95 protein-coding genes and 5 pseudogenes (1 of these 100 running past the window's edge) are annotated in these 115,343 nt (G+C 45.3%); 36 read left to right on the top strand and 64 right to left on the bottom strand.

Annotated features, from left to right (window positions below; genetic code table 11):
- The 7 genes from AB4133_RS17480 to AB4133_RS17450 form a co-directional block, all read left to right on the top strand.
- Nucleotides 1-1,115 carry the 3' portion of a cyclopropane-fatty-acyl-phospholipid synthase family protein gene (locus AB4133_RS17480; RefSeq protein WP_108156296.1) on the top strand. The gene continues 166 nt to the left of window position 1, outside the view, so 1,115 of the gene's 1,281 nt are visible here — the last part of the coding sequence; its start codon lies off the left edge, out of view; it ends in the stop codon at nt 1,113-1,115.
- Nucleotides 1,093-1,614: a DUF2878 domain-containing protein gene (locus AB4133_RS17475; RefSeq protein ID WP_017061278.1), complete on the top strand. Its 522-nt coding sequence runs from the start codon at nt 1,093-1,095 to the stop codon at nt 1,612-1,614. Before AB4133_RS17480 ends, AB4133_RS17475 begins: the two co-directional genes overlap by 23 nt.
- A gap of 3 nt (nt 1,615-1,617) precedes the next feature.
- Complete coding sequence (locus AB4133_RS17470; RefSeq protein WP_372225154.1) at nt 1,618-2,193, top strand: chalcone isomerase family protein; 576 nt, start codon at nt 1,618-1,620, stop codon at nt 2,191-2,193.
- Complete coding sequence (locus AB4133_RS17465; protein ID WP_017061276.1) at nt 2,190-2,732, top strand: DUF3833 domain-containing protein; 543 nt, start codon at nt 2,190-2,192, stop codon at nt 2,730-2,732. Before AB4133_RS17470 ends, AB4133_RS17465 begins: the two co-directional genes overlap by 4 nt.
- Before the next feature lie 246 nt (nt 2,733-2,978).
- A complete protein-coding gene (locus AB4133_RS17460; protein WP_017061275.1) occupies nt 2,979-3,242 on the top strand; it encodes a hypothetical protein in 264 nt (87 codons plus the stop codon).
- 287 nt (nt 3,243-3,529) lie between these two features.
- The gene (locus AB4133_RS17455) at nt 3,530-4,198 is read left to right on the top strand and encodes an SDR family NAD(P)-dependent oxidoreductase (protein WP_017065090.1); all 669 of its coding nucleotides are present in this window, start codon (nt 3,530-3,532) and stop codon (nt 4,196-4,198) included.
- A gap of 131 nt (nt 4,199-4,329) precedes the next feature.
- A complete protein-coding gene (locus AB4133_RS17450) occupies nt 4,330-4,569 on the top strand; it encodes an RNA-binding protein (protein ID WP_017061273.1) in 240 nt (79 codons plus the stop codon).
- Between the two features lie 144 nt (nt 4,570-4,713).
- Here AB4133_RS17450 and AB4133_RS17445 read toward each other — a convergent pair whose 3' ends face one another.
- From AB4133_RS17445 to AB4133_RS17430, 4 genes are all read right to left on the bottom strand, one after another.
- On the bottom strand, nt 4,714-5,058 hold the full coding sequence (locus tag AB4133_RS17445) for a ribosome recycling factor family protein (RefSeq protein WP_017061272.1): 345 nt from the start codon (nt 5,056-5,058) through the stop codon (nt 4,714-4,716).
- Between the two features lie 169 nt (nt 5,059-5,227).
- The gene (locus tag AB4133_RS17440; RefSeq protein ID WP_017061271.1) at nt 5,228-5,695 is read right to left on the bottom strand and encodes an OsmC family protein; all 468 of its coding nucleotides are present in this window, start codon (nt 5,693-5,695) and stop codon (nt 5,228-5,230) included.
- Nucleotides 5,696-5,723: 28 nt separating this feature from the next.
- Nucleotides 5,724-6,116 (bottom strand): GFA family protein, encoded by a 393-nt coding sequence (locus tag AB4133_RS17435; protein WP_102320400.1) that lies wholly within the window; start codon nt 6,114-6,116, stop codon nt 5,724-5,726.
- A 113-nt stretch (nt 6,117-6,229) separates the two neighbouring features.
- A complete protein-coding gene (locus tag AB4133_RS17430; RefSeq protein ID WP_102320399.1) occupies nt 6,230-7,159 on the bottom strand; it encodes a LysR family transcriptional regulator in 930 nt (309 codons plus the stop codon).
- Nucleotides 7,160-7,353: 194 nt separating this feature from the next.
- On the opposite strand from AB4133_RS17430, the gene AB4133_RS17425 reads away from it, so the two are divergent.
- The 3 genes and pseudogenes from AB4133_RS17425 (at nt 7,354) to AB4133_RS17415 (ending at nt 10,296) form a co-directional block, all read left to right on the top strand.
- Nucleotides 7,354-7,863, top strand: coding sequence for an SDR family oxidoreductase (locus AB4133_RS17425; protein WP_372225152.1), 510 nt, complete (start codon nt 7,354-7,356; stop codon nt 7,861-7,863).
- Nucleotides 7,864-7,946: 83 nt separating this feature from the next.
- A complete protein-coding gene (locus tag AB4133_RS17420) occupies nt 7,947-9,155 on the top strand; it encodes an MFS transporter (protein WP_372225150.1) in 1,209 nt (402 codons plus the stop codon).
- Between the two features lie 52 nt (nt 9,156-9,207).
- Nucleotides 9,208-10,296: pseudogene (locus AB4133_RS17415) on the top strand (alkene reductase).
- A gap of 298 nt (nt 10,297-10,594) precedes the next feature.
- Here the strand turns inward: AB4133_RS17415 and rlmJ are convergent.
- The 20 genes and pseudogenes from rlmJ to phhA form a co-directional block, all read right to left on the bottom strand.
- Entirely contained in the window at nt 10,595-11,461 is an 867-nt protein-coding gene (gene rlmJ / locus AB4133_RS17410; RefSeq protein WP_372225149.1) for a 23S rRNA (adenine(2030)-N(6))-methyltransferase RlmJ, read from the bottom strand.
- Between the two features lie 201 nt (nt 11,462-11,662).
- Nucleotides 11,663-12,616, bottom strand: a complete 954-nt coding sequence (secF, locus tag AB4133_RS17405) for a protein translocase subunit SecF (protein WP_017061264.1) — start codon at nt 12,614-12,616, stop codon at nt 11,663-11,665.
- A gap of 2 nt (nt 12,617-12,618) precedes the next feature.
- A complete protein-coding gene (gene secD / locus AB4133_RS17400; protein WP_017065097.1) occupies nt 12,619-14,418 on the bottom strand; it encodes a protein translocase subunit SecD in 1,800 nt (599 codons plus the stop codon).
- A 173-nt stretch (nt 14,419-14,591) separates the two neighbouring features.
- A complete protein-coding gene (locus AB4133_RS17395) occupies nt 14,592-15,056 on the bottom strand; it encodes a hypothetical protein (RefSeq protein WP_017070201.1) in 465 nt (154 codons plus the stop codon).
- A 278-nt stretch (nt 15,057-15,334) separates the two neighbouring features.
- Nucleotides 15,335-18,109, bottom strand: coding sequence for a M16 family metallopeptidase (locus AB4133_RS17390; RefSeq protein WP_372225146.1), 2,775 nt, complete (start codon nt 18,107-18,109; stop codon nt 15,335-15,337).
- Between the two features lie 239 nt (nt 18,110-18,348).
- Entirely contained in the window at nt 18,349-19,197 is an 849-nt protein-coding gene (locus tag AB4133_RS17385; protein ID WP_372225145.1) for a LytR/AlgR family response regulator transcription factor, read from the bottom strand.
- 71 nt (nt 19,198-19,268) lie between these two features.
- Entirely contained in the window at nt 19,269-20,303 is a 1,035-nt protein-coding gene (locus tag AB4133_RS17380; RefSeq protein ID WP_372174223.1) for a sensor histidine kinase, read from the bottom strand.
- The gene (locus AB4133_RS17375; RefSeq protein ID WP_017066909.1) at nt 20,303-21,595 is read right to left on the bottom strand and encodes a hypothetical protein; all 1,293 of its coding nucleotides are present in this window, start codon (nt 21,593-21,595) and stop codon (nt 20,303-20,305) included. Before AB4133_RS17375 ends, AB4133_RS17380 begins: the two co-directional genes overlap by 1 nt.
- Nucleotides 21,596-21,604: 9 nt before the next feature.
- A complete protein-coding gene (locus AB4133_RS17370) occupies nt 21,605-22,387 on the bottom strand; it encodes an outer membrane lipoprotein-sorting protein (protein ID WP_017065102.1) in 783 nt (260 codons plus the stop codon).
- Nucleotides 22,380-23,678 carry an ABC transporter permease gene (locus tag AB4133_RS17365; RefSeq protein ID WP_017061256.1) on the bottom strand — a complete coding sequence of 433 codons (1,299 nt, stop codon included), beginning with the start codon at nt 23,676-23,678 and terminating at the stop codon, nt 22,380-22,382. Before AB4133_RS17365 ends, AB4133_RS17370 begins: the two co-directional genes overlap by 8 nt.
- A complete protein-coding gene (locus AB4133_RS17360) occupies nt 23,666-24,364 on the bottom strand; it encodes an ABC transporter ATP-binding protein (RefSeq protein ID WP_017061255.1) in 699 nt (232 codons plus the stop codon). The genes AB4133_RS17365 and AB4133_RS17360 overlap by 13 nt, the downstream gene beginning before the upstream one ends.
- 45 nt (nt 24,365-24,409) lie before the next feature.
- A complete protein-coding gene (locus AB4133_RS17355) occupies nt 24,410-25,090 on the bottom strand; it encodes a hypothetical protein (protein ID WP_372225141.1) in 681 nt (226 codons plus the stop codon).
- A 448-nt stretch (nt 25,091-25,538) separates the two neighbouring features.
- On the bottom strand, nt 25,539-26,414 hold the full coding sequence (locus AB4133_RS17350; RefSeq protein WP_102428112.1) for an NAD(P)-dependent oxidoreductase: 876 nt from the start codon (nt 26,412-26,414) through the stop codon (nt 25,539-25,541).
- A gap of 12 nt (nt 26,415-26,426) precedes the next feature.
- A pseudogene (locus AB4133_RS17345) lies at nt 26,427-26,591 on the bottom strand (LysR family transcriptional regulator); the annotation flags it as partial.
- A 161-nt stretch (nt 26,592-26,752) separates the two neighbouring features.
- Nucleotides 26,753-27,469, bottom strand: a complete 717-nt coding sequence (locus AB4133_RS17340) for a YebC/PmpR family DNA-binding transcriptional regulator (RefSeq protein WP_017057670.1) — start codon at nt 27,467-27,469, stop codon at nt 26,753-26,755.
- A 96-nt stretch (nt 27,470-27,565) separates the two neighbouring features.
- Nucleotides 27,566-27,775 carry a DUF3283 family protein gene (locus AB4133_RS17335; protein ID WP_004732615.1) on the bottom strand — a complete coding sequence of 70 codons (210 nt, stop codon included), beginning with the start codon at nt 27,773-27,775 and terminating at the stop codon, nt 27,566-27,568.
- 217 nt (nt 27,776-27,992) lie between these two features.
- On the bottom strand, nt 27,993-28,499 hold the full coding sequence (locus AB4133_RS17330; RefSeq protein WP_017066729.1) for a hypothetical protein: 507 nt from the start codon (nt 28,497-28,499) through the stop codon (nt 27,993-27,995).
- A gap of 135 nt (nt 28,500-28,634) precedes the next feature.
- On the bottom strand, nt 28,635-29,735 hold the full coding sequence (locus tag AB4133_RS17325) for a Fic family protein (RefSeq protein ID WP_372225138.1): 1,101 nt from the start codon (nt 29,733-29,735) through the stop codon (nt 28,635-28,637).
- A 141-nt stretch (nt 29,736-29,876) separates the two neighbouring features.
- The gene (locus AB4133_RS17320) at nt 29,877-30,215 is read right to left on the bottom strand and encodes a 4a-hydroxytetrahydrobiopterin dehydratase (protein WP_048610196.1); all 339 of its coding nucleotides are present in this window, start codon (nt 30,213-30,215) and stop codon (nt 29,877-29,879) included.
- Nucleotides 30,205-30,999: a phenylalanine 4-monooxygenase gene (gene phhA, locus AB4133_RS17315; protein ID WP_017061247.1), complete on the bottom strand. Its 795-nt coding sequence runs from the start codon at nt 30,997-30,999 to the stop codon at nt 30,205-30,207. The genes AB4133_RS17320 and phhA overlap by 11 nt, the downstream gene beginning before the upstream one ends.
- Nucleotides 31,000-31,198: 199 nt before the next feature.
- On the opposite strand from phhA, the gene AB4133_RS17310 reads away from it, so the two are divergent.
- From AB4133_RS17310 to AB4133_RS17300, 3 genes are all read left to right on the top strand, one after another.
- Nucleotides 31,199-33,253 carry an acetoacetate--CoA ligase gene (locus AB4133_RS17310; RefSeq protein WP_372225136.1) on the top strand — a complete coding sequence of 685 codons (2,055 nt, stop codon included), beginning with the start codon at nt 31,199-31,201 and terminating at the stop codon, nt 33,251-33,253.
- A 302-nt stretch (nt 33,254-33,555) separates the two neighbouring features.
- Nucleotides 33,556-37,035: a T6SS effector BTH_I2691 family protein gene (locus AB4133_RS17305; RefSeq protein WP_372225134.1), complete on the top strand. Its 3,480-nt coding sequence runs from the start codon at nt 33,556-33,558 to the stop codon at nt 37,033-37,035.
- A gap of 3 nt (nt 37,036-37,038) precedes the next feature.
- Entirely contained in the window at nt 37,039-37,992 is a 954-nt protein-coding gene (locus AB4133_RS17300) for a hypothetical protein (RefSeq protein WP_372225132.1), read from the top strand.
- 228 nt (nt 37,993-38,220) lie between these two features.
- Here AB4133_RS17300 and maiA read toward each other — a convergent pair whose 3' ends face one another.
- The 5 genes from maiA to AB4133_RS17275 all read right to left on the bottom strand — a co-directional run bounded on the left by maiA (nt 38,221) and on the right by AB4133_RS17275 (nt 44,679).
- Nucleotides 38,221-38,925, bottom strand: coding sequence for a maleylacetoacetate isomerase (gene maiA / locus AB4133_RS17295; protein WP_372225131.1), 705 nt, complete (start codon nt 38,923-38,925; stop codon nt 38,221-38,223).
- Nucleotides 38,926-38,946: 21 nt separating this feature from the next.
- On the bottom strand, nt 38,947-39,984 hold the full coding sequence (locus AB4133_RS17290) for a fumarylacetoacetate hydrolase family protein (protein ID WP_372225128.1): 1,038 nt from the start codon (nt 39,982-39,984) through the stop codon (nt 38,947-38,949).
- A 12-nt stretch (nt 39,985-39,996) separates the two neighbouring features.
- Entirely contained in the window at nt 39,997-41,127 is a 1,131-nt protein-coding gene (locus AB4133_RS17285) for a homogentisate 1,2-dioxygenase (RefSeq protein ID WP_136973995.1), read from the bottom strand.
- Nucleotides 41,120-42,193, bottom strand: a complete 1,074-nt coding sequence (gene hppD / locus AB4133_RS17280) for a 4-hydroxyphenylpyruvate dioxygenase (protein WP_372225126.1) — start codon at nt 42,191-42,193, stop codon at nt 41,120-41,122. The genes AB4133_RS17285 and hppD overlap by 8 nt, the downstream gene beginning before the upstream one ends.
- 437 nt (nt 42,194-42,630) lie before the next feature.
- Nucleotides 42,631-44,679, bottom strand: coding sequence for a DUF3466 family protein (locus AB4133_RS17275; protein WP_017061239.1), 2,049 nt, complete (start codon nt 44,677-44,679; stop codon nt 42,631-42,633).
- A gap of 301 nt (nt 44,680-44,980) precedes the next feature.
- Here AB4133_RS17275 and AB4133_RS17270 point away from each other — a divergent pair, with 301 nt between their 5' ends.
- The 3 genes from AB4133_RS17270 (at nt 44,981) to AB4133_RS17260 (ending at nt 47,545) form a co-directional block, all read left to right on the top strand.
- The gene (locus tag AB4133_RS17270) at nt 44,981-45,226 is read left to right on the top strand and encodes a hypothetical protein (RefSeq protein ID WP_010432281.1); all 246 of its coding nucleotides are present in this window, start codon (nt 44,981-44,983) and stop codon (nt 45,224-45,226) included.
- Nucleotides 45,227-45,512: 286 nt separating this feature from the next.
- A complete protein-coding gene (locus AB4133_RS17265; protein WP_372133762.1) occupies nt 45,513-46,883 on the top strand; it encodes an ATP-binding protein in 1,371 nt (456 codons plus the stop codon).
- Entirely contained in the window at nt 46,880-47,545 is a 666-nt protein-coding gene (locus AB4133_RS17260; protein WP_017094156.1) for a response regulator, read from the top strand. The genes AB4133_RS17265 and AB4133_RS17260 overlap by 4 nt, the downstream gene beginning before the upstream one ends.
- Nucleotides 47,546-47,620: 75 nt before the next feature.
- Here AB4133_RS17260 and AB4133_RS17255 read toward each other — a convergent pair whose 3' ends face one another.
- The 6 genes and pseudogenes from AB4133_RS17255 to AB4133_RS17230 form a co-directional block, all read right to left on the bottom strand.
- Nucleotides 47,621-48,280, bottom strand: coding sequence for an HAD family phosphatase (locus AB4133_RS17255; protein ID WP_017091954.1), 660 nt, complete (start codon nt 48,278-48,280; stop codon nt 47,621-47,623).
- A gap of 1 nt (nt 48,281) precedes the next feature.
- Complete coding sequence (locus AB4133_RS17250) at nt 48,282-49,301, bottom strand: ABC transporter ATP-binding protein (protein WP_372225124.1); 1,020 nt, start codon at nt 49,299-49,301, stop codon at nt 48,282-48,284.
- Complete coding sequence (locus AB4133_RS17245) at nt 49,301-50,086, bottom strand: ABC transporter permease (RefSeq protein WP_372225122.1); 786 nt, start codon at nt 50,084-50,086, stop codon at nt 49,301-49,303. The genes AB4133_RS17250 and AB4133_RS17245 overlap by 1 nt, the downstream gene beginning before the upstream one ends.
- On the bottom strand, nt 50,086-50,979 hold the full coding sequence (locus AB4133_RS17240; RefSeq protein ID WP_017061233.1) for an ABC transporter permease subunit: 894 nt from the start codon (nt 50,977-50,979) through the stop codon (nt 50,086-50,088). Before AB4133_RS17240 ends, AB4133_RS17245 begins: the two co-directional genes overlap by 1 nt.
- Nucleotides 50,976-51,863, bottom strand: a complete 888-nt coding sequence (locus tag AB4133_RS17235) for an alkaline phosphatase family protein (RefSeq protein ID WP_372225120.1) — start codon at nt 51,861-51,863, stop codon at nt 50,976-50,978. Before AB4133_RS17235 ends, AB4133_RS17240 begins: the two co-directional genes overlap by 4 nt.
- A gap of 61 nt (nt 51,864-51,924) precedes the next feature.
- Nucleotides 51,925-52,927, bottom strand: a pseudogene (locus AB4133_RS17230) (ABC transporter substrate-binding protein).
- Nucleotides 52,928-53,138: 211 nt separating this feature from the next.
- Here AB4133_RS17230 and AB4133_RS17225 point away from each other — a divergent pair.
- Nucleotides 53,139-53,918, top strand: coding sequence for a UTRA domain-containing protein (locus AB4133_RS17225; RefSeq protein ID WP_372225118.1), 780 nt, complete (start codon nt 53,139-53,141; stop codon nt 53,916-53,918).
- A gap of 57 nt (nt 53,919-53,975) precedes the next feature.
- On the opposite strand, the gene AB4133_RS17220 is transcribed toward AB4133_RS17225, so the two are convergent.
- The 4 genes from AB4133_RS17220 to AB4133_RS17205 all read right to left on the bottom strand — a co-directional run bounded on the left by AB4133_RS17220 (nt 53,976) and on the right by AB4133_RS17205 (nt 57,262).
- Nucleotides 53,976-54,830 carry an amino acid ABC transporter ATP-binding protein gene (locus AB4133_RS17220; RefSeq protein WP_065584483.1) on the bottom strand — a complete coding sequence of 285 codons (855 nt, stop codon included), beginning with the start codon at nt 54,828-54,830 and terminating at the stop codon, nt 53,976-53,978.
- On the bottom strand, nt 54,823-55,488 hold the full coding sequence (locus AB4133_RS17215) for an amino acid ABC transporter permease (protein WP_371720767.1): 666 nt from the start codon (nt 55,486-55,488) through the stop codon (nt 54,823-54,825). The genes AB4133_RS17220 and AB4133_RS17215 overlap by 8 nt, the downstream gene beginning before the upstream one ends.
- A gap of 137 nt (nt 55,489-55,625) precedes the next feature.
- A complete protein-coding gene (locus tag AB4133_RS17210; RefSeq protein ID WP_017061227.1) occupies nt 55,626-56,264 on the bottom strand; it encodes an amino acid ABC transporter permease in 639 nt (212 codons plus the stop codon).
- A 131-nt stretch (nt 56,265-56,395) separates the two neighbouring features.
- A complete protein-coding gene (locus AB4133_RS17205; RefSeq protein WP_065584482.1) occupies nt 56,396-57,262 on the bottom strand; it encodes a transporter substrate-binding domain-containing protein in 867 nt (288 codons plus the stop codon).
- Nucleotides 57,263-57,501: 239 nt separating this feature from the next.
- Here AB4133_RS17205 and AB4133_RS17200 point away from each other — a divergent pair, with 239 nt between their 5' ends.
- On the top strand, nt 57,502-59,016 hold the full coding sequence (locus tag AB4133_RS17200) for a PLP-dependent aminotransferase family protein (protein ID WP_017066354.1): 1,515 nt from the start codon (nt 57,502-57,504) through the stop codon (nt 59,014-59,016).
- A 167-nt stretch (nt 59,017-59,183) separates the two neighbouring features.
- Here the strand turns inward: AB4133_RS17200 and AB4133_RS17195 are convergent, their stop codons facing one another.
- Nucleotides 59,184-60,500, bottom strand: a complete 1,317-nt coding sequence (locus tag AB4133_RS17195) for an aspartate aminotransferase family protein (protein WP_017066353.1) — start codon at nt 60,498-60,500, stop codon at nt 59,184-59,186.
- Nucleotides 60,501-60,862: 362 nt separating this feature from the next.
- Between AB4133_RS17195 and AB4133_RS17190 the strand changes: the two genes are divergently transcribed.
- Nucleotides 60,863-61,558: a sulfite exporter TauE/SafE family protein gene (locus AB4133_RS17190; protein ID WP_017066352.1), complete on the top strand. Its 696-nt coding sequence runs from the start codon at nt 60,863-60,865 to the stop codon at nt 61,556-61,558.
- A gap of 12 nt (nt 61,559-61,570) precedes the next feature.
- Nucleotides 61,571-62,323, top strand: coding sequence for an SDR family NAD(P)-dependent oxidoreductase (locus tag AB4133_RS17185; RefSeq protein WP_017061222.1), 753 nt, complete (start codon nt 61,571-61,573; stop codon nt 62,321-62,323).
- 151 nt (nt 62,324-62,474) lie between these two features.
- On the opposite strand, the gene AB4133_RS17180 is transcribed toward AB4133_RS17185, so the two are convergent.
- On the bottom strand, nt 62,475-64,907 hold the full coding sequence (locus AB4133_RS17180; protein WP_136974559.1) for a response regulator: 2,433 nt from the start codon (nt 64,905-64,907) through the stop codon (nt 62,475-62,477).
- 88 nt (nt 64,908-64,995) lie between these two features.
- On the opposite strand from AB4133_RS17180, the gene AB4133_RS17175 reads away from it, so the two are divergent.
- Entirely contained in the window at nt 64,996-65,754 is a 759-nt protein-coding gene (locus tag AB4133_RS17175; RefSeq protein WP_019823349.1) for an ABC transporter substrate-binding protein, read from the top strand.
- Between the two features lie 122 nt (nt 65,755-65,876).
- Here AB4133_RS17175 and AB4133_RS17170 read toward each other — a convergent pair whose 3' ends face one another.
- A complete protein-coding gene (locus AB4133_RS17170) occupies nt 65,877-66,386 on the bottom strand; it encodes an NADAR family protein (protein WP_372225115.1) in 510 nt (169 codons plus the stop codon).
- A gap of 264 nt (nt 66,387-66,650) precedes the next feature.
- Nucleotides 66,651-66,845, bottom strand: coding sequence for a hypothetical protein (locus AB4133_RS17165; RefSeq protein WP_017061218.1), 195 nt, complete (start codon nt 66,843-66,845; stop codon nt 66,651-66,653).
- Nucleotides 66,846-67,132: 287 nt separating this feature from the next.
- Between AB4133_RS17165 and AB4133_RS17160 the strand changes: the two are divergent.
- Together AB4133_RS17160 and AB4133_RS17155 are read left to right on the top strand one after the other, a co-directional pair.
- Nucleotides 67,133-67,918 (top strand): annotated as a pseudogene (locus AB4133_RS17160) (ABC transporter ATP-binding protein); the annotation flags it as partial.
- Complete coding sequence (locus tag AB4133_RS17155; RefSeq protein ID WP_102320933.1) at nt 67,915-68,433, top strand: transcriptional regulator; 519 nt, start codon at nt 67,915-67,917, stop codon at nt 68,431-68,433. The pseudogene AB4133_RS17160 and the gene AB4133_RS17155, both read left to right, overlap by 4 nt.
- 380 nt (nt 68,434-68,813) lie before the next feature.
- Here the strand turns inward: AB4133_RS17155 and AB4133_RS17150 are convergent, their stop codons facing one another.
- Complete coding sequence (locus AB4133_RS17150; protein ID WP_017071247.1) at nt 68,814-70,793, bottom strand: replication initiator protein RctB domain-containing protein; 1,980 nt, start codon at nt 70,791-70,793, stop codon at nt 68,814-68,816.
- A gap of 1,260 nt (nt 70,794-72,053) precedes the next feature.
- On the opposite strand from AB4133_RS17150, the gene AB4133_RS17145 reads away from it, so the two are divergent.
- The 4 genes from AB4133_RS17145 to AB4133_RS17130 all read left to right on the top strand — a co-directional run bounded on the left by AB4133_RS17145 (nt 72,054) and on the right by AB4133_RS17130 (nt 78,528).
- On the top strand, nt 72,054-73,271 hold the full coding sequence (locus AB4133_RS17145; RefSeq protein WP_081229176.1) for a ParA family protein: 1,218 nt from the start codon (nt 72,054-72,056) through the stop codon (nt 73,269-73,271).
- 5 nt (nt 73,272-73,276) lie between these two features.
- The gene (locus AB4133_RS17140; RefSeq protein ID WP_017061212.1) at nt 73,277-74,251 is read left to right on the top strand and encodes a ParB/RepB/Spo0J family partition protein; all 975 of its coding nucleotides are present in this window, start codon (nt 73,277-73,279) and stop codon (nt 74,249-74,251) included.
- A gap of 93 nt (nt 74,252-74,344) precedes the next feature.
- Nucleotides 74,345-76,438 (top strand): GNAT family N-acetyltransferase, encoded by a 2,094-nt coding sequence (locus AB4133_RS17135; RefSeq protein WP_372225113.1) that lies wholly within the window; start codon nt 74,345-74,347, stop codon nt 76,436-76,438.
- Between the two features lie 419 nt (nt 76,439-76,857).
- Complete coding sequence (locus AB4133_RS17130; protein WP_372055654.1) at nt 76,858-78,528, top strand: FapA family protein; 1,671 nt, start codon at nt 76,858-76,860, stop codon at nt 78,526-78,528.
- A 122-nt stretch (nt 78,529-78,650) separates the two neighbouring features.
- On the opposite strand, the gene AB4133_RS17125 is transcribed toward AB4133_RS17130, so the two are convergent.
- The 6 genes from AB4133_RS17125 to AB4133_RS17100 form a co-directional block, all read right to left on the bottom strand.
- Nucleotides 78,651-80,765 carry a type I secretion system permease/ATPase gene (locus AB4133_RS17125; RefSeq protein ID WP_017061209.1) on the bottom strand — a complete coding sequence of 705 codons (2,115 nt, stop codon included), beginning with the start codon at nt 80,763-80,765 and terminating at the stop codon, nt 78,651-78,653.
- A gap of 18 nt (nt 80,766-80,783) precedes the next feature.
- Nucleotides 80,784-82,694: a LapD/MoxY N-terminal periplasmic domain-containing protein gene (locus AB4133_RS17120; RefSeq protein WP_017061208.1), complete on the bottom strand. Its 1,911-nt coding sequence runs from the start codon at nt 82,692-82,694 to the stop codon at nt 80,784-80,786.
- A gap of 5 nt (nt 82,695-82,699) precedes the next feature.
- Nucleotides 82,700-83,368 (bottom strand): transglutaminase-like cysteine peptidase, encoded by a 669-nt coding sequence (locus AB4133_RS17115; RefSeq protein WP_372225112.1) that lies wholly within the window; start codon nt 83,366-83,368, stop codon nt 82,700-82,702.
- Nucleotides 83,369-83,427: 59 nt separating this feature from the next.
- Entirely contained in the window at nt 83,428-84,819 is a 1,392-nt protein-coding gene (locus tag AB4133_RS17110) for an HlyD family type I secretion periplasmic adaptor subunit (RefSeq protein ID WP_048660519.1), read from the bottom strand.
- Nucleotides 84,820-84,931: 112 nt separating this feature from the next.
- Nucleotides 84,932-86,218 (bottom strand): sigma-54-dependent transcriptional regulator, encoded by a 1,287-nt coding sequence (locus AB4133_RS17105; RefSeq protein ID WP_372225225.1) that lies wholly within the window; start codon nt 86,216-86,218, stop codon nt 84,932-84,934.
- 84 nt (nt 86,219-86,302) lie between these two features.
- Nucleotides 86,303-88,225, bottom strand: a complete 1,923-nt coding sequence (locus tag AB4133_RS17100) for an ATP-binding protein (protein WP_372225110.1) — start codon at nt 88,223-88,225, stop codon at nt 86,303-86,305.
- A 167-nt stretch (nt 88,226-88,392) separates the two neighbouring features.
- Between AB4133_RS17100 and pdxH the strand changes: the two genes are divergently transcribed.
- Entirely contained in the window at nt 88,393-89,028 is a 636-nt protein-coding gene (pdxH, locus tag AB4133_RS17095) for a pyridoxamine 5'-phosphate oxidase (protein WP_372225108.1), read from the top strand.
- Nucleotides 89,029-89,130: 102 nt separating this feature from the next.
- Here pdxH and AB4133_RS17090 read toward each other — a convergent pair whose 3' ends face one another.
- Nucleotides 89,131-89,913, bottom strand: coding sequence for a PAS domain-containing protein (locus tag AB4133_RS17090; protein ID WP_372073586.1), 783 nt, complete (start codon nt 89,911-89,913; stop codon nt 89,131-89,133).
- Between the two features lie 364 nt (nt 89,914-90,277).
- Nucleotides 90,278-90,454, bottom strand: a pseudogene (locus AB4133_RS17085) (SUMF1/EgtB/PvdO family nonheme iron enzyme); the annotation flags it as partial.
- 246 nt (nt 90,455-90,700) lie between these two features.
- Between AB4133_RS17085 and AB4133_RS17080 the strand changes: the two are divergent.
- The 4 genes from AB4133_RS17080 (at nt 90,701) to putP (ending at nt 97,220) form a co-directional block, all read left to right on the top strand.
- Nucleotides 90,701-91,525 carry an AraC family transcriptional regulator gene (locus tag AB4133_RS17080; RefSeq protein WP_017065150.1) on the top strand — a complete coding sequence of 275 codons (825 nt, stop codon included), beginning with the start codon at nt 90,701-90,703 and terminating at the stop codon, nt 91,523-91,525.
- Nucleotides 91,526-91,706: 181 nt separating this feature from the next.
- Nucleotides 91,707-94,844: a bifunctional proline dehydrogenase/L-glutamate gamma-semialdehyde dehydrogenase PutA gene (gene putA, locus AB4133_RS17075; protein ID WP_372225106.1), complete on the top strand. Its 3,138-nt coding sequence runs from the start codon at nt 91,707-91,709 to the stop codon at nt 94,842-94,844.
- A gap of 11 nt (nt 94,845-94,855) precedes the next feature.
- On the top strand, nt 94,856-95,560 hold the full coding sequence (locus AB4133_RS17070; protein WP_171732677.1) for a 1-pyrroline-5-carboxylate dehydrogenase: 705 nt from the start codon (nt 94,856-94,858) through the stop codon (nt 95,558-95,560).
- A 169-nt stretch (nt 95,561-95,729) separates the two neighbouring features.
- Nucleotides 95,730-97,220: a sodium/proline symporter PutP gene (gene putP, locus AB4133_RS17065; protein WP_229647623.1), complete on the top strand. Its 1,491-nt coding sequence runs from the start codon at nt 95,730-95,732 to the stop codon at nt 97,218-97,220.
- 638 nt (nt 97,221-97,858) lie between these two features.
- Here putP and AB4133_RS17060 read toward each other — a convergent pair.
- Nucleotides 97,859-98,029, bottom strand: coding sequence for a hypothetical protein (locus AB4133_RS17060; RefSeq protein ID WP_372058863.1), 171 nt, complete (start codon nt 98,027-98,029; stop codon nt 97,859-97,861).
- 278 nt (nt 98,030-98,307) lie between these two features.
- Here AB4133_RS17060 and AB4133_RS17055 point away from each other — a divergent pair, with 278 nt between their 5' ends.
- The gene (locus tag AB4133_RS17055) at nt 98,308-98,796 is read left to right on the top strand and encodes an Lrp/AsnC family transcriptional regulator (RefSeq protein WP_004732526.1); all 489 of its coding nucleotides are present in this window, start codon (nt 98,308-98,310) and stop codon (nt 98,794-98,796) included.
- A 108-nt stretch (nt 98,797-98,904) separates the two neighbouring features.
- On the opposite strand, the gene AB4133_RS17050 is transcribed toward AB4133_RS17055, so the two are convergent.
- Both AB4133_RS17050 and AB4133_RS17045 read right to left on the bottom strand, forming a co-directional pair.
- Nucleotides 98,905-99,609: a hypothetical protein gene (locus AB4133_RS17050; protein WP_017065155.1), complete on the bottom strand. Its 705-nt coding sequence runs from the start codon at nt 99,607-99,609 to the stop codon at nt 98,905-98,907.
- A gap of 286 nt (nt 99,610-99,895) precedes the next feature.
- Entirely contained in the window at nt 99,896-101,746 is a 1,851-nt protein-coding gene (locus tag AB4133_RS17045; protein WP_372225103.1) for an ABC transporter ATP-binding protein, read from the bottom strand.
- Between the two features lie 586 nt (nt 101,747-102,332).
- On the opposite strand from AB4133_RS17045, the gene AB4133_RS17040 reads away from it, so the two are divergent.
- Nucleotides 102,333-103,307 (top strand): arginine deiminase-related protein, encoded by a 975-nt coding sequence (locus AB4133_RS17040; protein ID WP_004732521.1) that lies wholly within the window; start codon nt 102,333-102,335, stop codon nt 103,305-103,307.
- A gap of 196 nt (nt 103,308-103,503) precedes the next feature.
- Here AB4133_RS17040 and AB4133_RS17035 read toward each other — a convergent pair whose 3' ends face one another.
- From AB4133_RS17035 to AB4133_RS17005, 7 genes are all read right to left on the bottom strand, one after another.
- A complete protein-coding gene (locus AB4133_RS17035) occupies nt 103,504-104,136 on the bottom strand; it encodes an esterase/lipase family protein (protein WP_372225101.1) in 633 nt (210 codons plus the stop codon).
- A gap of 205 nt (nt 104,137-104,341) precedes the next feature.
- Entirely contained in the window at nt 104,342-105,181 is an 840-nt protein-coding gene (locus AB4133_RS17030; protein WP_151408037.1) for an AraC family transcriptional regulator, read from the bottom strand.
- Nucleotides 105,182-105,302: 121 nt separating this feature from the next.
- Entirely contained in the window at nt 105,303-106,148 is an 846-nt protein-coding gene (locus AB4133_RS17025) for a GNAT family N-acetyltransferase (protein ID WP_372225099.1), read from the bottom strand.
- 265 nt (nt 106,149-106,413) lie between these two features.
- Nucleotides 106,414-106,989, bottom strand: coding sequence for a mechanosensitive ion channel family protein (locus AB4133_RS17020; protein ID WP_004732514.1), 576 nt, complete (start codon nt 106,987-106,989; stop codon nt 106,414-106,416).
- On the bottom strand, nt 106,989-107,924 hold the full coding sequence (locus tag AB4133_RS17015; protein WP_108110798.1) for a CorA family divalent cation transporter: 936 nt from the start codon (nt 107,922-107,924) through the stop codon (nt 106,989-106,991). Before AB4133_RS17015 ends, AB4133_RS17020 begins: the two co-directional genes overlap by 1 nt.
- Before the next feature lie 328 nt (nt 107,925-108,252).
- Nucleotides 108,253-109,875, bottom strand: coding sequence for a phosphoethanolamine transferase (locus AB4133_RS17010; protein ID WP_372225095.1), 1,623 nt, complete (start codon nt 109,873-109,875; stop codon nt 108,253-108,255).
- Between the two features lie 232 nt (nt 109,876-110,107).
- Entirely contained in the window at nt 110,108-110,677 is a 570-nt protein-coding gene (locus tag AB4133_RS17005; RefSeq protein WP_108092664.1) for a porin family protein, read from the bottom strand.
- A gap of 191 nt (nt 110,678-110,868) precedes the next feature.
- Here AB4133_RS17005 and AB4133_RS17000 point away from each other — a divergent pair, with 191 nt between their 5' ends.
- A complete protein-coding gene (locus AB4133_RS17000) occupies nt 110,869-111,408 on the top strand; it encodes a hydrolase (protein ID WP_372225092.1) in 540 nt (179 codons plus the stop codon).
- Here the strand turns inward: AB4133_RS17000 and AB4133_RS16995 are convergent.
- Nucleotides 111,405-112,268, bottom strand: a complete 864-nt coding sequence (locus AB4133_RS16995; RefSeq protein ID WP_017062019.1) for a MurR/RpiR family transcriptional regulator — start codon at nt 112,266-112,268, stop codon at nt 111,405-111,407. The two genes, AB4133_RS17000 and AB4133_RS16995, sit on opposite strands and share 4 nt — an antisense overlap.
- Nucleotides 112,269-112,431: 163 nt before the next feature.
- Complete coding sequence (locus AB4133_RS16990; protein WP_372151642.1) at nt 112,432-113,706, bottom strand: amino acid deaminase; 1,275 nt, start codon at nt 113,704-113,706, stop codon at nt 112,432-112,434.
- Nucleotides 113,707-113,882: 176 nt separating this feature from the next.
- Between AB4133_RS16990 and AB4133_RS16985 the strand changes: the two genes are divergently transcribed.
- A complete protein-coding gene (locus AB4133_RS16985) occupies nt 113,883-115,316 on the top strand; it encodes an amidohydrolase family protein (RefSeq protein ID WP_102398392.1) in 1,434 nt (477 codons plus the stop codon).
- Nucleotides 115,317-115,343: the final 27 nt, after the last annotated feature.

The following is a 115,343-nucleotide window of genomic DNA, read 5'->3' as shown; positions in this document are numbered from 1 at the left end:
GAGAAGCAGACTTGAAAGGTAGAATCGTGATTCACGATGCAACCTTTTTTAGAGATGTCGTGATTGACGGCAGTATTGGAGCTTCCGAAGCCTACATTGACGGCAAATGGACAAGCCCAGATCTCACCAAAGTGATTCAAATAATGGCTCGAAATCAATCTCAACTCGACGAGCTTGACGATAAAACACAATGGATTTCTCGCATCAAAAACCTATTGCTGCGTCGTAAGAATGCCAACACAGAACAGGGATCTAAGCGAAATATTCTTGCTCACTACGATATTGGCAACGAACTGTACGAGCGCTTCCTAGATAGCTCGATGCAATACTCTTCCGCTATCTACAGCGAAGAAGCAAAAACACTATCCAAAGCTCAGCAAAACAAAATGAAAACCATCTGTGAGCGATTAGAGTTGTCAGAGAAAGATAACGTGGTCGAGATAGGCACAGGGTGGGGCGGCTTAGCCATCTTCATGGCGCAACACTACGGTTGCCACGTCACCACTACCACGATCTCAGATGCCCAACATGCACTTGCTGAACAGAGAGTAAAAGCGCTTGGTTTAACCGACAAAATCACCCTGCTCAAAGAGGATTATCGCAATCTCACTGGTGAGTATGACAAGTTGGTTTCGATCGAGATGATAGAGGCGGTCGGACATGAGTATCTACAAACCTTCTTTGAAAAATGTTCCTCGCTACTTAAGCCCTCAGGCAAGATGCTGATTCAAGCAATTACTATTGCTGACAGCCGTTACGACAAATACCGCAAAGGTGTCGACTTTATTCAGAAGTACATCTTCCCCGGCGGTTGCCTACCTTCTGTTTCAGTGATGACCCAACACCTTGCGACCAGCACCGACCTTGTGGTTCAAGAAATTGATGACATTGGCCTGCACTACGCTCGAACGCTGAATGATTGGAACATCGCCTTTGAAAATAGTTGGGAAGAGCTAGAGTCTCTCGGCTATTCAGAAGAGTTTAAACGCTTATGGACCTTCTACTTCTGCTACTGTGAAGGCGCATTCAAAGAGCGCGTGATCAGCACTCACCATGTAGTCGCAAGAAAACCTCGTTACTTTGGAGAAAAAGATGAAGCGGTTTTGGATTATTAATCTCGTACTGTTTCAAGCGACCTGGGTTTGCAGTGCTTTCTTTACCGCGCAAGCCCCGTTCGTCACACCACTGATTGTAGTGGTTCACTTCCTTCTATCACCGACTCGCAGTAGCGATTTGAAGATACTCATTTTATTACCATTGGGGCTATTGCTTGATAGCCTCTTACTCCACTTCGGCGTGTTTGCCGTCGACTCTGAAATTGCGAATCAATCGTGGTTCCCGGTGTGGCTTGTCTGCCTGTGGATCATGTTCTTAATCAGTTTTAACCACAGCCTAAATTGGCTTTTAAAATGCTCGAAAGTGATCTTGTTTGTCATAGGGTTCGTAGCAGGTACTAGTAGTTATTGGGGAGGCATCAAAGCAGGTGCTCTTCTTACTACTTGGCCAGATGCATCGGTAGTTGCTGCCCTTGCAATAAGTTGGGGGATTTTGTTGCCCTTACTGGTGGCCGCCTACTCCAACTTAATACAACCTAAAATGGCAATAACGAGGTGACTTATGGCTTATCCACGCAACCCGACACAAACGTTCAAACCTGAGCGAGGTATTGTTCGCGCTCATCAGCAAGCAAAAAACACACTTCTAAGCTTTATTACTCTCCCGTTAATCTTTGCTGCGCTGTTATTTGCCGGACACGCTAGAGCCTCTGCTGTCGATGATCTGAACAAACGTGGTGAGGGTGAAATGAGTTACCTGTTTTGGACTCTCTACTCGGCAGAATTCTACGCGACTCCAACCAACTCCGAACGAGCTTTGAAGCTTGAGTATTACCGCTCTATCGATAGCAAAGACCTCGTAGACGCTACCGAAGATCAGTGGAACAAGCTTGGCTACTCTGACACCAACATTCAACGATGGTTGAAACCCTTGTACGCGATGTGGCCGAACGTGGAAGAAGGAAGCACACTCACGATTCGTGTCGCTGAAGATAACGTAAGTCGTTTTTATTTCGATGAACAACCGATCGGCACCATCCAAGACAAGCAATTTGGTGAAGCCTTTCTAGCGATTTGGTTGTCTGAAAACACCTCTGAACCCGGTCTTCGTAAACAACTTTTAGGTTTGAACAAATGAATCCAAAAACAACAATAATAAAATTTGCTCTGGCATTTTTTTCACTCACTTGGCTAGTGGGCTGTGGCTCTGCAAGTTTAGAAGACCATGTCGACACTACGCCAGAGCTCAAGCTTGAAACCTTTTTTAATGGCGAGCTAATGGCCTACGGCATGGTGCTAGACCGCTCTGGTAACTTACTGCGCCGCTTTGATGCCAAACTGATCGCGACTTGGGACGGTGACAACGGAGAAATAAAAGAGTGGTTCTCTTTTGCTGATGGCGAGCGCTCAACTCGCGTTTGGAATCTGATCAAAACGGGCGAAAACACCTATTCTGGGACTGCCAACGATGTCGTTGGAACCGCTTATGGTGAAACCCAAGGTTCTGCGCTGTATTGGAAATATGATCTAGAAATTGAAGTAGACGGCAGCACCTATGAAGTGGTGCTCGATGATTGGATGTTCTTAATGGACGATAAACGCTTGTTCAACAAGACTGAGATGTCTAAGTTTGGCTTTAAAGTCGGAGAGGTCATCTTATACATCGAGAAGATTTGATGTAACTGCCGTTTCTGATTCTTAGTTTTAAAACGATGACTACATCTACAGTACGTAACAAAACAGCCCACAACGAAAATTGTGGGCTGTTTTGTTTGATCCCTCGAATAGCATACCTGCATGCTCAAGCCATTGTGCTAAGATGCGCCACCAGCATACAAATGGACTAGACTGACACTAAGCAGTCCCCATTTGTTTCGCTAAGCGTAGATTCCCTACCATGAATAATTGAAAAGGCTTTAAAGCATGAGCAAGTTGACCTCAGCGGAGCGTAAAGCTCGCGACAATGAACGTTTCTCACAACGCGTAAACGACCGCAGAGAAAAAGGTGAAGACGTAGTTGCTTACGCACTGACCAACAAAAAAGCTGTAAAATTCCTGACTAAGTCAGAGAAAAAACGTTTCAACGAAACGAGAGCGACTCTGCAAGAAGAGAAGCGAGTGAAAGAACAAGAAGAGCTTAACCGAATCGAAGACGCGTTCACGATCAAACAGTTCGACGACGAATAATCACTTATGATTACTCAAAAGCGCTGGCTCTATGCCGGCGCTTTTACTTGTTAGTTCGTTGTTTTTTAACGCTGTTATTTCTTGCTAAACCCGTCGATTCTTAACGGCTTTCCCCCACTTTCTTAGCTCAGCCTTACCGCTCGACCGATCACCCAAGCTATTAACCTATCAACCTATCAACCTATCAACCTATCAACCAGGCTATCGTTCAACTTTAGCCATAGATCTCAGAAAATCTTAGCCTAGCCCCTTACTATCTCGAATCAACTCTACAAATTGAAGACAGTATGATTTTAATTACCGGATCAAGCAGCGGTTTAGGCGCAGCTCTCGCGAAACAATATGCTAACGCCGACGCTCAGCGCGTAGCCATTACAGGTCGCAATGCACAACGTTTAGCAGAAGTGGCGCAAGGCCTACCTGCGAATACCATTAGCCAAGCGTGTGATCTCTGTGACCCGCACTCAGTGAGCGAGTTATTGGATGCGTTACCTGAAATGCCGAAGCTGGTGATCCACAGCGCTGGCAGTGGGTACTTCGGTAAGATAGAACAGCAAGATCCAACCATCATCAGCGACATGCTGAAGAACAATATTGAGTCTTCGATCTTTTTGATTCGCGAGCTTGTACAGCGCTACAAAGATCAATCGGTCACCATCGCTGTGGTGATGTCGACGGCGGCACAAGGTGCTAAAGCGGAAGAGTCCACCTACTGCGCGGCAAAATGGGCCGTGAAAGGCTTTATCGAATCGGTAAGGTTAGAGCTAAAAGGTCACCCGATGAAAATCGTGGCGGTTTACCCTGGAGGAATGGCGACCGAGTTTTGGAATACAAGCGGTAAAGGCATGGATACCTCGAGCTTTATGACCGCGCAAGAAGCCGCTCAGATGCTACAACAGGCGTTGACCAGCACAGAGCATGGATTCGTGTCAGATATCACGATAAACCGCGGCTAGCAGGTAAACAGCTCGCTTAATCGGTAAATAGAGCGACACATTACCAAAGAAATGATTAGAGTAATTATTTGTGAGGGTGAGCATGAAAGTGTGCGACAATGCTCGGCGTAAATTCATATTCAAGGTTTATTATGAAACTTCTAGTTCGTAACCTATCGCGCTCTACCTCTGAGCAAGACATCCGTGTGCTATTTTCTGAGTTTGGCTCAGTAAAAGAGTGCAGCCTAGTTTTAGACCAAGAAACTGGCGACTCAAAAGGCTTTGCTTTTGTTGAAATGCCAGAGCAAGAAGAAGCTAAAGCGGCACTAAACAAGCTGAACTTGTCAAAGCTTGGCAAAAACACGATTCGTGTAAAAGTAGCGAACTCTTAATCGAGTCAATGCTTCATAAGCCGCATGGCTTAGCTTAACAGCAGCACAGATGATAAAGCCCGTAACGATATGACGTTTTCCAGCGCAATATCGTTACGGGCTTTTTGCTGCTCGCAATTCTCTTTTCACACGATTTGAATACGCCTACAGACCTTCATGTTCATCAATAGCACGTCTTGCTTCGGCCATTGAACATCCAGATTCCATCACCAGCTGAGCCACAGTCATTGAAGGTGTAGCGGCCAACAGAGATGCCAAACACACCACGGGTTTAGGCAGCACTTTGTCGATTGCAATTGCTATCCAACCGTCTTTTTCATGGGTTAACATCGTTTTAAATTCAACGAGTTGATACTCTTGAGCGACCAACAGCCAATTACGCGAACGACGAACTCGTTTCAACTGACATCCACATTCCGCAGCATTCACCATCACTTGGCTTTTATCACTCACACGATGTACAAAACTATTCAATGGGACGCTAAACATAACTCTCTGCTAACCAATCTATTCCTACCATTCAAGAGCTCTCGACCTATCTCTCAAAACTTTCTAACTGTCACTCAATTAAAACCGTACGTAGGATTACACAGACACAAAAAAACCGCCAGTGATGCACTAAGCAACCTCGCGGTTTTTGGATGTTAACGTGTGTGGTTTACGCTTTAGTTTCTACCACAATGTCCGTTTTTACCGAGTTCGCGATAAAGCAGTTTTTGTGCGCCAAGTGGTGCAGTTTGTCGAGCTGCTTGGCGGTGGGCTTTTTGGTACCTAAAAACACAATTTTAGGGCGCAGAGTCACCTTAGTGACCGATGAGCGGCCAGATTCATCTTCTTCCAGCACACCAATCGCATCATCGACATAGGAGTCGATCACGTACTTCTGCTTTGCGGCAATGCCCAAAAACGTCAGCATATGGCAGCTAGAAAGTGCCGCGATAAACGCTTCTTCTGGATCAACATTCGCTTCCACCGAAAACGGCAGTGGCACAACATGTGGAGAGGACGAAGCAGGCACAGTGACACCACCATCGAACTCCCACGTATGACCTCGACTGTATTGATTGTCGCTAAAGACGTCATCTTCTGCTTTTTTCCAGCGAATGATCGCTCCGTATTCAGACATAATTCCTTCCTTTTTTATGCTCAATAAATTAGCGATCAGCTGGATGATTGACACCATCGTTGGTCACCACATCACCAATATCAAAAGGGTTTACCCCTTCCAAACAGCCGATGTTAAAACCGTATTCATTTGGGCTAGAACGGCGTTGATGATGGGTATAGATGCCGCAGTTTGAGCAGAAATAATGCTTTGCGGTGTTGGTATTGAATTGATAAAGCTTGAGATGCTCCGCACCTTTGAGGATCTTGATACCATCCAACGCAACAGAACCAACAATCGCGCCTTTTCGACGACAGATAGAGCAATCGCAGCGACGTGGTTTTTCTATCCCGTTAGGTAAGCTGAACTCTAGTTCAACCGCACCGCAATGGCAGGTTGCCTTGTGAAAAGGTTGGATAACCGTATCTCCGACGACTTTCATTTTTCTCTCCAATCACATCCTTATGTTGGTCGTATCATAACCAGTTCAATGTTCTCTGTCCGTACCCGGGTGTTGAGTTCGAGAGATCTGTCATGCGCTGCTTCTCGGCTAATCTAACTAGACTTTTCAACCAAATCGCCAAACCGCTCAAACAAGAAATCAAGAAACAACCGGATACGCTTGGGCTGATATTTCTTGCTGATGTACACCACATTCAAATCGGCACTCGACACCGACATCGCGGTGTTGAAGTTCTTCATGTAGCCATTAAGCAGCGTCACAAGGCGCTGGTTATTGATGTCGCCTTGCACATCCAGTACCGATTTAAGAGCAATGCCCTCGCCTTTTAATGCCCAGTAGCGAATCACTTCGCCATCGTCTGAAAATCGCTTTGGAACAACAGTAATCGACTTCTTCATATCATGATCTTGGAAGTGCCATGTCTTGAGCTCTTCATTGCTGCGCAGCATAGCTAAACAATCGTGATCAACCAAATCTTGTGGTGTTAACGGTGTTCCATGCTTGGCAAGATATTCAGGAGAAGCACACAGCACACGTCGGCTTGGTGACAAGCGTCTGGATATCAAACTGCTGTCGACCAATTCACCATAACGGACCACGATATCCATGCCAGATTCAGCAATGTTCGAGAGGTTATCGTTCAAGTAGAGGTAAGGGATCACGTCGGGATATTGCTGACAGAACTCAGAGAGAATCGGAAGAATGTACTGCTTTCCGATGTCTTTCGGCGCGGCGATTTTGAGTGGACCTTTGACCTCTTTGACGCCATTTTGGATCAGGTTTTCGGCCTCACTGACATTATCCAATATCTCCAGACACGCCTTGTGATACAGCTCGCCAGAGTCGGTTAAAGACACATGGCGCGTACTTCGATTCAACAACTTCACACCATATCGCTCTTCCAGCGCTTGAAGCCTTGCTGTCATGGTCGCAGGTGATAAACCCAGTTCGCGCCCAGCCGCCGCTAACCCGTGATGCTTAACAATACTGACGAACATCGCCATATCTGAAAACTTATCCATACGATTCTCGCTTCCGTCTCTTCGTCTCTTCGTCTTACTTCTCGATCTTAATGCTCGATCTTAATGCTCGATCTGAATACTCAGCGACACTATTCAGATTAACCGAATAATGAATTTATATTTTAACCAATTATCAAATTTAGTCGAATAAATATAATGACAAACATCAACAGAACAACGCAGGAATTCAGAGCATGACTAACGAATCGACTAATCAAGAGCAGCGCACTTTCGTCATCATTGGTGGCACATCAGGCATCGGTAAAGCACTCGCGATGAAATTGAGAAACGAAAACAACACAGTGCACGTCGCTAGCCGACATACAGGCCTTAATATCAGCAATGAAAAGTCAATTTGTGAATACTTCGAATCGATTGGCGTGTTTGATCACTTAATCGTAACGGCTGGCACTTACGTAAAAACCGCCATCAACGCCGCACTAGAAAGCGTAACCAAAATACTGGCGAAAGAGCTATCCCCCATTCGAGTCAATGCAGTTAGCCCCGGCCTGACCATGACAGAAGCCTACAAAAACATGGACGATTCCGCTCGTGCAAACATGTACGACAACGCCAAAAACAACCTACCCGCAGGTAAGGTTGGCGAGCCTTCAGAGATAGCCATGGGTTACCTGTTCGCAATTAATAACCCATACGTCACAGGGTCAATCATCGACATCGATGGCGGCGCTCTACTCGGCTAACACCCCGCAAAGACATAAAGAACAATCGTGAGGGTGTTTATCTCAACGTCCTAACAAATAAGAATTTACATAGGTAACTCATCATGAAATCAGAAGCCATGACACAAGAAAAGATGCCATTCCAAGTTTGGATACTGACACTCGCAGCATTTGCAATTGGCACCGCTGAGTTTGTTATCGCAGGCATTCTTCCACAAATCGCCACATCACTTTCAATCACAGAAGGTCAAGCTGGCTACCTTATCAGTGCTTACGCGTTGGCTATCGTTATCGGCGGCCCGATCTTAACAATCTACCTTGCGCGCTTTAATAAGAAGATAGTGCTGATTGGCTTAATGGCACTGTTCATTATTGGCAACGTGTTATCCGCCTTAGCGCCAAGCTATCCACTTCTACTGGCAAGCCGTGTGATCGCAGGCTTAGTGCAAGGCCCTTTCTATGGCATCGGTGCGGTTGTCGCAACCAACTTAGTGTCTGAAAAAATGGCAGGTCGTGCCGTTGGTCAGATGTTCGCAGGCCTAACACTCGCTAACGTTCTTGGCGTTCCAGCGGGTACTTGGGTTAGCTTGCAATTCGGCTGGCACATCACTTTCTTTACCGTGGCTGCACTTGGCACGATTGCGATGATTTCTATTCTAACGTCAATCAAATCGACTGGTCACAGTGAAGCAAAAGACATCAAAACTCAGCTGTTAGCGTTCAAAAACCCAATGCTGCTGATCAGCTTGGCAATCACTGCTTTTGCTTGGTCTGGCTTCATGACGCTATACGGATACCTTGCGCCAATCGCTATGCACATCACCGGCTACGGTCACGAGTCTGTTACTTGGATCTTAGTGATTGTGGGTGTCGGCTTAATCATCGGTAACACCTTGGGCGGACGCTCTTCAGATAAAAACCTAGGCAAAGCTTCAATGTTTTGGGCCGTTGCAATGATCGTGTCATTGGTTGTAGTTGGCCTTGTGGTAGACAACAAAATCCTATTCGTTGCAGCGGTATTTGTCTTTGGTATTGCATCATTTGCGAACGTTCCTGCTATGCAGCTTCGAGTAATGAACCACGGTGGCGAAGGGCAAGAGCTAGCAGCAACCGCGAATATCTCAGCCTTTAACTTGGCTAATGCCTTCGGTGGCTTCCTAGGCGGCATGGTACTCGACAGCCAGCTAGGCGCAGGAATGATTCCATTCGCAGCCGTTGTTGTCCCAGTGATTGGTTTGTTGCTTATTGCGAAAGCCAACCGAGCTGAAAAGCCACAAAACGACTCTATCTTCAGCCCTGCGGAATCGAAATAGTGACCACCGCACGCTAAATCAATCAATACATGACCGACACAAGGTAAATACCATGAGCAAATTATTCGAAACAGCAGAACTCAAAGATCTAGAACTACAAAACCGTGTGGTTATGGCGCCCATGACACGCGCTCGTACTAGCCAACCTGGCAATGTACCAAACGATATGATGGCGACCTACTACCAGCAACGCGCCAGTGCAGGGCTAATCATAACCGAAGCAACGCAGATATCAGACGACTCTCAAGGCTACTCATTCACTCCCGGAGTTTACACCGATGCACAAATCGAAGGTTGGAAGTCAGTCACCACAGCAGCTAAAGCACAAGGTGCCGCGATATTCTGCCAGCTATAGCACGTAGGCCGCGTGTCTCACCCTACCTTTCAAAAAGGCGAACTGCCGATAGCACCGTCCGCTTTGGCTCCAATAGAAACTCAGGTTTGGATCTCTGATGAGAATGGAAACGGCAACATGGTGGATTGCATCCAGCCAAGAGAAATGACCCAAGCAGACATCGATCGAGTGGTTCAAGATTTTGCGGACGCAGCAAAGAAAGCCATCGAAGCAGGGTTTAATGGTGTCGAGATCCACGGTGGTAATGGTTATCTTATCGATCAATTCCTAAGAACCAACTCAAACAAGCGCACCGACAACTACGGTGGAAGCCGTGAGAACCGCCTTCGCTTCCTGATTGAAGTGGTTGATGCTGTGATTGAAGAGATAGGTGCCGATAAAGTAGGTGTGCGCTTGGCTCCGTTCATCACCTTCAAAGACATGAACTGCCCAGACATCGTGCCAACGATTTTAGAAGCTTCAAAAGCGCTACAAGCTCGTAATATCGCTTATCTACACCTATCAGAAGCCGACTGGGATGATGCTCCAGTTATCCCTGAAAGCTTCCGTGTCGAACTAAGAGCCTTGTTCTCTAACACCATCATCGTTGCCGGCAGCTACACACCACAACGCGCCGAAGAAGTACTAAGCAAAGGCTACGCCGATCTCGTCGCATTTGGTCGCCCATTCGTTGCTAACCCAGATCTAGTTTCACGCCTACAAAACGGCAGCGAACTATCAGAACTTGATGGCGCCACTCTGTTCGGCGGCAACGAAAAAGGCTACATCGATTATCCAGTGTTGTAGTGAATCTTAAATTGATAGAACTGCCTTAGATTTTCCTTCAGGCAAAAGAAAGGCTCGCATGACTAGTGCGAGCCTAATGCAGTTTAGGGGGTAAACCACAATCTGATATTAATCTGGGACTAATTATTTAACTTATGAGCCATTATGCACTTGTGCGCATTGATATTCTATTTTTAAATGATTCACTGCAATTAATCAATCGATAAAAGTTAGCGTTTGGTCAATTTAAACCACATAAATAACAGTGATTTAGTGAACAGCGTCTAGAAATTCATCATAAACCCCATATAAATCAGATTTATAGACTTCTCATTTGCCAATAGCCCTCACCATTGGTTGCGAGCTGATTGTGTAAATAATCGAGCGTGTCAGCCACCTTTCCAGCAATGCCTTGGGGCGGATTAAACAGCAGTAAACCACTACCGATCAGGCGATCATCGCCCTTTGGATCGCGCAGTCGTAATTCCGATTTAATCGGGCTTGGCAGCAAACCATCTTTCACCGCTGTCACGCAGTGGTTCAAAATCAGTGAGCTTTTGTCATCGGTGTACAGCGGATACCAAATCAGCGCAGAGACTTTCTCAGATTGTTGATAAGCCTTCACCAAGGCGTCAATCACTGCGAGATATTCAGCATCGGTTTCATAGGGAGGGTCGATAACGATCAGGTGATGGTTATCATGCTTAGCTACATCATCAGGCAGCGCTTTGAGCCCGTCGCCTGCGGTGATAGTTAGCTTACTTGAGACATCAAGATCGCGTTGCAGCTTCTCAATGTTGGTTTGTAATAAGTCGGCTTCATCTTGCTGAATGTCTGAAAAATAGAAGCTATCTTGGCTGCGGCCTTGTTGGTAGGTGATGGCTGCAGAACCCGGATAGAGAGAGATAAGTTGGTTCGGATTGTAGTATTCCAGCACCGACATAAAAGAAGCGAATGCCGGAGGAAGATAAGCCTTATTGCGCCACAAGTACCCGACCCCTTCAGCAAACTCACCGGCGTGATTACTTGGTGCGGTGGTGAGGTCATAACACCCTGTACCTGAGTGCGTGTCGATAACGTTGAGGCGTGAATGCTGCTGCATTAATGACTGAACAAGTGCACTCAATACTGGATGCTTCAGTGCATCACCATGGTCGCCTACATGACATTGATGTCGATATTCCATTCCCTTGCCTCATTTCTACTAACGTCATCTAAACATACTTCATATCATGAGGGCTTGCCTGCTCAATCCATCGTTTTTTGAAATAGGCTCTCTTTTCTGTAACTGTTTGACTCTTATAAAAAATAAAGCCCCTCGTTTTACTATAAACGAAGGGCTTTGTTGACGTTACTGACTAAGTTGTACTGTTAACCAATAGATAACCTAAGGGTACTCACCCTCAACTTCTACCGGCGCTTTCACTTGGTAGTGACAAGGCTGTAGACCAAGTAACTTAGGCAGTGTGATACCTACTGAAACTGAAGACCACGTACCGCTGACAATACCTACAACCAGTGCAATCGCGAAACCTTGCAGCGCAGCGCCACCAAGTAGCCAAAGTGCAGATACGGTGATTAGCGTTGTACCTGAGGTCACCATGGTGCGTGAGAAGGTCGCTTTAACCGATTCGTTAAGCAGGTTGTCAGTGTCACCATTTGGATTACCACGCAGCATCTCACGGACACGGTCGGCAATGATGATCGAGTCATTCAATGAATAACCCAAAATCGCCAACACAGCCGCTAACACAGTCAGGTTGAACTCGAACTGAGTAAAAGCGAACAGACCCAAGATAAGCGTCACGTCATAGATGATCGCGGCAAGGGCGCCGAGTGCTAAACGCCATTCAAAACGTACACTCAGGTACAGCATGATCATTAGGAAACACACCAATACCGCCAAGCCACCTTGGTCAACCATGTCTTGACCAACTTGAGGGCCAACCACGCTGCTGTTAAGCACTTTTACTTGGTCGCTAACAGAAGACAAAGCATCCACTAAGTTTGGCTGTGGAGCGTCTGTCAGTTGGCTATAACGGATTGTCCAGCGATCCTGTTCTGCCATACCAACCACTTGCACGTCTTGTTGGAAAGCTGTATCAAGTTTTGTTTTTAACGCATCTTTGGTGACTTGATCAGAGAGCTGAACCTCGGCAACCACACCACCTGTGAAGTCCAAGCCCCAGTTAAAACCTTTCACCGCCACCAGCATCACAGAGCTCATGAACAGCACAATAGATATCGCAGACATCACCTTACGAAGGCGAGTCATATTCTTATCCGAAATATAGCTATTTGAAAAATAGCGGTCTGAAATAGTCATTTTTGAAGTACTCATGCTTAAATCCTTACATCGTGGCGTTGGTCACGCCCCCAAACCAAATTGATGATCGCTCGTGAAGCAAAAATGCCCGTGAACATACTGGTTAGAAGACCTAAGCCTAGAGTCAGAGCGAAGCCCTGAATCGGTCCATTACCAATGGTGTATAGAGCCACAGCAACGATCATGGTGGTGACATTAGCATCGAAAATTGACGAGAATGCGCTATCGAAACCACGATCGATAGAGCTAGCAAAGCTGCGCCCTTCTTTCATCTTGTCTCGAATACGCTCGAAGATAAGCACGTTAGTGTCTACCGCCATACCAACGGTCAGTACCAAGCCCGCAATACCCGGCAGAGTTAACACCGCACCCGGTAGCAAGGCAATCAAACCAAACAACGTGGTCATGTTAACCACCAATGCACAGTTCGCGACCCAGCCAAGACGGCGGTACCATAGCGCCATAAACGTTAGAGTAAGACCAAGGCCAAGAGCCAAAGCAGCAAAGCCATTCGTTACGTTTTCAGCACCCAGAGATGGGCCAATGGTACGCTCTTCAATGATGGTAACAGGCGCTGTTAATGAACCTGCGCGTAACAGTAGAGCAAGCTCTTGTGCTTCTGCCATGCTGCCTGCACCTGTAATTCTGAAACGGCTACCCAGTTGAGATTGGATGTTCGCCACACTGATCACTTCACTGGTTTTTTCGCTGTTACCGGCTCTGTCACGGCTGTATTCGCTGTAAACGGTCGCCATTGGCTTGCCGATGTTATGGCGAGAAAACTCAGACATTTTCTTACCACCAGAAGAATCCAACGTGATGTTTACTTCTGCACTGCCCATCTCACCAATGCCACTGCGTGCATCGATAATGTGTTCACCGCTCAGCACTGCTTTGCGAGCAACCACGACACGATTACCATCTGAATCTTTCAGAGTTTGAGTATTGCGCGTTGCGTTGTCGTACACAGAGTAGAACGCTAATGAAGCCGTAGCACCAATCACATCTTTCGCGGCTGCAGGGTCTTGTACTCCCGGTAATTCGATACGGATACGGCTTTCACCTTGGCGTTGAATCGATGCTTCAGTGATGCCTAGCTCTTCAATACGGCTGCGCATGATTTGCAGGTTTTGTTGAACCGTTAGGTTGCGTAGCGTTCTTTGTTCTTCTTCAGACTGAGTTAACGTTAGCGATTTATCTGAACGGTCACGTTGCCATTGTGGGAACTCTTCGCGAATCAGTTTCTGTGCTTTCTCGAAATCGGCATCAGTACGGAAGTTAAACTCAACTTGGTTGTTCACCACTTTACCGCGTGCATAACGCACTTGGCTGGTGATTTCATCGACTACAGATTGCGCTTGTGCGTGGTAAACCGGTTCCATGTCTACTTCTAACAGGAACTGCACACCACCACGTAAATCAAGGCCTAGCTGAATCGGTGCGAAGCCCATGTCAGTCAGCCATTTCGGAGCTGCTGGCTCCATCGCTAGCGCAACCGTCGCGTTGTCCAATAGGCGCTCATTCAGCACCTCTTTAGCCTTCGCTTGTTGTTCTGCGTCTTCCAAGATTACGACTAAACGTTGGTCTTTTTGAAATGCCGATTTGGCTTGAATGCCTTCGCTCGCAAGGTATTGGGTAATTTGGCTAGCATCGATGGTCTGTTCAGAACGGTTGTTAATTTGAACCGACGCATTCTCGCCATACCAAGAAGGTAAAGCACTCAGAACCATGATGATGATAGTGGCGATAAGCACCACGTATTTCCACTTTGAGTAGTGGTTTATTTGTTTTCTTTGAATGCGTTTTTTCACAGTCAAGATCTCTTCTTTGAACTAATATTTTGCGAACACGAGCGATGGCTAATCACAACCAGAACAAGCTGATTGAAAGATAGTGATGCTAAAGCTGATGTCGCTATGTTTGTTTTGGTTAACTGGCGAGCTCAACGGGCACAAGTGACCATCGATACAACCAATTTAGGGTCAAACGATTAGCTAAGAAGTTCTCGGAAATGCGAGTATTGGATGTTGCCCTCTTTCCACCCCGAAAGCCGGGAAGACGGAGAACTCACAATACTGGTCCAATGCTGCTTAGAGTCCAACAACGGTGTGTTGAAAAGCAGAGAAGCCAGTATTGAAGGGGGAGAGAAGTCGATTAGTAGATGATAAGCAGGCTCAAGATCGGCCACGCTTTCTTGCTCATTACTGAGCATACGTCTGAAGTTTGCTGCTTGAAGGCTTGATTCGGTGTCGTGATAGTTGGAACTGTCACCAGAAGGCACGGTGCCAAACTGAGCCTTATCGCACTCTAAGTAGCTCGACGGATTATCCGTATCAGCTTGTTTACAAAGATCATTTTGTGAAGATTGCTCTTGAGCCGAGTATATTTGAAATGGCTTAGAAGGAAACGAATAGCCGTTAGAATTCACTAAGCCAAAGCTCAGTAAAAACAACATTAAGACTAATCGGGTACCCAGTTTAAGCAATCTAATATCCAAACAACATTCTCGTAGATCGTCAATCTACAATACAAATGAAACGCTGTCTTGATTTAAAACATTTTTTTAGAAAATGATACGATGCAACCGATTAAGCGATCTCAAAATTTAGATTTACATAGATCTAAAACGGCTTAACAACAGGTGAGGCATAGACGTTATGAATGGTGGGAAAACAAGAAAGCCAAGCGGTGCTCGCTTGGCTTTGAGTTGTCTCTTTCTGTTGGTTTCAAGCTTTAGGCTTTAGGACGCATGATGTTCTTAACCTTACGGCTATCTTCACCAAAGATGCGTTGGACAAGTTGATTCATGTCTTCCGCAGTAATCGACCTCGCCACTCGCTCAACTTGAGACAAAGCTTCGATATCGTAACCATGAAGTAAATAACGAGACAGGTACCATGCTTGGTCAATAGAGCTCATCTCGAGAGGCGTGAAGTCCGCTTCAAACTGTTTCACGACTGCGTGCATTTCCTTTTCAGAGACGCCTTGTAAAAGGTCTGCAATCACTTTATCGATCGCCACTTCGACTTGGTCAACGTTCTCCGGCGCTACCATCGCCCCGATAACCCACTCACCACTCAGCTCACTATCTGCGGATGATGAATACGTATATGGCGAGTAATCTAAGCTCAACTCTTCACGAATATAAGCATCTAAACGAGCCGCCAGCAGTCGTTCTAGCAAGTTTTCCGTGAAGATATCTTTTGCCGTTACGCCTTGGTCGGTTTCGGCTTCAGGTTCAGAGATGACTCGTAAGATGTACTCTGCACTTTTCACATTGTTGATCGCTAAATCAATGCGTGATTCAGATGGCTGCTTGTAAGCCACCTTAAATTCAGGAACCTCAGCTTTTTCTAATGGAATCGAAGCCAAGTATTGCTCAACCAAAGGCTTTAATTCACTTGGGTCGATGTCACCCACGATCACCAATTGGTTATGCCTCATTTGACCAAACAATTGCTGATGAAGATTAGCGACGTCTTCCACAGAAACCGCTTCAACACGTTCTTTATCAACAAAGAGGTGGCCACTGTCTTGACGATAGATATTCTGGTTTCTTGCGCGCTCAAACTGACCGACAGGGCTGCTCAAGAAAGATTCTTGACCTTGTACAAACTCCTGTTTCACTGCCTCTAACTGCTCGGGAACAATTTTAGGCGCAGTTATGAAGGTATAAAGCGCAGCAAACGTATCTTTGAGCCCATCTTTGTTAATACTAAATTCAACACCATGGCGAGTGTTGCCAATGAAAGAATCGGCGCTAATATTTTCACGATCAAAGTACGCTAAAAGCTCAGAGCCCGTAAACTCACCGACACCACTTCGAGCGAAGGTAGGTAACGCAACCTCAACAGCTGGGTACAAGCTCGGATCCAAAGCGGCTTTTCCGCCGAGGCTCATGTACATCACCCCAACATCATCACCTGCCTCATAATCACGCAGGTACCACATGTCGATGCCATTGCTTAACGTCCACTTTTGGATGTATGGGTCAATAGACATTTGTTCAGCAAGTACAACCTCGCCTTGCGAGCTAGGTACAGCAAAAGCACTCGCTGTTCCAATCGCAAGCGGCGGAACTCCCGCCTCGCGATACGTGGCTTTTAAACTATCGAGAGAGTTGATGATCGCTGTTCTGTCTTCGGAGTCATCCATCCCAATAACAATAAAGTAATCATCAGAAAGTAGATTCTTGATGTTGTCGTTAATCACTTCAAGGCTCAAGTTAGCGATGAAAGCTTCCAAGCTTGCTTGATAATCTTTCTGTGATTGGACTATTCGATCATTGACTAACGCACTCACTTTGTAATTCGCGTGTTCAACACTGTCCATTTTATCCCAGTTATGCTCGATGTTATCCAGCAAGTCTTGGTAGTAGTACAGTTCGCCAGCAATATCCGTTTCCGAAACACCAAAATCACGCAATGATGCCAATGTAGAAAGCAGATCTTGTTGGATAACTTCACGGTCTCCAGCCGGAAACCCAACACTTATTGACGAATAGTAAAAAGCGCCCATTCGATAACTATCAGATGCAATCCATTGAGTCGGGAACGCGGCATCATTGAACACCGCTTCTAATCGTCGTTGAATCAATTGCTGAGCGGTTTCATCTAACCTGCGTTGATTCTGCTGAGCATGATTTTCAACTATATTTGAACCGCGGTTAAACGTCAGAGTGATGCTTGGCGCTTCTCTTCCTGCGTACTCAACATAATCATCTTCATTGAATGAGGTCGTTTTCTGTTTCTCTGGTCTCGGCGTATCGCCACGCTCCCAGCTAGAAAACTTTTCTTCAATAAGTGGAATCACAGTTTTGATGTCCACATCACCAGAAACGACCAGCTCAACTATTTGAGGTTGATACCAAGTCTGATAAAAGTTGGTGATGCCTTGAGGAGTAGCATTCACGATCGACGATTTAGTCCCTAATGCATCTTGCGATTCGTACGGGCCGCCTTCAACGAAGTAATCATAATATATATCTCCGAATGACTTATCATCGAGGCGAGCCATACGAAACTCGCCAAGAACCACGCCTTTTTCTTTTTCGACTTCTGAACTTGATAGATCCAGGCCATCACCAATGTCACGCATCCACGTCAAAGCAGACTGCAATTGGATGTTATCTGGCAAATCTAACTGGTAGACCGTCTCTTCATAAGAGGTGTAGGCATTAATATCAGCACCAAAGCTAGCGCCTGCGTCTTCGAATAGACGAATCACATCGTTCTGAGAGAAGTTTTTACTGCCATTGAATGCCATGTGTTCCAAGAAGTGCGCGTAGCCTTCTTGTTGAGAAGTCTCTTGAATCGAACCGGCGTGCACGACTAAACGAACAGATACGGATTCTTCATGATCTGGATAAACATGATAAGTAAGGCCATTTTCTAGTTGGCCTGAAGTCCATGCCGGATCCGGCTGGATTGGCGTTTCGGTAGTTTTTGATGTTGAGCTACAGCCAACTAAGGTGAGGCATAGAGCCGTCGCTAAATAATATGTTTTCATAACAACCTCTTAATGTCATTCATCGACAATATACAGATTGAGCTAACGATTATTATTTAATATTGAACCTGATGAGTATCTTTGTGATCTGGATCTTTATTTTATAAATCACCAATCGTTATGTAAGATCGCTGTGCTCATTTAAATAGGCATTTAGATAAGAGCCTATTAAATCGATTTTAGACTCGCTAACTACATCTATTTAAAATCAATAAGCTACATAAATTTCAGCCAGTTCTCTACATACCCTTAAACAACGCTTGTGAGGCGCGGCTGATGGGTAGTTTTTCACCTGACACATACGCCGACATCTTGCCAGAGAGTCCTTTCTTCACCTTATCGATAGCAGACACTTTCACCACCACTGAACGGTGGATTTGCCAAAACTCATCAGGATTGAGTTGCGCTATCAACTCTTTTAGTGACACGCGAAGAATATACTCCTCTAGCGATCCCCCTTGACCCTTCTTAAATATAGACACGTACTTGTCTTCTGCTTTGAAGTAAGCGACATCATCGACAGCGATTAGGTGAATGTCTTCCCCTACACTGGCTTTGAGCCATGTGAGATACTTTTTCTCCGATAGATAAGGAGGCTGCGTTTGCTGTGACGTCGACTGGGATAGTTGTTGAAGCTGAGCCATTAACGCCGTGATATCGGGCTGTTCTGGCGTGGTACCTGTTTGTGTTTGATTGCTCGACAGACGCGCTTGCACTTTCTGACATGTGGCCAGTAAACGCTCTTCATTGATTGGCTTAAGCAGGTAGTCCATCGCATTGTGATCAAAAGCTTTGACCGCGTATTCGTCATAAGCCGTAATGAATACAATCAATGGCGGCGAATCTAGCTTGTTCAATTGTTTCGCGAGCGAGATGCCATCTAGCTCTGGCATTCGAATATCAAGAAAGACCACATCAGGCTCGAGCTGCTGAATACTCTGCATCGCCTCTAGCCCATTTTGTGCCTTCCTGACGATCTCGAGTTCCGGCCAAACCTCAGCAAGGCTCTTGTCTAAGTGGTGCCTTAACAGTGCTTCATCGTCTGCGATAATCGCCGTTACACTCGGCTGTATTGCTGGGTTGTTCATGGTTAGTCCTTTAAATTCACACTGTAAATCGTCTGTTTTTGTCTCTTTTCTGTGCTTTTTGGTCTGTAATTCTAGGCAGCTGCGTCAGTCAGCGGTAACAAGATCGTCGAGACTACCCCGCCTTCAGCGTGTTCAGTAATCGTTAGGCTCGCCTTATCACCAAAAAGAGTTTCGATTCTTTGACGAATATTGCTTAATCCAACACCGTGACCCGCCTTAGCAGAAGGCGTTTTCAGCCCTGCGCCATTATCTGACACTTCAATTTTTAGCTGCTGTGCTTGTTGAACTATACGGATATTCACTTGGCCACCAGCGGCTTTGGGCTCGATGCCGTGCGTGAGTGCATTCTCGACCAAAGGTTGAATCAAGAACGGTGGAATCACCTGCAAATCGCTAATCTCGTGTATTTCAATCGAGAACGTTAAGCGCTCACCCAAGCGTATCTTTTGGATATTAAGATAAGCGTCTAACAAGTCGACCTCTTGTGCGATGGTCGATTGCTCGGTGCGGCTGTTTTTCAGAGTTACACGTAATAAGTCAGTCAGTTTTTCGAGCATCAACTTGGCTTTCGCGCTGTCACTCTCAATCAATACATTGATGGTCGCAAGCGTGTTGAACAAGAAGTGCGGTTCAATTTGGCTTTGCAGTTGTTTAAGCTGGCTTAGCACCACCACCTTTTCTTGGTCGGCCTGACGACGCTTGGCCACTTCCAATTCGTTATCGGCACGTAACTGCTGCTCCCGAGTATAGAAATAGTAATAGCAAACCGAACAGAAGATCACACCGAGCAAGACTACAGATTTAAGGTCCGAGATATTAGCCCCGAAATACCCGTTCAACCAATAGTGTGCGTTCAAGGTACCAAAGGTCATCGCGATCACCATTGAGATACCCACCTCAAGCGTTCGAGATGTCCTCTTAAACAACTTCACCAAGATGAAAGAAGAACCCACGGCGCTGTAGCCAAAGCCAAAACTGATTGCCAGGTTAACCGTTAATCCGCCGCCCCAAATCGTATGGGTTGTAATCGCAATAAGAACACAAAATAGCGTGGTGAACGCGAAACTCTTAATCCATGAAAATCGACTGTTTGAAGAAGTGTCCATTAAAATCGTCCTTTGATATTTAAGAGAATCATATGACTATCGGGTAAACTGGCGTAAGCAGAATCACTTTTACCACCTAGAAAGCGTGCAGCAAGTTCCAAATCCAACGATGAATTGCCATTATCTAAAGCCTGATAATTGAGCCACTGAGTCGCAATAAAACCGCCATCTTGAGGAGACAACATGACATCGAATGTTGGCGTGATATCTTCAAGCCAGCCATGTGTCGAATCCAGAGACCAATGAAACATGATGTTGTGTTGAACCAAATTGGCGTGCTGATAGCCTTGCGCATAAGAACCTACCAACGAAGATGTCATCGGATTAACCGACAAAGACTCTGCACTTTCTATCGCGCTTTGCCACTCAGAATGACTCCAAGCACGGCTATCAAACCAGTATTCCAGCACCACATTATGGCCCGTGTCATTGGCCCATGTTAATCCTGCTAACGCTTGATAAGCCTCGCCCTGCTCTTCAAGATAAACCGGTTTAAGCATTGAATCCGGCTGACTGTAGCCAAGGCTTTGTCGCTGATAAACCACCGAGCCATGAAACTCCCAAGCGAGATTCAACACCGACACTAAACTCGCCCCAAGTAAGCCATGGCGTACATCGTCGTAATAAGCGACCCACTGATATTCGTGGTCGCCAACCAGATTGTAACGACGTATCCCAAAGCCTTGTTGCTGATTCTGCTTTTCGAATTCATTTACGTCTTGGGAAGTCCATGACGAATCGCTGTAAAGCAGTGTCCATTCGCCCGTCATATCGAACAGTGACGCTGAAGCCACACCGGCGCCCTCTTCTGCGACAATGCCAACAGGGTTTTGTCGGTAAGGCTTGATAATGTCTAACGGTCGGTAGCCATAACCAACACCCCAATCTAGGCGAACCTTACCGAGTGTCACATCAAGGTAGTGATCACCGAACGCTGAATTAGACAGTTCAACACCACCTTGCCAAAACAGCTCGCGCGCAATGAATTCCGATTCAAAGCTCGCGTCTTGGTCTTGAGGAGTATTAGTCAAAATATCATTGGCTTTCACGGCAAACAGGCCAAGCCAATTGCCATATCCAACTTCAAGATCCAACAAACCATTGAGTGACTGACGATTATCAGATGCAAAAGGGCTAAATGGCGACTCTCGCGATTCAACGGCTTCAGCACTCAGTTGCCAGTCCCACGCTAGGCTCAGATCGTCCGCTTGAGTCGTGTTACTCACACAAGACAATGCAAGAAAGCTAGCGATTAAAGGCTTAATGTGGAATCGACGACTAGAAGCTTTCATGGCACCCACCTAAAGCCCAGACACGCTATTACGTGATAAGTAAGCAGGGTTGTAGTATTTGTCCGCTAAAGCTTGTTCGCTTACCTCGCGGTACTCAATCACGGTTTTCTTACTTGGTTGAATCTTATCGAGCAAAGTCATCGAAACTACACTTGGCAAGCCATCTCGCACGCCTTCAGTAAACCAAGCTTGCTTGGCTAACTTACCTGAACGCAGATACAGATCCGCTTTAACAGGAAACGCTCGGTCTGCCGTTAACCACAGATCAATCGATTGATAGCTGGCACCCTTGGTTTTCGCCGTTAGCTTTAGATGATAAGTATCGAGTGTCTCGCCAGTCGACCTCTCAACCTGTTGCTCGGCAACCCACTTACCTTGGTAATCTTCGCTCCAAGTGAGCGTCGAAATGTCCCCTACCGAAGCTTCACCCAAGAGTTTCTGCATTGGTGTGATTCGGATAGGTCGGCGCGATTTCGGCATCAGTAACCAATAGTTGTCCTCTATCATCAGCATCTTTTGACCCGCCTCGACCGCCGACTTGAACACGACCAGCGACTCTCGGTTTGGTCTTGTGTAGACGTTGTATTCGCGGGTTTTGTCTAGTTGCTCGTCTTGATATAGCGCGACCAGAGATACCACTTTTGATGCCTGTTCGCTGTTCAAACGGTAGCTGTCTGCCTTAGCAATCATCTCGGTAACTTGCTGTGAATCGACTGCCCAGCTTGGTGTCGATGCTAGAACCAAAACCAATACAGAACCTAAAACAGTGAGTGAACGAGTAAATTTATACATAAACCAGCGCCTCCGTGATTGGCTTATTCACGCCTTTGCGAGCAGAAAAATAAGCAGCTAGCAAACATATCGTCAACACACCTAAAGTGGCGTAACCAACTAATTCCAATGAGAAGTAAATGTTGAGTGGGTAACCCTCGGTTCTGCCGGGAGGTGGTGGCATTTGGATATCCACCACCAGCAATAACACCGACACGAAGCCACTCACTAACGCGCCGATCGCGCTGCCAATCACAGCCAACAATCCCGCCTCTTTTAAGAAACCTGCGACGATTTCAGACGGGTAACTGCCTAGTGCCGACAAGGTGCCAATTTCACGAGTACGCTCGGTCACCGACATGGTCATGGTGTTAAACAACGACACAAACACTACCAATGCCATCACCGCGCCCATGATGCCGAAGATACGGTCGTAAAGATCTTTCACCTTGGTGTAGAAAAACGCGCGATCTTGCCACGGGGTGATCTCGATCTCTGTGCCTTGATCGCTTTGGCTCGCACTATTTCGATCTAAAGCTGTTTGGATACGCTGTTGAACGGTCGAGGTCTTGCTTGTCTCAAATAAGAACACCGACAAGGTACTGACTTTGTCTGAAGCCAAAAGCTCTTGAGCGGTGGTGATATGAACGTAAAGCTGACGCTTATCCAGCTCAGGCACTCCTGTCGAGTAAATACCCTGCACCTTAAAATCAAAAGCGTTCAATGCGCCGTCACTGGTAGTCGCGAGCAGTGTCACCCAATCACCAACCGCAACTTTGAGGTTGCGAGCAAGGTCAGTTCCCAGCATCACTTGTGGCTCTTGGCTGTCGTATCTGGGAGATTTCACATCTGAGAGAGTTTGACCACTGCGCACATCAAGGAATGGACCTTTCATGTCGAACTCACGCTCATTAACACCCGTTCCCATAAAGATGGTCGACTTGCTGCCGTTAGAAACCAAGCCGCTAAAATAGACCCTAGGCTGCACACCACGCACGTCGCTGTCGCCAATAATGCTCTTGGTTAGGGCTTGAACATTGTCTAGACCATTGCTCAGCGGCATGTCTTCATCTTGCTCAAAATATCCCGGCGTACTCAAAGTAAGATGACCAGTATCGCGCGCGGTCGATTCACGCAGAGATTCATAGGTATAAAGCCCATAACCTCCAGCCGAGGTCAGCGCAAATACGGCAATTGCGATGATCAATACCGAAAGCAGACTACGGCGACCGTTTCTCAATAAATTAAGCCACGCCAAACGCACCGAGGTAGGAAGCAAAAAAGTGCTCATTCTTTGTGTTAACTTGCCCATGAGATTGCCTCCATTGCTGTGGCTTGTAGTGCCAGTTGACCATCGATAAGTTCAATGACTCGGTCACAACGCTGCGCCATTCTTGGGTCATGCGTTGCGACAATAAAGGTGGTGCCCATTTCATGGCCGAGCTCTTTCATAATGTCGATCACAAGGTTGGCGGTGTGACTGTCTAAGCTAGCGGTCGGCTCATCGGCAATGACTAAGCTTGGGTTGTGGATTAGCGCTCTGGCTATCGCGACACGTTGCTGCTGGCCGCCTGAAAGATTGTCTGGGCGATGATGTACATATTCGCCTAGCCCAACACGCTCCAACATCTCTTGTGCTCTGGTCTGCTGTTCTTGTTTCGAACATTGGTTCAACATCAATGGGTAGGCCACGTTCTCAAGTGCCGTCATCACTGGAACCAGATTGAAGCGCTGAAATACAAAACCCAGTGACCCGCGACGAAAACGCGCAGCGGCAATTTGCTCAGTCGGATACGCTTTACCATCAATGTTTATCTCGCCTTGATAGTCCATATCCAACAAACCAAGAATGTTCAACAGCGTGCTTTTCCCTGACCCAGAAGGGCCACACAACGCCACCATTTCACCGCGTTGGATGTGTCCATCGACCCCGCTTAATGCATCAACACGTTGACCGCCAGTCACATACGCTTTGCCGATACCTTTAAATTCAATCATTTCATTGTCCTCTGATTACCCATCATTCTTTAGCGTTCGCTGCTGTTACTTTGCTTTCGCTATTAGGGCCTTCGCAGTCATAGTTTCGATATTGCCAGCATCGGCGGTTTCCATTTGTTCTAGCCACACCTGTGCTTGCTCGAAGTCTTCAGCACGAATCGAAGCGGTAATTGCGTAGCGATAAATCCATGAAGTTGCAGAGAAGTGCTGTTGCTGAAAGTCCTCTTCAGTGAGTAACGAAAGGAACAGGTCATAACCGCGATCAAAGTGATTAAACATGTCTGGTAGAGAGGTGTAAGTCACCGCAGCCATAGCGCGAGTTAGGTACGAATCTGGTAGCCCTTGAACACGAGGTTGCTCATGAATCGGTTGGTCTTCGTCTTTAAGCAGAACCAGTGATTTATCGATGGTCGATAAACCCTTTTCCACATACTTCATCTTATTCCAAGGTAAGAACGCATCACGCCCCATTAAGGTTTCTGTGCTTCCTAAGTAGACCAAGGTCAGTGGCGTCGCACCGTCTTGTTGCAGCATGTCATTCAGGCGCTCGTAAGCCACCTCAACCAAATCTTCATTGCCTTGCGCCGCTTGGTTGTAAATATCAAGCACGTCTGAACTCGGGTTCGCTAAAGCTAACGACGGAGCAAACGAAACAAGCGCAATCAGTAATGAACGCTTAAACAAAGAAGTGGTAGAGCCTGAATTTAATGAGTGTGAAGTAGTCATGATTTCTAATCCCTTTCAAATGTTGACGTTGAAAGGTTAACTAGAATTTGTCGTGCAGTTTTACCAATGCGACGAATGGTAATTATAAGGAGTGAATGGTTGAGAGGCGGTGTGAGTGGGGTCTCAACCTTATAGGAACTAGACGAACACTATTCGCATAATTAGCCATAGTTACCTCCCCCTCAATCTGGGTTCATCAATATCTCTAGATCTTTAGCAGAGGGGGAGAACTTTCTTTAGCACTGAACATATATCGACACTTTTAACGATCGATGTTCTATTCCTCCCCTCTCCACGATCAGCAAGGGATCTACATATGAATCAAGGGGAGGCTAGGAGGGGATTTATTTTGGATTAACGCACTCGGCAGAGCTCAAACCAAAAAAATAGCCGCTAATCCGCGGCTATTTTTAGTTATCTAAACGAAGTTCCTATTACTTCGATCTTTCTACTTCTTTGTCTCTTCAACCACGGCTTTCATCAATACTGATGTATCCATGCGGCCTTGTCCTTCGGCAGACAGTGCCTTGTAGGCGTTGTTGGTCTTTTCAGTCAGTGGAAGCTGGATGCCTTGGCGCTCAGCTTCATCTAGACAGAAACCTAAGTCTTTGATCATCCAATCAATTGCAAAGCCAAAATCGAACTTGTCTTGTGCCATTGTGGTAGCACGGTTTTCCATCTGCCATGAGCCAGCAGCGCCGTTTTTAAGGCAATCAACCAGAGTTGGGATATCCAAACCTGATTTTTCAGCAAGCACTAAGCCTTCAGATAAGCCATTCAACACTCCTGCAATGCAGATCTGGTTAACCATTTTCGCGCGTTGGCCTTGGCCGACTTTACCCATAAGAACTGACGACTTACCGTAAGCTTCGAACACAGGTTGAAGGTCGTTGAAAAGCGCTTGTTCGCCACCACACATGATGGTTAGCACGCCATTTTCTGCGCCCGCTTGGCCACCAGATACAGGTGCATCCATAAAGCGAATACCGGCTTGCTTCGCTGCCACTTCAAGCTCTTCAGACAGAACTGCAGACGTTGTAGTGTGATCGACAAGAATCGCGTTTGGCTTCATCGCTGCCAATGCGCCTGTTTCGCTGGTTGTCATGCTGCGTACGTCGTCATCGTTACCCACACAAACCAATACCACGTCAGCTTCCGCTACACACTCAGCCACAGATTCAGCCGCTTTACCTTGGTGTTTATCAGCCCAGCCTAGCGCTTTGCTGTGAGTGCGGTTAAATACCGTTACTTCAAAACCGGCTTTGACTAGATGGCCTGCCATTGGGAAACCCATAACGCCTAGCCCGATAAAACTTACTTTCATTTCTTTCTCCTTTTATTTGACCAAACCATCGCTATGAAAAGATCGAACACTCTCAATCAATGCATCAATAAGCAGGGTCAAAGCCTTTGGCTGATATTTTCTTTCTTTGTACACTAAATACGCTTGGCGATCACCCCGATGATACTCAGGGAGTACTTAAATCAGATTCATGTCGGGATAAGACGAACAATATAATGAAGTTCAGCGATAAATCGCGACCAGAGAACGCTTTGTCAGCCGTACATTATGGAACGATGATCAAGGAAAATCAGGTATAACGTTCATAAAAAAACCGAGCACTAGGCTCGGTTTTTTAATAACTGTTGTTACTGTAAAGATTACAGCTCAGCGTTGTGGTAAACCTGCTGAACGTCATCACAGTCGTCAAGCATGTCTAAGAACTTCTGGAACTTCTCAGAATCTTCTTCCGCTACCGGCGTCGTAGTTTGAGGAACGAAAGTGATTTCCTCAACGTCTAGCGTTAGCTCTGGGAACGCAGTGTTTAGTGCAGTCTTCGTTTTGAAGAACTCAGTCGTTGGAGCGAATACAGTGATAACACCGTCTTCTAGCTCAACGTCAGTCACGTCTACGTCTTCCATCATTAGCGTTTCTAGGATGATCTCGTCGTCTTCGCCTTTAAACTGGAATACAGCTTGGTGAGCGAACATGTGAGAAACAGTACCTTCAACACCGATTTTCGCACCAGTCTTAACGAAACATTGGCGAACGTCTTGGAAAGTACGGTTGCCGTTGTCAGTTAGACAGTCAACGATTACGCTTGTGCCACCTGGGCCAAAACCTTCGTAACGAGCTGGTTGGAAGTCTTCACCGCCGCCGCCGTTCGCTTTATCGATCGCTTTGTCGATAACGTGAGCTGGTACTTGGTCTTTCTTCGCTTTAGCAATCAGGTGCTTAAGAGGTAGGTTCATGTCTGGGTCAGAGCTGCCGTTCTTAGCCAGTACGTAAATCTCTTTACCGTATTTAGAATAAACTTTAATTTTTGCGCCTGCAGTTTTCGCCATTGAGGCCTTGCGCACTTCAAAACTTCTTCCCATCGGGATCTTCTCTCTGATTCAATTAACGGTGCAAATTCTAGCAAATTACTGTGTCATTTCAATTCTACAGCACTGCTGGGCAAGGTTTGTCTGCGTTTATGCGACACCCATTACCCGTTTGTATTTTTCTACAGACTGATCAAACCAAGCCTTTTCTTCTGGGTCACCTAGCTTCATTGCTTCTTCAACAATGGCTTCAGGGCCACATTTCGCTTGCTTCAGTTTCCATACAAGAAACGATGCTTGCTTATCCAGTTCGATTTTATTTTTCTCGCTGGGTGGAAGGAGTGAAAGGTTGATAGACATTGCTAGCCTTCGTCTGTAATACACTTGGCCGAGAAATATATCATAGAGCAGCCTCATAAAACCAATACTATGAGTAACCGAAAGGGTTTATGAGACAAGAAACTAAGCAAGTCACTGATGCAGGTCAAGCTAGTTTGGGAAAGTGCGTTTGGTGAAGAGCAACTAAAAAGTGAAAAGCAGAGTTTTGAAAGTTAGCTTACTAAACAACAAAAAGGCGTTAAGGATCGATCGATAATGATTGATAGAATAAAATTGGACCCTTAGATATCTTCTGATTTAGTTCAATAGCTCTTTTTATATCTAACCGCTTTCCATAAGCTAGCACTTCTCTTGTAGCCTCAACATACCCTTCTAATAACTCTAACGATGCTTCCATTCCGAGAATATGGAGATTCATTCTAGCCTTACGCAAAGTTAGATTACTATTGAATGAATTTAGGTAAGCTGTTTTCAAAGAGCCGTCATCGACTTGATCTCTTAGATAATTCGCTAATGTAGTCGTATAAATCGCCATTAAATGCTCAAATTCTGCTACATCATTTGCAGTTTTCATTAACAGATCATTCCGCAGCTTTTGAGCGTCTTTCTTTTCGTCATTGTCGTTATTCAACTTTGTTAAAAGATAAGTTGATGCTGCACCAACTAAACCACCACATAATGTCCCTAATACAGGAAACCCAGACTTAACTATATCGTTATATAATTGTATTTCTTCATTTGTCATTGTATTTGCACATTTTAATAGTAGTAAAAAGAAGGAGCGAGATTTAACCTATAAGTTGGCTCGTTTAACAACCTTCTGTGGCTAAAGAACTGCCAACATTCTCAGCACCTTTAAGTATATAAATTGAAGTGAGCCCTATTCCGGCAACAGATAGCGCGTGCTTCTACCACCAGAACCAGATTTAACTAAGCAGCCATGCTCAATCAAAGCGTTCAAATGACGTGTTGCTGTGGCACTACTCACCTTTGCTACTTTCTGATATTGGCTGGCATTGATACCTTCTGAAAAATCACCATCGAGCATCCTATTCAGCACTTTTACTTGCTCTGCTGTAAGCTTGGTTTGGTCGATGCTGCGCCAATAGTTGGTCTTATATACAGTTTGGTCGACCTCAGCGAAAACCCCTGTAAACGTCTCGTCTAACGTATCTAAGAACCACATCAACCATTCGCTAATATCGAGTCCCCCTTTCTGGGTTCGCTCCAATATCTCGTAGTAATGCTTGCGGTTAGCGAGAATTCCCACCGACATCGCATAGAAGCGTACCGACTGCTGCTCGGCCTGTGCTAACGCCAAGTCGGTCAACAATCGAGTAATACGACCATTACCATCATCTAACGGGTGTAAGGTGATAAACCAAAGGTGAGTGATTGCGGCTCGCAATAGAGGATCGAGTGTGGCGTCGGTAAGTGAATCATTAAACCATTTGATAAATGTATCTAGCTCAGCATCAAGAATGTCTCGGCTAGGCGCTTCAAAGTGCACGGTTGGGCGGTCAATTCTTCCTGATACCACTTGCATCGGAGCGTCACCTCGTAGCTGACCTCCAACTACAGGGTTAAACATGGTGTAGCCTTGAGGAAACAGTCTATCGTGCCAATGTAAGATCCTATCAAGCGCTAGTGGCTCTGTTAGGTTCTGCACCGCATCCAACATAATTTCAGCTAAACCATCGGTTTGTTCTGTCGTAGGAAAAGGTCGCTCTTCACTCACGCCAAGTTTGTTGGCTAAAGAAGAACGAACAGAGAAGGCATTCAGCTTTTCTCCCTCAATCGCACTGGAATGGACTATGTTCGCTAATAAGGTGTCGAGCATGGTTTGGGATTGATCTGCCGACTGTGAGGTAATCTTGCCCAATAGAATGCCCTGATTAAGCCGTACTTCTCTTAACCTCACGCCTATTTTCTGATTATCCCAAACAAAGTTTGGCCAATTATCTTGCTGCCAAATCCACATATTACACCCCATGATGCGAAAGTATCACTTATTCAACTCATACTATGAGCTGTTTAAGGCAATTATTCAACTCACCTAATGAGCCGAATAATGAGTTAATCGCATCACAGAGGTTGCAAGAGTAACTTCTAACCTACAAAACTATTCACTCACCGCGAACACATCGCAGCGTGAGGCGCAGATGAAATCATTCTTATGCAAGCCTTTGATTGAGTGGCTCCACCAAGTGACGGTGACTTTGCCCCACTCCAATAAGATCGAAGGATGATGGAACTCTTCTTCTGCCAATTCTGACACTTTATTGCTGAATGCCCATGCTTGTTTGTAGTTCTTAAACTTGAACACCTTCTCAAGCTGCGGGATGCCGTCTCTTTCGATGATCTGCCAATCAGACAACTCCAACAGTAAAGATTGTTGTTCATCTTTATTGAGAGCAATCGCGTCGATACTGCAGGCTTCGCATTTTTGTTCATTCAACATGTGTTGGTTCCTTGGGTTCAAAAAGTGGTGGTAGTAACCCCGCGTCGATGGCGAGATCAGCTTGCTGTAATAGGTTTTTCTGACTGATTTTAAAGAGCTCAGATAGCTCGTCGATCACGTAATATTTCGGCTGCATGATGTCGATTCGATAAGGGGTTCTTAACACCGTTTGCAGATCGAACCGCTCACGAACCGCCAAATCACCGCCCAATGCGTACATGGTTTCCGCCGGAGAAGAGAGAATGCCACCGCCATAAATTTTCAATTGTTGGCCTTCTTTTACTAAACCGAACTCGACCGTAAACCAATACAAACGGGCCAGATAAGCACGCTGTTTGGATGTAGCGGCTTGGCCTAGTTTTCCATAATGCTCAGTGAATGCTGCGAAATCAGCATTAGTGAGCATGGCACAGTGGCCGAAAATTTCATGAAAGAAATCAGGTTCTTGTAAGTAATCGAACTCGTCTCGCGTTCTCAGAAATGTCGCAACTGGGAATTTCTTGTTGGCGAGCAAATCAAAGAATCGGTCGAAATCGATCAATGCAGGCACAGGCTGAACTTGCCAACCGGTTGTTTCCATTAGCACTTTATTTATCTCTGGCAACTGAGGAACTCTGTCCAATGGCAGATCCAGCAAGGTCAGACCGTGCAAATAGGCATCGCAAGCGCGGTCACTAATGACGTCCAGTTGCCTTTTCACCAAGTCGTGCCAAATGGCATCTTCTTCGAGGCTCCACTCAACCCATCCCTCTTGGCTCACGGGCTTAGAATGATATTGAGTCATTACACACCTCCTTTCGAATGTCTCACTTTAAGCCTATCTCCACTCCTTATAAGCGCCAATTTGCGCGATTTTTCGAAACAAGCGATCGTGTAATATTTTATTTACACAATTCCACCAAGCGCTTATTTTGCTGAACTTTTGACTTTGTAAAACCTAAATACCAGACTGAAAACGTTAACTTTTTGTTAAAGGTAAAGGAATGCACGAAAGCAATAAGCCCATTTGGCAGCCAAGCGAGCAGCGTATCGCCAATGCCAACTTAACCCGATTCATCGATAGCCTTGAACAGTCTTGGTTAAACCTAGATAGGGACGTAAAAAACTATGCCGAACTCCACCAATGGTCTGTAGTTCAGCCGGAATCGTTTTGGCAAAACGTGTGGCAGTTTTGTGGAGTAGTCGGCTCACAAGACTCTATTAACAAGGCAGAAAGCGAGACCATCAAAGCTCAAGGTGGGAGCCGCTGGCAGCAGCCTAAATCGAACCGTGATGCGGTTTGGTTTCCCAATGCACAAGTAAACTACGCCGAGAACTTGCTGCGTTTGGCACACACCATGCCTGATGAGCTTGCGATTTGGTTTGAGAATGAACGTGGCGAACAACAGAGTTATACATGGGAAACCCTGTGTGAAGCTGTCTCTAGTGTTCAGCAATGGCTTGTCGATAGCGGAGTGAAACAAGGTGATATAGTTGCTGCGTATACTCCCTATCTGCCACAAACCGTGATAGCCATGCTAGCCGCCACCAGCTTAGGCGCGATTTGGACATCGACCTCGCCTGATTTTGGAGTAGAGAGTGTGATTGAGCGATTCGGACAGGTGAAACCTAAGGTGCTGTTCACCTGTGACGGTTACACCTTCAATGGCAAAACGTTCGATATGGCGGGCAAGAACCGTGAAATCATCGAACACTTAAACGAATTAAAACAGGTGTGTGAGATCGGTTATTTGAAACCGAGTAATGACTTAGAGAAGAGCGATTTAGAGAAGAACGAATTAAAGAAAAACAAAGTTAAACATGATGTGTCGATTCTAAGCTGGCACAGCATCATTAATCACTATCAGACAAAACCTCTTCGATTTACTCGTGTCGGCTTCAATGAACCGTTGTTTGTACTCTACTCTTCCGGCACCACAGGCAAACCCAAATGTATAGTGCATTCTGTCGGTGGCACTACCATCAACCACCTAAAAGAGCATCAGCTTCATTGCGATATTAAACCAAGAGATCGCGTGTTCTACTACACCACTTGTGGTTGGATGATGTGGAACTGGCACGTATCTGCGCTCGCCAGCGGTGCTTGTTTGGTTATCTTTGATGGTAGCCCGGTTTACCCGCAACCTAACGTTCTATGGGATTTAGCGCAGCGTGCTGACGTATCGACATTTGGCACCTCAGCCAAGTACATAGAAGCGATTGAGAAAGCCGAACTCTCACCAATCGACAGCCACTCTCTGCCTCAATTAAGAACACTGTGCTCGACGGGTTCTGTGCTTTACCCAGAGCAGTTCGATTACGTTTACAAGCACATCAAGCAAGACCTGCATTTAGCGTCGATTTCTGGCGGCACGGATATTTGTGGCTGCTTTGTTTTGGGTAACCCAATCTCGCCTGTATATCGCGGTGAGTGCCAACAGGCCGGGCTCGGCGTCGACATCAAGGTGTTCAATTCGTCTGGTCAAAAGGTCGATCACGAACGTGGCGAATTAGTATGCACCAACTCCCTACCCAACTTCCCCGCTGGCTTTTGGAATGACACCGGAGAGCGCTATCACAGCACCTATTGGGATAGGTTCGACAATGTGTGGCATCATGGTGATGAAGTCGCACAGAGCGAACATGGCGGCTACCTGTTCTACGGGCGAGGCGACACCACACTCAACCCCGGTGGCGTGCGAATTGGTACGGCCGAAATCTATCAGCAAGTGAACACCATTGACGGCATCATCGATTCGATAGCAGTCGGTAAAAACATCGACCGCAATGAACAGGTATGGCTGTTTGTTCAGCTGCAGCAAGGTGTGAGTTTAGATGAAAAGTTACTGACAGCCATCAAAAGCAAACTCAAATCCTCTTGTTCGCCGAGACACGTGCCAAGCCAGATATTTGCGATCAGCGATGTGCCAAAAACACGATCTGGCAAACTGGTGGAGCTGGCGGTGAAACAGGTGATCAATGGCAAGAGTGTAGAAAACCTCGGGGCTATCGCTAACGCCGAGGTTTTGGAAGAGATAAAGAGTGTTGTTTCGCTTTAATAGTTAGAACAGAACTATGAGATAAAGGGCCAGTCAAAGGTGCAAGTTCAAAAGCATTCAGCCCTTTGCTGTTCTTTCTAATATTTGCGTTTACTGCAAGTTACCCATCACCATAACAGAAAGTCAGTAGCAATTTTCTATTCCCCACTAAACTCAAAAGTTAGAAAATCAGTACAAGTTATTGGATAATCGTACAATTTTTCGTTTATGAAACAACCGTAACAGCGCTTTATAAGGGCTAGACGTTGGTCTAAAACTTGCTTTAAAGCAGGTAATATTAACCTTATCGATTTCGTGAGCTTATGAGCAACCCTCTTCCTCCCAAAACATCCATGCTGTGGAATGACCATCCTTACACGCTCGAAGAAGCCGTTGCTGCGTATGAAAGCGATGGTTCCTTATCTTCATTGACTGAAACTTCAACAGCGCCCTCAAATGATATTGCAGGCTCACCACCTGAGCGCAGCATGTTTTGGGAAGGAGAAACCAAGAAAATAGACCCGCCCTCAAAACCTGAGCCAAGAACGATTGATATGACGCAGAGGAATGAGCCCGAAGAAGGTGGACCGGCACATTTCATTCCAGTACGTTATGCTATTGACCAGCTCGATAGTGAAGACGCTTCACCATTTGGTTTACCAACTAAATGGCAAGGCAAAGGACCAGCAAAGCTCAACACTATTGGCTATACACTCCGTCAGGTGCGCGATGGTTGGCTTTATGTTTATGATTCGGTTAGGAAGGTCCTTGATGAATACGAAGTGAAAGGGACACAATTCGCGCTTCATAAACTCGGGGCAGCAGAAAGCCCAGAATCCGAGACGAGGGGAGTGCCAGAGTCCCCAAGTACATTCCTTACTTATACTGAAGGAAGCCTTCTATCTCTTTGCTTTTCAGAGCATAGATGGACATGGAAAATGTTTCTTGCTGTGGTGAACAATCCCAGCAGTCATATTGACCGCATGCAAACCGTGGTACTCACAGCGAACTCGCAACAGCACCATATTGCGCCTATCGCTCAACTCTCTGAAGTGGCAGACATCGAAGCCTCTGCTGTCGATGATGGTCGCTTTGCGGATTCAGGAGTGAGTACACAAGCCGATGAAGCCGCCTCCCCCTTCAAACCCGTTGCCTCTGAAAGTGATTTAAAAGCAACGCTTCCTGAAGAGGAAGCCGCCTATTTTGTGGCCATCAAAGATTACGCCGCTGACATACAAGACATGTCACTGCATTTTGTAGGAGCCGCCAGCCCCTACCGCCTTTTTATTGACCAGTTCTCGAACCAATGGCATTTGATGCAAACCGCCATGCAGTTATCTATGTTTGGGGCGAGTGATGAAATAGACATGCCATGGAGAGTAAAGCGCAATCATCAAGAGCTTGATTTCTATATGGACATGGCGGATTACTATGACAACTCAGCAATGGTTGACCTTACCAGTGAATCCCAAGCAGCTATCATCAAAGGAATGCCATCCTCATTTTCCCAGCAAGCTATCGATGATTATCAAAAATCCACTTCAGAGATAGCAGAGGCTATACAGAAGAAATATGGCATTTCAGCAAACCGATTTGGCAAATACGAGCAATGGATAGCAACTGAACGCTGGCGTAAGCAGCTCAACTGGAAGCAAATGCTGAGCGAAATGCAGGCGCTGTCAGAGCAAAAAGAGACCATGCTTGCTCAAGTAACTTCCGTAAAACGTGACTTTATTTCGGTATTAGAAACGCTCACTCCTCATCATCTCGAACGTGTCTTCGACCTTTACAGCGAGGAGACGCAATATAGCCTCTATCAGCTTCACCTAGCGGCGGTAGAAGCGTTTAGCCTTGTGATTGAAGAGGAAGACCGCATTTGGGCAGAAAGCCAATGGGAGAAACCGACCAGCTTATTACCACTCTATACCTCTGGTTTCAGTCGAAGTGTCTATAATGAGTTGAAAAAATCCATTCCCGAGCCCCTATCAACATCGTCAAGCGATGAAGATACATGGTTAGAGCATGTCTCTTCCGTGAGCAATAAAACGGGGATGTATGCGAAGGTCATGGATTTTGTTACAAACCCAAACACCTCCGAAACCGACATTTTGAAAGACTTGGCAAAAGGCTTTAAAGAGCTCGATACCCTATTCAAAGCCTCTATTAGCGCTGCTTTAAAGGGGGCGTTAGAGCTGGGTGTGAGTTTTACCTCTCAAGCTTCCATTCTATTGATGCCAACGTTGGCTAAGCCATTGCCTCGAAATGGTTTTGTATGGCGAGCGAGTATAGCTGAGCGTATGGCGCAAACGATGCCAGTAAGTATTAATGAAAATTATGCTCAAGGTTTTAAGGATTGGAAAACACGCATTGAAGATAACCTTGCTGAGCTAAAGAAAAACAACAGTATTATTGCTGAGGTGAATCAAAATCAGCGCAAGGCGACAGCTAAGTATAAAGAGGCGTTAAAGAATCAGAAGCGGCTTAAAAAACGATTAGCAGTGACCACTTTAGAATACCCACAACGCATTATACTTCCGGACGATCTACCAAAAGCAACGGTAGAATTAAGGGCAAGGGTAATCAGCGAGCCCGCAGGTGATTTACACAAACTGTTCGAAAACGCGGGTGGGTTGGGGTTTCTCGCTCTTCTGTTTAACAGCATTGCCTTGACCGATGCCATGAGCAGTATTGCCGATACAGGCTTGATGAATTCAGATGAATTCTTAGACATACAACAAAAGCTGTTTTATACCGCCAGTGCGTGGACGGGGATTCGGACGGGTAAATTATGGGAGAGTGTGAAGGGTGACCCAAGATTGAGAGCCCATTCATACAAAGTATTAAAAGAGTTAGTAAGTAATAATTCTCGTGGTTTTGAAAACCTGATCCTTGAAGACTTGAAGGTATTCAATAAATGGCTCGCGATCACAGGGGCTTTGGGGGCGCTAGCTTCAGGTATTGAGGCATTCCGTTCTTGGCAGAGTGCTGATGAGGTTTATGGTCTTGAAAAATACTTGCATGTAACAAATGCTCTAGTATTAACAGCAATATCTGCTGTCGGCATGTTCCAAGCATACGGAGGGTTAACAGGACAGTTTGCACTAAACTTGACCTTTGGTGGGCCTGTAACGGCAGGTTTGGCAATTCTCACCGTTGCATATCTAGCTGTTAATTATGGGTTGAATAAGCTGAAGCAAGATGATTTTCAAAAATGGTTAGATAAACTGCCTTGGGGGTATCACCCGAGTCGTACTCAGTGGAGTCAATCTCCAAGCTTACCCGAAAGAGAAAAGCATAATTCAGCCTTAGTGCAGCAAGCGCTGTTTGACTTACAATCCATTATTCAACAGCCAATGGTATACCATCAGCCTATTGAAAAAATCCAAGCCTATCCAGGATACACACATCGTGAGTTAGTTGGCTTGGACGTGCATATTCAACTGCCAAGACGTGCTGTAACGAGCGGGATTATCGTGAGTACCAATACCAAAGCAACTGAAGATGAGTTGACGTCCGGCTCTTGGCATCAAAACGCTGATTTAGTCACGTTACAAACTCAGAGCCAAGCTAGCAAAGAATTGCTGGTGTATAAGGTAACGTTACCAATTAAAGAAGCCGATCAATACCTTGCCATGAAAGTATCGTATGATGTTGAAGGTGATGCCCCAGCCAAGCGTGAGTATTGGTTCCAAAACGGCATAAAACAGAGTGCAACTTATAGCGTGATTTCAGACAATAGCAAACAAAGCACCATTCAGAAATCACTTACCCCCGTTGTCGGCACATTAGGTTTTCAGGAGTAACCCTTGGCATATTCACCATTTTACATCACCCCAGAAGAGTTGGCAGTTTATCAAGAGGCGCAAGAGCGAGAGATTCTTACCGGGGACAATTTAACAACATGGCACAAATATGATGTAGAGGAGCCGTTTCGTTACCATTACAAGTTAACCGCGTTGCCATTTATGAGCTTCTTATTTGTAATTGTATTTTTGACACACACAAGTGAGACACTTGTCGTAACCTTTTTTGGTCTTATCTTGTCAGTGATGATGGCTGGCGTCTTTTATCTCACGATCGGCCTCGATTATAGGTATGACTACATTTTTTCTGACAAGGGCTTTGTGATGAAAAAGCGTCGCAATATGCCTAAGTGGGTAAATACCGCCACGCAAGCTGTTGGTTGGATAGGCGCGGTGGTGTGCGTGACGATGGTAGCGGTGGTTGGCCCAATGGCATTAGCGGGAGCTGGCGCCCTTATTTTACTCTCATTTGGTATGTTAAAACGCCAGCCTGATGTACCAACAGAAGTGAGAGTCGGAGAACGTGAAGATTGGCTGTTTGCTGACTACAACAAGAAAAGAAAAGTGATTAAGTTCTTTTTTAAGCATGACACATGTGAATATATTGATATGGAAAACACCACAATTTCACGTTTACACAATCGATTTCACTATTACGTATTTTTTAAAACTGTGTCTGACTTAGAGTCTATGGTCAATCAGTTAGTAAAGGAATATAAGCTTGACTGTACCGAGGTTAATGACCACAAAAAGCTGTTTGAAGCGAAGCCAGAAGCTAGACTGTTTAGCACGCCTGTTTATTTCAAAGAGTATCAAACCGATGAGATGTTTGATTTTAGGGCTATAAACACCCCACTCCCAGAGCGTGAATACCTTTACAACGGCAAGTGGCGAACCGAGTCTGAGATTGAACAATCTAAGGTAGAAGGTGCAAACAACCTGAGTGACAATATCTGATATCACCTTTGTCACTCGCGCTCGTTAAAATGTAGAAATCAAGAAGCCTCCAGCATTGGAGGCTTCTTTTTATCCAGATAGTATTAAGATACTAAGCTTCTGAATAAAGACAAAAGCATGCGTTCGAACTCTTATTAGAACAGGTTAAATATTTGGATACTCAGTCCAGGTTTCTCCCCTCTTTTCAAAAAACATCCTCAATTTAGCAAAATAAATCTTTGTTTCCGTTCACATCGGTGCATTCGCATCCGCTTGGTTCTCTGGCATCGCCCCAATAAAAGCGGGTAACTGATTACACGCTTCAACAATCGAGTTAATCAACGGATACGGCGACATATCAACGCCAAAACGCAGTGCATTATAGACTTGTGGCACTAAGCAAATATCGACGATACAAGGTGAATAGGTGAGGCTATACACCGAGTCGCCATGTGCTTTTCTGTGCTTTGCCAACTTCTCTTCTAGAGCACAGAAACCTTGGCTCATCCAATAGTGAAGCCAATCCATTTTCACCTCTTGCTCGCACGACAATTCTCGATCCAAATACTGCAACACGCGCAGGTTATTAAGAGGATGAATTTCCATCGCAATGTCCTGAGCCATCGCCAGTGCTTGATAGCGCAATGGTGTTTGCTCGGGAATCAACAATGAGTCTGGGCTGCTCTCACATAAATAGCTTTCATCCAAATATTGCAAAATAGTCAGCGACTGATTGAGTTTAACTTCACCATCCACCAGCACGGGCACTAATTCACTGGCGTTGAGCTCACGATATTGTGGGTCATGCTGCTCGCCGCCATTACGCACCAAGTGCACCGATTTAGACTCGTAGTTGAGTTGCTTCAGGTTTAATCCAATACGCACCCGATAGGCGGCCGAAGAGCGCCAGTAACCGTAAAGTATAATGTTCTTGTTCACGATGCTCTCGCTCATACAGAAATCCTATTACGTGGATTATACCGCTCGATACTGGCTCACTTTTTGGTCAATCGCACCAAAAATGGAGTCACCCGCTGCATCAAACATCTCAAGCTTGATCGAATCGCCAAACGACATGAATTTAGTCGACGGTTTACCATCACGAATCGTCTCAATCATTCGCACTTCGGCAATACATGAATAACCCACACCGCCTTCGGCAATTGAGGTGCCGTGGTCAGTCCCTTGCTTATTAGAAACCGTGCCCGAGCCTATGATTGTGCCTGCCGACAATGGGCGAGTCTTCGCGGCATGTACCACTAGCTCGGCAAAGTTGAAGGTCATATCCACGCCTGCATTCGGACAACCAAAAGGCTGGTTGTTGTAGGTCGATATCAGCGGTAAATGCACCTTGCTGCCTTTCCACTGTTCACCAAGCTCGTCAGGTGTAACTGCGACCGGAGAGAACGCCGAAGAAGGCTTAGATTGGAAGAAGCCAAAGCCCTTGGCGAGCTCTGCCGGAATTAAGCCGCGCAGCGACACATCATTCACTAACATCAGCAAGCGAATCGAGTCATGCGCCTGCTTAGCACTAGCGCCCATAGGCACATCACCGGTGACAATCGCAACCTCACCTTCGAAATCGATGCCCCATTCATCACTGGCAAACTCAATATTGTCACGCGGCCCGATAAACGCGTCTGAGCCGCCTTGGTACATTAAAGGATCGACCCAGAAGCTTTCTGGCATTTCAGCACCACGCGCCTTACGCACCAGCTCAACGTGGTTTACATACGCGCTGCCATCTGCCCATTGATAAGCGCGTGGCAGAGGCGATTCACAATATTGAGGCGCAAACACTTCACTGCCCGTCACATGCCCGTTGTTTAACGAGGTGTATAACTCTTCTAACTGAGGCGCAACGCTTTCCCAATTATCCAAAGCGACTTGCATGGTTGGCGCCAGATGCATCGCGTGGAAAATCTCCGTCGCTGGCACGCACTGTTTAAGGTCTCTACTCACGACCATCAATAGGCCATCGCGAGTACCATTTTTCTTGGTTGCTAATTTCATCCTTGTTGCCCCTTACTTCTCTTGCCAACTGTAGACATATTCTTTGTTTTCAACGCTATCGAGTTCCTCAGAGAACTGCAGCGCATGGCGAGTATCGATCATCACCGCCACTTCATCGGTAAACTTCTTCTTGTGCGCTTGCCCAGCCTTGAAGGCCTTTGGATGAGGCCCATGCGTAAACCCCGCCGGGTGAAAGGTCACCATGCCCGCTTCAATGTTGTCGCGGCTAAAAAAGTCACCAGCGTGATAGAACAGCACTTCATCGTAATCATCATTGTTGTGATAGAAAGGCACTTTCAATGCACCGGGGTCGCTCTCAATCGGGCGTGGTACAAAGGTGCACACCACAAAGCCTGCGCCAACAAAAGTGGTGTGTGCTGACGGTGGCAAGTGGTAACGATGTGACATCAGCGGTCTGATATCGCGCCAATTCACTTTCACCACCGCTAAGTCGCCATGCCAACCAATTGCATCCAATGGATTGAACGGATAGGTGATCACACTGACTTTGTCGTGGCGTTTCACCTGAACCTGAGTTTGATTTTCTGAATACTGAGCGCGGAATTGCTCATTGATAGAAGGTATGTCGAGCACCGCCGGATCAAACACCGCGTGATTACCGACCATGCCTTTCTCTGGCAGGGAGTAAGCCGCGTCTGTGTTCTCAATCATCAAGATGAACATCGGCTCACTTGGCTCTAAACGCCAGTTGGTTGAGCGCGGGATCATCACGTAATCCCCTTCACTCACGGCTAGATGACCATAGTCACAATAGAGATCGGCGCTACCTTGGTGAATGAACAGCAGCTCATCACCATCAGAATTACGCACCAAGAAATCCATCTTCTCGTCCATGCGCCACACTCGGATTTTGCAGTCAGCGTTGTGCAAAAGATGAGGCACCGCCCAAGGGGTTATCTGGCTGGCTTTTTCCACCAGCGTAAAATCAAAAGCGCGAGGGCGTAAATCACCTTCCCACTCCGACCAACCTGTTGGGGCATGTTGGTGATGAAAATGAGCGGCAGGGCCGAAGAATCCACTTCGGCCCGCCTCTCGCTCATAAATTGCCTCTTCGGGGAAGTCGGCATGCGCTTGTTTAGAGCACACCCCCTCCCGATGAGGAAACGAGATCCATTTATGCATCGTCTAATACTCCTCGACGAATCTGGTCCTCTTCAATCGATTCAAACAGCGCCTTGAAGTTACCTTCACCAAAGCCTTCATTGCCTTTACGCTGAATGATTTCAAAGAACACAGGCCCGATCACCGTCTGCGTGAAAATTTGCAGCAAGATGCCGTCTTTGGTCGGCGCGCCATCAATCAGAACACGTAGGTCTCGCAGCAGTTCGGTGTCTTCACCGTGGCCTTTCACACGATCGTCAACTTTCTCATAGTAGGTGTCAGGAGTTGGCATAAAGTCCATGCCGCGATCACGCAAGGTTTTCACCGTTTTGTAGATATCATCCGTAGCAAGTGCGATGTGTTGGATACCTTCGCCGTTGTATTCACGAATGAACTCTTCAATTTGTGATTTGTCGTCTGAAGACTCATTGATAGGGATGCGGATTTTGCCACATGGTGAGGTCATGGCGCGGCTCACAAGGCCTGTCAGCTTACCTTCAATGTCGAAATAGCGAATTTCACGGAAGTTACCGATACGCTCATAAAAACCAGACCACAGGTCCATATTGCCTTGTTTCACGTTGTGCGTGAGGTGATCGATCTCATAAAGACCAACATCGGCTTTCGCCATGCGCTCTTCCGCGTCATCATAGAATCGGAAGTCAACGTCGTAGATGCTCTGCTTGCCGTAGCGATCCACAAAATAGAGCAGGCTTTCACCGATGCCGTAAATGGCAGGAATGCTCAGCTCCATCGGTCCAATTTCTGTTTTATACTCTTCGCCACCGCCGCTGAAAGCTTGTGTCATTGCCGCAGTTGCATCGTTAACACGAAAAGCCATGCCACACACCGATGGGCCGTGAACTTTAGCGAACGCTTCCGCTTGGCTGTGTGGCTGCTCATTGACGATAAAGTTGATGTCACCTTGTCGATACAGCCAAGCCTCTTTTGAGCGATGCTTGGCGACCTCAGCAAAACCAAGTGACACAAACAGTGCTTTAAGTTGCTCAATTCCCTTGTGGTCAACGGCCGTGTATTCAACAAACTCGAATCCATCCGTGCCAAGCGGGTTGTATGTATCCACCATGAACTTTCTCCTTGTACCTATTGGTTTTGTATTACGTGTTTTTTGTCCTTAATTAAATTTGGCCCACAAGCGGAAAGATTGGAATGCATCGAAGGAAATGGGCAATAACGCTAAAAACCCGTCAAATTGTAAAATAATTGTTACACACAAACCCTCACAACAGGAAAGTGAGTGCTATCAAGGGATTGAAGAGTGGTGGTTTGATTTACAGCAAAGCAAGAGATGTTGCTTAATTGTTACAAGTGATTTTTTTGGCTAAAGCAGAAAGAGATAAGTGTATGTTGAACGTAAAAAGAGCATCACAAAACAGGTGATGCTCTTTTAAAAAGCTTCATATCCCAGCGGTATTCTTATGGGACGAAGTATCAAACCTAACCCATTACTTTAATGGTTGACGGTCAAATAGAGGTTGTTTCTCTCGTGAGCACGTCATCAATTTAGGCAATCACAGAACGAGACTTTTTCAAGCGAACTGAAAGCACGGACATTAAACTGATAAGCACCAATAGCCCGGTACCGGCACCACTACGTTCAACATCTTCAGCGCTATCATCACTTCTTTCAGCAATGTCTTCACTTGTTGCTCCAGATATCGGGATAAGTTTTACAGCCACCACCCTCTCGTCACCTACTCCATCATTACAATAAGCAAAGTGTGCGGTTGAATCATAAGCCATAGAAGAGGAGCTACTTTCACTCGCAAAACATTGTATTGCCGTCCCTGAGATAACACCCGCGTCATTAATGTCGGTTGCGTCCAATATTCTAAAGTGGTTGTTGGCATCACTGTCGTCACCACCGTTAGTTAGGTCGTCTAACCACCAAGCTTGATCATTATATCTTGCACGTCTATCAGCATCGGTACCAATGTCGTTGTAAGGGAAAATGAAGCCGCGATGCCTCCTTTCATGGCCGTCTACTTCAGAGTGAGTTTCTGCGTCAACATAGCCAACAATTTCATTGTAATTATTGATCTCACTTGCTTTTCCTTCTGCACTATCAAAGAAAATGTCTTCACCTAAACTTGCGAAGAATGTAGCTGTTGGCGTTGTGTCATTCGCATCAGCGACAAACATACGATTATCAGACACACGATCCGACGGATAATCACCATCTCTTTTTGCATAACCAATAACCATCATGTTTTCATTAATATCTGTTGCGACAGAATTACTGTGAATGTATGAATCACTCACTTCTACCGTCGCATTAGCGATAAATGTCGTCGTCCAAGCATTTTCCGAAACGCTGAAATTTGACGTACTGCTTGGCCTAAACACAGCAGCCTGCATAAGAAAGTTATCAGAATCATCTAGCTCCGTATTGTAACCGACTAAAACAGGATAAGAGCTATATGTCCCTCTAGATGAAATCGTTGCAGCCCTCACACTCGCCTGTGCTGAAGCTTCATCATCGTTGTAAGAGTAATAGGTCGAACTGGTTTCCCAATCAGATACTGAGAAACGGTTTCCATCATCATTGGGGCCATTCGCATCGGTTATATTCCAGACAAAAGCTCGATTAGCAAAAGCAAAGTTCTGACACTCTGGATATAAAGCAGGCTCAATATCTTCATCGATACAATTATCTAGATCCTCTGCATCACTGTCGGATGTGTACGGAGAGTCATAATCTTTATACTCATCACTGTAATAAAAAGTCGCAACGGACGCGCTTCCGACCACATAGCTTTCCCCTCCATAACTGAAAGAATCAAAAGCCATCGTTCTTCCCATTTGGGAGATTATATTCGCTTCGCCGTCAGCATCGCTGATCGTAATGCTGGTATCGGCTTCAGGTTGGAGAACCGTAAATTCAGTGCCTGTATCGTAGTAACCACGCTGCCTATACAACTGAATATATTGGTTGTTATAGCTGTAATAACCACTGCTGGTGTTACCAAGAACAAAACCATTCTCGTCAACTTTAGTGATCACCTTCTCCTCTGTTCCATCAACAAAGGAATAACTATAACTGCTCACATCAGGTGGATTACTGCCAACATCAGGGATATCACTTAACGAATAAGAGTCATAGAAAGCCGTGGAATTCGTCTGATAGCTCAGCTCGTAATATGCATCACGCTCATTTCTCAAGCCTCCAATGCCTGCATCCTCATCGCCATACCACAACAAAGAACTCCAAGCTTCACAAGTCGCGTAGCCAAGTTCACTTGTGCAGTAGCTATAGATATCGTCATAATCCAAATAGTAGAACGTGTTATCGATACCAAAAGGGACCTCCTCTTTAAAGGAAAAACCTGGTTCTGCATTTTGAGCTTCCCCTGCGAATGCGTAATCGGTGTCACCACAACTGGTACTAAAGCAATCCGTTGTACCAAGCTCTGGTTCAACTGCAACCCCATACACCGATTCCGTTTCTACTGGTGATTCCTCCAAAACCACCCTATAAAGAGCAGCGTTACTATAAGAAGCAACCAACAACGTAGAAGAGACAACGACTGATTTTTTTACCATTGCCTTCATTCTACGGCTCCTAAAAAATAATCCATTTCAATACCAACGATAGCTTTCTGCCTTTATTGCTAAAGGCATTAAATTCATGAGTTCAATAATGGACTAGGATAAAAATAGAAAATGTGGAAACTATGTAGAAACAATGGAGGTTTAAACAACCTGACTTGATGGGCTGATGAACTGATGCCCTATTAAAGTTAAACGCTAACTTTCATCTCCTAGATTTATCCATTTTCTCTGCTAATTTGATCGCTAACCTATTTGCGTCAAAGAAATACACTTATATTTGGTTACGAATAGGAATTAAATTATGAAAAAAATCACGACAGCATTACTTTTACTGACATCGACATTCGCGCTTCAAGCGTGTGCTGAAAGCCGTGAAGGTCCAAGAGAAATGCCAAGTTTTGAAGAAATGGATGCAAACGGTGATGGCGAGTTACAATTAGAAGAGCTCAGAGGTCCACTCGCCGATGACTTTGACAAACTAGACGCAGATGGAAGCGGTGGTCTATCGGAAGAGGAAGTTCCGCCGCCACCACCAAGACGTCAATAATGGTTAGAGGGTTATCCAAAAATAGTGATAATTCAATGCGAGCTGATGGGGTATAGCACCCTGTCAGCTCGCTATTCGTTTCTAACAAAAAGATGCTTATACATGGCCTAAGATGAATAAAGAAATCAATGTCCACATTTCCCACACGATTGGTGACTAATATTGGTTTAACTCACTTTTGTCTTAATTCATTTTACTGTCCTAATTCACTTTAACTTCTGGAGAGAACGTGCGCATATCAATTTTCACTAAACTGTTTGTTTCAATACTAATGGTATGCGTGACCATGCTCTTTGTACTGACCTATTTTATTAACTCCAGTTTTCAAAGAGGGCTCCAAGATTTCACAAATAATAATGAGATTGCCCTAGCTCAAGAACTCGCCAATAACTTAAAGCAATATTACTCACCTTCCGAAAAGTGGAGGCGGCTAGAACGTGAACCACATTTAATCGCCAGCAGCATTGGTGGCCCCTCACGACCACATGCTCGTGACAGACACCCATCGCCACCACCATTAAGAGAGCCGGAAGCGCCAGATCTTCAACCTATTTGGCAACGACTCAACATTTTAGATCAAAACGGGCGAGCTATAATTGGACCTCCTGAAAACCTACATCACCTTGAAGATGGTCAGCATCAAGCACTAGTCGAAATAACACGGGATGATCAAGTGATTGGGTATATCTCCATCGTCCAGATGGATGAAATATCAGGGCCTTTGGCAGAAAGCTTTTTCAAACAACAAACGACGCATGTAAGCACTATCGCTTCGATTACCGTGTTGCTTTCATTCCTTATCGCTTTATTTCTTGTTAGGCGATTTTTGAAACCATTGCGTGCTTTGTCGAAAGGTGCCAAATCTATCGAAAATGGCGATCTCGATTTCTACATTGAAAAAAGCGGCAATGATGAATTGTCCGATCTCATCGGAATATTCAACGGTGTAGTCGAAACACTAAGAAAACAGAAAACACTTAGAGAACAGTGGTTATCGGATATTTCACATGAACTTAGAACGCCTATCACCGTGCTAAGAAGTGAACTAGAAGCGCTACAAGACGGTATCCGATCTCCTGAGCCAAAATACATCGACTCGTTACATCAACAAATCATCACGTTGGGTCAACTCGTTGAGGATCTTCACCAACTCTCCCTGTATGACATCGGATTTAACCTCAATGTTAAAAACAACGTTGATATACATAAACTGATTGATTCTGTGATCGTTCAAAACTCGATCCGTTTAGAACAAAAAAACATCACATTAACAAAGCACTATGACCATTCAGCCCCACTGTTTACCTCGTGTGATGAGAGATTACTGACACAACTGTTTGTGAATCTGTTGGAAAATAGCGCACGATACACTAGCGATAATGGGCATGTATCGATAGATGTTACCGACATTAGTGATAGTATTATTATCAACGTTGAAGACAGTGATCCAGGTGTACCTGATGCATCACTTCCGCGTTTGTTTGAGAGGCTTTACCGCGTTGATAAATCGCGCAGTCGATCAAGTGGCGGTTCTGGGCTTGGCTTATCTATCTGTAAAAATATCGTTGAAGCGCACCAAGGACACATTACTGCCGACCACTCAGAATTGGGTGGACTACGAATCATCATAGCGTTACCAAAGGAAATAAAATCGTGATTTTAGTCGTCGAAGATGAGCCTGCATTAGCAAGTGTACTGTGTGAGTACTTAGAGCACTCTGGCCTTGAAAGTCATCATATTATCGATGGTAACCTTGTCATTGACTGGGTAAAGCAAGCATCGCCTAAACTCATTATTCTCGACCTCATGCTACCCAATCGAGACGGGTTGGATATTTATCGAGAGCTGAGAACGTTCAGTGACATCCCAGTGGTTATGGCGACAGCCAAGGTCGAAGAGATTGATCGACTCGTTGGGCTTGAACTGGGTGCAGATGATTATATATGTAAGCCGTACAGCCCGAGAGAAGTGGTTGTGAGGGTGAAAAATATTTTGCGCCGTTCCAACAAGCCCCAAGCCACGTCAACAACGAACGCCATTGATATTGATGAATTGAGTATGACCGCCGTCCTATGTGGTATTAAGCTAAGTTTAACGCCAGCTGAGTTTCGGCTTTTGCACCTTCTCTATCAAAATGTTGGCCGCATTTATAGTCGCGATCAATTGATTGATAAAATCTACGACGATAGAAGAGTGGTCAGTGATCGCACTATCGATAGCCATATTAAAAACTTACGCAAAAAAATGGTCTCGATAAATGAAAAATGTGACTACATTAAATCCATTTACGGGATAGGTTACAAACTAGAAATAGAATAATACGAATCAAAAAGCCGCTGTAGTCAGCGGCTTGATGAGTTCTAGAACGAACCTAAATCGAATATAAGGTTCGCGTTAATCCCAGTTGAGAATCGACCAATTCGGTTGATCGGCTAACGCTTTCAAACGCGGGCATGGATTCACCAGGTAAGCAAAATCAGCGTGTTCACACAAAGGTAAGTCGTTGATTGAATCCGTATAAAAGTGTATATCTGAATAGTTGGTTTCTTGATTGTCTAACCATTCTTTTAAACGCGTCACTTTGCCTTCACGGTAGCTTGGCACACCAGAGATCTGAGACGTGAAACGACCTTGGTTTTCAATCAAATCAATACCAAGTGCATTCTCGATACCAATCTTACGACCCACCGCTTCCACTAAGAAAGTCACGCTGGCAGAGATGATCAGCATATCAATATCATCATTCTCAAGCTGCTCAATCAAAGGTTTCGACTGCTTGAACTGTTTAGGCAAAATATGCTGTTCAACACACTCTTCCACCAACGCAGTCACTTGCTCTGTTGGCATATCGGCCAATGGCTGCATGGAAAACGTGAGGTAATCTTCCATATTCAATTTACCTTCCGAATACAGGCCCATTAAGCGCTTATCTTCTTCAATAAAGTTGGGCGCTGTGGCAATGCCCTTTTCAACCAAGAACTCATTCCAGAGCATCGCTGCATCGGCATTGATCAGCGTTTCGTCCATATCAAATACATACAAAGGTTTGAACATCTTAGGCTCTCACAGGTTGAATTTCGTTAAGGTTAAACAGGAGTTCAAGTTGGCTGCCGTTTGCCAACAGTCGTTCAGAAGAACGGTTAAGTAGGTCGACCGTTAATTCACACTCATCAACGTCCACTTGGTAGCGAATCACGTTGCCCAAAAGCTGGTGGTTACGAATCGTGCCCGTTTTCGGCGCAGAGATATGTTCGCCATATTGTCGACCTTGCTCTTTCACGTAGATAGACTCAGGTCGAATCGCCACTTTCCACTCTGTTTCAATATTGAAAAGTTGCTTGGCTTTGTTCGCTTGCACCAGATTGTAGTGACCCATGAACCCAGCCACAAATTCATTGGATGGTTGAGTGTAGATCTCTTCGGGTGTACCTGCTTGTACGATCTCACCTTTATTCATCAAGAAGATGCGGTCAGACATGATCATCGCTTCTTCCTGATCATGAGTCACGAAGATCGTGGTCAGGTTCATCTCTTTCTGAATATCTCGGATCTGTTGGCGTAGGTGCTTTCGGATCTTCGCATCGAGTGCAGAAAGCGGTTCATCGAGCAATAGAATACGCGGCTTGACCACCAAGGCTCTTGCCAAGGCAACACGCTGACGCTGACCTCCCGAAAGCTGATGCGGGTAGAATTTCTCTTTACCCGTTAAGTCCACCAGTCCAATCACTTTCGCCACTTCACGTTTAATCTCGTCAGCAGCAAGCTTTTTCATCTTGAGGCCAAACGCAATATTGCCTTCAACCGTCATGTTCGGGAACAGCGCATAAGATTGAAACACCATGCCGATGCCACGTTGTTGCGGCACTTGGTGAGTAATCTCTTCACCGTTGACCCAGATCTCGCCACCATCAACAGGATTCAGGCCTGCCAAGCTACGCAGAAGAGTCGACTTACCACAGCCACTCGGGCCAAGCAGAGTAATGAATTCGCCCTTCTCGATGGAAAATTCAATATATTCAAACACCGTGTTGTCACCAAAGCGCTTGGTGAGGTTTTTCGCATTTACATAGCTCATTATTTTGTTCCCTGGCTGAAACGACTTGCCAACCAAGTCAGTAAGAAAATAAACAGGAAGTACGTCATCACAAGGGCTGATGTGAAGTGGCCGCTGGTTTGACGCATGTTGTATAGGTAGATTTGCAGTGTCTCGTAGCGTGTTCCTACCAAGATGTTGGCGAACACGAACTCGCCCAATAGGAACGAGAACGACAAGAACAGTGACGCCATTAAGCCTTTCTTAAGGTTTGGCAGAATAATCAATAAGAACGCCTTGGTGGTACTTGCGCCAAGCAGATGTGCCGCGTCCATCAAGTCATGCAAGTTAATCGCTTCAAAGCTGTTGGCAATCGCGCGATACATGAATGGCAACGCGATGGTGAAGTAAGTACCAATCAAGATCCACGGTGTGCCTATCAAAGAAATCTCACTATCGGCATACAACTGAAGTAAGCCGACTGACGAAACTACTGGCGGTACTGCGAACGGCAATAAAATCAGGATATTCATCACCTTGTCGAGTTTCGGGAAATAGTAAAACACCACGAAAATCGCAGGCAGAACCAACACCACACTCAATGACAGCCCTGCCACACAGATAAACAGTGAGCGACCAAAGGCTTGCAAGAAGCGAGGATCCGTCAGCAGGTTGATGTACCAATCTAACGTGAAGCCATCCGGCAGGATAGTGGCGCCCCAACGCGAGGAGATCGAGTAGATAAAGGTCGCTAAGATCGGAATCATCATGATGCCGACAATCGAATAGACAACCGTTTTATGAAAGCGAGTATTTACGGTGTTCATTACTTTCTCTTCCCTGCGTAGCTTTTGCTGATCAGCCATTGGTTAATCACAGTGATGAAGGCCAGCATCGCCATCAGAATCACAGAAATTGCGGCAGCTAGGTTGGGTTCTAGGAACAGGTCGCCCGATACCAAGCTCGCAATTCGAATCGTAATCACGTTGTAGTTGCCCGAGGTCAACGCATACACACTTGCGTAGGCGCCAATCGCATTGGCAATCAAGATGATAAAGGTGCCGAACAAAGCTGGAGACAGCACAGGCAGCGCTATTTTGGTCCAGTACTGCCAAGTTTTCGCGCCAAGCAGTGCCGAAGCGGCTTGCCAGTCGTCACTCAGAGCATCAAACGCTGGATAGAGCAACAACACCGCCAATGGGATCTGGAAGTAGATGTAAATCGCCAGCAAACCCCACTTGCCGTACAAGTCAAAATCGCCCAGTAATCCATACTGCTTGAGCAATAAGGTGATCGCACCGTTGGTGCCCAAGATGATGATGAATGCGAACGACAGAGGCACGCCTGAGAAGTTGCTGCTCATATTGGTGAAGGCAATCACCGCATCGCGGATTTTAGAATCAACGCGGCGCAATGATGAGACGAGCAGAGTCGCGATCGCTAAACCAACAATGCTCGACCAAATCGACAGCCATAAACTGTTACCGAAGGCCTGCATCATGAAGGCAGAATCGAATATTTCAGAATAGTTTTCGAGAGAGAGCTCATCGTCGTAGAAGAAGCTGTTGATCAGCACCCAAACCATAGGTGCCAGTTGGAACAGATAGAAAAACAGCGCGAAAGGCGCAAGCCACAAAGCGGGCTTGAAGCGTTGAAACAAAGATTTGGTTTTGGGTTGAAGCGCAGAGCCATCGCTCTGCGTAATTACAGAACTGCTCATAAGGCCAACAATTCCTGAGTGTAAGATTTATCGTGTTCAAGGTTGAGTAACTGACAGACGCTGCCGCAGATATCGGTCTGTTTCACTGAACAGGCTTGGTGTGTGAACTTATCGCCAATCACAAAGAATGGCACTTCACGCTCTTCAGGCAGAATGCCACCGTGAGACAAGTCATTGTTCATGCCGTGGTCACTGGTGATGATCACTTGATAACCATCGTCTACCCATTTCTCAAGATAGTTTGATAGGTAAATATCCGCGCCACGAGCACTATTACGGTACTGGCGAGAATCCAGCCCATGCTTGTGTCCCATGTCGTCAATGTTCATTGGGTGAATCAGTAAAAAATCAGGCTGATGAGTCACGCGCAAGTGCTCTGCATCCAAGAACAAGGCTTCATCTGGGTAGTGGTCCCAATGGTAGAAACAGCCGTGTTGGATGTTCATGGTTTCATCGTTGGTGAAACGGTCACGTACTGCATCAAATGGCGCTCGGTTATATAACTCGCTCACCCAATGATATGCCGCTGCAGCCGTCACTTTGTTCTGCGACTTCGCCAAGCTAAATACCGACTCGTGATTCGATAAACGCACGATTTGATTGTTGACGATACCACTCTCGACAGGGCGAACTCCCGTTAAAATGCACTCATACAGTGGGCGTGACATTGACGGCAATTCACATTGCACAGGGTAAAGAGTGGCGCGCAGTTTGTTTTTTTGCGTGCTCATGATTTGCGAAGTGCCCTGTTGATTTTGGGAAACGCTGTGATTACTGTTTTTCGAGTCACTAAGTTCTAGAAGGCCGTTCAGGTAGCCCATGCAATCACGGGCTACCTGATAATTCAGTCCATCTAAAACAACAAGGATAACCTTATTGCTCATGGTCTATTCTCTATTGCTTGTTACTATAAGCCACCCATTACAGGTGGCGTGTTAAGCGGGGTTATTGCTGGTGAATCAATACGCTTTCTTGCCATTGACGTGGCAAGCGACGTGCTGATTTTTCCCATGCTGAGAAGTCAGATACTGGGTGCACGTTGCTGTATTGCTCGTTCGAGATCAGCTTGTCTTGTACTGATTGAGGTAGCGTAACGCTGCTACGGATTGGACGTGCGTAACCTTCTGCTAGGTTAATTTGGCCTTGGTCACTAAAGATGTATTCACGAGCCAACTTCGCCGCGTTCGGGTTTTTCGCGTATTTATTGATGATGGTGGTGTAACCAGAAATCACTGAGCCATCTTGTGGAATGTTTACCGTAAAGCGCTCACGGTCGATCGTGTCGCGGTAGTTCAATGCGTTGAAATCCCACATGATCGCAACTTCCACTTCGCCTTTTTCAAGGTTTGCGATGCTTGGATCTGTGTAAGATAGGCGACCTTGCTTCGCTAGCTCACCAAAGAATTTAATCGCTGGTTTTAGGTTTGACTCGTCACCGCCGTTAGCAAATGCAGCCGCTAGAATCGCGTTGTTTGCTTGCGCTGCTACGCCAACATCGCCCACTGTTACTTTGTAGTCACCTTCTAGTAAGTCACTCCAAGATTTTGGTGCATCTTCAACAAGGTTGTTGTTTGAAATGAACGAAATAGTACCTGTGTAAGCCAGAGCCCAGTGACCATCTTTGTCTTTCGCCCAATCTGGAATGTCATCCCAAGTCGTTGGCTTGTATGGCTGCGTTACGTCTTTCTGCACAGCGACACGTGCAAAGGCGAAACCAACATCACCGATATCTGCAGTTGCGTTTCTTTTCTCTGCTTCAAATTTCGAGATCTCTTGAGCCGAGCTCATGTCTGTATCCTGATGCTTCAATCAGTGACTCAAGATCAGCATCCTTCGCCATCGCTGGCATTGAAAGTGTTGCCGTTATTAGCGTTGCGCCGATTAATTTTGCAGGTGAACCAATCAGTTTGGCTGGCGATACAGTTGAACGGCTAAGCAAAGTTTTCATTGTCTCTATCCCTCTGGACTAGGTCAGTAAGTTCTTTTTGTATGCTATCGCCAGAGTGTGACGCTTTCGCGCAACTTATTTGACAGTTAGGGTGCATTTTCGTGGCAGTTATATTTCACTCATATGACAGTAAGCCTTTGTTTACTGTCACATTCCTGTTAACTCCATGGTTTACCTTATTGAGCATACGAACTTATGGACTAGATCAGTAATGAGAACATTGGCTACAGCGCAATCAGGGACACAGCTAGGCAGAATTAAGGCGAGCATTAGAGAGCAGCTTCAATCAGGCATCTTCACCGAAGGGCAAAAACTGCCATCCGAAAGAGAGCTCAGCGAGCTGTTTTCAACCACACGAATTACGCTCAAAGATGCGTTGGTCTCATTAGAAACCGAAGGTTTGATATACCGAGAAGAGCGCCGAGGCTGGTATGTGTCACCCGAACGTGTTCGCTATAACCCATTATCACGTTCTCACTTTCATCAAATGATTCGTGAACAACACCGCATAGCAGAAACCAGACTGCTCAGCACCCGTACAGAGATGGCGACAGGCGATTACGCCAAAGCATTAGAGATAGAGCAGATAACGCCAATACACGTGATTGAGCGCTTGCGTTTTATTGATGGTAGAGCAGTGCTGTTTGTTGAAAATGTACTGAAAGCGCCCTTATTTGATGGTGTCTTGTCGGAAAACCTCACCATGTCACTAACAGGCATCTACCGAGAAAAATACGGCTACGAGACCCAACGCTCGCGTTTTGATGTAATTCCCACTTCAGCCCCAGCCTATGTCGCTAAGGCATTGAATTTGGCTGAGGGCCAGCCTGTTCTTAAGATCTGCCGAGTGAACTACAAACAAGATGGCGAGTTAATGGACTGCGAACTGGAATACTGGCGACCCGATTCTGTGGTGATCCATATTGATAGCATTGGGTCATGCTGTGCCTGCTTGAGAGAAGAACCCCACACATACAAAAACTCCGACTGATTCAGTCGGAGTTTAGGATTTAGCGGTCAAACATTAAGGTGATGTGAATCATCTAGTTCATGAATCAAGCTTGAGGAACTGTCTAACCCTTGGTGAATCTGGGTTAGTGAAGAACTTCTCTGGGTTGGATTTCTCAATCAATATCCCCTTCTCAAGGAATACCACCTGATCCGATACCTGACGCGCAAACTCCATCTCATGTGTCACAACCACCATGGTGTAGCCCTCTTGCGACAGTTTCTTCATCACCAACAACACCTCTTCGACCAATTCAGGATCGAGTGCTGACGTTGGTTCATCAAACAGCAACACATCCGGCTCCATCGCGAGAGCTCTGGCAATAGCGACACGTTGCTTTTGCCCACCCGATAACATGCTTGGGTAGTTCTCTAGTTTGTGCGACATACCAACCTTATCGAGTTGCTTACGTGCCATCTCTTCGGCGTCTGATTTCGCTATCTTCTTAACGTGAACGAGCGCTTCCATAACGTTTTGCAACACGGTGAGATGCGGCCATAAGTTGAAGCTTTGGAAAACCATTCCAAGACGCTCTCGAAGTTTCGCCAACTCTTTGTATTTGAGTGGCTTACCCGTTTCAGAGTTGATACCAATACGCTCATCACCCATAAAAATCGTGCCGCGCTCTGGCTGCTCTAACCAGTTCATGCAACGCAGTAGCGTTGATTTCCCCGAACCTGACGAGCCGAGAATACTCACCACATCGCCTTTGTTGATGTTGAGGTTGATGTCTCGCAGTACTTCGATGCCATCAAACTGTTTCGACAGGTTTTCAACCTTGATGATCGTCTCTCGTTCTTCCAATAGTGGCTCGCACTCAATCACTTCCAAATTCACGCCCAAAGAAGGGTTAATCGGTGCTTCCGTTTCAATAATCTCTGATTGTTTAAGCATGGCTAAGTCCTCTAAGTTCAACTTTGGTTTGGATTCGTTTGGTGATGCTTTCAAGTGCAATACTCACAACCCAGTAGAGCGCGATAGCAATGATGAACGCATTCAATGGGATGAAGTAGGTCGATTGAATGCTGTTGGCGGCCGCGGTAATTTCTGCGACGGTGATGATGCTAAGAAACGCAGTGTCTTTTAAGCAGATGATGAGTTGGTTCGTGATCAGTGGAACCGACTTAAACAACACATTTGGGGTAATAACTCGGGTAAATGTTTTGAATTTAGAGAAGCCATAAGCGTGCGCCGCTTCGATGTAACCTGGCTCTAATCCTTTACGAACACCTCGGAAAATCTCACAAAAATAGGTACCGTGATAGAGACTTAGCGCGATGATTCCCGCTGTAATCGCATCGAGTCGAATACCAACCTGCGGCAACCCGTAATAGAGCAGGTACGCTAAGATAAGAAACGGCAAGGTGCGCATCATGCCTATCAAACTATTGATGGTGTACTTCACACCAAGTTTTGAGTTTTCGAGGCAATACAACAAACCGATGCCAATGATGAAACTCAAGATTGAAGACGAAACAAAAAGATAAAATGTGGTCACAAACCCTGAAGCAAACAGCTCTTTTTGTTGCCAGATAATATTCCATTCTTCCATATTTACTCCTTAAACTTACCCGCTCAATAACGCATCACAAGCAGGTAAATGGTGTTTCTGACCAAGTAGCCATGACGGCTAAACTGTGGTTGTTGTTGATAGCTGTGACTGAGGTAGATTACTGATAGCCACACTTACTACTGCAGATAAGTAGCTCGGTTTTCAGCCACCGCTTGCAACTTCACCAACACGCCAATAATCAACATGTAAATGGCACCGGCACATAGAATCGGCCCAAGTGGTTCATAGGTAACCGCAGAGATTCGATTGGTGACACGAGTTAGGTCGACGATGCCGATCACCGCAATCGCTGGGCTGCCTTTGATTAAGAACGACATCTCATTGACTAGCGCTGGTAGGCTCATGATCACCATTTGCGGGAACATGATGCGGCGAAAATAAGTGATACGTCTCATACCAATGGCTTCTGCCGCTTCCATTTGTCCTTTTGAAAAGTTAAGAAAGGCATTGCGCCAAATCTCTGCATTGAATGCCGATGTATTGAGTGTGAGAGCTAAAATAGCAGAAACGTGTTTATCTAAATTGATGCCAAATGACGGAAAAGAAAGGAAAATAAACAGAGCCAGTGTCACCAAAGGCGTTGCTCGTGCCCAGCTGACATAGATACCCAACATTTGATCCACAAACGGGATTTTCATCATTCTAACTAAGGCAATCATTAGGCCGATGACGACACCTAATACAATCGATACTGCCGATATCCATGCCGTTGCCCACGCGCCCTGTAGCAACTGTTCCCAAGCGTAATAATCCATAAACGACCTCTTTGATCAGCGACTTCTTTCGATAGATTGTGCGCCAAAGACTCATGGGTTAAACCGCTTTGAACCCATTGGCATGGACACAAACAGCCGCTAACTGTTTGTGTCGGCGCATGCTTATTCATCTATTGAACGGCTGTTAGCTTGTGATACTGCTCAACCGAAGTGATGGCTTCTGAAGGGAGTTGGTCGAACGATTCACCGAACCACTTCTTCTGCAACTCTGCCATTTTTCCTGTTTGCTCAAGGTGTAGGAAGAATTCCGTTAGGTAAGCCAAAAGCTCAGGATTATCTTTAGGAACTGGCCAGCTAACGAAACCTGGGCCAGAGACTGCTTCGCCTTTTTTGAATACCTTTGACTTCGACTTCACTACCTCGTTAACTGAAACCACACTGTTGATCACATAGTCTATTCGGCCGATTGCCAAGTCGGAATACGCTTCTGGGTAGGATTGATACTGCACCACTTTACCCAAAGATTTGCCTTGTGCTTCGAGCATCACTTCGAGCTCTGGAAGCCTTTCTAGCAAAGCACTGCCCGCTTGTAAGCCCACTGTTTTTCCATCTAAATCGGCTACCGTATTAATATCTTCCGCGTCAGCTCTGGTTAAGAAGTAATGCTGCGCTGAAGCGATAGGTGGAGTGAAATCAAAGGCCTTCAAGCGAGCATCGGTAATGATCGCGCCAGTTAACGCCACATCATATTGACCCGCAGATACCGAAGCGAGTAGTCCTGTCCAAGGTAAGATCTCTTGTTCGATATCGAACTTCGAATATTCACGTAACTCATCAAGCAAATCTTTGTTAATCCCCGCAGGCTTACCGCGGTCGATATAGTTGAATGGAGAGTAGTTGTCTTCTGTCGCCACTTTCATGAAGCCTTGCTTTTCGATGGCTGCAAGCTCCGATGCTTGTGCGACTCCAAAACAACCCAGTACAACTGTCGCTGCCGCTGTTGAAACCCATGCCTTCATCGTCATTCCCTGTTTCATACGCTTTCCTTATCGAGATTATTTGCCTGCCTTTACTTTATGAACGGAATGCATCGGAGACGTAGAGCCAATTTAATTTTCAGGTTGGGACAGAACGATTTTCTAGTTTGGGACAACGTAATTTTCGGGGTTGAGAGAGAGCAAAACACACTCTTAAAACATCAATATGAACTCTGGCGCATTTCTTGCTCTTTTATACAAATTGGACTGAGGTTCACTGAGAATAAGGACTGTATCTCATGGCGATAAATCACAATTGTTTCATCGAGTTTGATTCCAAAAGAAGCCTGCAAGAACAAGTACGTAGCTATTTGGTGACGGCGATATTGAATGGTATTTTTCCGGCTGAACAAGCGCTTCCGTCTTGTCGTAAGCTGTCTAGCCAATTGGGTGTTTCACGCAATACTGTCTCCTTGGTGTACGACAGTTTGCTCGACGATGGCTACCTCATCAGTAAGCCTCGCAGTGGTTATTACCTTTCAGAAAAGTATGAAAACCCGAGTGATACTATCGACGCGAGTTTGGATCATTTTGAATCAGCCGACAGCGACAATGCACCGGATTGGAGCAAACGCGTTAAGCTGCAATTGGGCCAATACCCACGCATCGTCAAACCCTCGCATTGGAGTTGTTACCAATACCCATTTATTTTTGGCCAACCCTCTATCAATGACTTCCCATTAGCTCAATGGCGAGAAGCGACAAGAAAGGTCACCTCAGACCCACATGATCACCGCTGGCTTTGCGACAAGGTCGATAAAGACGTCGACATGCTGGTCGAACAGATACGCACAAGGGTGCTCCCACAGCGCGGTATTCATGCCCAAAGTGATGAGATCCTCATAACCTTAGGTTCGCAGAATGCGCTGTATTTGATTTCGACTTTGCTCATGAACCATCAGAGTCGAGTCGGAGTCGAGAACCCCGGCTACAAAGAAGCGAATCACATCTTCAATCTCTCTGGCGCGCAATTACACCCGCATCAAGTGGATGAACAAGGATTGAGATTCAATGAGCACTCTTCACTGTGTGATCACTTCTATGTCACGCCTAGCCATCAAGCTCCAACCGGCGTCACCATGAGTGATGAGCGTCGAACTCAGTTACTTGAAATGGCCAAAGCCAATGACGCGGTAATTATCGAAGATGACTATGACGCCGAGTGCAACGTGGAGTGGAATCCTAAACCCGCGCTAAAAGCCAATGACAAGGAAGGGAGAGTCATCTACGTCAGCAGCTTCTCTAAGCTACTGGCACCCGGCTTGAGGTTAGGCTACATCGTGGCACCTGAAGAGTTAATCTACGACCTTAGAATACTGCGTCGCTTGATGTACCGACATGCGCCAAGCCGTGTTCAGATGGAAGTAGCGCACTTTATTGAACAAGGCTACTACGACAGCTTTGTGAGGCGCTTTAGAGAAAACACTCGCCAGCGCTGGAAGCTGATCAACGATGCTGTCTTGAAGTACTTACCTGACTGCAAGCGACTGGCTCAAAGCGAGCAGGCCAACTCTCTGTGGCTACAAACGCCCAGCCACATCAATAGCCAGCGTTTAGCTTCACGAGCCGCCCAAAAGGGCATATTGATTGAGACAGGCTATTCACACTTTATGACGAATACCGAAACGGAATCGGGCTGTGAAGCATTGTCAGAATATGACCCCAATTCCTATTTTCGATTGGGCTTTCACGCCATCGACAAAGATCTGATCGCACCCGGTATCAAAGAGCTGTCAGAGGTGATGAAGATCTAGCATCACTTAAGAGCAGTTTGACCAGACTGATTTAGTGAAAGAACGTAAAAAGAGCATCAATCGATGCTCTTTTGTCGTTTCTGAAGGTTAGGTTTGGCACGTTGAAAAGAACGGGGAATTCTTTGTCAAAGTGCCTTGGTTGCTGTGCTGGCTATCTTATTGGAGACTTAAGAAGCGAGTTCAAACAACACTTCATCAATGATCTTAACGCCTTTCTTTATATCGCTTGGCTGAATAACCAAAGGTGGCGCAACGTGAATGCGGTTATTCACAATGAAGGTCAACAGGCCTCGCTTGGTCAATTGCGCTTTCAATTGCCCCATTTTTTCATTGCTTAAAGGTGTTTTACTTTCACGATCTTCCACCAGCTCAACCGCCCAGAACATCCCTTTACCGCGCACATCACCAATCATAGGGTGCAACTCTTGAAGGCTCAGTAGGAGCGGCCCTAGAACGCTGTTACCGACGTTATCAGCATGTGTGACAATGCCCTCTTGCTCCATCACATCGAGCGTTGCAACGATAGAAGCCATCGCCAAAGGGTGACCAGAGTACGTTAAGCCGCCCATAAAGAAGTTTGACTTAAAGTGCTCAACGATCGGTTCGCTGACCACCACGCCACCAGCCGGCACATAACCCGAGTTCACCCCTTTCGCGAAAGTAATCAGATCTGGCACGACATTAAAGTGCTCAAACGCAAACCACTTACCCGTGCGACCAAAGCCGACCATGACTTCATCGAATATCAACTGAATGCCATGTTTGGTTGCCAGCTCACGCACGCCGATAAGGTAATCTTTGGGCGGAATGAGAAAACCAGCCGTTCCCGGAATCGTCTCTAGGATAATCGCCGCAATCGCCGTTGGTCCTTCGCATTCAATCACTCGCTCTAAATGCTGCAGGGCACGCTCACTCTCTTCTGCCTCAGTCGCCGCGTTGAATTCGCTTCGATAGAGAAATGGATTGAAGAAGTGAACGTGCCCACGGCTATACTCGTTTGGAATTCGACGAAAATCCCCCGTCGCAGCAATAGCAGTACCTGTATTGCCATGGTAAGAACGGTAAGCAGATAGCACCTTGTCGCGCCCTGTGAATTGTCGCGCCATGCGAATCGCATTTTCGTTGGCATCTGCCCCTGCATTGGTAAAGAACACCTTCTTAAACGAGCTTGGCGCTTTCGACAAGATACGCTTAGCCGCCAAACCACGAGTGAGGTTGGCGGTCGCAGGGGCAACGGTCACTAATGAATCAGCCTGATCTTTAATCGCTTTGATCACTTGTGGATGCTGATGACCAATGTTGGTGTTAACCAGTTGGCTACTAAAATCAAGGTATTCTTTACCTTCGTAGTCCCACATTTTGCATCCTTGCCCACCCGCAATGGCGATAGGCTCCGCTGCTTCTTGAATAGACCAAGAATGAAATACGCTCTTGTCGAGGTCGATAATATCTTGGTTCACAAGCTGTTCTGTTGATACTTCCATTTCATCGTCTCCATTAACAACACTAGATTCACAGCCGCTCGTGCTTGGCTCGCCTTCGATAATGAAAGACACAAAACACGACATTGAAAAGGCTGCGCTATCGGATGGAATAATCTTCATCCCAAACAGGGCGGAGGTCATAGTGTCAGTTTCAACAAAACATTGGGCCAGTACATCAGCCCAAGTCTCATCCCCGATCCAACAAACTGCCTGACCCAATCCAATCGTCGATCTGGCTCTATTCAAAACTCTTAGGTGTGAATAGATTGAAAGGCAGACGAGACAGGTCTCATCGAACGCTAATTAACGCAGCAGCAATATCAAAAGCAAAGAGGTGAGCAAGAGTGGAATTAGGATTAGCGATGACATTGATTCTGTTTGCAGGAGTAGTTCGAGGCTATTCAGGATTTGGGTTTGCGATTATCGTAGCGCTTTCCCTCAGCTTTATTGTTCCACCATTGCAAGCGGTAACCATCGCTATCTTGTTGGACTTTTTAAGTGCCTTTCCTCTGCTCAAGCGAAGTAAAACCACCATCAATATCCGGCTTATTGCGCCGCTGTGTATTGGCATGTTGGTTGCGGTGCCTTTCTCGCTGTATTTCATTAGCACGATATCGGAATCAGGCTTGAAGGCCTTTATCGCGATGATGTCTTTGGTCGCTAGCACGCTGATTATTTTGGACTTACGCCTCACTTGGTTGCACCAACGACACGCGTTTTGGGCGGGAGCCATTTCGGGGTTTAGCATGACCACCGCTTCTTCAGGAGGTCCGCCATTAGTGACGTATTTGATGAACCTGACCATTAAAACCAGTGAACAGAGAGCCACCGCGATTGTGTTTTTTCTGCTGAGTTCAGCGATTTCACTGATCGGCTTCATATGGATTGGCGCATTTAACCAAGAATCGTTCATCACAGGTTTATGGCTATTACCGGCAGCTTTGATTGGCAATGTACTGGGGCAAAAACTGTATCTATCAGTACCGAACTTGTCTGCAAAAACAACGACCGCGCCGATTTTGATCGGCATGGCACTACTTATGTTAATTTCAAATTAGAAGGATGTATTTATGGATAAGATAGCGTTCATTACAGGGGCAACCTCTGGTTTCGGCAAAGCGGCAGCAAAACGTTTCGCAGAAGATAACTGGTCGTTAGTGCTGTCTGGTCGTCGAATCGAAAGGCTACTCGACCTAAAGGAAGAATTAACGGTGCCTGTGCATGTAATTCAACTCGACGTTCGAGACGCAGACGCCGTAAAACAAGCCATTGATTCATTACCCGCTGAATTTTCATCGATTACCGCATTGGTCAATAATGCTGGGTTAGCTTTGGCACCAGAAGGCGCGCCTGATGTGGACTTGAAAGACTGGCACACTATGATCGATACCAATGTCACAGGCTTGGTTAATGTTACTCATGCGCTGTTGCCTACGTTAATTAAAAAAGGCGCAGGAAGCTCAATCATCAATGTTGGGTCAATCGCCGGACAGTGGCCTTACCCAGGAAGCCATGTGTATGGTGCCAGCAAAGCGTTCGTAAAGCAGTTCAGTTACAACCTACGTTGTGACTTACAAGGCACAGGGGTACGAGTGACTGACCTCTCCCCTGGTATTGCAGAAACGGAATTTACTCTTGTAAGAACTAAAGGTAACCAGACGGCTTCAGACAACCTTTACCAAGGCACTACACCGTTGTCAGCAGAGGATATTGCCGAGCAGATGTTTTATATCGCAACCTTGCCAGATCACATCAACATTAACCGAGTCGAAGTGATGCCGACACGTCAAGCATGGTCTGCGTTCGCAATCGATAGAGATTAAGTTCAAACCGACACATACAAAAAAGGTGGTCTTTTCAGGCCACCTTTATCATTTCTTTCACACGATACTTCAAATATAACCAACGGCATAAAAGACTATGTCTAATTCGCCTCATTACTCTTTTAATGAAAGTAAGATTAGAGATACTCAACTAAACAATTTGCTGCTCATGTTCTTTGTTTGATTCCGTCTCTTTCGACAAGAAACTCGCTACGATCTCTCTCAGTTTGCCTTGGTTAACCGGTTTAGGTAAAAACTCATCCATGCCTACATCGAAGCACAAATGCTTGTCTCGCTGCACGACGTTGGCCGTCAGCGCAATGATTGGAATATGCTTTGCAGCCCCTTCTTCGAGCGCTCGGATCTGCTTGGTCGCTTCGAAGCCATCGAGAACCGGCATCTGACAATCCATAAAAATCATCTCGTATTCGTTGACTTTGAATTTCTCGACACCAATTTCACCGTTGTCGGCAATATCAACCTCAAAGCCAAGCTTCTTGAGCATCATCTTGGCGACTTGTTGGTTTACTCGCGAGTCTTCAACAACTAAAACTGTACCACTAAATTCTCCGGCAACTGCGACAGGTTTTGACTCTGCTTGAATTGGAGCTTGTTTATCGGCTGGTGTGGCGTTTACAGAGACAATGGGAGCATCTTTAACAACCGCTGCAGGTTTACTTAACGGCACAGGTTCATTGTCTTTAAACGCAACCTCTCCTCTGTTCGGATAGGTAAAGACTGAAGTATCAGCCGCTCTCGCGAGTACCTCACTGATGGTCCATTTAAGCTGATTATCTTGGTAAGGACGCGCAATGTAGGCAACAAAACCGACTTGTTTAGCACGAGCTTCATCTTGCTTTCTAGGGTCAGCAGAGATCATCACTAACTTGGGACACTCGCTACCAAAGCGTTCAACTAAGCTTCTCGCCAGTTGAAAGCCATCAACGGACGGCATTACTTTGTCTATCAGAACGAGATCATAAGGTGATGACTGAGCCACAGACTCTGAAACCAACTCTAACGCTTGGTTTGCCGTTTCACAGCACTCAGACTTAACGCCAAAGGATTGAAGCTGTGTAGACGTTATACGCATGTTCAGCTGGCTATCATCCACAAGCAGAACCGAAACCTTATTGAAATCGATATTGCTTTCATCGGCTTCTAAACACGGGTCAAAGTCAGCCGTAAAATAGAAGGTACTGCCTTTACCTTCAACACTGGTGAGTTCAAGCTTGCTGCCCATCAATGTCACTATCTTCTCGCATATTGTTAGACCAAGCCCTGTGCCTCCATAAATACGTGTGGTACTGCCGTCGGCTTGTTGAAACTTATCGAACACCGATTTCTGTTTGTCTTCTGCAATACCGATACCGCTGTCGACAACCTCGAACCTCACTCTGAGTTTTTGCTCAGGCTCAACCACCTCTTCCAAACGAAGCGAGAGCGTGACGTGGCCATGCTCGGTAAATTTAATCGCGTTACCTACTAAGTTATTTAGGACTTGTCTTAGTTGTGTGCCGTCGCCAATCACCATGGTTGGGATCTTAGGGTCGATCGCTAATTGGAATCGAAGCCCTTTCTGTTCGGCTTTCACTCGAAAGGTTGATTCAACGTCGGCCGCAATGCCCATCATTTTCATCGGCTCTTGCTGAAGCTCTAGTCGCCCCGCTTCGATCTTCGAGTAATCGAGAATGTCGTTGATTAAGTCGAGCAACGTAAGCGAAGAGGTGTTGAGCATGTTGATGTACTCTTTTTGCTCTTTCGGCATATCCATTTCAGAGAGCAAAGACGACAACCCGATAATCCCATTCATTGGTGTACGGATTTCGTGACTCATATTGGCAAGAAATTCACTTTTATTGCGGTTGGCCACCTCAGCAACGTCTTTGGCTTTTTCCAGCTCTTGATATTGTTGACGAATACGTTCTACCGATCGGTTATAGCTACTCTCTAGAGTCGATATCTCATCTTTGTAAGTAGAGTGAGTTGGCGTTATAAAGCGCGGTTTGTTGTCTTCGACCTGTTGTTGGTTGATTTGGGAAGACATAGTCATCAAACGTTTTACGACAAGACGATAGACGATGGTTAAACATACGAGAGACAACAAGAAGATTTTAACGGCTTCGAAGGCGAGCAACAATAACACTCGTTCTTCAAAGTCATCTAGGATCATGCTCAAGTCTGATTGCACCGTGAGCGTCGCCAACGGGAAGTCTGTGCCGCCCATCTGGTGCACCATTTCCCAAGACTGAGAATAAGATTGGCCTTCGGTCTTTTGACCTAACTCTAGAATTTTTTCATCGGGACTTTCGATAAGAAGGTAACTGACCGAAGGGAGGCGAGAGATGCCTTCGGCTTGCACAAACAATTGCTCTCGATCTTCAACCCACAAACTTGCCGTTAAACCAGAAAGGTAGCCAGCCTTGACCTGCTCGATCTGAGAGCTGATAAAAGAAACTCGACTTTGGTACTCTACATACAACCCGAGACCTGTCACTATAACTGTGAATAAGGTACTGATCGCTATTATCATCCCGATCAACTGTCGGGAGAGTCCAACGTAGCGTTTTCCTTTTGTCACCATACACAAATTACCATTATTGTTATCCTAGCAAACTACAATTACTCAACTAGTATAATAGTAGTCATTCATCAAATAACTAGGGAAGGTTATGAAAAAACATCTTATCGTTGCATCCATAGTCAGTTTGTTTTCAAGCAGTTATGCTTCTGCAAGCGAACCTCTTCACTACTACATTATTGCGAGCCAAGCGCAACCTTTTCAAATCGAAACTGACGGGTCATCTCACAGAGGAATTGTTTCAGATATTGTGGAAGCCGTGTTTGATGACAGCCAATATGAGATCAACTACCACACCTACCCTTTTAATCGAATGATCGACAAGCTCGATGCGAGAGAGAATCCAAACTGGGTTACCTATGGCAGCCCTAGTTGGGGGAATATTCAATCTGCGAACCTATCTGAAGACCCGATTTACAATGTAAAACACGTATTACTCAGCAGCGGTAAAAAGCCATTTGAGTTCAATACAATCGATGATCTCGATGGGAAAGCCGTAGTATTGCTGAAAGGATTTGAGTATCCGAACTTGGAACCTTATATCCAACAGGGCAAGCTCAACGAGATTCGAGTAAAAGATTACACTGCTGCGTTTCGTGTCCTGAACCGAGCACCTGGCGACACCGTGTTTGTGGAAATGGAATCACGAATCAAATACAACCTAAACGAACAAAAACTGAGTATTGATGATTACCAGATGCAAGAGTTTGGTTCTGTCATCAATAACTACCCTATCCATTTGGCGTTTGACCCTGAGATGGATCCTAAGCTGCAAAGCTTCATCAACCAACGCCTAGACCAAATGAAAGACGATGGACAGCTTGACGACATCGTACAGAGTTACTTATAGCACCAGCGTAACGTAGAACTTATCAACGGATAGCTTAGTCACGTACGTTAACTCTCGTTGATGCCTGACTCTCTAAAACCGAAAAGGCCGCCCTGCTTCATACTAGATAGCAGGGCGGCCTTTTAAATGCGTCTAAGGAGTAATGATAAGCATGCCGCTATCTGAATCGACGAATCAGTGCGAAGCTGGTGACGCACTGCCATCAGAATCTTACCCAAATGGTTCTCGCCGGTTCCATCGCCGCCATCGCCCCAGAAGTGGTCTTTGTGCGAATGTTCTTTGATCACCGAATCTCCGGTCTTGGTAAGAAACAGCGCAAACTGTGGATTCTGTCTGAACTTCTCGGTGACGATGAACTGCATCACTTCAACACGAATGTCATACCAATCTTCGCGAACTTGGTCTTCGTAGTCACGACTTAAAGAGAACGCTTCAGCAGGTGTACTGGCTTCCAAAATGGTATTACGTAGCGCTTCGGAGGCAAACTTCATCGCTTGATAATAATGTTCGCTGGTTGCCCAAACTTGATCACCTACCTTGATAGGACAAGCGGCAAAATTTGACAGGTATCCGTTCGGATCTTCGGGTTCGTAAAACAGCACTTCTTTAGCTTGAGCCACAGAATTAGACATAGCCTTCTCCTTACCAACGACATCGCATATTTTTGCTTTAACTTTAAAATTAGTGGCGTTGAATATGACTGTCAAACAACTTAGCTCAAGAGTATGCCATGTGCGTGTTTTTCATCTGAAAAGCGTAATATCAAAAGGGTTAGGCTAAACAGAACAGTGAGCCAAAGAATCAAGGAGTTGATTAAATCTGGATAGGAAACATGAAAAAACACTTATAAATCAAAGGGTGGCGTTGTGCCACCCTTCTAAATGCAATGGGGATTATTAGTGAATAAGACCTAGCTCCCTCGCTTCTTCCAGACTCAAACCGCTTTCTCTAATTTCTCTTAGAGTCTCGATACGACGACGAGCTTCAGCAGACTTCATTTTCTTTTCTGGTTTGAAAGATACTTCTTCTTCAGCATCCCACTTGTTTGCAATATTTGTCATTTCATCATGGTTGATAGAATTAATGGACATGTTTTCCTCCGAAAAGCACCATGTAATGGACAGGTAATCTGTAGCAAATGCTTTTTCGCTTGTTAAGAAATTCTGTACTGAAGTGTGATGATTCCGACGCTTCACAAAGCTAATTAATAAATGCCTCATTTAAACTTTGCCAAAGCCATTTTCTGCAATTATATTTAAAAGATTCCCCATAAGAAATGTGGTTTGATCCAACTCTCATTTTCCCCTCTTTCAATGCAATCAAATCCGTTAGCTTTCACATAGGCTAAGGCGAAATTTTCGGCTTAGCCGGAGAATAAGGCTGCGGGAAAAGCACCTGCGCACGATTGATGACCAAGGTTTACCCTGCGACAGAGGGAGAGATACTGTTCAAAGGCAGAGACATCTCTACTCTGAAAAGCCGTAAAGATATCTTGGATTATCGCAGCCGTGTGCAAATGGTTTTTCAAGACCCCTTTGGTTCACTCAATCCCACTCACACTATTGATCACCATTTAACGCGCCCACTTAAGATCCATAAACAGGTAGTCACTAAACAGGCTCTCACAGAGCGCCTCAAAGAGTTATTAACGCTGGTGGAGTTACCCATCGAAACGCTAGCCAAATACCCGCACGAGCTCAGTGGGGGACAAAGACAGAGGGTTAACCTAGCCAGAGCACTGGCCGTTGGCGCTGAGGTTATTCTTGCTGACGAACCCACCTCGATGTTGGACGTTTCGATTCGACTTGGCGTGTTGAACTTGATGCAAAAAATGAAGAAAGAGTTAGGCATAGGCTTTTTGTACATAACCCACGACCTTGCCACGGCACATTACATCGCTGAAGAGACGGCGGTGATGTACAAAGGGCAGATCGTCGAGTGGGGATCAACCCAGTCGATCTTGACCAATCCACAACACCCGTACACTAAGTTGTTGATCTCTGCGGTACCAGATCCCGATCTGCCATTTGGCGAACTCGTCAAAAATGAGCCAAACTATTCAATAGACGCTGATCGTATTCGAGAGCAGAGCAGTGAAATACAGCATGAAATCAAACAAGTTTCTGATAATCACTTTGTAAAACAGTGGGATAACGTTGCATGAATGAACTAGACACTTGGTTAGAGCGGATCGGAGATTGGTACAAAGACCGAAAGCATGATCAAGTGGACCGGTTAGAACCTTTGATCTTAACGCCTCCAGATGCGCTCTGGGGGCCATTGATCACGGATGAGCAGAGCAAAGGCATCGCATGTTGGCTAGACGGATGCCTGAGAATCTTTACTTTCTATCGCCACCTCGCGGATTCATCGAATCCGGACTTGGCTTCGCAGGAGGCCAACAGCTCAAGCCATCAAGATAAAGCCTACCAATACCTAATGTTTGCCTACAGTAAGCTGCAAGCGGTGTCATGTGACCCAAAATCAGAAGCAGGATTGCAAGAGTGGTGTACACAGCGGCTACAACACTTGTGTGTATTGGCTTTGGAGTTTACGAACCAACAGCAAGAACCACGTTGGAAAGCAGAGTCTGAAAAATTGATCGAGTCGCATGTACGCTTTATGGCAACCCATCCCCGAAACGATGATCAAGGCATTATTCAACGCCATCTCCACTGATCAAGCCCTTCTCGATCAAGCATCAAATCAGAATCTCACCAGAGCTAGATCCGTAGAAAGCATGATCGAGCCTTGATCATGCTTCGGCGTTTAACTCTGTAAGCTATTGAATTTTAATGATTGACTGAATTTTAGGCAAAAAAAAGCGAGTCCCTTGGGAACTCGCAAAAATCTATTCAGTATGATGTAACAAAATATGAGCCAATCTATTAATCATAAGAAAGGACAAAGGTTGTCTATTCGGGATAAATAATAATCAACTAGATGCGCTACTTTGTCATCACTTTGTCAGCGTTAGGTGCGATTTTAATCAGCACCTAATGTGTTCAAAACTATCCATTCAGCGGCGGTAAAACAGGCTTATCGCGATAGGATAATGACTAGTGGCCAATCGCCATTTCATCGAGCGCAAGGAACACATTTTCGTCTAAATGACCTTCATGAACTTGTTTACACACTTTACGACGCACCGCTAAACCAGAGATCAAACGTTCAATGGACAGATGTCGATTGCTGGTGCTATCTCGGTCGTTATATAGCTCAATCAAGCGACTCAGTGTTTCGTATGGGATAACGTCCTCCCCTACTCTCAACCAATCAAGCTTCTCAATGAGCTCTGAGCACTCTTCTTTGATTGAGGCATGTGAGTGCCCCGTCATAGCAGATAAAGCCGTTATGCTGCGTTCTAGAGCCTCTGCAGAGGTATATTTAGAGAGAGTAATCATGATCTCGTCAGCGTTGATCTCAACAGAGTGTTTACGCTGCTTAACTCGACGTCCCAATTTGCCTCTTGGCGACGGTGCTTTACGCTGAATGGGTTCAAACTCACCATCGATAATCTCAGACAGCTCTTCCAGTTTCTGCTTAGACACCATTTCGTTACGAAGTGGGTTCGGCAGCGTTGGTGCCATATTACGCTTACCTGCGTTAGTGGTACGCGCTCTTGAGTAACGTAATACTTCTTCCACATTACATTTGATATCTACCTGATAATCGGTCGTTTTCCCTTTTTCGATCAACGCGGTGATCGTCAAGTGATAACCCCATAGATTAACCAGGAAGGTATCTTCTTGATCCCCGACTTCACCCAATTTTCTGAGCTCGCGGATCAGATCCATCGAGAAACGACGCCAATCGATGTTACGCGCCAATTTCTGGTTGAGCTCACTGAGCAACATGCTATCTGAATGGCGACGTGCCATGCGGCTTCTAAAGTACGAATACATTTGGAAGACCAAGGTATGTTGCTTCAGGATTTCTGGCGGAAATAGGAAGAAATAGTCACGCGTCAGCAGCTCTTCGTAGAACGAAGGCTCCCAAACCAGGATGTATAGGTTCGGTTTAATGCGAATTTCGCCGTCAGAGCCTTCTGTAGGCGCTTCTTCCGATGCGGTAATGGTTCTAGCTAAGAATCGGAAACGATCACTCTTAAAGCCTTCTGGCATGTTCTCACTAAGCCAACGGCCTGTAAGCTCGTGCAGTTGGAAATCCGTGAATTCGATACGATCAATACTGTCGCGGATAGAATCACGTGCAGGGCCGCTGTCTTTCTTGCCACGTAAAGACAAAATATCAGTGATGTAGAGTGGTGTTTTGTTTGGCGTGTGTTTCGCGTCTAGATGGTAATCATCTTGGTGATGATCATGATATTGAACGGTGAGAGTGAATAACGCGAATAGCGTCATCAGATCGTCAACGGTCATGATATTTTTAGAAGATCGTGTCTCGATCACAGCGCGAGTGCCAGAGATCGAAACCATGGATTTCTGGTAGCTCTTACGAGTTCTAGGTGGCGCTAACGCTTGATCAATAATCCCCGCCCAATTGGTTGGCGAAACAATGAATTGATCCGCTTCATCTTTCATCGTTGGTGGGGTATTCAACCCATGTTCATTCAGTAAGCGCTTGTTTACTTTGGTTTGAGCTAGGGCTTTAGAGCGCTTTTGCTTTTCATTTTGCTTCACGCTTTCTGTCACTAAGCTGGTGGCACCCAGCACCGATATCAATTGGTTTGGGTTCACAAAGCGATGCAACATGGTTTTACCAGCAAGGCCTTCTTCAAAGCGAACGGGGATTTGTTTGAACAATCCGATATTAACTGCAGCTCTCAGCCTTTGCTGTAAGGCTGCGCGAGTGACTTGACCATCGGTTGATTCAATAATCTCAGTGGTGGAAACGTACCCGTCTTTACTGCTAAACCCACGAAGTGAAATTAGGTTAAGAAGCTCAACTATGCTTTTGGTGACACCTTTGAAGTGTTGATATTGTTCTATCCATTCAACGGCTGTTTCAGATACCTCAAATAAATGACCATCTTTGTGGCTTCGTGCCTTAATTAACAATTTCTCTTCTGGTTTCATTTTTGATCCGTATCACACTAACCGTAATTTCACTATAGTTCCTGAATGATAAAGAAAGAATGATCATAAATAAAGAGAATTTATTGGCTTTTAAATAACTGATCTTTTTGATTAATATGATCTTAAATGATTAAGTGATCTAATGATCTGGACGTAACTTTGCTTATAAGTGGCTGAATCTAAAGCATTAAAATAAACCGCCTTGGAAAGCATGATCATAAAGGTTCCGAAACTATGATCATTAAACTTAAGAAAGCATGATCACAGAACATCAGAACGATGATCATTAAGTCATTGTAAGCATGATCATTATTGGTTCGAAAGCATGATCATTATACTTATACAGCTTATCCACAGATCGGAATTCAACATCGGTTTCTAAGTCGCTTTTGACTTGTCTAAGTGGACACTTGTGGTGGCCAATCTATCGGAACAATGATCAAGAGAGCATACTTTTTTATCGTTCCTACCCTATTGAGTGCAAAATTTAGTCTCTATCCGCTGGAAATGGATTGCTTTGATGTATTTAGAGCGGGTGGGTCTTAACTAGGAAGCATGATCATGAAATTGTCATGTTTGTGTATTCTTGGTCTGTGTCGATTGAATTTTCAATCATTGAGCCCTTATAGGCGTTGAATCCCCATTCCAAAAGCATTTGTCCGTAACTTAGTTCATAAATTACATGCTTCCGGAACTATGTTTACTTGATCATTTTTCCGGAGGTTGATCATTTTCAATGTGCAGTTGCTCGGATCAATATTGCTCAGTTTACGCCTTGATCATGCTTCATAATTTGGCGTTATCAATTATCTTACACTGGATGTGCTCCATGATCATTCTTCCGGTTAGGTTCCAATCCTCTGTTGTTTTTTGACACCCCATCTTCTCTTCTGTTTTGAATTTTTTGGTCATTGAGTGTTTTTTAATTTTTATTGGATTGAAAATCTACAAATTCGAATGCAAATCACATCAACCGTAATCTACGGTTGTATTTCAATCGTTCCGAAGGTTTTTCGTTGAAATTCCATTTACATTGTAAATAAGTGATGCTGTAACATTTAAAATGTAGACTAGAAATAGCATGGTTATACATGATAGAAACAGTCATTTTTGTGTTTGTCTAAGGCGATGTTTCATCAAATTGTAAAAACGCGGTCTATTTTATGTGATTTTACTCATAAATGTATGTTCATGTTTTTGTTGTGTTTGTTGTTAATCGCTGTACAATTTGTACTTAGTTAATCATTACGGAAACTGGCAATGAAAAGAGAACAAACGATTGATAAGCTCTATCAGCTAGCCGAACAAACTCAACAAGTTCAGGCTGACCGAATTGAGATTATTTTGGAAGAGCGAAGTGATGAACATTTCCCTCCAATGTCTAAAGCTATGATGGAGACTCGTTCTGGTTTAACGCGTCGTAAGCTCGATGAAGCGATCACTAAACTTGAAGCTGATGGCCATCAGTTCACAAAGAACAACGCTAATCATTACTCGATTTCATTGACAGAAGCTCACATGTTGATGGACGCGGCAGAAGTGCCGAAGTTCCATGAACGTAAGCAGCACGCTGACAATAAGCCATGGATTATCAACGTACAAAACCAGAAGGGTGGTACGGGTAAATCAATGACAGCAGTTCACTTAGCCGCTTGTTTGTCTCTGAATTTGGATAAGCGCTACCGTATCTGTCTGATTGACTTGGACCCACAGGGCTCTTTGCGTCTGTTCCTAAATCCACAAATTAGTGGGGCAGAGCACGACAGCATCTATTCTGCTGTCGATATCATGTTGGACAACGTGCCTGAAGACCAAGACGTCGATCTAGAGTTTCTTCGTAAGAACGTACTATTGCCAACTCAGTATCCAAATCTGAAGACAATTTCTGCTTTCCCAGAAGATGCGATGTTTAACGCTGAAGCGTGGCAAAGCCTTTCACAAGATCAGTCACTTGATATTGTTCGTCTGTTAAAAGAGAAGCTTATCGACAAAATCGCCGATGACTTCGATGTGATTATGATTGATACCGGCCCGCACGTTGACCCTCTAGTATGGAATGCAATGTACGCGTCGAACGCACTTCTGATTCCATGTGCAGCTAAGCGTTTGGATTGGGCTTCAACGGTTAACTTCTTCCAGCACTTACCAACGGTTTACGAAATGTTCCCGGATGACTGGAAAGGGCTCGAATTTGTTCGTCTAATGCCAACCATGTTTGAAGACGACAACAAGAAACAGGTGTCAGTTTTGACTGAAATGAACTACCTGTTGAATGACCAAGTAATGATGGCAACCATTCCAAGAAGCCGTGCTTTTGAAACCTGTGCCGACACTTACAGCACGGTTTTCGATCTAACGGTGAGCGACTTTGAGGGCGGTAAGAAAACTCTAGCTGTTGCTCAAGACGCAGTACAAAAAAGTGCTCTAGAATTAGAGCGCGTATTACATAGCAACTGGCCTTCACTTAATCAGGGATAACAACAATGGCAATTAAAACATCTGACTTAAATGCAAAGCTATTTGGTAAAGCAAACAAACGTCGCGTAGCAACACCACAAGAAGCGCAAACAGCCGCAAAAGAGCAGGCTCAAGTGATTGAGCTTTCTGTTGCTGGCGAAGATTTGGTTTCATTTGAATTGGTTCGAATTCCTGCGGCTGAAGTGGCAACTCGAACGGTTGTTTTTGAAGAGAACGCTCGTGAGCAATCTTTCTTAAACGAGCATGCGCTTTCTGATGTTCTTACAACATTGAAAGAACGTGGTCAGCAATACCCAGCAGTTGGTCGTAAGAACAAAGACGGTAAGATTGAAGTTCTTGATGGTAGCCGTCGTCGTATGTCATGTATTTTGGCTGACAAAGAGTTCCTAATCTATGTTGCTGAAAACATTAACGGCGAACACGCTAAATTCCTATCAGACGTAGCTAACGCTCATAAACCGCTTTCTCTTTATGAGAAGGGCAAAGAGATGCAAGCGAAGCTAGATAAAGGCGAAGCTGAAGACCAGAAAGCACTGGCGAAAATGTTCCAGTGCAGTGAAGCTTTGGTGAGTGGTGCATTGAAAGCAGCCGCTTTACCACTTGAATTGCTACAAGCTTACCCAAATGTGAGCGACCTTGGTCGTCCAACCATTGTTAAACTACACAAGCAGTTTGGTGGATTGACGAGTGAACAGCAGCAAACACTGCTGACTAAGTGTGATGCTTCTGAAGGTTTTGTATGGCAGCGTAGCGAAGCTCAAGGCGTAACTCGTCTAACCAAAGACGTGACAGAAACTTTGGAAGGTTGGATTCTTGAATTGGCGCCAGCGCCAGCGAAGAAAGCTTCTCCAAAAGTTGAGCTTATTAAGGGCCGCGTATCATACAGCCGCAAGGGTTCAAACTTGGCGTTGAACCTTAAGAAAGTTGATGATGCAACAATGGAAGAAATCCTCGCCTTCGTACAATCGAAGCTCGACTAAGTCGACGACTTTTCATTACTCCTCTAAAGCCGCTTTATGCGGCTTTTTATTTGGCTGTGATAAACTGTGTTTAGATGAATCTGGACGCTAACTATGACAAACCCAACCAACACTTTTCTACATACACTTTCTAATATTGCTCAGCATAACGATCACCGTTACGGCGTGGTCTTTGATGGCGATTTTGATTGGCAAAACTCTGCTGTTTTTACCTTCCTTCAAGATTCAAACACTCCGAGCATCTTCCAGGTTGGCGGTACGCCATTTGAAGGTGTGATTCATGCTCCAGTAAAAAAAGGCCAACAACTGCTTGGTCGTGAGTGCCAAGTTCTTGTTTGTGATTTTAGAGAGCAGTTCGATGCGAATGGTTTTAGTGCCGCGTTGGGTTCGTTAGTTGGTGGTGGGTTGTTGTTGGTGTTGCCGCCAAAAGTTAATGCCTCTGAAGATAGTGAAAGCTTTGGCCAACGTTGGTTAAAACGTCATTTCGATAAACTGATTTCTGTTTCACAACACAATGAAGCCGGCGATGTAGTTCAAGCAACTCACGCTCTTCCTCAGATGCAAAGCGCCCAAAACGGATTGGATAAATTTGAACAGCAAAACACGGCTGTTGAATTAGTCAAAAAAGTGGTGTCTGGACATCGTAAACGTCCTTTGATTCTCACTGCGGATAGAGGGCGTGGTAAAAGCTCGACATTGGGTATTGCCGCAGCGCAGCTGTTAGTTGAGCGTCACGGTTTTAATATTATTGTTACTGCACCTTCCGTGAAAGCGGTAGAGCCGGTATTTTCTCATGCTGGCCAAGGGTTGGAATCTTGCGAAGTGGTAAACGCTACTCACATTCGTCATCAAGGGGGAAGTTTAAGATTCGTCGCAACAGATGAATTACTTAAATCTAAGCCTGATTGCGATCTGTTATTGGTTGACGAAGCAGCTGCAATTCCAATTCCGATGCTTAAATCCATGGTCGACATCTATCACCGTATGGTCTTTTCAACCACGGTACATGGTTACGAAGGCAGTGGGCGAGGGTTCGGTATTAAGTTTGAGTCTTGGCTTTCTGAGCATCGTCCGGGGTGGAAAGGCTTTAAGCTCGAACAACCGATTCGTTGGAATAACAAAGATCCGCTAGAGGATTGGTTGTTTGATTGCTTTCTACTTGGTAATGACGCATCAGTCACTGAATCGGTGGTTGATGAACTCGATGGCTTTTCTGCTGACGCAATCAAAAAATTAAACTTAGTCGAGTTATCAAAAGCAGAATGCTTGGCTAATCCTGAGCAGCTACAACAATGTTTTTCTCTTCTTGTGGATGCGCACTATCAGACCTCGCCTAATGACTTAATGCAGTTTCTCAACAATCCAGCAATCCGTTTATACGCCGCTTGGCAGCAAGGTGAATGTTTAGGTTGTATGTTGGTGACGGAAGAGGGTGGTTTGGACAGCGAGTTGATTACTCAAATTCAACTTGGAAAACGCAGGCCTCAAGGTCACCTTGCTCCAGTATTACTGGCAAACCAACTTGGCTGTACTCATGCGGCGAGCAGTCGTTGCCTTCGAGTGATGCGCATTGCTGTTTCAGCGCGTCATCAAGGTTTGGGTATTGGCCGTTGGATGTTGGCTCAGTTATCACAGCAAACCAGCCAAGCAGATTATCTCGCGACAAGTTTTGGCGCGACCAGCGAATTGATTTCTTTTTGGCGTGGTAGTGAATTTGAAGCTGTGCACATCGGCCACCAGCGAGATCAGGCCAGTGGCTGTCACTCGGTTCTGATGGTTAAGGCGCTTAACTCAAACTCTCAAGGCTGGATAAGCCAAGTTCAAAATCACTTCGAGCGTAGCTACTGTTTTCTTGTTTCAGGTTCTTTGGTTTCACTTGAAACCGATATGGTACGAGCGCTGCTGCCAAAGAGTGTTCACACTGTTAGCGAGTTTGAAACTCAGTTAGTTAGAAATCACGTGAACGGTGGCAACAGTTATGATGCGATCAGCTTCAGCGTACTGAACTTGATTCTACTCAGCAACGATCGAAACATAGGTATTTCTGACTTACTCATCGCAAAGGTTGTTCAGCAGAAAGAGTGGGGGACTTGTGTCGAACAGTTTAATCTGGTTGGTCGTAAACAAGCAGAGATTCAGTTTCGTAAAGATGTCGATGCTCTGCTGTCAAATTTACAGTGTAAATAGGCTAGCCATCATTTAAATAGACTGACCGCAACAAATTAGATTTACAGTGTAAATTAGAATATTGGATTTACACTGTAAACTGAAGCTCCATATTGAAACCCGTTTTTACCCTGATTATCTGTTACATAATTTCTGTTTTATCTCTCCAGTACAGCCTTTAATCTTCTAAAGCTATTCGCCTTTACTATCTAGCCCTACATCGAATCAACATTCAATCGCACGAAATATTCTGAAAAAATTTTCCTATGTATTTGTAAAGGCGAAGCAGATCATAAAATGTGTAAGTCTTATTTATGAGTCATGTTTGCAGAATCGAAAGTAAGTGATGTGACGCTGATTATTCTAATAATGTGATACTCAGCGCAGAATGAATTATATAGACTGAATAACAACTGAGTCATTAGGGATACTCAATTCGAATGTGGGATAACATCGTTACATTGTCGGAAGACAAGCAACAAGTAATGGCATGTCTGCCAACCGGGACTGTGGTTGACGCAAGCTTTGATAACAAGACGCTGCCACCAACCTTGGAAGCTTTGAATGCATCAAACTATTTTCTTTTCGAAGAAGAGGTGTTGCGTTTCGTTACTCTTGCTAAAGAAGGTAAGGGTGAAGCTTATGAAGGAATCTTGATTGCCGAAGTTCGAAATGCCACTGTTGCGGTCGAACTGTCTGATGATGAGATGTTGGCGAGCCTCGTGGTCACTGGTCCCTACAATGGACACCCACTGCGTGGCAGCGACATCATTCATTGTTTATCTCAAGCTCAAATAACAAAAGGAATAAATAAGTTAGCGCTCAGAAAAGTTCTGATGATGAGTAGCAAACTTAAGCCCGGCGAAAAGTTTACTCAGCCAGCCGCTAAAGGGACACAACCAGTAAAAGGTAAAGACGCTAAGTTTGCCGCTTTGGTTGAAGATATTACTCGTCAAGTATTGAAGCCTCGCAGTAAAGACGAAGGCAAGATTGATATGCGAGACTTGGGACAAACCATTACCGTTGGTCAAAATGATCACTTAATGAAACGAACCCCCGCTACCAAAGGCATCGCTGGCTTTACCGTTCAAGGCCGAATTATCCCACCGCTTCCTGGACAAGACAGTTTAATCAAGCCTGGAAAGGGCACTTACATCTCCCCTGAAGATCCCAATTTACTACTCGCCTCACACCCTGGATTGCCCATCATTAAAGACCGAACCATCGAAGTGGATGACGCCTTATGTGTCAGCAACGTCGATGTCTCAACTGGGCACGTTAAATTTAAAGGTAATGTCTTTGTCTCTGGCAACATCGAGCCGGGGATGATCGTCAAGGCGACCGGAAGTGTTACGGTTGGTGGCTTTATCGAATCGGCCGAAGTGCAAGCTCAGGGGGATATCAAAGTCGCGAAAGGCATTATCGGCCACACGACCAAAGAGGGTGAGCCAAAAAGTTGTAAGGTATTCAGTAAAGGCTCTATCACAGCAAGCTACGCACAGAATGCCGAGCTACAAACGGCCAATGACCTTCGACTTGGTGTGCACAGTATGAGTAACGACATTCGCTGTGGTAACAACCTTATCGTGATGGACAGCTTGAAAAAACACGGCACGCTAAGCGGTGGTGAAGCCAAAGTTGGCGGAAAAGTAGAATGTGTCTTCTTAGGTGTTGAGGGAGACACCGCAACTAAGGTACATGGTTTTGCGCGCTACGATGGTTACCGCCAAAAGATAGCTGAGCTGAAGGAAACTTATAAATACACTCAAGAGCAAACCATGGGTGTGATTCGCCAAGAGTTAGAATTTAAGAAGCGCCCGAAAGCAGAGAGAAGCGAAGAGCAAGCCCTAGAAATAGAGCAGCAACGTGAGAAGAACAACCTCGCAATTGAAAACACAAAGTCGCAGTTAGATACACTCGAAGCAGAGTTTGAAACCAACCTTGCTGAATGTACTGTAGAGGTACACGAAAAAGTGTATACCCGAGTGACGATTCAATTTGGTGATGAGACAGTCACAACCAAGCGAACTCACGGCGGAAGTGTTTTCTCATTCAACCAATACGAGATCCAATGTTCATTCAAGATGGAGCAAGAGGATATTGCTTTGTAGGCTTTGTGTTGAACATAAGTGATGCTTGGCTTAGGTGATGATACTGACAAATAGAAAAAGGGGAGCTGATGCTCCCCTTATGGTTTCTACTGATAATGATTTATTTAGATGGCTTGAGCGCTCTAACTTACGGCTCTAACTCGACCTTGTTTAAGGTCTGAAAGAACCTGTGCTTTAGGACCGTCGGCAATGATGCAGCCTTTCTCCATAACGATCACTCGATCGACAATGTCCAACATCGACGTTTTGTGTGTAATCAGAATCAACGTCTCGCTTGGTAGCAACTGGTTAAGCTGGTGTTTGATGTGCATCTCAGAACGGTTATCCATAGCACTGGTCGGCTCATCCATTAACAATACTGGCGGACGGCCTAGGAAGGCTCTAGCAATGGCAATTGACTGACGTTGACCACCAGACAGCAAGGCACCACCTTCACCCACTTGGCGTTCTAAACCTGCAGGATCTTGCTGAGTAAACGCGGTTACGCCTGCACGGTTCGCTGCATCCATCACGTCACGGTCATCCACCAAAGGGCGGCCTAAAGTAATGTTGTCTCTTACCGAACCGTAGAACAAGTTACTGTCTTGCGGCACACAGCCTATATTGCGTCGTACGTCGACATGATGCAGTTGTTCCATATCGGTGTCATCAATGCGTACATGGCCTTCTGTTGGCTTGTACAGGCCCATAATCAGACGTTCTAGTGTGGTTTTACCTGAACCAATACGACCAATGATCGCCACTTTCTCGCCTGGACTAATATTGAGGGTTAAGTCTCTAATTGAAGCAACGGGTGAATCTGGGTAGTGAAACGTCACTTTATCTAGCGCGATATGGCCCTGAATAATCGGACGGTGAATGTAGCGTTTACCTTCTTCTTGTTCATCAGGCATCGACATCACTTGCTCAATCAGAGTCATTGATGACTTCGCTTGGTTGTAACGAGTCGAAAGCAAAGATAACTGAACAAGAGGACCAATCGCTCGGCCACTCAGCATGGTCGCAGCGATCAAGCCACCCATCGTAAGCTCACCTTCCGCAATCAGGTACACACCAAAGATGATCATACCTACGTTAGTACTCTGCTGAACAAAACCGGCGGTGTTTTGGATGCTGTCTGTGATGCGTCGGCTTTTGATATTCCAATTCGCCATGTGAGCCACGGCTTCTTCCCAACGGAATTGGAATTGGCTTTGCGCGCTGAATAGCTTAACGGTTTCTAGACCCGCCAAACTTTCAATCAAGTTTGCATACTTCTGCGAGGCAAGACGAGATCCTTCTTCAATGGTGCGGCGCAGTGGGCCTTGGATTAGCAATGCATAGACGATCAAAATGACCACGCCAGCAACGGGAACGAATACAAGGTTTCCAGCCATTAGCCAAATTAGCGCTAAGAACATCAGTGCGAAGGGGAGGTCGATGAGCGAGCCAATGGTTGCAGAGGTAAAGAATTCACGAATGGATTCGAACTCTTGCAAGTTTTTAGCGAAAGCACCGACGGAAGCAGGCTTCGCTTCCATACGAATCCCCAGTACTTTACTGAACAGCTTGGAGGAAATGAGAATATCGGATTTCTTACCGGCAACATCAATGAAGTAGCTTCGCATCAATTTGAGCAGCAAATCGAATAGGAACACGACAAAGATACCACTCGCTAGCACCCACAAAGTTTCAAAGGCGAGGTTAGGGACTACTTTGTCGTACACCAAGCGAGTGAACATCGGCGCGGCAATTGCGAAGATGTTGATCAGAATGGAGGCGATCAACACATCTCGGTAGATGTTTTTAGATTCCCAAATCGTGCTCCAAAACCAATGCCCTTTACGTGTTTTTAGAACTTCTGGTGAACGTTCATCATAACGGAACTGTTTCTTTACCAAGAAGTAGCGGCCGATGAATTGTTCTTTCAGCTCTTCGACAGGAATGATGATTGGCACCATTCCGCTTTCCGCAGTAATGATTTCCGCTTCTTGCTTCTCTAAATCGATACTGTTGAGAACGCACGCCTCACCTTGTTTAAGCAGTAAAACGGCAGGCAGAATCAGGTGAGGAATCTTTTCTAAGTCGGAACGGTTTTCTTTTGCCACTAATCCTGCTCGTTCAGCAGAGCGTGGGAATAGGAAAGGGGTTAGCTTTCCATCGGATAGTGGTAGCCCATTGATCAACGCTTCGGGCGAGTTAGCTAACCCGTAATACCGGCTAACGTAGATCAGTGAGTTCAATAGTGGATCTTGCATGTGATATAACCCTTACAACTATTTATCAACAATGAAGCCTTGGAACACTTCTACGTAGTTATCAGACAGAATATCTAGCTGAGTCTGAGTTTCTATTCGAGACGCGATGGTGGTGACGCCTAGGTTGTGAGCGGTTCTAGAGATCGACGTTAAGGTAAACTTCTGTTTTTCGTCATCAAGGTTATGTGTGAACAGGTAATCTAGCTTCACATAGCTTGGACGGTATTCGTTGATGTAATCCAGTGATTGGAAGTTACGTCCGTAGTTATCGACACCAAACACTGCTTCAGCGTTGCGAATGGTGTTACACAAAAGTGCCGTGTAGTGCGGAACGTTGATGAAGCAGTTTTCTGGAATCTCAAAGTGCAACAGGTGAGCGATTGAAGCATTCTGTTCAAGCGTCTTACCGATCCAACGGATGAAGCTTGGTTGAGATATACTGCTTGGCGAGAGATTAATAGCGACTGGGCTGGTTACTTCTTTTGCATTGAGCTTTTCAACCATCTTCTCAATAACGTATTGGTCGAGAATGTGGCTCATTTCAAGCTGTTCTAGCGCGTATAGATACTGGTTAGCACCGTAACGCACGCCATCTTTTTCAATCGCAGAGAACACCTCTTGGTGATAGGTTTTACCAAAGGCATTGTTTGCAGCCTGCAGACGGAAGGTAATGAGGTCGTTGATGATCGCTTCTTCAACCAACATACGCCATTGTTGTTTGCCCATCACTGCGCCGTGATCGTCTGCGGTTACGTAGCCGTAAGCAAGTTCTCGATTCGCCTTGGCACTTGAGAGTGCGTTATCCACCAGCGACATGATTTCAGTACTGGTTTTACGCTTGTTGCTGTAGGTCACACCAAGAGCAATATGTGGATTCGCAGTGCCTGTTGGGTCTGAACCTAGGCTCTGGATACAGTTTACGATGCTGCTCGCGACAAGTTTCAGTTCGCTCTCATCAATGTTTGGCATGATGAAACCGAACTCGTCACTAGAAATACGAGCGATGGTGATATCTGGAGATGAAATTGAAGCTTGCAGCTGTTCAGCCAGTTGATGAACCAAGGCATCACCTTCTTGATAGCCCTTTTCATCGTACTCTTCACTGATAAACTCCGCTTTAAGTACCGCTAAACCACCTAAGCTCGACTCCTCTAACCATTGAGTTAACTGAGACATGTAGTAAGCACGGTTACCTAGCTGAGATACAGGGTCGATATATGCTCTTTCACGTAACTTCTGAGCTTCTTTCGCTTGGTTTTTAAATGCCAGTTCAACTTGAGTCGACATGTGGTTGATACCATCGACAACCAAGGTGAGATCTTTTGTCTTTGGACGAGCCAGAGGTTCGCCAAACTGATTCTTGGCGATCTGATCCATCTTGGTAATGATCAACGAGAGCGGGCGTAAAGCGCGCTTAAGGATCCAAGAGATAGACACCAAACCGAGCAAGAAGATCGTGCCAAATATGCTCAGTAAGCGGATGAATGCTTGCCAAAGTTGATCGTAGGCAGGGCCTGGGTGACTTACGATCTCGACCTCGGCCAATTGCATCCAGCCACTGGTGATCACGCGGCGGTCATGAACAGGCTCGAACAGGTTTAGGTTGGTAAACCACTCTGGTACGCCAGTTGGCTTTACAGGGTATGAGCGGAGAATGTCTTCACCGCTATCGAGAAAGATCAATCGAACGACTGAGTAAGAACTGCCATCAAACAGGGCGTTGATAACAGACTCTACTGCCACCTTGTCCTTTTCTTCTAGGTAAGGGGCGAGAGCCAGTCCAACAGTATTAATGGTATTACTTACCTCAGAGCGTTGCTGCTCCTCTAAGTATCCACGGGTGGTATTGAATTCGATCATAAAAACTGACGTCATCAGCAGTATGAACACTGCAACCATCCCGACCACAAGCTGTTTATATAAAGTCATTGTACCTACTCATCGTAATTGATAATGGGTTTGTTTAATTTTAGAGAGCGCTCACGTGAACGTAAGTCGTTCCATAAGCTCAATCTTGAAGATTTCCCTGCCAACTTGCCGCTGCCTGCTGCCGACTTGATCAACCAAAGGTTTTTACCGTTAAAACTGTAAATTGGTCTTAGATCTGGGCGTTTGGAACCGCGTTTAATTTCAGGGTTTAAGTTGTCCAAAATTAATGGCTCTGCACTCGGTGTTGAGTAGTAAGCTAACACCATGTGGAACTGGTTTAGTTCCAGTGCTTTTACGTACACTAATCGTAATTTCTTATCTGGGACGCCCAGTTCAAGCAAAGAGAAGTATTTTGCGATTGTGAAGTCTTCACAATCACCGGCGTTGCTGCCTAAAAATTCCAGTGGTGTTGCCCAGTAATCATTCTTTCCCCACAGTATGTTGTCATCGACAAAGTACATCTGGTTGAAGAACTGGTTCACCGACCTGAGCTTCTCTTTTTCACTTAATCCGTCGTATGACGTCATATTTGAGCGCCATGTTGCCACTCGCTTTCCGGCTCTATCGCCGTAGGTTTTGGTCACTGTATCTATCCACCGTTGGTCGCTCTTGTTGAGCGCCACAGAGGTGAAAGAGGTGAGGACCAGCAGCAATAGCGAAATCCGAGACTTCATAGCCTCTGCTCTTGTCTATTTACTGCGTACTGAAAGGCGTTATCAAACATCCAACGTCCTTACTCTTTTAGTGCATTGTTTTGAGCACTTAATAGTGGCTTCAACATGTACTCAAGCACGGTTCTTTTGCCTGTGATGATATCGACTGAGGCGGTCATGCCCGGAATGATTGGCAACTCTTCGTTCTGTCCAAAATTGTGTTTTTCGGTGCGCACACGCACGATGTAGAAGCTGTTGCCTTCTTCATCTTGAGTGGTATCGGCACTGATGTGCTCTAACACGCCTTCTAGGCCGCCGTATTTAGTGAAGTCATAGGCACTGAATTTAACGATGGCAGTCAATTCTGGGCGTAGGAAAGCGATATCTTGCGGGGCGATTTTCGCTTCAACCAATAGAGAGTCTTCTGTCGGTACAATTTCAACGATGTCCATACCCGGTTGGATAACACCACCGACAGTATTAATACCCAATGTTTTAACGGTGCCAGTTACAGGAGAAACCACCACAGTACGGTTTACTCGGTCTTCAAGGCCAACAGCCGATTCGGTCATTGCAGAGAGCTTATCTTGCGCTTGATTGAGCTTTTCTTGTTGTTCGGAGCGGAAGTTCAGTGCGGCATCAATACGGCTGAGCATGGATTCTTTGATTGCTGAGCGTAGCAGAGGGATTTTTAGCTCGCTTGAGGTCATTTCTCGGCGAGTGTCGTTCACTTGTCTTTGCAGTTTAAGTAATTCAATTCGTGGTACCACACCTTCATCGGCGAGGGGTTTGGTGATATCCAGTTCTTGGCGAGCAAACTGGTAACTCTGTTTTAGGTTGCGAACCCGCGCCTTAATCTCAACTAGGTCTTGCTGTTTCTGTTCAACTTGTTGATCAAAAACAGAAAGTTGGTTTTTTAGGTTATTCAGATCTTGACGATATTCGGCTTTTTGGCGATTAACCAGTTTAGGCTGAAGCTCGTAGAATTTTGGTGGAAAGGCGAGTTTACCGTAATCAAGCAACACGCTTTTTTTCCACTCTTCAACAGAGAACTCTTCGTTAATGACGACACTGGTTAATGAAGCGGATAGCATCAACACGTTGGCGGTTAAGTTCGCCACTTGTTGTTCACGTTCGCGGAAGTCCGAACGGAATCGAGTGTCATCGATCAACAGTAGCTGCTGACCTTTCTGAACACGTTGACCTTCTTTAACTAAGATCTCTTTAACTAAGCCACCTTCAAGGTTTTGTACCACTTGGATCTGAGAGGAGGGGATCACTTTGCCTTGGCCAACGGTAACTTTGTCGATCTCTGCCCATGCAGACCACCCAATAGCAGCAATAAAAAACAGAACGATCACCCACAACATAATTCGCGCACTGGTGGGCGTATTGAGGAGTAGTGCCGCTGTTTTATCGTCGACATACTCAAGCTCGGTCTCGTTCAATTTGCTGAAATTTTTCTGACTCATAACAGTCCTTGTTCGCTAAGTAAAAGTGCAAGCCTATTGAGTGTATTCTTACTTCTTATAAATGTTAAGATTTTGTTCCTTTAAATCTTTGAATTTATATATTTTTTAAGACTTATCGGTTCTTGAAATCGGTTTTATCGAGCTGATGCTTTCTTAGTTTGTCATACAGCGTTTTTCGCGACACCTGCAGCTCTTGTTGTACTTCTTTTAAACGACCTTGATGGCGATGTAGTGCCTCAATCAAGATAATTTGTTCAAAGCTATCGGTGCGTTGGTTTAACGACTGTTGTTGCTCTTCAATGCTCATATCGAGTTCATTTTGCTCATCAGTATCGCTGTCGAGCGACGGCTGCTTAATTTGAGTCAGCACTCTGAGTTCGGCATGTTGGCGAAGCTGACGAATGTTCTCCGTCCAATGCGTTGCAATGAGTCGCTGAATCTCTTTTTCTGTAATGACGGGGGGTGGCAGCTGATAGCGACTGGCCGCACCACGAGCAAAGTGTTTGAATAAAGAGCCAATATCTTCCGTTCTTTGCGCCAAGGGTAGTAAATTAAACCGGCGTAGTTCACCTGTAATTGTAGTAGGAACTACTGTAGTTGCGATAATGATACAAGTTGCATTGGTGTTGCATGAGTTTTCATGAAGTAGAGTGGGTTTTAGAGCGGCTAACCATAGCCATTGCTGCGAAGTTAACGCTTCTGTTTCATGGATATAGAGTGTTCCACCTTGATGCTTTAAGAACAGTTGCAAAACAAACTGATGGAATGTCGCTTCGTCACTGCGTGGCAAATTAAACGCCGCGACAGGGCAAAGCTCCGCGGTTTGATGACTGTGTAAATCATGGGTGTATTGTGCAGTGACCCTTTTCCCCGTCCCTAAATCACCAACAAACAATAGAAGTGGGTTAGTTTTGGTATCTAGGGTGATCAATTCTCGGCGCAATGCCTGCATTGATGGAGATTGACCAATCAGTTTTGGGCCAACCTGATTTTGCATTGCCAACTCTTTGCGCAATAGGTTGTTCTCTTCAACCAGTGCGAGTTTATCTGCGGCTTTTTTAACGGCAGTGAGTAGGGCATCGACCACAAATGGCTTTTCCAGAAAATCGTAAGCGCCGGCTTTCATTGCGGATACCGCGGTTTGCACGTCACCATGTCCGGTAAGTACGATGACCTGAAAATGAGGGTTTTGGCTCAGTAATTTTTGCGTTAATTGAATGCCATCCATCACTGGCATGTGAATATCGGTGATGACAATTCCGGCTTGCGTGGTATCTATTTTCTTTAATGCCTCAATAGCATTGGGAAAGCAGACGATATCGATGCCTTCAATGAGCATGGCTTGTTCTACGGAGTCTCGAATGGCGGGTTCATCGTCGACAAAATAGAGTTTAGGCATAGAGTGCAAAAGTCGAGTCCTTAGCTGTAGGTGAGATTAGCAGTATGTGAGATTCGTTTTCTAATCAGCGATAACAACGGCGTGTTAGCCCTTATCGTTATATAACGGGATGCTTAGCGAGAATACCATGCCTGAAGGCTCTAATCGGTTCGCGCTGATCGTGCCGTGATACGCTTCAATAATCCGTTTCGATATTGAAAGCCCTAGCCCTAAGCCTTCCGGTTTGGTGGTAAAAAACGGGTCGAACAGCTGTTCTAGCTTATCGTTCGGCATGCCAATTCCGTTATCCCAAATGATCAGCTGACAAGCGTCATGATGCAGTTGCCATTCGATGCCTATCTGTGGGCTAGCCTGTTGGTCAACGCTTTCCAGGTTTTGTTGCTCCTGCAAGATTTTCTGTTCAAGAACTTGATGTTGCAGCGCTTGAGTCGCGTTGTGAATCAGATTCACCAGTACTTGCTCGAGTTCGGTTGGATGAATCGCAATATTGATGTCATCTGGCACCGTGCTTAGCCTTAGCGTAATGCCTTGCTTGATCATCAGCGCACTGAGAATGCTAGTGGCGTTATTGACCGCTTGATGCAGGTTCGCCACATGATGTTCTTGTTTGGTGACCTTGCGAGTAAAGACTTTGAGTCGCGCGATGATGTCGGTAATGGTGTTGTTGAGGCCAATCATTTTCTCAAGATTGCTTTTCACTAAATCGGTTCGTTCCATTTCCAGTAGCTTTAAGCTGTTTTCACTGTAGGTTCGCAGTGCTGCAAGCGGTTGGTTGATTTCGTGGTTAATGCTGGCTGACAGCTCACCGAGTACCGCTAGTTTCGCGGTTTGTGTCAGCTCTTGTTCTGTCTGTTTCAACTTCGACTGCGACTCTTGGTATTGAAAAAGGGTTTGTTGCAGCTGCTGATTGGATTGCTTCAAGTAGTGGGTACGTTTATCAACGGTTTGCTCTAGGTTTTGGTTGAGTCGGGTCAACGCCACTTTCGCGAGATAAGTCTGGCGCCACGACCAAGCGATGAGCATCACCAAGCTGTAAATCACCACGAAGATGACATCGATCTGAAAGATTTTAATAAGTTCAGCTCTGGTCTCTTTTAGTGCGACAACTTGGTACTGGTTGTTGCTGACCGTTGCAGGGTAAAGATTAAAAGCACCAAGCTTGAATAACTGGTTGGCGGTGAGCTCTTTTCGGATTTCATTGGATTGAAGGTTGCTAGATTGATTGGTATTGCTCGCTTCTGACTGAGATCTTGAAGAACGAAAGGCTTCGATGATCGAAATTTCGCTTTGACCGTATTGGCGTTGAAGTGCGATATCCGTTTGTTGTTGCTGCGTTAATGGCAACAGTGAATGATAAAGCCATGGAGCTTGGCTTGATAGAAAGACCACTTGGTTCGAGTCGAGTACTACGATCTCAAAGTCGTCGCTGGTCAGGATGTTTTCGAGGTTTTCTAAACTCACTTTTACGGTGATAACCCCCACAATGTGATTCTCAACATACAGCGGTGAAGACAGAAAATAACCGCGTACGTTCGAACGAGCGCCTAGCGCGACATATTGTGTGTTGTTACCTTGAATGGCAGAAGCAAAGTAGGGACGAAACGAGAAGTTCTCACCTACAAAGGTACGAGGCTTTTGGTAATTACTGGAAGCGACCACAGTACCGCTCGGGTCATGAATATAGATGGTGTCGGCTTGGCTTTGATTCGACCATTCAAACAGCAATTGATTGAGCTGCGCAGCGGAAATCTTGTTTGCTCGTTGTGATGAGTCAAAATAAGAGAGCAAGCGCGGGTCATGACTGAGCAAATCCGGGATCTGTTTGAATTTATCCAGTTCAGAATCGATTTGTAGATTGGCTTTATTCGCCGCTTCATCGAGTTGCTGAGTGACGATTTTTTCTTGGAATTGTACTGCCATAAAGTGGGTTGCGGTCAGCCCTGCAGCTCCCAATAACAATGAGAATAAAACAAAGGGCGTCATTAGGTTAGGCAGTATTTTGGTCACTCGGATCTCAGCTTGTCATCGGTTTGTATAAAGATTATCAATATGATGGAGAGAGTACCGAGATCTTGTTAACACAGAGCACCTTCTGTGAGACAAAACCATGGCTTAGACTTGTGTTTCAAAGGATTACGGCGCAAAATCACAAAAAAATTAAAAGGAGCAACCAAATGGAACTGACAGATATTCGTCGCGAATACGCTAAGGGTGGATTGAGACGCAAAGACTTGGCCGCAGACCCGTTTGAGCAATTCAATCTATGGCTAGAGCAAGCCATTGAAGCGAAGTTGACGGACCCTACTGCCATGACAGTTGCTACGGTTGATGAAAATGGTCAGCCATTCCAACGAATTGTTCTGCTGAAGAATGTTGATAAAGACGGGTTCGTTTTTTACACCAACTTAGGTAGCCGCAAAGCGCACCAGCTTGAGCACAACAGCAAAATCAGTTTGCACTTTCCTTGGCATCCACTTGAGCGACAAGTTCATATTACGGGCACGGCTGAAAAGCTAACGGCTATGGAAAATATGAAGTACTTCTCGTCACGTCCAAAAGAGAGCCAATTGGCCGCGATTGCAAGTAAGCAGAGTAGCCGCATTTCAGCGCGTGGGATTTTAGAAGGTAAGTATCTAGAGCTTAAACAGAAGTTTGCCAAAGGCGAGATTCCTGTGCCTTCTTTCTGGGGTGGCTTCCGAGTTCGTGTTGATAGCATTGAGTTCTGGCAGGGTGGTGAACACCGCTTGCACGACCGTTTCTTGTTCTCTCGCCAAGACAACAGTTGGGATATTGATCGCCTAGCGCCTTAGGCTTTTTGATCGCTTAGCTGCTTAACAGATCTAAAAATGCCGTTGATTAGACTTATCAAATCAACGGCATTTTTTTGTCTGCATTTTCAGATGAACAGTCAATCAGTTACTGTGCAGAACAACGGAGATCTGTTTTTTGAGCAGAGTTTCTGGGATCACTGAGCCCAATCCTGAATCCAACGCATACTCAATCAATTGGCTTTTACTGCGTGCATCAAACTTCTGTTTCAATCTGGCGACATGACCTTCGACCGTTTTGATTGAAATGTTTAACGTCGACGCGATGTACTGTGGTTTCTTGCCGAAAAGCAGTAAGAACAGCACCTCTGATTCTCTCGAAGTCAGCCGCTTTTGCAGTTTAGACACACGCGGCTCTGACCCCGCAAGCGATGCCTGATTGCCTTTTGTTCCTGTGGCCTGACAAACCCAATGACCAACCTCTAAGATCGCGGTATCGGTAAGCTCTTGGCCATAGAAGATGGTGCCTTGGACGTTGTCGTCATCATCAAGCCAAGGGGTTTTGGTAAAGATATGGGCGTGCCAGCGTCCGTCTGGATAGGGGTGAATATCGAGAATCTTAAGGGTACTGCGTGTATCCATTACATGTTTGTCTTGAGCCCTGAAATCTTGTGCGCACTCAGTGGTTTGACTGGGCATGTCGAAGTCGGTCAAGCCAGTACAAGTCTCATTGGGTTTTAAGCCAATCAATTGGTTGTAAGCAAGGTTGGCATACACGAAGACCGAGTCAGTATCTTTGCAGCCCCAGCAGCCTGGAAGTTGTTCGAATAAAGAACGATGTATGGAGTTGAGTGGATCTGGCAAGGTTTTATCTCGTAAGCTGAGGTATGGCAATGATATCAGTTTCTTATAGCGCTGCAATGGCAATTAGAGTACGAAAAATAAGGGGTGACTGACAGTTAAACGGACTGTTGATTAACTGTGTCAATCACGGAGAATCGATGGGCATAAAGGGTGATAATCAGGCAAAAAAAAGCCAGCCTGAAGAGGGGCTGGCTAAAGACAAGATATGCCTTGTCGACATGTAGAAGATTTTCAGTCTAATTTACGAGGGTCAGGTAAATTAAACTGAGGCATCAATTTGATACCCAGAGTGACTTACTACTCTATCGACGAATCTACTCCTAGGAGTGCTTATGCATAAGGGGGGAATTCCCCTATAAATGTTGCTCAATGTGATAATTGAGAACCTAGAGTAAATATTTGGGGTTCTGAGCCTATGACTGGGAGCCTACAGCTCTCGTACTACTCGGAATCCTAGATAGTTCGCTGCCGTTGAAGGCGGTACGTACAGTTCGTTAAGCACTTTTGCTTCTTCAGGAGAGAAGCTCCACGCGCCACCTTTTGCTAGGCCTTTCTGAACGGTTGTCCATTCCCATACATTACCCACCATGTCGTAGAAGCCTGTAAAATGTTTTTCGTGTTCGTGTTCGTGTGATTGCTTGTGAAGCCCCTAAATTCGCCGGAACGATTGGTTTTACAATGCCCGTAGTTTGTACACTCTTGATCATCCTTCCGGAGGCATGATCAAGATGATCGCGATAATGATCTTTTCATTCTCGCGAGCAAATAACTCTCATGAGCATTTACAAATTCATCTTATGCGCATTTAAGAGTATTATTCTTACTATGTTGACCCGAGTATTTTTCTGTCATGTCTAAACCTTTACCCTTTCCTAACCTAGACCTTTCTCCGCTAGGCCTTACTGGCCCTCGTCCTGCTGAGATCATCACTTTGCCATCGCATATGGATTGCCACGATCACCATTATTCTCAGGTGGTGATTGGTTTAAAAGGTCAGGCGGAATTTGAAGTGAGTGGTAAGGGGAATCTTGTTGGCCCAGGACAAGGTTGTGTGGTGACAGCGAGCTCTGATCATGCTTTCGGCGGAGTGGTTGGTCAGTCGGATATTCTCGTGCTCAACATGCCTATGCCAACCGATGATGACCCTCTGATGCTAGAGAAGATTAACCAGTTAGAATCATCGAACGTCTACTTCCAATTAGATGCGCAAATTCAAAAGCTTATCCATATGTTGGTGCAAGAGATGCAGGCCAGTCCTGATGATCTGTTATTAAGCCGTGCGTGCAATGATACGGTGATTGCATTGATGCAAAGGCACATCTCGGCATTTGAAACCTCAATCAAAGATTCACGCTTTGATCTTGAAGCGTTGGATCGCTACATAGAACAGCATTTAGCAAACAAGATCTCCGTCGCGCAGCTTGCGGGTAGTGTGTTCTTGGGTGAAAGCCAGTTCCATATGTTATTCAAAGAGCAAATGGGCATTACCCCTCACCAGTACGTTCTTGGCAAGCGCATCGACCGTTCTCGTCGTTTAATTGAACAAGGTAATCTAAGCCTTGGTCAGGTCGCTGAACTGGCTGGTTTCTCCGGTCAATCTTCCTTTACTCACACCTTTTCACGCCTTCAAGGCATGTCACCATCCCAATACAAAAAGAAAATTTCTGTTAAATAGTGAAACAAAACGGCATATTATTTTAAAGTTTCATATGTGACCTTGTGTTTGTTTTGTTAATAAAGCGAGTTTTTAGCAAAAAACTCGGAGTTTTTGACAAGTAATCCTTATATACTCTAAATACACTGCAGCCATTGTAGAGATCCCGAACTCTTTTCGGGTGTGAGATTAAGGAAAACGCATGTTTACAGCTACTGATGTGTTAAAGCCAGAATTCAATGAGCAGTCGCTTGCTGATCTTTGGACGCTTATCTCACCATTATATATGGTGGATGAAACCCAATGGCTAGAGCAACTTCTGCCGCTAGCTACCCCTTCTGAGTCTGAAAAGCAGCAAATTACAGACAAAACGACGTCGTTGATTGAGTCTATCCGTGCGGATAAAACATCTATTCAGATGATCGACGCCTTGTTGCTTGAATACAGCTTAGATACTCAAGAGGGCATCTTGCTAATGTGTCTGGCGGAAGCCTTGATGCGTATTCCTGATTCGGCAACCGCTGATGCGTTGATTCGCGACAAACTTAGCGTTGCGGATTGGAAATCTCACCTGAAGAATTCTGACTCGGTTTTTGTTAACGCATCAACTTGGGGCCTAATGCTAACAGGCAAGGTGGTTGGACTTTCATCTAAAGAGCAGAGTGCAGGTCAAGCGGTTAACCGTTTAGTGAACAAGCTTTCTGAGCCGGTGATTCGTAAAGCGATGCACCAAGCGATGAAGGTGATGGGTCACCAATTCGTTCTTGGTCGCAGCATTGCTGAAGCGCAGAAGAACGGTAAGTCTATGCGTGACAAAGGTTTTACCTACTCATACGACATGCTAGGTGAAGCGGCACTGACCACTGCTGACGCAAACAAATACTTCAAAGATTACCTAATGGCGATTGAAGCCGTAGGTCGAGACACATACGTCTCTTCAAAATCTAGCCCAGCACCGTCTGTTTCTATCAAGCTTTCTGCGCTTCACCCACGTTATGAAGTGGCGAATGAAGACCGCGTACTGACTGAGCTATGCGACACGCTAGAGCAGTTACTGCGCCGTGCAGTAGAGCTAGACGTTGCGATTACGATTGATGCGGAAGAAGCGGATCGCCTAGAGCTTTCGCTTAAGTTATTCGAAAAACTGTATCGCAGCGAGCTAGTGAAAGGCTGGGGCAAGTTTGGTCTGGTTATTCAAGCGTATTCAAAGCGTGCGTTACCGGTTCTAGTTTGGCTAAACCGCCTAGCAAAAGAGCAGGGTGACTTAATCCCACTTCGCCTAGTTAAAGGTGCTTACTGGGATAGTGAGATCAAATGGTCACAACAAGCTGGTTTCGATAACTACCCTGTTTACACTCGCAAAGAAGCGACTGATGTAGCCTACCTAGCGTGTGCGCGTTATCTATTGAGCCCAAGTGTTCGTGGCAATATCTTCCCGCAGTTTGCTAGCCACAATGCTCATACGGTTTCCGCTATTGCAGTGATGACAGACCATAAAGACTTTGAATTCCAACGCTTACACGGCATGGGTGATTCACTTTACAACCATGCAATGGAAGCTTACCAACAGTCGGTACGTATTTACGCGCCAGTTGGTAGCCATAAAGATCTACTGCCATACCTAGTACGTCGTCTGTTAGAGAATGGTGCAAACAGCTCGTTTGTACACCGTTTGGTTGATGCTCGTTGCCCTGTAGCAGAGCTAACACAGCATCCAGTCGACATGCTTTTGGCATTCGATACGTTGAACAACACTAAGATTCCTCTGCCGCCAGCGGTATTCCCTGAGCGTAAGAACTCATACGGTGTGAACATTGATATCGAGAGCGAAGCGCATCAGTTTGAAGAGCAAGTAAAAGGCTTTTTGAACAATCAATGGACTGCTGGACCTGTGATCAACGGCGAATCTCTTGCCGAAAGCATGATCAAGGCTGATCAGAATGTTGAACAAGTAACAGCACCTTACGATCGTCGTATTAGCGTGGGTCAGGTGGCTTTTGCAAACCTTGATCATGTTTCCGCAGCGATCACTGGTGCAGACGCCGCATTTGCTGATTGGAATGCGACATCGGTTGAAACCAAAGCCGCTGCGCTTGAGAAGTTGGCGGATCTGATGGAAGAAAACCTGGCTGAGCTGGTGGCAATTTGTCATCAAGAAGCGGGTAAGACAATTCACGACAGCATTGATGAAGTGCGTGAAGCGGTCGACTTCTGTCGTTACTACGCAAAACAAGCGAACAACCTACAAGGTTTTGAGCTAAAAGGCTTTGATGGTCTAACTCGAATCGCTTCGCGACAAGGTCGTGGTGTATTCGTTTGTATCAGCCCTTGGAACTTCCCATTGGCGATCTTCCTTGGCCAAATTACAGCTGCACTAGTGGCGGGTAACACGGTTGTGGCGAAACCTGCAGAGCAAACAAGCTTAATTGCAGCTCGCGCAGTGGAATTGATGAATGAAGCGGGTTTCCCTGCTGGCACGATTCAGTTACTACCGGGTCGTGGCGCTGAGATCGGCAGTGCGCTAACCAGTCATGATGCGATTGCGGGCGTTGCCTTCACGGGGTCAACCCCAACTGCACAACGCATTAACGTGTCATTGGCAAGTCGTAACGCTAAGCCTGTTCCGTTTATCGCGGAAACCGGTGGTCAGAATGCGATGATCGTCGACAGTACCGCACTGCCTGAACAGGTAGTTCGTGATGTTATTCGTTCTGCATTCGCTTCAGCAGGTCAACGTTGTTCTGCACTGCGTGTGCTTTACATCCAAGAAGACATTGCAGACCGCGTGGTTGGATTGATTCACGGTGCAATGGACGAGTTGAGTGTTGGTATTCCACACCTTCATAAAACCGATGTTGGCCCTGTTATCGACCAAAACGCAAAACAGAAGCTAATGGCGCACTTAGAAAACATGACCAATACCCAGAAGAAGGTGGCTCAACTTTCTTTAGGTACGGATTGTGAACATGGTGACTTTGTTCCACCAAGTGCGTTTGAAATCGATGACATCAGCTGCTTGACAGAAGAACAGTTTGGCCCTGTGCTTCACATCGTTCGCTTCAAAGCGAGTGAGTTGACACAAGTAGTAGACCAAATTAACCAAACCGGTTTTGGTCTAACTATGGGTATCCACAGCCGTAACGAAACAACTTACCGTTGGATCGAGAAACACATTCGTGTGGGTAACTGCTACATCAACCGTGACCAAGTGGGCGCTGTTGTTGGTGTTCAACCATTCGGCGGTCAAGGTTTGTCGGGTACTGGCCCTAAAGCGGGTGGTCCTCACTACCTATACCGCTTTACTGATGTTCATTTTTCTCAATCACAAGACAAGGCATAAGGAGCAGTATCATGGTTCATCAAGTGACAGGTTTTTCTGATGCTTTGTTAGCGTGGGAACAATGGAATCTTACCGATTTTGATCATAAGAGTGCTCAGGTACTTGCATTCAAATCAGAGATCGAAAGCCAATCTGCGCCTTTGGCTGCTGTGGCGACTTATCATCTAGAGCAAGCGTCTGCACTGCTTTCTGAGCATCACCTCATGGCGGGGCCTACGGGCGAAACCAATGAGCTGTATGCTGCAGGTCGTGGCGTGGCTTTGGTGATTGTTGATGATTGCGAAGAGAAAGTGCCAGCACTGCAAACAGCAACCGCGATGATTACCGCAGCACTATTAGCGGGTAACAGCGTGCAACTGTGCAGTGATGACGTGCAGTTCAATACCTTAATTGCTGACGCCGCGAAACAAGCGAATCTACCAACTAACTTGGTACAGGTTGCCTCGTACGACGCTGCTCAACAGCTGCTGTCTTGCGATGTACGAAGTGCGGGTTACGTGGGTAATTCACAAACGGCTCAAGCTATCAATTTACAACTTGCTAAGCGTGACGGTGCAATCGTCGGTTTAGTAGCTGAAACGGATCTAACGGCAATGAATGTTGCTAATGATCCACACCTATCGCTGCGCTTCATTACCGAGCGTACGCGAACTATAAATATAACAGCCGTGGGCGGTAACGCGACCTTGCTCGAACTTGGAAGCGAAGCTCACTAACCTTCAGTAATACTGGCTCTAAACACTTTTGTTTTTCTCCATCTTTGGATTTAACTCATAGTGCTTTGGAGCCTGAATACCTAACTCAATGCACTCGCTTGCCTTTACGGTGAGTGTCTTGCATTGAATTAGGCATGGAAGGCTTTTTACAAATGAGGACTATCAAATGATAGAAAACAGTTTTGCAATAACGACGACGTTCATTGCGTATCTAATTATGATGCTGGCAATCGGTGTTATTGCTTACAAACGTACTTCTAGCTCGACAGACTACTTCCTAGGTGGTCGTTCGCTAGGCCCATGGCCTGCTGCACTTTCTGCTGGTGCATCAGACATGAGTGGTTGGCTACTACTTGGTCTACCGGGTTACGCTTATGCTGCTGGTTTTGAAGCATTCTGGCTTGCTGGTGGCCTGCTAGTTGGTACTTGGGCGAACTGGTTAATCAGTGCTAAGCGTCTGCGTACTTACAGCATTACAACAGAGTCACTGACGCTACCTGAGTTCCTATCTCGTCGTTTCAATGATAATTCTAAGCTGATCCAAACAATTTCTGCTTTCTTTATCCTTTTATTCTTCCTTTTCTACACAAGTTCTGGCTTGGTAGCAGGTGGTAAATTGTTTGAAACAGTATTCGGCCTAGATTACACAACAGCGGTAATCATCGGTACAGTATGTGTGGTTTCTTACACGCTATTTGGTGGTTTCCTTGCGGTATCTTGGACGGATTTGGTTCAAGGTCTGCTGATGTCTGCTGCGCTATTGATTGTACCAATCGCAGCGATGAACGGTGGTCTTGGTCAGCTATCGACTGATCTTCACAACATCAACCCAGAGCTTCTCACGCTATGGAATGATGTGAAAGGTGAGCCACTTTCTGCTATCGCGATCATCTCGCTAGCGGCATGGGGTCTAGGTTACTTCGGTCAGCCACACATCCTTGCTCGTTTCAAAGCAACACGTAGCAACAAAGACCTAACAACCGCGCGTCGTATCGCGGTGGTATGGTCTGCTCTGTCTATGGTTGGTGCAATGCTAGTAGGTCTTGTTGGTCTAATCTACGTGACTAACTCTGGCGCGCCTAAACTAGACGATGGCGAGAAGATCTTCATGCTTCTTGTTAACGCAATGTTCCACCCAGTCATCGCCGGTATCCTACTTGCTGCAATCCTAGCGGCAATCATGAGTACTGCTGATTCACAGCTTCTTGTTTCTTCATCTGCAATGGCAGAAGACTTGTACAAGCAAATTCTGAAGAAAGACGCAACGTCTGAAGAGATCGTTCGTGTAGGCCGCTTCGCGGTAATCCTAATCTCTCTAATTGCACTTGTGCTAGCGATGACGCCAGACAGTTCAGTACTTGGCCTTGTGTCTTACGCATGGGCTGGTTTTGGTGCTGCATTCGGCCCAGCTATCGTATTGAGCCTGTACTGGTCTCGTATGAACCGTAACGGCGCTCTAGCGGGTATCGTGGTTGGTGGTGTGACGATTGTACTTTGGAAACAGTTCACGGGCGGTTGGTTCGATGTGTACGAAATCGTACCGGGAATCATCCTATCGACTCTTTCTATCGTTATCGTGAGTCTAATTACGGGCGAGCCTGAAGACGAAGTTAAGAAGCAACACGCTGAGTTCGAGAAGAACCTCGTTGAGCTAGACTAATTTACATTGTAAAAATACCAATGAATTAGCAAAAGACATGAACAATAGAGTCACTTCGGTGGCTCTATTTTTTTATGTGAGTACGACCTTTGTCTTATTTCAAATTAAGTTTATTCGAGGTTTTCTGATATTGAAATGGGGGTTTACAATGTAAATCGAAAGCGAAGGATCTTGAGCGAGAAATGAAAGGTCTGTCTTGTTGGTGGCGTTTGATGTCAAAAAATAAAACAGAAAAATGGCTATTTTTTGAACTTGGCGCTCACTTTTGTCATTAGCTCGGTGAATTGTGGAACCGAATTGGACATGATGTGTCAATTGTCAGTAACCACTAAAGACCTATAGGACAAAGGTATGCCTGATCTCTATTGCAAAGGATGTAAAAAAACAACACTACATAAGTCTATAATGAAACGTTGTGAATCAGAGCCCGAGACAGCTTCTGGCCGTATGATGCAATGGACGTCAAAACTATTTAGTGGAAACCTGTACTACGATATGGAAACTCAGCACTTCTGCCGCACGTGCAATTGTCGTTGCGAAACAGGAAGTACTGTACCCCAAATTGGTTTAGCTTAACTTACAGTAAGCGCTCACTAACTTAGATCAAAAAACCTCCGTTTTAGGAGGTTTTTGCGTTTCTATGCGGCTTTGAGTGCTAGCTCGGCAACAATGGCGTCGCCATCAATCTTCACATCCCAACCATAGTTTGAGTATTCACTTGCTAGTGCCTGAGCAACATCTTTTGATACCGTTACGTGTGTCCATGAACCAATACCGTAAGGTTTATATGCGAGTTCTTGCGTTTTCATAATAGAGTCATCCTTTCTCTTTGATAATTATATTATTCACTTTGGCCTATATCCTTTCTTTCGTTTCCGGCTCAACTTATTTGTTAATCGGGTCATTTCTATAATAATTTGTTAATAACCAGAGTTTGATTTATAAGGGTTCTTATCTATTTGTATGTGTTTATATCTGGCGTGAATATCATCCGTGCATTTAGTTTTTAAATGTGTGAGCGAGGTTTTCTTCGATTGCACTTGGTATGGAATATACTGAGCGGAATTTAGAATGTTTAAGGAATGTTATGTCTCAGCATCAGCTCGATCGTATCGATAAAGAGATACTAAGAATTCTGCATATGAAAGGGCGTTTACCTGTTGTTGAACTGGCAAAACAGGTCAACCTTACGACGTCACCTTGCTCTGATAGACTCAAGCGATTGGAGAAAGAGGGCTACATCACGGGCTATCATGCTGAGCTTTGTTCAGAAAAGCTGGGACTCGATGTTCAAGTCTTTATCCATATCCGTCTCGATCAGACTAGCTTTTCGATCTTCGACAAATTTGCCCAAGCCGTGGAAATGATGCCTGAGGTGGAAGAGTGCTACTCACTGTCGGGTGACTTTGACACCATGATCAAGGTTCGAGTGAAAGACATGAAGGCGTACCAAGCGTTTATGGCCACCAAGCTGGGCACCTTGCCTGGTGTGATTCAGACACGTAGTGAAGTGGTGATTGAAGAGCATAAAAAGGGCTTCGGCGTGAACCCTGAGTTGTTGGCAACTCTAAAATAGTGGCCTAATTTCGCTTACCAACGTGATTTAGATATAAAAAATGGAAGCAATAAGCTTCCATTTTTTGTTGAGCGTCAGATAAAGAGCAACCCGATAAACTTGTTCGCCTTAAAGCGTAATGGCCGCAGAGATTAAGCCAATCACACCACCGAATACACCGCCCCAAACGACCAACCAACCAAGGTGTTTCTTGATCATGGTCTGAACCATCTCTTTAACCAGCTTAGGTGTTAGTTCATTCAAGCGCTGATCGATGATCGCCTCAATGTTTTCTTTGATTTCATCCATCATCGCAGGCGATTCTAGCTCGTCTTTGATGGCATTTTTTACAGAATCACTCTTGCTGATTTCAATCACAGATTCTTGCATCTTCTCAACAAACGGCGCTTTCATTGGCTCTAGTGCTTCTGTGCCACCAAACATTGCCAACATACCGCCAAACTGAGAGTTCTCGATAACATGCACCAGTGAGTCGAATGCAGGGTTAAAGTCGATCTTCTGAATCACAGGCTCTAGATTGAGCGACTTTCCTGTCATCTCGCTGCTTAGGAAGCGGTCGATGTTACTTTCTGTAAAGAATTGCTCCATCATCAGTTGCTTGATGGCTGCCTTGAACTCTTCAAAGCGCGCTGGAATCACTCCAGAACCGTATAGGCCGGGTACTTTCTCGAACAACATGTGAATCGCAAGCCAGTTGGTGATGGCACCAGAAAAGGCGAATAGGCCTGCATAAAGCAAGTATTGGTTTGCTGTCGCATAGCCGCCAGCAAGCAGCGCTAACGCGATAACGTTAGTTAAGACACTTTTGTTCATGGTTGATCTCTAGAAAGAATATTGCGCGCATTTTAAGAAAAAAACGCCAAGAAAAAAACAAAAGGATCGATGAAGTTTATTGGACAGGTAGAAAAGAGCGCCAAATAGCAGGCATAAAAAAGGCTAGCCTCCCCCCGAAGTCTAGCCTTATTCCAGAACGCGCAAGCGAGGCGTCTTTGGTGTTAATGTCATTATATAATTACGACATAACATTCTGCCATGTGTAATTTACCGCTAATAAACAAATTGGTGTGAATCACATCGCACTTTTAAAATAGCACAAAAATTAAGCGTTCGTAGCTTGCTCAAGATCATCGGCAATAAAGCCACCGGTCTGGTGATTCCACAATTGAGCATAGATGCCATTTTGTGTAATCAGCTCTTGGTGAGTGCCTTCTTCTACGATATTGCCGGCATCAAGTACGATCAGGCGATCCATCGCTGCAATGGTCGACAGGCGGTGTGCAATCGCAATAACCGTTTTGCCTTCCATTAGCTCAATCAAGCTCTCTTGAATCGCTGCCTCTACCTCAGAATCGAGTGCAGAAGTTGCTTCATCGAGAACAAGTAATGGAGCATTCTTTAGAAGAACACGTGAGATAGCCACACGTTGACGCTGACCACCAGAAAGCTTAACGCCACGTTCACCTACTTGAGCATCGTAACCAACGTTGCCAAACGGGTCGGTTAGCGTTTCGATAAACTCATGCGCGTGTGCTTGTTTAGTGGCTGCGTAAACTTCTTCATCTGATGCTTCAGGTCGACCGTAAAGAATGTTGTCTTTGATCGAGCGGTGCAACAGTGAAGTATCTTGGGTCACCATACCTATGTTGCTGCGCAGCGAGTCTTGCGTCACTGTTGAGATCTCTTGATCGTCAATCAAGATACGACCGCTTTCTACGTCATGGAAACGCAGCAGCAGGTTAACCAAGGTTGATTTACCTGCACCTGAACGGCCAACCAAACCCACTTTTTCACCCGGTTTGATGTTGAGGTTTAGGTTGTTGATCACCCCCTTATTCTCACCGTAGTTAAAGCTTACATTGTCGAAGTTGATACCGCCTTGTGGAACCTCCAGAGGCTTCGCGTCTTTCTTGTCTTCAATAGCAATAGGCTTAGACAGAGTTTTAATGCCGTCAATCACGGTACCAAGGTTCTCAAACAGACCACCAATTTCCCACATGATCCATTTCGACATGCCGTTAATACGCAGAGCCAAGCTGACCGCAATCGCGATTGCACCCACGGTGATTGCGCTATCTAGCCATAGGTAGATAGAGATACCCGCAATGCTGAACACCAATAGATAGTTAGCGAATTCCACGCAGATGTTGAAGCCGGTTACCAAGCGCATTTGGCGGTGCACAGTATCTAGGAAGCCTTCCATGCCTTCTTCGGCGTATTCGGTTTCTCTTTTACTGTGTGAGAACAATTTCACCGTCGCGATGTTGGTGTAGCTATCAACAATACGACCTGTCATCAGTGAACGAGCATCCGCTTGCTCTGAAGACACGTCTTTTAGCTTTGGCACGAAGTGCAGTTGAATACCGATGTAAACGAATAGCCAAATCAGCATCGGAGCCATCAAGCGCCAATCTGATTCAGCAAGCATGAACAGCATCGCCGTGAAGTAAACCGTCACGTAGACAAACACATCGACCATCTTGGTCACAGTTTCGCGCACTGCAAGCGAGGTTTGCATCACTTTGGTCGCGACACGTCCGGCGAAGTCATCTTGATAGAAGGACAGGCTTTGCTTCAAAAGGTAGCGGTGTGCTAACCAACGAATCGACATTGGGTAGTTGCCCAGCAAAGTTTGGTGAAGCAATAGCGAGTAAACACTGATCAAGATTGGCATCACAACCAACAGCAGAATACCGAGCCCCATCAATGTCGATTCGTTGTCTGCTAAGAAAGTGTCTGGGTTGCTTGTTGATAGCCAATCAACCAGTTGGCCCATGTAACCGAACAACGCGACTTCGATGATCGCGATGGTCATGCTCATTAGGCCGAGCAAGATTAACGGTTTTTCAAAACCTCGAGTGTAATGGCGGCAGAATGCCAGTATTCCAGTAGGAGGTTGTATCGGCTCTCCCTTTGGAAAGGCTTCAGTAAAGCCTTCAAATTTCTTGTACATAGATTTCCCTTTATAAACTAGTGCATCTATAAGCGACTGCATCGTTGGTGCAGCTTTGTTTTTATGGTCTTGATTCGAAATTTAACTGTCTTAGTTTGAAATTATATAAGCGCCCATGGGTTCTTATCAGTATTAAGTCATTCGATGGATTTTGTTCTAGCGCCTATTTAGGCACTTGGCTTTAAAACACTAAAACTTTGTCTAAGCGATACAGGAAAGGTCCAAAGAGTGTCTTTCATGACGCTTATTTTAGATTGAATTAGACAGGAAAAGTTAAGCTTATTTCAAACGTAATTGATTGTTATGCAACGGTGATAATCCTAACGTTAAATGGATTGAATTGTAATCAAAACTCGTGATGGGCGAGAAAATGGAATCAGAATATTTATCCATAAAGTGACTTAACGAATATGCATACAGTTGGTTCTTTCTGATGTGCTGTTATCTTGCAGTAAAAATTACCGATTAATCTAAGATCTGCAGTAATTGTTTGGGATAAATATTCAAATCAATATTCTTTTCAGTGAATCTTGTCGTAACAAGTTGTTTACAATTCTGAAGTAAATAAAAGATAGGGACGGTTGAAATGTTAAACCTACACAAAAAATCACTTCATATCACTAATGTTCAAAACGCCAATTGCGTTGTTATGGTTCCGCCAAAAGAGTTTCGATTTAACGAAGAAACAGCACGTGATAACGAGTTTCAGCACAGAGTCAATCTGACCGAAGCTGAGGTGAAGCTGGAAACGATGGCCGAATTTAAGGCTATGGTGGCTTCGTTGCGTAAAGAAGGTGTGCAAGTTGTAGAGTTTGATTACCCAGAATTGGGTGTCGAAACCCCTGACGCAGTGTTCCCAAACAACTGGTTCAGTACTTGTAGTGATGGAAGTTTATTCACTTTCCCTATGGCCTGTGAAAACCGTCAGCATGAAGTTAAGCCTACTGCTCTGATTGAAGTGTTGGAAGCGTCAGGTCGCATTGTTAACCACAGTGAGTCTATGGAGTCGTACGTTGCTCAAGGTTCTTATCTAGAGAGCACCGGTGTGATGGTTATCGATCACATCAATAAGACGATCTATGCTGCGCTTTCTCAGCGTTGCGACCGTGAAGTACTAGAAGATTATGCGAAGCGTATTGGTTATTCTCGCGTGGTTTCGTTCCAAACGGCATTACCGTCTGGTCAGCCGATTTATCACACCAATGTGATGATGGCGATTGGTGATAACTTCTGCGTGATCTGTGATGAAGTGATTCCTGAGTTTGAACGCCGCTTTGTGGTGAAATCTCTTGCCAAAGACAAGCAAGTTATCTCGATCTCGATCGATCAGATGAACCGATTCTGCGGCAACATTCTGCAATTGGAAACCGTGAATGGCGATAAGGTAATCGCGATGTCTCAGTCGGCTTACGATGCATTTTCTCCAGCTCAATTAGCTCAGCTTTCGACACACGGAAAGCTGCTGCCATTTAACGTGAAAACGATTGAAGACATTGGTGGTGGTTCGGTGCGATGCATGTTGGGTGAGGTGTTTTTACCAACGCGAGTGAATCGTCTGTAACAAGCATAGAAAGTATAACAAGCACTCACTTCCAGCATTGAATTTTTGAATACCACTCTCATCGCAGAGTGGTATTTTTGTTTTTATCTATCTTTGTATCGGTCTACCAGAAGTAAGAAAACAGCAATAAGAGAACCAGAGCTAGATACACGAGCTAACGCGCACAAAAGTTAACGGAAAACAGCTAACGCAAAAGCTATGAAGCGTCCTTAAAAGCTCTGTGTTCGATGAATTGAGCCGACAGTGCCACGACTTCCTTGGAGTAGACAAGCGCCGTGTGGTTGAGTTTGAGAGCGTAAGTATCCGTTGCCCCTCTCAGGTTTGCGTCTTCGAGTGTTACCGTGCCATCGCCCGGGTTTTTCCCCAGTACAATACGTCCAACTCCGGCGTCGTAAGTGCCTGTAATCACGCCAATCGGTACATCAATATCGTAGTCACCCAAGCCATCGCTTAAGATCATTTTGCTCGAACCAAATATAAATCCAAGCCCATGATTCGAAAGCGTTTTGGCGATGGTTGCCCCATTGTGCGGCGTACCTGCGGTAATGATGCAGGTGTCTGCAAAGTCGGGCTGGTAGAACTTAAAGTAGTGGCGAATCAGCAAGCCACCGAGTGAGTGACCGAAGAAATAGACCTCATCGTATTCATTAAAGCGAGCATTCACGAAGCGATTGAGGCGTTTGGCTGCAGAAGGGAAACGCAGCGAGTTGTAGGCAAACTTGTGCGTTGTAAAGCCGCGTTTTTTGAAGTTTCTATCCAGATATTGCATGAACAACGCAGGCATATATAGACCATGAATTAAAACTATATGTTTGTTTTTATTATTCATTTTTGTCCTCCGTCTGATGATGTCCCCAGTATATTTAGTCGCAAATCTAAACTCAATAAAACTTGCTACTAATGGGACACAAAGGCAGAGGTGTACGTTATAAACAGGACGTTTGTTATAGATAGAGCGTTCGTTATAGAAAGAATGCGCGTTATAGACAAATAGTGCGCTATCGACAAAGAGTGCTTGATGGGCAAAAGGTGGGTTAGTCCGATCTCACTCCACCATAAACATCAATAGTTAAACCGCCTTGTTTAGCGTAAGTATTGGGTGTTAGACCGATGGTTTTCTTTAGGTAACGAATCAGGTGCGGTTGGTCGCTAAATCCAAATTGAAAGGCGACGTCCATCCAGTCGATGTCATCCAAATTTCGCTTATACAAGTATTCCAACATCGCTTCGAGTTTGTTCATCGATTGGCACTGTTTTAATGTCAGCCCAGTTACCTTGTTGAAGCTTCTTTCCAATGTTCTTTGCGAGCAAAACAGCTTGTCGCCAAGCTCTGCAATCGGTGTCGAACCAAGCACACCCAACACCTTACGTGTCAGTTCGCTGTGCCTATCCGTTTTAGCTGTCGATAACCAAGGAAGCAGCAAATCATCTAACTGCTGACAGCAGGCCTCAACATCGGTTTGGGCGAGCTTGATCAGTGACGTTGCATCGGCGTTTGGGTTGTTTAGCAAACCTGCGAGCTTGACTGGACTCACCCTGTCTAAACTAGGGTGAGGGCAATCTGGGAGAGCCAATGAATACAAGGCTCCGACATGGAATTTAATGCCCAAGTGAACAAAGGGCTTCGAGTGATCCAATTCGATGGCTTTATGGTGTGGCAGCAGCAGATGGCTGCCAACGCCTTGATCGACCTGTTGCTCAATCGTGTAGTGATATACCTGCTCGCTTGGCGATAAGATCAGGTGTGCCGATGGATCGGGATTGAGTATCGGAAATTGATGAGTTTGAGCGTCGGGCGTCTTTTCAATTAGCCAGTAGCAATCAATGAACTGAGCAACTACAGGGGACTTTGGAGACTGTAACCAATTGATCATTAGACCTTCTATTTCAGATGACTGTCACCTCCAACTATATGTGGATATCGTTGGAGGTGACAGTTTTTATCAGTATCTATTGTTAGAACTTAGTCTTGATGTTTGTTAATCCGAATCAAGGCTAATCAGCTTCCTTTAATTCGCTAAAATCAAACTGCAAGATACGATGCTTTGATGATAACCCAGCGCGTATGATGGCCTTTTGTGCGCCAATATTGCTGCTTTCCGTAGAGCACATAGCTTCTAACCCTTGGCTATTAGCGTGCTGCTTTAGAAAGTTAAGAACACGCGTTGCAAAGCCTTTACCGCGTTCTTGTTGTGCGACAATCATACCTAGGTCGGCAAACTGTGTTTGATGCTCATCGAACTTACGGCACTCTCCAGTAGCGAGAATGTCGTCACTTTCCCAGTAGCCCCATAGCTCTTGACGGGCAATCAAATTACCGTAGTAACCGGTGAGCCACTCTTTTGGTGCGCCAATCGCTGATGAAGCAAACTCAACGAACTGCTCCAGTTGTTCTTCTGTCGCGAGGCTCATCTCTATCTCTTCAATACGGTCTGAATCACAATCAGATCTGGCTTGAGAGTTTTGGCGGTACATCATCGCATTCACTTTAAATGACTCTGTGTTGTCGACACACAGTGATAAATATTGTGGCTCAGCCGTACTCACGAATGCGCCTTTCACATTACCAATCACAGAGCTGTTGTTCTCTACGATTAAGGGGAACAAGTCTTCAATATGAGTACTGGCTGTTGGTGCTAGGTAGAACTGAAGTAAGTAGCCTTCGCCATTCAATACGCAATAACCGACAAGATTACCGTTTTCGTAAAAACCAAAATGGTCAGACATTGGCACAAAGCCAAAGTGCCACATGCCATCAAGTGGCGCTGTTGACTCAGCAAAGTAAGCCGTTTTAAGTTCGCTTAAGTCACTAAGTGTTGAGATTTTCTTGATGTCTAACATCGCTTGAATTCCTGCTGTTTTGATTCGGTAGAGTGCGTGGTCGTCATCTTGTTCTCAGGTGCGTCAATTGACGATGAGATAATTGATTAGCTGAGCCACGTTTCAATAACAGCAATTGTAGGCGACGGCTTGAGGCCGGTATTGAATAAAAACGACAGTTTTGAAAGGTGTGTGGGTGTTAACAGAAGAGCTGATGTTAATTGAAAGAGGGCAAGATATTTTGCCCTCTGCTGAACTTATTGATTGGGACGTTGAATAGGGTGCATTACTTTCCTGAGTCTTCAGCTTTGATGAGTTTGGAATCGACAGTTTCACTCTTTAACTCAGGATCAACTAATACCTTTATCACGCCTTTTTGTAGGATCAGGTTATTAGGGTAGGTGATGATGTTGCCCGAACTGTGTCGAAGAATAACGTGGAACATGGTGATATCGATGATCACACCGCTGATGTCTTCGTCTTTCTCCGCGACTCTTACTCTGTCGCCAATGCGATAAGGGAATACGAAAAATATTAGTACACTGGCTGTGAGGTTACTTAGAATCGACCATTGCGCGAATAAAGCGACACCCAGCACCGCAAATATGGATGATAAAAACAGCGAAATATCACCAAAACCCAAGTTAAGAACAATCGTAAACACAGCGATGAAGAGTAGAAACAGAACGATATTGAAACACTTAATCACGAACTGCTTTCGCTTCAATTCAACGCGTTTATTTTCCGCTAATGTTTCTATCCAGTTTTTCCCCAAGCGTTTTATCACCCAATACACAGTGATAAGAAGTAAACCTAAACCCACTTGTTTAAGCCACATATTGGATTGCAAAAACTCAACCATTAAATAAACCTCAATTTTTTCAAAATAATGACCTCTGCCGCTATGACCACGAGCAGCCCAACGCAAAATAGTGGGAATGCTATTGGGTTATCTGTTCCGGGTATTCCTGCAATATTGACACCCAGCAAACCGGTGAAAAACCCAGCAGGGAGGAAAATACCCGCAATGATAGAAAATAGGTACGTATTTCTGTTCATTTTTTCAGCTTGTTGCTGACTTAGGCTCGCTAAAAATACATTAATTTGTTCGATGTAAAACTCAACAGACTCATTAATTCTCAGGATGGTATCAAGGCTGTTCTTTATATGACTGTTGTGCTTACTCAATGGTACAGGCAGGTCACTCATTAAGTCCTCAAAAACGTATTTCTGTGGCTTCAAATAGCGCCTTAGTCTAAGTAGCCTTGAATGCAGAGCGTTAATAGATCTTATGTCGATATTGGATGTAGATTCTAACTCGTCAATCAAGAGTTCGACGGGTACTAGGAAGGTTGAAATACTGTGGTTGATTCCACGTATCATGCCCAGTAATACATCAGGTAATGATGTCGGGCCTTGGTTTTGTTTGAGATCGGATATCAGATTACTGACCGCTTTTGAAGGAACTTTGCGTGTCGATATTAAAGTGCCTTTGTACCATAAGATGCGTAGGCTAAGCATGTCGTCAGGGTTAGCACCTTCGTTTAGATTAATGCCTCGTAGAATCATCAAAAAACAGTCGTGGCCAAACTGTTCGAACCGAGGACGGGTGTCATCGGTGAGTAATGAATCGATGATGGCATTTGGAACCGTATTACTGTGGAGCCATTCTCTCAAACCGTCAGCATCTCTTTGGCAGTGATACCAAGTTGATTGCTCGAATGAGGTTGGGCTGGTGGTGTGTTCATGTGCCACACCCTCAGAAAATTGCCAGCTTGAAATTATGAAAGCGTCCATTCATTTGTCCTTAATGATATGACGTAAACATTGATATTGCGGCGCCATTCAGGTGCCGTATTGAACTGAGCTTAATCTTGGTAAGTTCAATGAGCGATGTGAATGAGATAAAGTCTAATAAGACAGGTTGGTCTTTGGAACACGACGGACTCTTCCATTATTGTGTCTATTAAATATAGCTCATTGTTTCGTCGCTATAAATTAGCACTCTGGCTCCATGTTAGCGACGAAAAAAAAGAAAAGACCGAGGTCTTTTCTTTTTAGGGGAAGTTGAGGAGAGCTTGTTCAGGCAACTCGAGTTTTCCGATGGTTTACATAAGCAAAAACACTACCGACACGCAGCAAAAATATCTTGGTTCTCTCGATATTCTTTGGTTTGTACATCCATTAGGCCGAGTAAAGAGTCGAACAGGTTATCTTGGGAGAAGCTCTGTTCTTTGCCTGCCTTTCTTAAGCAGGTCTGGTTTATCCCTTTCTGCTCGGCGAAACCATCAGACATCCATAGGATCATAGGCACATGGGTTTGCTCTTTCGGTGCCAATGAATAAGGCATGCCGTGTAAGTAGACGCCATTTTCTCCCAATGATTCTCCGTGATCGGAAATGTACATCAGCGCGACATTGTACTTATCGGTGAGTTTCTCTAGCTTTTGAATAGCCTGTGAGAGAAAGAAATCTGTGTACAAGATGGTGTTGTCGTAGGTGTTTACCACTTGCTCTTTGGTGCAGTTTTCAATATCTGCACGAGGGCAATCAGGCGTAAATTTCTTATGTTCTTCTGGATAACGCTCAAAGTACGTTGGGCCGTGAGATCCGGAGATATGATAGAAAATGATGCTATCTTGTTTAAGATCTTGAGTATCTTGTTCGAAGTTCTCTAGCATGGCTGTGTCATAGCACACATCTTTATTACACAGCGGGTCGCTGTCTTTGGCGACGAGAGTCATCTCTTTGATTCGATGTGCGACCGCCTTGTCTCCACCATCGTGCTCTCGCCAGATAGAGTGAATGCCCGCGCGGTTCATAATGTCGACTACGTTATCTTGGTTGTAGGCTTTATCACGATCGTAGTTGCTGCGATTCATGTTAGAAAACATACACGGCACAGAAACCGCAGTGGCTGTTCCGCATGACTGAACATCAGAGAAAAAGATCGGGTTATAGGGTTTGGTATGAGCATTGGTTTCTTTCTCATAGCCATAATATTGGTAGTTATATACACGTGCCGTTTCACCAAGAACAAACACCAATAAGGTTGGTTTTTCAGCTTGTTTAGCTTCTGGTTTTAGCTGCGCATCTAAGCCGATTTCTTGGTAAGGAATCGGTTCTTTGATGTAAGTATTGTTGATGTATTTTGCGGTTGAAGCGACGTATTCGGTCGGAATGATCATCTTTTTAAGATGAGAGTTATTACGACCAATCGATGCGTAATCTTTGTAAAACAACCCGGCAATGATGGCAATGACGATCAACGAAGACAGCAGCCCTATCGACTTCCAAATCGCAAAATCTCTCCAAGATTCTCTTTCAAGATCCGTAAATAAAAGCAGCAGTGACGGGACTCCTCCCATCAGAACAAACCATAAAATAGAATAGCTGCTTAGGTAGCTAGCGGCTTCTCCGCTGTTGGTTTCGAAGACGTTTTCTATCATTCCATAGTCTACGAAAATGCCGTAGTTGAACATGCTGTAGCTGACTAAAGAGGAAGTAAGTAGTAACAAGATAAAAAAAGCTTTGGCGAATATCGGCCAGTTGAATACTTGAAAGATAAAGTTGAATGCGGCGAGAAAGAAAAATGGGATCGAGATGATAAACCCAATGCTTTCGGCTTGTGAGGCACTAAGAATATTGAACAGTTCGCGTGAGATAGGCAAGTTAATGACAAGCAGGTAATACACTGCCAAAACGAAAGGGAGTTTGTTTATCGACATGTTTAAGCGTGGTAGATTCATAGGTATTGTTTTCCTGTGTCACTTATCCCTTTATTTTAGTCTCGCTACCAAGAAAGCTCTAATATCATTGCATAAAGCTCAAATAGAAGGCGCTGAGCGATAAACTGGCTAAAGTGAAATGACGCTAAGGTGTGTAGAAACAAAAAATTCACTTTACTGAGTGACCTTCATGACAAGGTGGAACAGCAAAGTGAATTAGTATGTTCAGCTTATTCTATGTGGTTCAATCACATTAGAAGTTGTATGAACCACCGAAGCTAATGCTGCTGAATGCTAGTGTCTTATCGTTTTTGTATGTACCGTAGTCGTTTTCCACGCTTACTGCGTCTGCTTGCGAGATCAAGCGTAGCGTTAGGTGTTCGATTGGCGTGTATTCAACACCAACACCAAAGTGGAAACCCGTACCGCTATCATCATCATAACCAGCGATCTTGTTTGCGTTCAGGTCAACAGAGCTTAAACCAGCCAATACGAATGGGCGGATTGTGTTGTCGAATGTGTAACCAAGATTTGCTGACAAGGAAACAGACGTCGGAGACAGTTTTGCAGCACCCTTTTTGTAGTCTGCATAATCGTTGTAGCCAAGTTCAACACCTACGATGCGGTTGAATTGGTAGCCGCCATATAGGTTGTAGCCCATACCGTCTGAATCTAAACTGCCCTGACCATCGGTATCAGAATCTTGGTATATGCCAAGACCGCCACCAATGTAAGCACCGCCGTCAGTACCTGCTGCTAAAGCTGGAAGAGAAACTGCGCTGATTAAACTCAGTGCTAATGCTGATTTTGTTATCTTGTTCATCTTTGTTACTCACTCTTTAATGTCATGCCAGTATCAATAATTTTTGTTTTGCGACCTTTCGACCGTTGGTGAGCATTATTCCGTAGTCTTGTACCTATTACTGTATGGCTTTGTAAGTTGAATCGTTACATAGTAGAAAAAATACATATCAGATTGCCTATTGAGTCAGGTTGTTCAAACAAGGAATAAACATGCTAACGAAACAAAACACAGGGTTGGTGGTTGTGGACGTACAAGGCAAGCTCGCACGCCTTGTTGATGAGAGCGATACGCTGATTTCTAACTGTGGAAAGTTGATTAAGGGTGCGCAGGTTTTGGGGCTGCCAATTATTAGCTTGGAGCAGAACCCAGAGAAGTTGGGGGCAACCGTTAGTGAGCTGAATGACCTATTGAGTGATGCTAAGCCGATACCGAAATTCACGTTCAACGCGTGTAACGAGCCTAAGTTTATTGAAGCTGTGCAAGACAAGGGTGTGGAGACTTGGTTAGTGTGTGGCATTGAGGCTCATATTTGTGTTTATCAAACCGCAATGGGGTTGTTAGATCTTGGGTACAAGGTTCAGGTAGTTAGTGATTGTATTAGTTCGCGAACGGCACTCAACAAAGATCTGGCAATCTGTCGACTAACGGATGCTGGTATCCAAATTACGGGATTGGAAATGAGCTTATACGAGCTAGTGAAAGATTGCCGCGCACCAGAATTTAAGCTCATTCTATCCTTGATTCGTTAATCACCGAGAGGCTGTCGGTCGCCACCGCCTCGGTAGGAATCTAACGCAACCTTCAAACGACGCAGCTTGTCGCGCGAACGATTCTTATGATTGACCGCAATCCCCATAGAAAGCACATCCACTAACGCCAACATGGCGTAGCGAGAAGCCGACGGTTTGTAGATGAAGTCAGTTTCCATATGCTTGATGGGTAACAAGATATCGGCAATCTTTGCTAGCGGTGTATCTTGTGGGGTAATCGCAATGATCTTAAGTCCGTACTGCTTAGCCAGCTCTGCCGTTTCTGTGATCACTGGTGTAAAGCCAGTCGCAGAGATCATCACCATCACGTCATTGGCATCTGCCGTGGCAGCAACCATACGTGACATCAAGCCATCGTTGTACGACACCACTGGGTAGCCCAAACGAAACAGTCTATGTTGCAGCTCTTGAGAAGCAATTGTCGAACCGCCGCCCATGCCGATAGCAATGATCTGTCGGGCGTTATGCAGCCAGCTGACTGCGGTTTCAACGTCTTGTTCTTTGAACAGAGTGCGGTTGATATCTAGGCTCTGCTTGATCGATTCGTAGATACCTTGATAACCCGTTTGGTCAACCGGTTCGAGAATAAAACGCTGGCCAACTGTCAGTGTTTGAGCAAGCTTGATCTTCATATCACGTACGTTGCTGCAGCCGATCGCCTTAGCAAAACGGGTAATGGTGGCTTCACTGACTTGAGCGCTTTCAGCAAGCTCTGTGATGCTGGCATTGGCAGCAAAATCAATGTCGTCCATGATCAGCTTAGCGACTTTTTTCTCTGCATCACGAAGAGCGGGAAAACGCTCCGTTATCTGTGAAATGATATCTACTTCTAAACTCAAGAATCCTGATCCTTTGTTGATGGGGCTAATCGTTATCACCTAGTTATTAAGAACCTAGCTCGTAAGAAGTAAGCTTTTTAGCTTTTTAGCCGTTTAAAACTAAGCGTTAGCCCCGTTAGTATATCTTATTGTTTCGCTGATTCTAGCTTATTGAAAAATCGAACTAGAAGCAGGTTTCCACCCAGTTTGTTACCTGATGGTCGTCATCGCTGATGGCAATGTAGCGCCACTTATCGAAGGTTAAACACGGGTGTGAGGTTGAGAATGCAATCATGTCGCCCACTTCAATTTCAGAAGAGCCGTCCGTTTCAACAAAGGTATGCTGATCCATCACGGCGGTCGCAGTCAGCCCTTTCACAGAGATAGCTTCGCCATTGCGATAGCCGCGTTCGGCAATAGGTAACCCCGCATCAAAGGCCACATCACGCTTGCCTAGCCCAACAACTAGTTTGGTCGGTTCTGGGCGAGAGATTACATACGCCCATACCTCAAGTGCCGATTCCAGATCTCCACCCAATTCGCACGCGTAACCTTGGTTTACTTGGGCACGCTGCAACACCTTGCTTTGAGCGTCTAGGTAGATACCTGTGTCGTGAATCGCGTAACAGCCCGGGCGGATGATCGCCAAGTAATCGGTTAGGTTCGCTAAACATTCTGCAACCACGTCATACCAAGCCGAACCTGCACCAGTGATGATAGGTTGACCGGTAATTAAACCGTCTGATGCGAGGCTTTCGACCGAGGTCAGCGCTTGGTTTAAGAAGGTACGAATGTCTTGCTCGGCATTGTCGCCATGAATCACGCCCTCATACACCTCAATACCCGCTAGCGAAAGTGCAGGCGTATCTTGAATGGTTTGAGCCAGTTCTAAAACTTCTTGAGGTGAACGACAACCACAACGGCCACCCGGAACACCAAACTCGATTAGAGCTTTTAGCGTCTGCTTTTTGTTGGCGAAGTATTGGTTGAGTTGCTGCACGTTTACCGATGAATCCACACAGCAATAGAAATCAACGTCGAACTCACTAATAAGCTGTTCGATGATCGCCATGTTGGTTTTACCTACCAATTGGTTAGCCATGATGATTCTTTTTGCGCCTGCCATTGCTGCAATTTCTGCTTGTGCAGGTGTCGCAACGGTAATTCCCCAAGCGCCATTTTCTAGCTGTTGACGGAAGAAATCAGGCGTCATCGATGTTTTGCCATGTGGCGACAATTTAACCTGATGATGATCGGCGAATGATTGCATCCAATTCAGGTTATTGGTCAACGCTGATTGTTTGATAATTGCTACCGGAAGCGAAATGTCTTCATCAACCAGTCGATAAACACCGTTCTCAGATTGTGATACAGCTCTCCCTTTTTGGCCTTTTTCAGTCAAGATGAAACTATCTTTTTGATACTTTATAACATATTTTTGTGCAGGGTTATGTTTCATTGCTGATTCCTAACATGATTTAAGTGGTTGTTATTTAATGTTTAAATATATCTGTAATGTGTTTTGTGATAGAAACTATCACACAAATTAAAATATTATGTGTGTTTTGTCACTGAAAATAATCGGCTGGATTTCTAATATAGCTCCATCAACAAAGTGGATTGAGAGAGTGAGAAATGTTGTTCGATACGATAATTAAAAATGTAGAGGTGTTTGATGGCACCGGCGAACAATCGTTTTGTGCCGATGTAGCAATCCGAGATGGAAAAATCGCCGAAATTGGCAAAGTCGATCATGAAGATTGTAGCCAGTTGGTTGAGGGAGCAGGCTTAGCATTGGCTCCTGGATTCATCGATGTACACACACACGACGATACCAATGTAATTCGTTACCCAGACTGCCTACCAAAGATCAGCCAAGGCGTGACAACCGTAATTGTTGGCAACTGTGGCATCAGCGCATCGCCAACGGTTTTGGCGGGCGATCCACCAGACCCAATGAACCTATTAGGCGCGCAGGCTGATTTCAAATACCCAACCTTTGCCGCGTATGCACAAGCCGTAGAGCAAGCGCAACCAGCGGTGAACGTAGCAGCGTTAGTTGGCCACACCACACTGCGTAACCAAGTGATGGACGACCTACAACGCACCGCAAGCGAAGAAGAAATCGCGGTAATGCAAACCAACCTTGATTTAGCGATGGAGCAGGGTGCACTGGGTTTGAGTTCAGGTTTGGCTTACGCCAGCGCGAAACAAGCTAATGCCAATGAAGTGATGCAGTTAGCGAAAGTGCTTTCTAGCCATGGCGGCATCTATACCACGCATATGCGTACCGAATTCGAAGAGATCTTAAGCGCGATGGAAGAAGCGTTTGAGACTGGGCAATACGCGAAAGTACCGGTTGTTATCTCTCACCTTAAATGTGCAGGTGCAGGTAACTGGGGCAGAACCGTTGAAGTGCTTGATTTGATGGACAAGGTTTCTGAGCACCAAGATGTGTCTTGCGACTGCTACCCATATTCAGCGAGCTCTTCGACATTAGATTTGAAACAGGTGACGGACGATTTCGATATCTTCATTACTTGGTCTAAAGCAAAGCCAGAACATGCAGGCAAAACGCTTAAGCAGATTGCTGATGAGATGAACCTACCACTGATGGACGCAGCAAAAGCGCTTCAACCAGCCGGTGCGGTTTACCACTGCATGGATGAGAACGACGTAAAGCGCGTATTGAAATACAAGCTGACCATGGTTGGTTCTGATGGTTTACCCAATGACCCGCATCCACATCCAAGATTGTGGGGCACCTTCCCGAAAGTCTTAGGTCATTACTGCCGAGATGAAAAACTGTTTGCGCTACCAGAAGCGATTCACAAAATGACCGGAATGTCTGCGAAGCGCTATAACCTCGCGGGAAGAGGTGAGATTCGCCAAGACGCATTTGCCGATTTAGTTTTATTTGACCCAAAGAATATTAAAGACACAGCAACATTTGAAAATCCTATGTCAGTTGCTGAGGGAATCGAAAGTGTATTTGTAAATGGTGAGTTAACTTACCAAAAAGGAAAAGTGAAAAATAATCGTTCAGGCGTTTTTATTTACCGTAATTAGAATTTAATTATTTTATTAGATATACAG

The sequence above is a fragment of the Vibrio sp. 10N.286.52.F8 genome (assembly GCF_041468745.1).
GTDB classification, from domain to species: domain Bacteria; phylum Pseudomonadota; class Gammaproteobacteria; order Enterobacterales; family Vibrionaceae; genus Vibrio; species Vibrio crassostreae_C.
This window is presented reverse-complemented; position numbering and strand designations above follow the sequence as displayed.

Coding starts and splice junctions, on each gene's coding strand:
- AB4133_RS17220 (WP_065584483.1), bottom strand. CDS start 54,830: ATGCTTAAACAATCAGAGATTATTGAAACGGAAGCACCGATTAACCCT.
- AB4133_RS17380 (WP_372174223.1), bottom strand. CDS start 20,303: ATGGACACTTCTTCAAACAGTCGATTTTCATGGATTAAGAGTTTCGCG.
- AB4133_RS17135 (WP_372225113.1), top strand. CDS start 74,345: ATGACAAACCCAACCAACACTTTTCTACATACACTTTCTAATATTGCT.
- AB4133_RS17050 (WP_017065155.1), bottom strand. CDS start 99,609: ATGAACAAAAGTGTCTTAACTAACGTTATCGCGTTAGCGCTGCTTGCT.
- AB4133_RS17060 (WP_372058863.1), bottom strand. CDS start 98,029: ATGAAAACGCAAGAACTCGCATATAAACCTTACGGTATTGGTTCATGG.
- AB4133_RS17165 (WP_017061218.1), bottom strand. CDS start 66,845: ATGTCCATTAATTCTATCAACCATGATGAAATGACAAATATTGCAAAC.
- rlmJ (WP_372225149.1), bottom strand. CDS start 11,461: ATGGAATATCGACATCAATGTCATGTAGGCGACCATGGTGATGCACTG.
- AB4133_RS17180 (WP_136974559.1), bottom strand. CDS start 64,907: ATGGTGACAAAAGGAAAACGCTACGTTGGACTCTCCCGACAGTTGATC.
- AB4133_RS17020 (WP_004732514.1), bottom strand. CDS start 106,989: ATGGTTGAGTTTTTGCAATCCAATATGTGGCTTAAACAAGTGGGTTTA.
- AB4133_RS17450 (WP_017061273.1), top strand. CDS start 4,330: ATGAAACTTCTAGTTCGTAACCTATCGCGCTCTACCTCTGAGCAAGAC.
- AB4133_RS17430 (WP_102320399.1), bottom strand. CDS start 7,159: ATGGATAAGTTTTCAGATATGGCGATGTTCGTCAGTATTGTTAAGCAT.
- AB4133_RS17330 (WP_017066729.1), bottom strand. CDS start 28,499: ATGACAAATGAAGAAATACAATTATATAACGATATAGTTAAGTCTGGG.
- AB4133_RS17305 (WP_372225134.1), top strand. CDS start 33,556: ATGAGCAACCCTCTTCCTCCCAAAACATCCATGCTGTGGAATGACCAT.
- AB4133_RS17265 (WP_372133762.1), top strand. CDS start 45,513: ATGCTCTTTGTACTGACCTATTTTATTAACTCCAGTTTTCAAAGAGGG.
- AB4133_RS16985 (WP_102398392.1), top strand. CDS start 113,883: ATGTTGTTCGATACGATAATTAAAAATGTAGAGGTGTTTGATGGCACC.
- AB4133_RS17150 (WP_017071247.1), bottom strand. CDS start 70,793: ATGAAACCAGAAGAGAAATTGTTAATTAAGGCACGAAGCCACAAAGAT.
- AB4133_RS17235 (WP_372225120.1), bottom strand. CDS start 51,863: ATGAGCAATAAGGTTATCCTTGTTGTTTTAGATGGACTGAATTATCAG.
- AB4133_RS17290 (WP_372225128.1), bottom strand. CDS start 39,984: ATGAAATTAGCAACCAAGAAAAATGGTACTCGCGATGGCCTATTGATG.
- AB4133_RS17440 (WP_017061271.1), bottom strand. CDS start 5,695: ATGTCTGAATACGGAGCGATCATTCGCTGGAAAAAAGCAGAAGATGAC.
- AB4133_RS17025 (WP_372225099.1), bottom strand. CDS start 106,148: ATGTTAGACATCAAGAAAATCTCAACACTTAGTGACTTAAGCGAACTT.
- AB4133_RS17365 (WP_017061256.1), bottom strand. CDS start 23,678: ATGGGCAAGTTAACACAAAGAATGAGCACTTTTTTGCTTCCTACCTCG.
- AB4133_RS17015 (WP_108110798.1), bottom strand. CDS start 107,924: ATGGACGCTTTCATAATTTCAAGCTGGCAATTTTCTGAGGGTGTGGCA.
- AB4133_RS17005 (WP_108092664.1), bottom strand. CDS start 110,677: ATGAACAAGATAACAAAATCAGCATTAGCACTGAGTTTAATCAGCGCA.
- AB4133_RS17185 (WP_017061222.1), top strand. CDS start 61,571: ATGGATAAGATAGCGTTCATTACAGGGGCAACCTCTGGTTTCGGCAAA.
- AB4133_RS17350 (WP_102428112.1), bottom strand. CDS start 26,414: ATGAAAGTAAGTTTTATCGGGCTAGGCGTTATGGGTTTCCCAATGGCA.
- AB4133_RS17255 (WP_017091954.1), bottom strand. CDS start 48,280: ATGTTCAAACCTTTGTATGTATTTGATATGGACGAAACGCTGATCAAT.
- maiA (WP_372225131.1), bottom strand. CDS start 38,925: ATGAGCGAGAGCATCGTGAACAAGAACATTATACTTTACGGTTACTGG.
- secF (WP_017061264.1), bottom strand. CDS start 12,616: ATGAGTACTTCAAAAATGACTATTTCAGACCGCTATTTTTCAAATAGC.
- AB4133_RS17125 (WP_017061209.1), bottom strand. CDS start 80,765: ATGCAAGATCCACTATTGAACTCACTGATCTACGTTAGCCGGTATTAC.
- AB4133_RS17045 (WP_372225103.1), bottom strand. CDS start 101,746: ATGTACAAGAAATTTGAAGGCTTTACTGAAGCCTTTCCAAAGGGAGAG.
- AB4133_RS17250 (WP_372225124.1), bottom strand. CDS start 49,301: ATGAGCTATGTAAATGCGAAAAACCTCACCAAGCGCTTTGGTGACAAC.
- AB4133_RS17140 (WP_017061212.1), top strand. CDS start 73,277: ATGGCAATTAAAACATCTGACTTAAATGCAAAGCTATTTGGTAAAGCA.
- AB4133_RS17210 (WP_017061227.1), bottom strand. CDS start 56,264: ATGGATTATTACGCTTGGGAACAGTTGCTACAGGGCGCGTGGGCAACG.
- AB4133_RS17055 (WP_004732526.1), top strand. CDS start 98,308: ATGTCTCAGCATCAGCTCGATCGTATCGATAAAGAGATACTAAGAATT.
- AB4133_RS17465 (WP_017061276.1), top strand. CDS start 2,190: ATGAATCCAAAAACAACAATAATAAAATTTGCTCTGGCATTTTTTTCA.
- AB4133_RS17080 (WP_017065150.1), top strand. CDS start 90,701: ATGTCTAAACCTTTACCCTTTCCTAACCTAGACCTTTCTCCGCTAGGC.
- phhA (WP_017061247.1), bottom strand. CDS start 30,999: ATGACTCAATATCATTCTAAGCCCGTGAGCCAAGAGGGATGGGTTGAG.
- AB4133_RS17215 (WP_371720767.1), bottom strand. CDS start 55,488: ATGGAAGAATGGAATATTATCTGGCAACAAAAAGAGCTGTTTGCTTCA.
- AB4133_RS17285 (WP_136973995.1), bottom strand. CDS start 41,127: ATGCATAAATGGATCTCGTTTCCTCATCGGGAGGGGGTGTGCTCTAAA.
- AB4133_RS17375 (WP_017066909.1), bottom strand. CDS start 21,595: ATGAAAGCTTCTAGTCGTCGATTCCACATTAAGCCTTTAATCGCTAGC.
- AB4133_RS17225 (WP_372225118.1), top strand. CDS start 53,139: ATGAGAACATTGGCTACAGCGCAATCAGGGACACAGCTAGGCAGAATT.
- AB4133_RS17385 (WP_372225145.1), bottom strand. CDS start 19,197: ATGAACAACCCAGCAATACAGCCGAGTGTAACGGCGATTATCGCAGAC.
- AB4133_RS17270 (WP_010432281.1), top strand. CDS start 44,981: ATGAAAAAAATCACGACAGCATTACTTTTACTGACATCGACATTCGCG.
- AB4133_RS17105 (WP_372225225.1), bottom strand. CDS start 86,218: ATGCCTAAACTCTATTTTGTCGACGATGAACCCGCCATTCGAGACTCC.
- AB4133_RS17425 (WP_372225152.1), top strand. CDS start 7,354: ATGACTAACGAATCGACTAATCAAGAGCAGCGCACTTTCGTCATCATT.
- AB4133_RS17190 (WP_017066352.1), top strand. CDS start 60,863: ATGACATTGATTCTGTTTGCAGGAGTAGTTCGAGGCTATTCAGGATTT.
- AB4133_RS17335 (WP_004732615.1), bottom strand. CDS start 27,775: ATGTCTATCAACCTTTCACTCCTTCCACCCAGCGAGAAAAATAAAATC.
- AB4133_RS17370 (WP_017065102.1), bottom strand. CDS start 22,387: ATGTATAAATTTACTCGTTCACTCACTGTTTTAGGTTCTGTATTGGTT.
- AB4133_RS17390 (WP_372225146.1), bottom strand. CDS start 18,109: ATGAAAACATATTATTTAGCGACGGCTCTATGCCTCACCTTAGTTGGC.
- AB4133_RS17200 (WP_017066354.1), top strand. CDS start 57,502: ATGGCGATAAATCACAATTGTTTCATCGAGTTTGATTCCAAAAGAAGC.
- AB4133_RS17010 (WP_372225095.1), bottom strand. CDS start 109,875: ATGAATCTACCACGCTTAAACATGTCGATAAACAAACTCCCTTTCGTT.
- AB4133_RS17470 (WP_372225154.1), top strand. CDS start 1,618: ATGGCTTATCCACGCAACCCGACACAAACGTTCAAACCTGAGCGAGGT.
- AB4133_RS17130 (WP_372055654.1), top strand. CDS start 76,858: ATGTGGGATAACATCGTTACATTGTCGGAAGACAAGCAACAAGTAATG.
- AB4133_RS17195 (WP_017066353.1), bottom strand. CDS start 60,500: ATGGAAGTATCAACAGAACAGCTTGTGAACCAAGATATTATCGACCTC.
- AB4133_RS17460 (WP_017061275.1), top strand. CDS start 2,979: ATGAGCAAGTTGACCTCAGCGGAGCGTAAAGCTCGCGACAATGAACGT.
- AB4133_RS17475 (WP_017061278.1), top strand. CDS start 1,093: ATGAAGCGGTTTTGGATTATTAATCTCGTACTGTTTCAAGCGACCTGG.
- AB4133_RS17245 (WP_372225122.1), bottom strand. CDS start 50,086: ATGAACACCGTAAATACTCGCTTTCATAAAACGGTTGTCTATTCGATT.
- AB4133_RS16990 (WP_372151642.1), bottom strand. CDS start 113,706: ATGAAACATAACCCTGCACAAAAATATGTTATAAAGTATCAAAAAGAT.
- AB4133_RS17170 (WP_372225115.1), bottom strand. CDS start 66,386: ATGTCTAATTCTGTGGCTCAAGCTAAAGAAGTGCTGTTTTACGAACCC.
- AB4133_RS17110 (WP_048660519.1), bottom strand. CDS start 84,819: ATGAGTCAGAAAAATTTCAGCAAATTGAACGAGACCGAGCTTGAGTAT.
- AB4133_RS17115 (WP_372225112.1), bottom strand. CDS start 83,368: ATGAAGTCTCGGATTTCGCTATTGCTGCTGGTCCTCACCTCTTTCACC.
- AB4133_RS17420 (WP_372225150.1), top strand. CDS start 7,947: ATGAAATCAGAAGCCATGACACAAGAAAAGATGCCATTCCAAGTTTGG.
- AB4133_RS17310 (WP_372225136.1), top strand. CDS start 31,199: ATGCACGAAAGCAATAAGCCCATTTGGCAGCCAAGCGAGCAGCGTATC.
- AB4133_RS17360 (WP_017061255.1), bottom strand. CDS start 24,364: ATGATTGAATTTAAAGGTATCGGCAAAGCGTATGTGACTGGCGGTCAA.
- hppD (WP_372225126.1), bottom strand. CDS start 42,193: ATGGTGGATACATACAACCCGCTTGGCACGGATGGATTCGAGTTTGTT.
- AB4133_RS17435 (WP_102320400.1), bottom strand. CDS start 6,116: ATGAAAGTCGTCGGAGATACGGTTATCCAACCTTTTCACAAGGCAACC.
- AB4133_RS17240 (WP_017061233.1), bottom strand. CDS start 50,979: ATGAGCAGTTCTGTAATTACGCAGAGCGATGGCTCTGCGCTTCAACCC.
- AB4133_RS17030 (WP_151408037.1), bottom strand. CDS start 105,181: ATGATCAATTGGTTACAGTCTCCAAAGTCCCCTGTAGTTGCTCAGTTC.
- AB4133_RS17175 (WP_019823349.1), top strand. CDS start 64,996: ATGAAAAAACATCTTATCGTTGCATCCATAGTCAGTTTGTTTTCAAGC.
- AB4133_RS17275 (WP_017061239.1), bottom strand. CDS start 44,679: ATGAAGGCAATGGTAAAAAAATCAGTCGTTGTCTCTTCTACGTTGTTG.
- AB4133_RS17145 (WP_081229176.1), top strand. CDS start 72,054: ATGAAAAGAGAACAAACGATTGATAAGCTCTATCAGCTAGCCGAACAA.
- AB4133_RS17040 (WP_004732521.1), top strand. CDS start 102,333: ATGTTAAACCTACACAAAAAATCACTTCATATCACTAATGTTCAAAAC.
- pdxH (WP_372225108.1), top strand. CDS start 88,393: ATGGAACTGACAGATATTCGTCGCGAATACGCTAAGGGTGGATTGAGA.
- AB4133_RS17120 (WP_017061208.1), bottom strand. CDS start 82,694: ATGACTTTATATAAACAGCTTGTGGTCGGGATGGTTGCAGTGTTCATA.
- AB4133_RS17155 (WP_102320933.1), top strand. CDS start 67,915: ATGAATGAACTAGACACTTGGTTAGAGCGGATCGGAGATTGGTACAAA.
- putA (WP_372225106.1), top strand. CDS start 91,707: ATGTTTACAGCTACTGATGTGTTAAAGCCAGAATTCAATGAGCAGTCG.
- AB4133_RS17340 (WP_017057670.1), bottom strand. CDS start 27,469: ATGGGAAGAAGTTTTGAAGTGCGCAAGGCCTCAATGGCGAAAACTGCA.
- AB4133_RS17355 (WP_372225141.1), bottom strand. CDS start 25,090: ATGACTACTTCACACTCATTAAATTCAGGCTCTACCACTTCTTTGTTT.
- AB4133_RS17205 (WP_065584482.1), bottom strand. CDS start 57,262: ATGAAACAGGGAATGACGATGAAGGCATGGGTTTCAACAGCGGCAGCG.
- AB4133_RS17325 (WP_372225138.1), bottom strand. CDS start 29,735: ATGTGGATTTGGCAGCAAGATAATTGGCCAAACTTTGTTTGGGATAAT.
- AB4133_RS17035 (WP_372225101.1), bottom strand. CDS start 104,136: ATGAATAATAAAAACAAACATATAGTTTTAATTCATGGTCTATATATG.
- AB4133_RS17395 (WP_017070201.1), bottom strand. CDS start 15,056: ATGTTGTTTTTACTGAGCTTTGGCTTAGTGAATTCTAACGGCTATTCG.
- AB4133_RS17000 (WP_372225092.1), top strand. CDS start 110,869: ATGCTAACGAAACAAAACACAGGGTTGGTGGTTGTGGACGTACAAGGC.
- AB4133_RS17455 (WP_017065090.1), top strand. CDS start 3,530: ATGATTTTAATTACCGGATCAAGCAGCGGTTTAGGCGCAGCTCTCGCG.
- AB4133_RS17070 (WP_171732677.1), top strand. CDS start 94,856: ATGGTTCATCAAGTGACAGGTTTTTCTGATGCTTTGTTAGCGTGGGAA.
- AB4133_RS17320 (WP_048610196.1), bottom strand. CDS start 30,215: ATGTTGAATGAACAAAAATGCGAAGCCTGCAGTATCGACGCGATTGCT.
- AB4133_RS17445 (WP_017061272.1), bottom strand. CDS start 5,058: ATGTTTAGCGTCCCATTGAATAGTTTTGTACATCGTGTGAGTGATAAA.